General features: G+C 58.5%; 101 protein-coding genes, 3 pseudogenes and 2 riboswitches. Of the genes and pseudogenes, 48 read left to right on the top strand and 56 right to left on the bottom strand.

Features of this window, described 5'->3' with window-relative positions; all coding sequences use genetic code 11:
• Positions 1-120 precede the first annotated feature (120 nt).
• Together ABLV30_RS15710 and ivy are read left to right on the top strand one after the other, a co-directional pair.
• Positions 121-282, top strand: coding sequence for a YqaE/Pmp3 family membrane protein (locus ABLV30_RS15710; RefSeq protein ID WP_004102047.1), 162 nt, complete (start codon positions 121-123; stop codon positions 280-282).
• Positions 283-339: 57 nt separating this feature from the next.
• Positions 340-780 carry an Ivy family C-type lysozyme inhibitor gene (ivy, locus tag ABLV30_RS15705; protein ID WP_046877563.1) on the top strand — a complete coding sequence of 147 codons (441 nt, stop codon included), beginning with the start codon at positions 340-342 and terminating at the stop codon, positions 778-780.
• Between the two features lie 89 nt (positions 781-869).
• Here the strand turns inward: ivy and nqrE are convergent, their stop codons facing one another.
• Both nqrE and ABLV30_RS15695 read right to left on the bottom strand, forming a co-directional pair.
• On the bottom strand, positions 870-1,481 hold the full coding sequence (nqrE, locus tag ABLV30_RS15700) for an NADH:ubiquinone reductase (Na(+)-transporting) subunit E (protein ID WP_348865620.1): 612 nt from the start codon (positions 1,479-1,481) through the stop codon (positions 870-872).
• A gap of 120 nt (positions 1,482-1,601) precedes the next feature.
• A complete protein-coding gene (locus ABLV30_RS15695; protein WP_265799893.1) occupies positions 1,602-3,137 on the bottom strand; it encodes a cyclic diguanylate phosphodiesterase in 1,536 nt (511 codons plus the stop codon).
• A gap of 308 nt (positions 3,138-3,445) precedes the next feature.
• Here ABLV30_RS15695 and ABLV30_RS15690 point away from each other — a divergent pair, with 308 nt between their 5' ends.
• The 5 genes from ABLV30_RS15690 (at position 3,446) to ABLV30_RS15670 (ending at position 9,540) form a co-directional block, all read left to right on the top strand.
• Complete coding sequence (locus ABLV30_RS15690; RefSeq protein ID WP_162557345.1) at positions 3,446-4,735, top strand: glycoside hydrolase family 10 protein; 1,290 nt, start codon at positions 3,446-3,448, stop codon at positions 4,733-4,735.
• Between the two features lie 51 nt (positions 4,736-4,786).
• Positions 4,787-5,239, top strand: a complete 453-nt coding sequence (locus tag ABLV30_RS15685) for a nuclear transport factor 2 family protein (RefSeq protein ID WP_025108372.1) — start codon at positions 4,787-4,789, stop codon at positions 5,237-5,239.
• 125 nt (positions 5,240-5,364) lie between these two features.
• Positions 5,365-5,787 (top strand): hypothetical protein, encoded by a 423-nt coding sequence (locus tag ABLV30_RS15680; RefSeq protein WP_154919072.1) that lies wholly within the window; start codon positions 5,365-5,367, stop codon positions 5,785-5,787.
• 16 nt (positions 5,788-5,803) lie between these two features.
• Complete coding sequence (locus ABLV30_RS15675; RefSeq protein ID WP_265799891.1) at positions 5,804-8,911, top strand: multidrug efflux RND transporter permease subunit; 3,108 nt, start codon at positions 5,804-5,806, stop codon at positions 8,909-8,911.
• A gap of 11 nt (positions 8,912-8,922) precedes the next feature.
• Complete coding sequence (locus ABLV30_RS15670; protein WP_014229339.1) at positions 8,923-9,540, top strand: TetR/AcrR family transcriptional regulator; 618 nt, start codon at positions 8,923-8,925, stop codon at positions 9,538-9,540.
• Positions 9,541-9,597: 57 nt separating this feature from the next.
• Here ABLV30_RS15670 and ABLV30_RS15665 read toward each other — a convergent pair whose 3' ends face one another.
• Positions 9,598-10,158, bottom strand: coding sequence for an RNA polymerase sigma factor (locus ABLV30_RS15665; protein ID WP_014229338.1), 561 nt, complete (start codon positions 10,156-10,158; stop codon positions 9,598-9,600).
• 5 nt (positions 10,159-10,163) lie between these two features.
• Entirely contained in the window at positions 10,164-10,589 is a 426-nt protein-coding gene (locus ABLV30_RS15660; protein ID WP_032749123.1) for a hypothetical protein, read from the bottom strand.
• A 54-nt stretch (positions 10,590-10,643) separates the two neighbouring features.
• Between ABLV30_RS15660 and ykgR the strand changes: the two genes are divergently transcribed.
• Positions 10,644-10,892: a small membrane protein YkgR gene (gene ykgR / locus ABLV30_RS15655; RefSeq protein WP_196546335.1), complete on the top strand. Its 249-nt coding sequence runs from the start codon at positions 10,644-10,646 to the stop codon at positions 10,890-10,892.
• A 60-nt stretch (positions 10,893-10,952) separates the two neighbouring features.
• Here ykgR and ABLV30_RS15650 read toward each other — a convergent pair whose 3' ends face one another.
• The gene (locus tag ABLV30_RS15650; protein ID WP_265799889.1) at positions 10,953-12,095 is read right to left on the bottom strand and encodes an alpha/beta hydrolase; all 1,143 of its coding nucleotides are present in this window, start codon (positions 12,093-12,095) and stop codon (positions 10,953-10,955) included.
• Positions 12,096-12,263: 168 nt separating this feature from the next.
• Here ABLV30_RS15650 and ABLV30_RS15645 point away from each other — a divergent pair, with 168 nt between their 5' ends.
• The 9 genes from ABLV30_RS15645 (at position 12,264) to ABLV30_RS15605 (ending at position 22,219) form a co-directional block, all read left to right on the top strand.
• Positions 12,264-13,298, top strand: a complete 1,035-nt coding sequence (locus ABLV30_RS15645) for a LacI family DNA-binding transcriptional regulator (protein ID WP_265799887.1) — start codon at positions 12,264-12,266, stop codon at positions 13,296-13,298.
• A gap of 184 nt (positions 13,299-13,482) precedes the next feature.
• A complete protein-coding gene (locus ABLV30_RS15640) occupies positions 13,483-14,406 on the top strand; it encodes a TIM barrel protein (RefSeq protein WP_009652232.1) in 924 nt (307 codons plus the stop codon).
• A 14-nt stretch (positions 14,407-14,420) separates the two neighbouring features.
• Positions 14,421-15,593: a Gfo/Idh/MocA family oxidoreductase gene (locus ABLV30_RS15635; protein ID WP_265799885.1), complete on the top strand. Its 1,173-nt coding sequence runs from the start codon at positions 14,421-14,423 to the stop codon at positions 15,591-15,593.
• A gap of 153 nt (positions 15,594-15,746) precedes the next feature.
• Positions 15,747-15,848: riboswitch (TPP riboswitch) on the top strand.
• A 69-nt stretch (positions 15,849-15,917) separates the two neighbouring features.
• Positions 15,918-16,613, top strand: a complete 696-nt coding sequence (locus ABLV30_RS15630; protein ID WP_265799883.1) for a TenA family protein — start codon at positions 15,918-15,920, stop codon at positions 16,611-16,613.
• Positions 16,610-17,338 carry an ABC transporter ATP-binding protein gene (locus ABLV30_RS15625; protein ID WP_148851530.1) on the top strand — a complete coding sequence of 243 codons (729 nt, stop codon included), beginning with the start codon at positions 16,610-16,612 and terminating at the stop codon, positions 17,336-17,338. The genes ABLV30_RS15630 and ABLV30_RS15625 overlap by 4 nt, the downstream gene beginning before the upstream one ends.
• A complete protein-coding gene (locus ABLV30_RS15620; RefSeq protein ID WP_265799879.1) occupies positions 17,335-18,075 on the top strand; it encodes an ABC transporter permease in 741 nt (246 codons plus the stop codon). The genes ABLV30_RS15625 and ABLV30_RS15620 overlap by 4 nt, the downstream gene beginning before the upstream one ends.
• Before the next feature lie 24 nt (positions 18,076-18,099).
• A complete protein-coding gene (locus tag ABLV30_RS15615; RefSeq protein ID WP_048263072.1) occupies positions 18,100-19,035 on the top strand; it encodes an ABC transporter substrate-binding protein in 936 nt (311 codons plus the stop codon).
• 307 nt (positions 19,036-19,342) lie between these two features.
• Positions 19,343-20,728, top strand: coding sequence for a diaminobutyrate--2-oxoglutarate transaminase (locus tag ABLV30_RS15610; RefSeq protein WP_009652210.1), 1,386 nt, complete (start codon positions 19,343-19,345; stop codon positions 20,726-20,728).
• A gap of 9 nt (positions 20,729-20,737) precedes the next feature.
• Positions 20,738-22,219 carry an aspartate aminotransferase family protein gene (locus tag ABLV30_RS15605; RefSeq protein ID WP_160740681.1) on the top strand — a complete coding sequence of 494 codons (1,482 nt, stop codon included), beginning with the start codon at positions 20,738-20,740 and terminating at the stop codon, positions 22,217-22,219.
• Between the two features lie 342 nt (positions 22,220-22,561).
• Here the strand turns inward: ABLV30_RS15605 and ABLV30_RS15600 are convergent, their stop codons facing one another.
• Positions 22,562-23,350 carry an SDR family oxidoreductase gene (locus ABLV30_RS15600; RefSeq protein WP_265799876.1) on the bottom strand — a complete coding sequence of 263 codons (789 nt, stop codon included), beginning with the start codon at positions 23,348-23,350 and terminating at the stop codon, positions 22,562-22,564.
• Between the two features lie 116 nt (positions 23,351-23,466).
• On the opposite strand from ABLV30_RS15600, the gene ABLV30_RS15595 reads away from it, so the two are divergent.
• Positions 23,467-24,015 carry a TetR/AcrR family transcriptional regulator gene (locus tag ABLV30_RS15595; protein WP_196546314.1) on the top strand — a complete coding sequence of 183 codons (549 nt, stop codon included), beginning with the start codon at positions 23,467-23,469 and terminating at the stop codon, positions 24,013-24,015.
• 2 nt (positions 24,016-24,017) lie between these two features.
• Here the strand turns inward: ABLV30_RS15595 and ABLV30_RS15590 are convergent, their stop codons facing one another.
• The 10 genes from ABLV30_RS15590 to ABLV30_RS15545 all read right to left on the bottom strand — a co-directional run bounded on the left by ABLV30_RS15590 (position 24,018) and on the right by ABLV30_RS15545 (position 37,561).
• Complete coding sequence (locus ABLV30_RS15590; RefSeq protein ID WP_265799873.1) at positions 24,018-24,761, bottom strand: glutamine amidotransferase; 744 nt, start codon at positions 24,759-24,761, stop codon at positions 24,018-24,020.
• Between the two features lie 104 nt (positions 24,762-24,865).
• Positions 24,866-26,785, bottom strand: a complete 1,920-nt coding sequence (mrdA, locus tag ABLV30_RS15585; protein WP_004850811.1) for a penicillin-binding protein 2 — start codon at positions 26,783-26,785, stop codon at positions 24,866-24,868.
• A gap of 187 nt (positions 26,786-26,972) precedes the next feature.
• Entirely contained in the window at positions 26,973-28,769 is a 1,797-nt protein-coding gene (atzF, locus tag ABLV30_RS15580) for an allophanate hydrolase (protein ID WP_025108284.1), read from the bottom strand.
• On the bottom strand, positions 28,766-32,371 hold the full coding sequence (uca, locus tag ABLV30_RS15575; RefSeq protein ID WP_154924634.1) for an urea carboxylase: 3,606 nt from the start codon (positions 32,369-32,371) through the stop codon (positions 28,766-28,768). The genes atzF and uca overlap by 4 nt, the downstream gene beginning before the upstream one ends.
• A gap of 168 nt (positions 32,372-32,539) precedes the next feature.
• On the bottom strand, positions 32,540-33,175 hold the full coding sequence (locus ABLV30_RS15570; RefSeq protein WP_009652130.1) for an urea amidolyase associated protein UAAP2: 636 nt from the start codon (positions 33,173-33,175) through the stop codon (positions 32,540-32,542).
• Positions 33,176-33,185: 10 nt separating this feature from the next.
• Positions 33,186-33,914, bottom strand: a complete 729-nt coding sequence (locus ABLV30_RS15565; protein ID WP_265799870.1) for an urea amidolyase associated protein UAAP1 — start codon at positions 33,912-33,914, stop codon at positions 33,186-33,188.
• 4 nt (positions 33,915-33,918) lie between these two features.
• Positions 33,919-34,695: an ABC transporter ATP-binding protein gene (locus tag ABLV30_RS15560; RefSeq protein ID WP_064357493.1), complete on the bottom strand. Its 777-nt coding sequence runs from the start codon at positions 34,693-34,695 to the stop codon at positions 33,919-33,921.
• On the bottom strand, positions 34,692-35,507 hold the full coding sequence (locus ABLV30_RS15555) for an ABC transporter permease (protein ID WP_265799867.1): 816 nt from the start codon (positions 35,505-35,507) through the stop codon (positions 34,692-34,694). The genes ABLV30_RS15560 and ABLV30_RS15555 overlap by 4 nt, the downstream gene beginning before the upstream one ends.
• Positions 35,508-35,531: 24 nt before the next feature.
• Complete coding sequence (locus ABLV30_RS15550; RefSeq protein WP_014838452.1) at positions 35,532-36,590, bottom strand: putative urea ABC transporter substrate-binding protein; 1,059 nt, start codon at positions 36,588-36,590, stop codon at positions 35,532-35,534.
• 57 nt (positions 36,591-36,647) lie between these two features.
• Positions 36,648-36,746, bottom strand: a riboswitch (guanidine-I (ykkC/yxkD leader).
• Between the two features lie 212 nt (positions 36,747-36,958).
• Positions 36,959-37,561 carry an XRE family transcriptional regulator gene (locus ABLV30_RS15545; RefSeq protein ID WP_014229319.1) on the bottom strand — a complete coding sequence of 201 codons (603 nt, stop codon included), beginning with the start codon at positions 37,559-37,561 and terminating at the stop codon, positions 36,959-36,961.
• Between the two features lie 43 nt (positions 37,562-37,604).
• Between ABLV30_RS15545 and ABLV30_RS15540 the strand changes: the two genes are divergently transcribed.
• Positions 37,605-38,297, top strand: coding sequence for a B3/4 domain-containing protein (locus tag ABLV30_RS15540; RefSeq protein WP_014229318.1), 693 nt, complete (start codon positions 37,605-37,607; stop codon positions 38,295-38,297).
• A 45-nt stretch (positions 38,298-38,342) separates the two neighbouring features.
• On the opposite strand, the gene ABLV30_RS15535 is transcribed toward ABLV30_RS15540, so the two are convergent.
• The 3 genes from ABLV30_RS15535 to ABLV30_RS15525 form a co-directional block, all read right to left on the bottom strand.
• The gene (locus tag ABLV30_RS15535) at positions 38,343-38,975 is read right to left on the bottom strand and encodes a LysE family translocator (RefSeq protein ID WP_014229317.1); all 633 of its coding nucleotides are present in this window, start codon (positions 38,973-38,975) and stop codon (positions 38,343-38,345) included.
• A 149-nt stretch (positions 38,976-39,124) separates the two neighbouring features.
• Positions 39,125-39,592 carry a DMT family transporter gene (locus tag ABLV30_RS15530; RefSeq protein WP_025108281.1) on the bottom strand — a complete coding sequence of 156 codons (468 nt, stop codon included), beginning with the start codon at positions 39,590-39,592 and terminating at the stop codon, positions 39,125-39,127.
• Between the two features lie 9 nt (positions 39,593-39,601).
• On the bottom strand, positions 39,602-40,036 hold the full coding sequence (locus tag ABLV30_RS15525) for a DMT family transporter (protein WP_004850792.1): 435 nt from the start codon (positions 40,034-40,036) through the stop codon (positions 39,602-39,604).
• A gap of 99 nt (positions 40,037-40,135) precedes the next feature.
• Between ABLV30_RS15525 and ABLV30_RS15520 the strand changes: the two genes are divergently transcribed.
• A complete protein-coding gene (locus ABLV30_RS15520; protein ID WP_109240339.1) occupies positions 40,136-41,068 on the top strand; it encodes a LysR family transcriptional regulator in 933 nt (310 codons plus the stop codon).
• A gap of 265 nt (positions 41,069-41,333) precedes the next feature.
• Positions 41,334-43,517 carry a catalase/peroxidase HPI gene (katG, locus tag ABLV30_RS15515; protein WP_032695023.1) on the top strand — a complete coding sequence of 728 codons (2,184 nt, stop codon included), beginning with the start codon at positions 41,334-41,336 and terminating at the stop codon, positions 43,515-43,517.
• Between the two features lie 50 nt (positions 43,518-43,567).
• Here the strand turns inward: katG and mgtU are convergent, their stop codons facing one another.
• From mgtU to ABLV30_RS15490, 5 genes are all read right to left on the bottom strand, one after another.
• The gene (gene mgtU, locus ABLV30_RS15510) at positions 43,568-43,654 is read right to left on the bottom strand and encodes a magnesium transporter protection protein MgtU (RefSeq protein ID WP_251009858.1); all 87 of its coding nucleotides are present in this window, start codon (positions 43,652-43,654) and stop codon (positions 43,568-43,570) included.
• A gap of 13 nt (positions 43,655-43,667) precedes the next feature.
• Positions 43,668-43,760, bottom strand: a complete 93-nt coding sequence (gene mgtR / locus ABLV30_RS15505) for a protein MgtR (RefSeq protein ID WP_014229313.1) — start codon at positions 43,758-43,760, stop codon at positions 43,668-43,670.
• 18 nt (positions 43,761-43,778) lie between these two features.
• Positions 43,779-46,511, bottom strand: coding sequence for a magnesium-translocating P-type ATPase (gene mgtA, locus ABLV30_RS15500; RefSeq protein WP_265799863.1), 2,733 nt, complete (start codon positions 46,509-46,511; stop codon positions 43,779-43,781).
• A gap of 155 nt (positions 46,512-46,666) precedes the next feature.
• A complete protein-coding gene (locus ABLV30_RS15495) occupies positions 46,667-47,362 on the bottom strand; it encodes an MgtC family protein (RefSeq protein WP_265799862.1) in 696 nt (231 codons plus the stop codon).
• 412 nt (positions 47,363-47,774) lie between these two features.
• Positions 47,775-48,344, bottom strand: a complete 570-nt coding sequence (locus ABLV30_RS15490; RefSeq protein ID WP_265799859.1) for an anti-virulence regulator CigR family protein — start codon at positions 48,342-48,344, stop codon at positions 47,775-47,777.
• Positions 48,345-48,632: 288 nt separating this feature from the next.
• On the opposite strand from ABLV30_RS15490, the gene ABLV30_RS15485 reads away from it, so the two are divergent.
• Together ABLV30_RS15485 and ABLV30_RS15480 are read left to right on the top strand one after the other, a co-directional pair.
• The gene (locus ABLV30_RS15485) at positions 48,633-50,042 is read left to right on the top strand and encodes an MFS transporter (protein ID WP_025108275.1); all 1,410 of its coding nucleotides are present in this window, start codon (positions 48,633-48,635) and stop codon (positions 50,040-50,042) included.
• Positions 50,043-50,059: 17 nt separating this feature from the next.
• Positions 50,060-50,254: pseudogene (locus tag ABLV30_RS15480) on the top strand (LysR substrate-binding domain-containing protein); the annotation flags it as partial.
• Here ABLV30_RS15480 and ABLV30_RS15475 read toward each other — a convergent pair.
• Positions 50,251-51,156: a LysR family transcriptional regulator gene (locus tag ABLV30_RS15475; protein WP_014229305.1), complete on the bottom strand. Its 906-nt coding sequence runs from the start codon at positions 51,154-51,156 to the stop codon at positions 50,251-50,253. The pseudogene ABLV30_RS15480 and the gene ABLV30_RS15475 sit on opposite strands and share 4 nt — an antisense overlap.
• A 156-nt stretch (positions 51,157-51,312) precedes the next feature.
• On the opposite strand from ABLV30_RS15475, the gene ABLV30_RS15470 reads away from it, so the two are divergent.
• Positions 51,313-52,113, top strand: coding sequence for an AraC family transcriptional regulator (locus ABLV30_RS15470; RefSeq protein ID WP_219558325.1), 801 nt, complete (start codon positions 51,313-51,315; stop codon positions 52,111-52,113).
• Positions 52,114-52,198: 85 nt separating this feature from the next.
• Entirely contained in the window at positions 52,199-52,816 is a 618-nt protein-coding gene (locus ABLV30_RS15465; RefSeq protein WP_014229303.1) for a LysE family translocator, read from the top strand.
• A 44-nt stretch (positions 52,817-52,860) separates the two neighbouring features.
• On the opposite strand, the gene ABLV30_RS15460 is transcribed toward ABLV30_RS15465, so the two are convergent.
• The 7 genes from ABLV30_RS15460 to ABLV30_RS15430 form a co-directional block, all read right to left on the bottom strand.
• Complete coding sequence (locus ABLV30_RS15460; RefSeq protein WP_265799855.1) at positions 52,861-55,161, bottom strand: FdhF/YdeP family oxidoreductase; 2,301 nt, start codon at positions 55,159-55,161, stop codon at positions 52,861-52,863.
• Positions 55,162-55,354: 193 nt separating this feature from the next.
• Complete coding sequence (locus tag ABLV30_RS15455; protein WP_265799853.1) at positions 55,355-56,272, bottom strand: bestrophin family ion channel; 918 nt, start codon at positions 56,270-56,272, stop codon at positions 55,355-55,357.
• Between the two features lie 203 nt (positions 56,273-56,475).
• A complete protein-coding gene (locus ABLV30_RS15450) occupies positions 56,476-57,384 on the bottom strand; it encodes a cation diffusion facilitator family transporter (RefSeq protein ID WP_038424484.1) in 909 nt (302 codons plus the stop codon).
• A 199-nt stretch (positions 57,385-57,583) separates the two neighbouring features.
• The gene (locus tag ABLV30_RS15445) at positions 57,584-58,453 is read right to left on the bottom strand and encodes an oxygenase MpaB family protein (RefSeq protein WP_025108268.1); all 870 of its coding nucleotides are present in this window, start codon (positions 58,451-58,453) and stop codon (positions 57,584-57,586) included.
• A gap of 114 nt (positions 58,454-58,567) precedes the next feature.
• Positions 58,568-58,999: an OsmC family protein gene (locus tag ABLV30_RS15440; protein WP_004138064.1), complete on the bottom strand. Its 432-nt coding sequence runs from the start codon at positions 58,997-58,999 to the stop codon at positions 58,568-58,570.
• Between the two features lie 80 nt (positions 59,000-59,079).
• On the bottom strand, positions 59,080-59,559 hold the full coding sequence (locus ABLV30_RS15435; protein ID WP_032695032.1) for a GNAT family N-acetyltransferase: 480 nt from the start codon (positions 59,557-59,559) through the stop codon (positions 59,080-59,082).
• Entirely contained in the window at positions 59,559-60,461 is a 903-nt protein-coding gene (locus tag ABLV30_RS15430; RefSeq protein ID WP_025108266.1) for a LysR family transcriptional regulator, read from the bottom strand. Before ABLV30_RS15430 ends, ABLV30_RS15435 begins: the two co-directional genes overlap by 1 nt.
• A gap of 114 nt (positions 60,462-60,575) precedes the next feature.
• Here ABLV30_RS15430 and ABLV30_RS15425 point away from each other — a divergent pair, with 114 nt between their 5' ends.
• From ABLV30_RS15425 to ABLV30_RS15410, 4 genes are all read left to right on the top strand, one after another.
• Positions 60,576-61,427 (top strand): Vmh family MBL fold metallo-hydrolase, encoded by an 852-nt coding sequence (locus ABLV30_RS15425; RefSeq protein WP_265799849.1) that lies wholly within the window; start codon positions 60,576-60,578, stop codon positions 61,425-61,427.
• Positions 61,428-61,663: 236 nt separating this feature from the next.
• The gene (gene sra, locus ABLV30_RS15420) at positions 61,664-61,804 is read left to right on the top strand and encodes a stationary-phase-induced ribosome-associated protein (protein ID WP_004101955.1); all 141 of its coding nucleotides are present in this window, start codon (positions 61,664-61,666) and stop codon (positions 61,802-61,804) included.
• A 184-nt stretch (positions 61,805-61,988) separates the two neighbouring features.
• Complete coding sequence (locus ABLV30_RS15415) at positions 61,989-63,686, top strand: NAD-dependent malic enzyme (RefSeq protein WP_116280078.1); 1,698 nt, start codon at positions 61,989-61,991, stop codon at positions 63,684-63,686.
• Positions 63,687-64,007: 321 nt separating this feature from the next.
• Positions 64,008-65,720, top strand: a complete 1,713-nt coding sequence (locus ABLV30_RS15410; protein ID WP_265799846.1) for an ABC-F family ATP-binding cassette domain-containing protein — start codon at positions 64,008-64,010, stop codon at positions 65,718-65,720.
• Positions 65,721-65,757: 37 nt separating this feature from the next.
• On the opposite strand, the pseudogene ABLV30_RS15405 reads toward ABLV30_RS15410, so the two are convergent.
• The 6 genes and pseudogenes from ABLV30_RS15405 to ABLV30_RS15380 all read right to left on the bottom strand — a co-directional run.
• Positions 65,758-66,264: pseudogene (locus ABLV30_RS15405) on the bottom strand (GNAT family N-acetyltransferase); the annotation flags it as partial.
• 77 nt (positions 66,265-66,341) lie between these two features.
• Entirely contained in the window at positions 66,342-66,821 is a 480-nt protein-coding gene (gene tssD, locus ABLV30_RS15400) for a type VI secretion system tube protein TssD (RefSeq protein WP_042934095.1), read from the bottom strand.
• Between the two features lie 54 nt (positions 66,822-66,875).
• A complete protein-coding gene (locus tag ABLV30_RS15395; protein ID WP_042927132.1) occupies positions 66,876-67,064 on the bottom strand; it encodes a hypothetical protein in 189 nt (62 codons plus the stop codon).
• Positions 67,065-67,066: 2 nt separating this feature from the next.
• Positions 67,067-67,759 carry a hypothetical protein gene (locus ABLV30_RS15390; protein ID WP_048263036.1) on the bottom strand — a complete coding sequence of 231 codons (693 nt, stop codon included), beginning with the start codon at positions 67,757-67,759 and terminating at the stop codon, positions 67,067-67,069.
• Positions 67,760-67,797: 38 nt separating this feature from the next.
• Positions 67,798-68,253 carry a recombinase family protein gene (locus ABLV30_RS15385; protein ID WP_048263035.1) on the bottom strand — a complete coding sequence of 152 codons (456 nt, stop codon included), beginning with the start codon at positions 68,251-68,253 and terminating at the stop codon, positions 67,798-67,800.
• Between the two features lie 260 nt (positions 68,254-68,513).
• A complete protein-coding gene (locus ABLV30_RS15380; RefSeq protein ID WP_025108262.1) occupies positions 68,514-69,113 on the bottom strand; it encodes an inorganic diphosphatase in 600 nt (199 codons plus the stop codon).
• Between the two features lie 256 nt (positions 69,114-69,369).
• Between ABLV30_RS15380 and adhP the strand changes: the two genes are divergently transcribed.
• Entirely contained in the window at positions 69,370-70,380 is a 1,011-nt protein-coding gene (adhP, locus tag ABLV30_RS15375) for an alcohol dehydrogenase AdhP (protein ID WP_004120604.1), read from the top strand.
• A 42-nt stretch (positions 70,381-70,422) separates the two neighbouring features.
• Here the strand turns inward: adhP and ABLV30_RS15370 are convergent, their stop codons facing one another.
• Complete coding sequence (locus tag ABLV30_RS15370) at positions 70,423-70,992, bottom strand: hypothetical protein (RefSeq protein WP_025108261.1); 570 nt, start codon at positions 70,990-70,992, stop codon at positions 70,423-70,425.
• A gap of 207 nt (positions 70,993-71,199) precedes the next feature.
• Here ABLV30_RS15370 and ABLV30_RS15365 point away from each other — a divergent pair, with 207 nt between their 5' ends.
• From ABLV30_RS15365 to ABLV30_RS15340, 6 genes are read left to right on the top strand one after another with little or no spacing between them, the layout of a single operon-like run.
• Positions 71,200-72,822, top strand: a complete 1,623-nt coding sequence (locus tag ABLV30_RS15365; RefSeq protein WP_025108260.1) for a TIGR04028 family ABC transporter substrate-binding protein — start codon at positions 71,200-71,202, stop codon at positions 72,820-72,822.
• Between the two features lie 10 nt (positions 72,823-72,832).
• Positions 72,833-73,777 (top strand): ABC transporter permease, encoded by a 945-nt coding sequence (locus ABLV30_RS15360; protein WP_032749160.1) that lies wholly within the window; start codon positions 72,833-72,835, stop codon positions 73,775-73,777.
• Entirely contained in the window at positions 73,774-74,625 is an 852-nt protein-coding gene (locus ABLV30_RS15355; RefSeq protein ID WP_047723864.1) for an ABC transporter permease, read from the top strand. Before ABLV30_RS15360 ends, ABLV30_RS15355 begins: the two co-directional genes overlap by 4 nt.
• A complete protein-coding gene (locus ABLV30_RS15350) occupies positions 74,622-76,226 on the top strand; it encodes an ABC transporter ATP-binding protein (protein ID WP_102803939.1) in 1,605 nt (534 codons plus the stop codon). Before ABLV30_RS15355 ends, ABLV30_RS15350 begins: the two co-directional genes overlap by 4 nt.
• Positions 76,223-77,212: a putative FMN-dependent luciferase-like monooxygenase gene (locus tag ABLV30_RS15345; RefSeq protein WP_048263027.1), complete on the top strand. Its 990-nt coding sequence runs from the start codon at positions 76,223-76,225 to the stop codon at positions 77,210-77,212. Before ABLV30_RS15350 ends, ABLV30_RS15345 begins: the two co-directional genes overlap by 4 nt.
• Positions 77,213-77,221: 9 nt before the next feature.
• On the top strand, positions 77,222-78,313 hold the full coding sequence (locus ABLV30_RS15340) for an alkylhydroperoxidase domain protein (protein WP_257198623.1): 1,092 nt from the start codon (positions 77,222-77,224) through the stop codon (positions 78,311-78,313).
• Between the two features lie 16 nt (positions 78,314-78,329).
• Here the strand turns inward: ABLV30_RS15340 and araJ are convergent, their stop codons facing one another.
• From araJ to fdnG, 4 genes are all read right to left on the bottom strand, one after another.
• Positions 78,330-79,481, bottom strand: a complete 1,152-nt coding sequence (araJ, locus tag ABLV30_RS15335; RefSeq protein ID WP_265799838.1) for an MFS transporter AraJ — start codon at positions 79,479-79,481, stop codon at positions 78,330-78,332.
• A 344-nt stretch (positions 79,482-79,825) separates the two neighbouring features.
• Positions 79,826-80,482, bottom strand: a complete 657-nt coding sequence (gene fdnI / locus ABLV30_RS15330) for a formate dehydrogenase-N subunit gamma (protein WP_004120645.1) — start codon at positions 80,480-80,482, stop codon at positions 79,826-79,828.
• Positions 80,475-81,359, bottom strand: coding sequence for a formate dehydrogenase subunit beta (fdxH, locus tag ABLV30_RS15325; RefSeq protein WP_348865619.1), 885 nt, complete (start codon positions 81,357-81,359; stop codon positions 80,475-80,477). Before fdxH ends, fdnI begins: the two co-directional genes overlap by 8 nt.
• A gap of 11 nt (positions 81,360-81,370) precedes the next feature.
• Positions 81,371-84,418: a formate dehydrogenase-N subunit alpha gene (gene fdnG / locus ABLV30_RS15320; RefSeq protein WP_265799836.1), complete on the bottom strand. Its 3,048-nt coding sequence runs from the start codon at positions 84,416-84,418 to the stop codon at positions 81,371-81,373.
• A gap of 226 nt (positions 84,419-84,644) precedes the next feature.
• Here fdnG and yddG point away from each other — a divergent pair, with 226 nt between their 5' ends.
• Entirely contained in the window at positions 84,645-85,523 is an 879-nt protein-coding gene (gene yddG, locus ABLV30_RS15315) for an aromatic amino acid DMT transporter YddG (protein ID WP_064357529.1), read from the top strand.
• Here yddG and benD read toward each other — a convergent pair.
• The 7 genes from benD to ABLV30_RS15280 all read right to left on the bottom strand — a co-directional run bounded on the left by benD (position 85,520) and on the right by ABLV30_RS15280 (position 91,768).
• Positions 85,520-86,293 carry a benzoate diol dehydrogenase BenD gene (gene benD / locus ABLV30_RS15310; protein ID WP_025108252.1) on the bottom strand — a complete coding sequence of 258 codons (774 nt, stop codon included), beginning with the start codon at positions 86,291-86,293 and terminating at the stop codon, positions 85,520-85,522. The genes yddG and benD overlap by 4 nt on opposite strands.
• 9 nt (positions 86,294-86,302) lie before the next feature.
• Positions 86,303-87,319: a benzoate 1,2-dioxygenase electron transfer component BenC gene (benC, locus tag ABLV30_RS15305; RefSeq protein ID WP_265799835.1), complete on the bottom strand. Its 1,017-nt coding sequence runs from the start codon at positions 87,317-87,319 to the stop codon at positions 86,303-86,305.
• Positions 87,320-87,328: 9 nt separating this feature from the next.
• The gene (locus tag ABLV30_RS15300; protein ID WP_025108250.1) at positions 87,329-87,814 is read right to left on the bottom strand and encodes an aromatic-ring-hydroxylating dioxygenase subunit beta; all 486 of its coding nucleotides are present in this window, start codon (positions 87,812-87,814) and stop codon (positions 87,329-87,331) included.
• Positions 87,814-89,196, bottom strand: coding sequence for a Rieske 2Fe-2S domain-containing protein (locus ABLV30_RS15295; RefSeq protein ID WP_046878380.1), 1,383 nt, complete (start codon positions 89,194-89,196; stop codon positions 87,814-87,816). The genes ABLV30_RS15300 and ABLV30_RS15295 overlap by 1 nt, the downstream gene beginning before the upstream one ends.
• Before the next feature lie 105 nt (positions 89,197-89,301).
• Complete coding sequence (catA, locus tag ABLV30_RS15290; protein WP_046878381.1) at positions 89,302-90,228, bottom strand: catechol 1,2-dioxygenase; 927 nt, start codon at positions 90,226-90,228, stop codon at positions 89,302-89,304.
• A 70-nt stretch (positions 90,229-90,298) separates the two neighbouring features.
• Positions 90,299-90,589, bottom strand: coding sequence for a muconolactone Delta-isomerase (gene catC / locus ABLV30_RS15285; protein WP_004101911.1), 291 nt, complete (start codon positions 90,587-90,589; stop codon positions 90,299-90,301).
• A 12-nt stretch (positions 90,590-90,601) separates the two neighbouring features.
• On the bottom strand, positions 90,602-91,768 hold the full coding sequence (locus ABLV30_RS15280; protein ID WP_180978536.1) for a muconate cycloisomerase family protein: 1,167 nt from the start codon (positions 91,766-91,768) through the stop codon (positions 90,602-90,604).
• A 172-nt stretch (positions 91,769-91,940) separates the two neighbouring features.
• Here ABLV30_RS15280 and ABLV30_RS15275 point away from each other — a divergent pair.
• A pseudogene (locus ABLV30_RS15275) lies at positions 91,941-92,778 on the top strand (IclR family transcriptional regulator C-terminal domain-containing protein).
• Positions 92,779-92,781: 3 nt separating this feature from the next.
• Here the strand turns inward: ABLV30_RS15275 and ABLV30_RS15270 are convergent.
• Entirely contained in the window at positions 92,782-94,272 is a 1,491-nt protein-coding gene (locus tag ABLV30_RS15270) for an MFS transporter (RefSeq protein ID WP_004850706.1), read from the bottom strand.
• Between the two features lie 118 nt (positions 94,273-94,390).
• Between ABLV30_RS15270 and ABLV30_RS15265 the strand changes: the two genes are divergently transcribed.
• From ABLV30_RS15265 to narI, 6 genes are all read left to right on the top strand, one after another.
• A complete protein-coding gene (locus tag ABLV30_RS15265) occupies positions 94,391-94,966 on the top strand; it encodes a TetR family transcriptional regulator (protein ID WP_224384695.1) in 576 nt (191 codons plus the stop codon).
• Positions 94,967-95,156: 190 nt separating this feature from the next.
• Entirely contained in the window at positions 95,157-96,545 is a 1,389-nt protein-coding gene (locus tag ABLV30_RS15260) for a NarK family nitrate/nitrite MFS transporter (RefSeq protein WP_348865618.1), read from the top strand.
• Positions 96,546-96,638: 93 nt separating this feature from the next.
• Positions 96,639-100,379 carry a nitrate reductase subunit alpha gene (locus ABLV30_RS15255; protein WP_064357537.1) on the top strand — a complete coding sequence of 1,247 codons (3,741 nt, stop codon included), beginning with the start codon at positions 96,639-96,641 and terminating at the stop codon, positions 100,377-100,379.
• Positions 100,376-101,920: a nitrate reductase subunit beta gene (narH, locus tag ABLV30_RS15250; protein ID WP_004101903.1), complete on the top strand. Its 1,545-nt coding sequence runs from the start codon at positions 100,376-100,378 to the stop codon at positions 101,918-101,920. The genes ABLV30_RS15255 and narH overlap by 4 nt, the downstream gene beginning before the upstream one ends.
• The gene (narW, locus tag ABLV30_RS15245) at positions 101,920-102,615 is read left to right on the top strand and encodes a nitrate reductase molybdenum cofactor assembly chaperone (RefSeq protein WP_102803946.1); all 696 of its coding nucleotides are present in this window, start codon (positions 101,920-101,922) and stop codon (positions 102,613-102,615) included. The genes narH and narW overlap by 1 nt, the downstream gene beginning before the upstream one ends.
• Positions 102,612-103,292 (top strand): respiratory nitrate reductase subunit gamma, encoded by a 681-nt coding sequence (gene narI, locus ABLV30_RS15240; protein WP_014838419.1) that lies wholly within the window; start codon positions 102,612-102,614, stop codon positions 103,290-103,292. The genes narW and narI overlap by 4 nt, the downstream gene beginning before the upstream one ends.
• 148 nt (positions 103,293-103,440) lie before the next feature.
• Here the strand turns inward: narI and nhoA are convergent, their stop codons facing one another.
• The 4 genes from nhoA to ABLV30_RS15220 all read right to left on the bottom strand — a co-directional run bounded on the left by nhoA (position 103,441) and on the right by ABLV30_RS15220 (position 107,968).
• Complete coding sequence (gene nhoA, locus ABLV30_RS15235; RefSeq protein ID WP_014229271.1) at positions 103,441-104,286, bottom strand: N-hydroxyarylamine O-acetyltransferase; 846 nt, start codon at positions 104,284-104,286, stop codon at positions 103,441-103,443.
• A 76-nt stretch (positions 104,287-104,362) separates the two neighbouring features.
• The gene (locus ABLV30_RS15230) at positions 104,363-106,018 is read right to left on the bottom strand and encodes an iron ABC transporter permease (protein WP_025108241.1); all 1,656 of its coding nucleotides are present in this window, start codon (positions 106,016-106,018) and stop codon (positions 104,363-104,365) included.
• Between the two features lie 280 nt (positions 106,019-106,298).
• Positions 106,299-107,267 (bottom strand): ABC transporter substrate-binding protein, encoded by a 969-nt coding sequence (locus tag ABLV30_RS15225; protein ID WP_265799827.1) that lies wholly within the window; start codon positions 107,265-107,267, stop codon positions 106,299-106,301.
• Complete coding sequence (locus tag ABLV30_RS15220; protein ID WP_265800072.1) at positions 107,264-107,968, bottom strand: ABC transporter ATP-binding protein; 705 nt, start codon at positions 107,966-107,968, stop codon at positions 107,264-107,266. Before ABLV30_RS15220 ends, ABLV30_RS15225 begins: the two co-directional genes overlap by 4 nt.
• A gap of 210 nt (positions 107,969-108,178) precedes the next feature.
• Here ABLV30_RS15220 and ABLV30_RS15215 point away from each other — a divergent pair, with 210 nt between their 5' ends.
• Entirely contained in the window at positions 108,179-108,760 is a 582-nt protein-coding gene (locus tag ABLV30_RS15215) for a flavin reductase family protein (protein ID WP_004850682.1), read from the top strand.
• Positions 108,761-108,906: 146 nt separating this feature from the next.
• Here the strand turns inward: ABLV30_RS15215 and ABLV30_RS15210 are convergent, their stop codons facing one another.
• A complete protein-coding gene (locus tag ABLV30_RS15210; RefSeq protein WP_014229266.1) occupies positions 108,907-109,728 on the bottom strand; it encodes a helix-turn-helix domain-containing protein in 822 nt (273 codons plus the stop codon).
• Positions 109,729-109,931: 203 nt separating this feature from the next.
• Between ABLV30_RS15210 and ABLV30_RS15205 the strand changes: the two genes are divergently transcribed.
• Genes ABLV30_RS15205 through ABLV30_RS15195 form a run of 3 tightly spaced genes read left to right on the top strand, consistent with a single transcriptional unit; the run spans position 109,932 to position 114,561 of the window.
• Positions 109,932-111,503 carry a sugar hydrolase gene (locus ABLV30_RS15205; RefSeq protein WP_265799825.1) on the top strand — a complete coding sequence of 524 codons (1,572 nt, stop codon included), beginning with the start codon at positions 109,932-109,934 and terminating at the stop codon, positions 111,501-111,503.
• A gap of 26 nt (positions 111,504-111,529) precedes the next feature.
• The gene (locus ABLV30_RS15200) at positions 111,530-112,912 is read left to right on the top strand and encodes a glycoside-pentoside-hexuronide (GPH):cation symporter (RefSeq protein ID WP_025107869.1); all 1,383 of its coding nucleotides are present in this window, start codon (positions 111,530-111,532) and stop codon (positions 112,910-112,912) included.
• A gap of 44 nt (positions 112,913-112,956) precedes the next feature.
• Complete coding sequence (locus ABLV30_RS15195; RefSeq protein WP_265799822.1) at positions 112,957-114,561, top strand: carbohydrate porin; 1,605 nt, start codon at positions 112,957-112,959, stop codon at positions 114,559-114,561.
• Positions 114,562-114,675: the final 114 nt, after the last annotated feature.

Here is a 114,675-nt window from a genome sequence, read left to right as displayed (position 1 = left end):
ATATGTAGTAACGAGGCGCGGGTAATATTAGCAGTCTTATTATTCAAAAAGTTAAAATTTGCAAAAACAGGCGCAACCGCTAAAATAATTATGAGCTAACTCACTAAACAGGGAGATATTATGGGTTTTTGGCGAATTGTGTTGACGATTATTCTACCCCCGCTTGGCGTACTGCTGGGTAAAGGGTTTGGTTGGGCGTTTATCCTCAATATTATTTTAACGATCCTCGGCTATATTCCCGGCCTTATCCACGCTTTTTGGGTCCAGACCAAAAACAGCTAATCAGAGCCATTATCACCGGTCATCAAACGGAATCAGAAAGTTCGCAGGAGCAATTTTATGCTTAAACACTTAACCGCTATCGCTTTTCTGGCTGCATCCACCCACGCCATGGCGCAAACCGATATGACGCTGGACGGTCTGGCCAAAAAGGAACCGGCAGCCTTTAGCCAGATGGTTAAAGGGCATACCCTGCCCGCCTGGATAAAGTCCGGCGGCACGGGCTCGCCTGCCCGGACGGTGAAGCTTGGCGCCGAGGTCTATCAGGTATTCAGCGTCTGCAAACCCCACGACTGCGCAGCGGAGCGCTTCGCCGTGCTGTGGTCGGAAAAATCCGGACAGATGTCCGGGCTTTATTCCGCCGTTGACGAAAAAACCGCCCAGGAGACACTGACCTGGCTGAATGTTAGCGATGAGCGCTCTATCGATGGCAAGACGGTGCTCTTTGCCGCCCTGAGCGGCAGCCTGGAGAACCATCCGGATGCGTTTAACTACCCGTAGTAAAACGCTGAGGCAATAATTTCGCGCCTTCTGCCGTACAACCCCAGGGTCTGGACGGCAGAAACTCTCCCCCCGACGTTCAGCGCAGCCTACAGCGAGATGCCGGCGAACGACATAAACCCCAGCGACATTAAGCCGGCGGTAATAAATACGCTGCCTAAACCGCGTAAGCCTTTCGGCATATTGGCATATTTCAGCTTTTCACGAATGCCGGCCAGCGCCACAATCGCCAGCGCCCAGCCAATACCGCACCCGGTGCCATAAGTCAGTGATTCAAGGAAGCTGTATTCACGCTGCACCATAAAAATCGTCGCGCCGAAAATGGCGCAGTGGATAGTTAACAGCGGCAGGAACGGCCCCAGAGCATGGTTTAACGCGTGGAAATATTTGTCGATCACCATTTCGAGGATCTGCACCAGCGCCGCAAGAACGCCGATAAACGTGATGAAATCGAGGAAGCTCAGGTCAACCCCTTCGATCAGGGCGTTCTCTTTCAGCAGGTAATGGTAAACCAGGTTGTTAATCGGCGTCGCAATGGCCAGCAGCGCCGTCACGGTTACCCCGAGGCGAAATGCGACATCGATTTTTTTGGAGATAGCGAGAAAAGTACACATCCCGAGGAAAAAATTGAGCGCCATATTTTCAACGAAAACCGCGCGGATAAAAATATTGAGATGAGATTCAAACAAGACAACCTCCATGTTGTTGAGTTGTTTCTCAATAATGCCAAATTTTCAGCTTGAACGGGTTATTATTACTCGGTTTTGCCGAGTCGATCACCTTTTAATTTCCTGTGTTTTGCGTGGGCAAGAGCGTCGCCTTTAGCGCTTTCCTGACTCGCTAAACGAGCGAGGAAGCATCTGAATAAACGCATCGACCGGCACCGGTTTAGAAAAGTAATAGCCCTGATAGAGGGTAATCCCCATATTTTTGAGCATCGCGAGCTGCTCCTTATCCTCGATGCCCTCAGCAATAATCTGGCAATGAAACTTCCTGGCCAGATTAACCATATTCTTCACCACCAGCGCGGAAGCCGTGTTGGTCACAATGTTGAGGGTAAAGACCTTATCGATTTTGATAATCTCAGGATTAAATTGCTGGATGTAGCTGTAGTTCGCGTAGCCGGTACCAAAATCATCCAGCGAAAACTGGACGCCGATACGCCTGAGTTTGTCCGTCACCGCTGATGTTTGCCGGGTATTCTCGATCGACTCGCGCTCGGTTATCTCCAGAACAAGGCGGACTTGCGTCTCTTTCATCTGCTGGATAAACGTCTGGCACAGGGTCACTATTTCGTCGTCCTGAAAGTTTACCGAACTGGTGTTAAAGCAAATAAACAGACCTCCAGGAATAACGGATTGATGGCGCCGAAGCTGACGGATCACCTCGGCAAAGCAAATCGCCGTCACGTCTTTAATCAAGCCGGTCTGCTCTGCCACGGAAATAAATTTATCCGGCGCAATAAATCCCTGCTTCGGATGTTCCCAGCGCACCAGCACCTCACCGCCGATAACCGCTCCGCTATCATTGTTGATAATCGGCTGAATATAGGGCTTGAGCTGCTTCAGTTCGATAGCCTTTCTGAGCTGATACTCAATCGTATTCCGGTAGCGGAGGTAGTTCCTGAATAAAAAGGTGAGCAGCAAGGAGGCCAGAATAATGGCGATAAGCGTGTGTTGCTCATAGCGGATAAACGCCCCGACGCCAGAGGCGTAGCCGCGGTCGGCAATAACCGAATAGGTAAACAGCTCAGAGGCCAGGCGCACGGGAACCTTGATATCCGGCGTCGCCGTCACTTCCCCTTTGCGGGTCATTATCCGATCGCCAACCTGAAGATAGAGATGCGCATCGCCATCAAGAACGGTCAAAATGTTGTATAAATAATAGCCGTCAACGCCAACCAGAATCGTGTTTCCCCGCTCATCCTGTTCGCTGTAAACCATCAAGGGATGAAACGGCGTGATTTCGCTGCCGCTCAGCAGGCGCAGAGCGCCATGCGTATACTGGCGACGATCGAACTGAAATTTACGCCCGCCAAAAACCGAGGTGCAGTATATTTCGTTATCCTTACCTAAATTCACCGTGCGCACATCGGGAATGGTGGCCACCAGCGTGCGCAGCTCCGTCAGGACATTCTCGCTACAGCTTTTACCATAAAAAGGCTCAGCCAGATCGGCTGCCTGTTCCGCATGGGAGACGGTCACATCAAGGCTGGCTATCGCCTGCTGCAGGCGCGAATGGATATCTTGATCCACCTTTTTTTGCATTTGCCAGTAGCAAAGCCCGGTGCCCAGGCTCAGTAACGCAAGCAGAAACAGGAGTATCCACAGACGATGGCGTGATGATGAGTAGTTCATTGTGCTAATCCAGTTTGACTCGCCGGAAAAGGCCAAAGGTCAATTGTTTGGCCAAATTTTAATAAATCCTGTTTATACTCGCCCTGAACCGATCAAGTTTTAATGCATATCAATGATATATCATGGCAAACCATTGCGCGGCGCAGGAGGCGCTTTCTGCGTCTGAGGTTTGCGTGCTTATGCCGCCGCATCTGTAGCTAAATGATTGACTTAAAGCCGAATAATACGAAAATGACTTTTTTGTGCGATGACCAGAAAAGCTGGCAAATATGATGACGATCCGCTCTCGTAAGTTTATTCTGAACAAGGTGAAAATATCCGCGGTAGCTATAGCTGCCGCGCTGCTGTTGGCCCACTGCGGTAGCAAACCGCCCGTTTCTCTTGTCACGCCCATGCCGCCCGCGGCCCGCCAGCCGACGTTGCCCAAAAGCCAGGAGCCGGTGCGCGGCGTCTGGCTGACGACCGTGTCGCGCCTCGACTGGCCGCCGCTGGAATCCGTCAATGGCGGTATTAGCGCCGAACGGCGCATCGCCCTGCAGCAGCAGGCGCTGGTTGCCAAGCTGGATAATTTAAAAAGCCTCGGCATTAACACAGTCTTCTTCCAGGTGAAACCGGATGGCACCGCGCTCTGGCCATCGAAGATTCTGCCGTGGTCCGATATGCTGACCGGCAAAATCGGTGAGGATCCGGGCTACGATCCGCTCAAGTTTATGCTGGATGAAGCCCATAAGCGCGGCATGCGCGTTCATGCCTGGTTTAACCCCTATCGCGTCTCGGTCAATACGCGGCCGAAAACCGTCACCGAACTGAACAGCACGCTGTCGCAGGTTCCCGCCAGCGTATACGTCCTGCACCCTGAGTGGATTCGCACCTCCGGCGATCGCTTCGTGCTCGATCCGGGCATTCCGGAAGTCCGCGACTGGATCACCAGCATCGTGGCCGAGGTTGTGGAGCATTACCCGGTTGACGGCGTCCAGTTCGACGATTACTTCTACACCGAATCACCGGGATCGGCCCTTAACGACAACCGGACGTTCCAGCAGTACGGCCAGGGCTTTGCCGCGAAAGCGGACTGGCGGCGGCACAACACGCAGCTGCTGATTGAGCAGGTTTCCCGCACCATCAAGCAGCTGAATCCCGATGTTGAATTTGGCGTCAGTCCGGCAGGCGTCTGGCGCAACCGCTCCCACGATCCGGCGGGTTCGGATACCCGCGGCGCAGCGGCCTACGATGAGTCGTATGCGGATACCCGCCTCTGGGTCCAGCAGGGATGGCTGGACTACATCGCGCCGCAGATTTACTGGCCTTTCGCCCGCGACGCGGCCCGCTACGATGTGCTGGCAAAGTGGTGGGCTGACGTGGTGAAACCCACCCATACCCGCCTCTATATCGGCGTGGCGCTGTACAAAGTTGGCGAGCCATCGAAGAACGAACCTGACTGGATGATTAGCGGCGGCGTGCCGGAGCTGAAAAAGCAGCTTGATTTGAATGAATCCATGCCGCAAATTCAGGGCACGATTTTATTCAGAGAGAATTACCTCAATCAGCCGCAAACCCAGCAGGCCGTTAACTACCTGAAAAGCCGCTGGGGAAGCTGATGCACTCACCTGACAGGCCAGGAGCCTGGTATCAACCCCACCGGAGGATGTATGTTGAAAAAATCGATCGTCGCCTTTTCCTTGTTCTGCGCTCTGACGCCCGCCGTTTTTGCGGGCAACAGTGAAAATGAACAGCTGAATAAAAAGAATGTTATTGATTTTTATAATAAAGCGTTAAATGACAAAGACTTTGCCGCCGCCAGACCCTATCTGGGAGACCGCTACGTACAGCATAACCCGATGGCGAAAGACGGCGTTGCAGGCTTTGAGCAATTTATCGCCTTCCTGAAGAACAAATATCCCGACTCGCACAGCGAAATTAAGCAGGCGTTTGTCGACGGCGATCATGTGATCCTGCACGTTGAGGTCACCGGTCGCGAGCCGGGCGTGACGCGGGCGATTATCGATATCTTCCGCGTCGACGAACAGCATAAAATCGTTGAACACTGGGACGTGACCCAGAACGTTCCGCAAAAAACCGCCAGCGGCAACGGCATGTTTTAAATCCTGAGCAGGCGTTTCCTGCTCATCCCCCTCGCTTTCCCCGTTTACTCTTCGTACAGATGAACGCTTGTTTAAACAGTTTATTTACTTTACTGTAAAGTAAATAAACTAACAGAGTGAATCTGATGATTAGCAAAGAAAAATGGGGAAAGCTTTTTTATTTCATTGGATTATCATTTCTCCCCTGCGCGATGAACGCCGCTTTACCCAGCCTGCCCGCGCAGGGCGCCCCGCTCTATGACGCCTGCTCGCACCTACAAGAAGCGTCCGAGGCCTGGCGCTGTCGCGCCCTGCTCATTAGCCAGCGCGTGGAACAGCGGCAACGCTATCTGCACTTTTTACTGCAGCAGAATATTTTCAGCATTCAAACCTACGACTATCTGTGGAGTGAGTACCAGCGTACGACGTCATGTTCTGAGATCGGCGCCTTCTTGATGAGCAAAGTCCACGATGAGGCATTCCATGGGCTGCCCTTTACCCCGATTCCGCCCGACGATGCGATAAACGCGCCATCCGCCGTGTTTGCTCTGCAAGCATCCCTTAACTGACCGAAGGTGCACCACGATGCTGGCTCGCTTTTTTGTGTTTCGCCCGGTTTTCGCCGCCGTCATCGCCATCTGTATTATGGCGGCCGGCGCCCTTGCCCTGCTGACCCTGCCGGTTGAACAGTATCCGGATATCGCCCCGCCCGGCGTCAACGTCACGGCAAACTACCCCGGCGCCTCGGCTGAAACCGTGGAAGACAGCGTGACGCAGGTGCTGGAGCAGCAGATTAAAGGCATCGACGGCCTGCTTTATTTTTCCTCCAGCAGCAGTTCAGCGGGCCAGGCGCGCATTAGCCTCAGTTTTGATCAGCGCATTAACCCTGACATGGCGCAGGTACAGGTGCAAAACGCCGTCAATCAGGCTATCACGCGCTTACCGCAGGAGGTGCAGCAGCAAGGGATCGCGGTGACCAAATCACAGGGAGACAGCCTGATGGTGGTGGCCCTGTATGACCAAAGCCGATCGTTAACCAGCCTCGATATTAGCGACTTTCTCGTCAGTTCCCTGCAGGAGCCGCTGAGCCGGGTTGAAGGCGTAGGAGAAACCACCGTTTTCGGCGCCCAGTATGCAATGCGCATCTGGCTCAATCCGCTGCAGCTGACCAGCTACGGTCTGATGCCCTCCGACGTGCAGGCCGCCATCGAGGCGCAGAATTCGCAGGTCACCAGCGGTGAAATCGGTTCGCTGCCCACGCTGGAGGGGCAGTATCTGAACGCAACGGTCACCACCCAGTCCCGCCTTGAGCGTCCGGAACAGTTCGAAAACATTATCCTGCGCACCCACAGCGACGGCTCGGTAGTCTATCTGCGCGATGTCGCCCGGGTAGAGATCGGCGCGGAAAACTATCAAAACCAAACCACGCTCAACGGTTTCCCCTCCGCCGGGATCTCAATTCAGCTGGCCTCGGGGGCTAACGCGCTGGCGACGGCGGAGAAGATCCGGGCGGAGGTCGAACGCCTGACGCCGCGCTTTCCGCAAGGCGTTGTCGCCGCTTACCCGCGCGACAGCACGCCGTTCGTGACGGTCTCTATTGAAAGCGTGGTGCGCACGCTGATTGAGGCGATTCTTTTTGTGGTGGCCGTCATGTACCTCTTCCTTCAAAGCTGGCGGGCTACGCTGATCCCGACGCTCACGGTGCCGGTGGTTCTGCTCGGCACCTTCGGCATCCTCAGCCTGCTGGGCTATAGCATTAATACCCTCACCCTGTTTGCGATGGTTCTGGCAATCGGTTTACTGGTTGATGACGCCATCGTGGTGGTGGAGAACGTTGAACGCCTGATGGCGGAGGAGGATCTTACCCCACCTGAAGCCACCCTGCGCTCGATGAATGAGATCGCCGGCGCGCTGATTGGCATCGCGCTGGTTCTCTCTGCGGTATTTATCCCGATGGCGTTTTTCGGCGGCTCGGTGGGGATTATCTACCGCCAGTTCAGCGTCACCATCGTCTCGGCAATGGCGCTCTCTGCGCTGGTGGCGTTAACCCTGACGCCGACGCTGTGCGCCCATCTGCTTAAACCCGGGCACCTTAAAAAAGGGCGATTCTTCACCTGTTTCAACCGCGGCGTCGCCGCCAGCCAGAACCGTTACCTCGCCATACTCCGGCGGATAATCGTTCGCCCGCTCCGCTTTGTGCTGCTGGCCCTGACGCTGACGCTTTTGATGCTCTGGCAGTATCAGAAGCTGGCCAGCGGCTTTCTGCCCGAAGAGGATCAGGGCGCGGTGATGGTTCAGTTTACGCTCCCATCCGGTTCGCCGATGGCGATGACCGAGGCGGTCGGCGCGGACATTACCCGCTATTTCATGGCCGAGGAGGAGGATAACCTCAACGTCATCTTTATGGTCACCGGCAGAAACAACGCCGGCAGCGGGCAGAACGTCGGGATGGCCTTCGCCGAACTAAAGCACTGGGACGCGCGCCCCGGGGAACAGAACAGCGCGCAGGCGATTATCGCGCGGGCGAACCGGTACTTTTTAAAAAACGCCCGGCTGGCCACCATCAGCGTCATGTCGCCGCCTACCGTACGCGGACTCGGGCAGTCGAGCGGCTTTGAACTCTGGCTGCAGGACAGCGCGGAAAAAGGCCGCCAGGCGCTCATCGAAGCGCAAACCACCCTTCTCACTGCCGCCAGGCAAACGCCGACGCTGGACGCCGTGCGAATTAACAGTCTGGAGGAGAAAGCGCAGCTGCAGGTGGATATCGACAGACAAAAAGCCCAGGCCCAGGGGTTGGATCAGGCCGCCATCAATAGCACCCTCTCTGCGGCCTGGGGCGGCGTGTACATCAACGATTTTATCGACCGCGGGCGCGTCAAGCGCGTATATATGCAGGGGGATGCGGCCTGGCGTTCGACGCCGGATAATTTATCCGCCTGGTTTGTCCGCGGCGACAGCAACAACATGGCCTCCTTCGACAGCTTCTCATCATTCCGCTGGACTACCGGGCCGCAAATGCTCCAGCGGTTTAACGGACTGTCGGCCGTGCAGTTTCAGGGAAACGCGGCGCCGGGCGTCAGTTCCGGTGCGGCGATGGCGACGATGTCCGAACTGGTGGGCGAGCTGAGCGGGTTTGAAAGGCAATGGAGCGGTTTATCCTGGCAGGAGCAGACCTCCTCAGTGCAGACGTTATGGGTATACCTGGCGTCGCTGGCCTTTATGTTTTTGTGTCTCGCCGCCTTATATGAAAGCTGGTCGATTCCTGTCGCCGTACTGCTGATCGTCCCGTTAGGCATTCTGGGGGCCGTGAGCGCTTCGTTGCTCGCCGGATACGAAAACGATATCTACTTTCAGGTCGGTATGCTGACGACCATGGGGCTTTCCGCCAAAAACGCGATTCTGATCGTTGAGTTCGCCCTGGCGCGGTTTCAGCAAGGTAAAACGCTGGCCGACGCGGCGCTGGAGGGCGCTCGCCTGCGCTTGCGCCCCATCGTGATGACCTCACTTGCATTTGTTGTCGGCGTTATCCCTCTGGTACTCTCTACCGGCGCCGGCGCTTCCAGCCAGCGTGAGATTGGCGCCGCGGTGATCGGCGGTATGCTCACCGGAACGCTGCTGACCTTGCTCTTCGTTCCACTCTTTTTCCTGCTGGTACAGCAAGGAATGATGCGCCTTAAAGGGCGCAAACGGTAAGGACTCAATTGATGGGAAATCAACGCGGGCGGCCAATGAAAGCCCGCCCACGCATTTTACAAACCGCACGTGAGCTGTTTCTCAGCCACGGGCTTGATGTGTCGCTGGATACCATTGCCGCCGAAGCGGGTACCACGCGCCCGACGCTGTACAGCCATTTTCCCGGCGGCAAAGACGCGCTGCTGCTGGAGACGTTCGCGTTTCTCAATGACACCATGCAGCCGCCCCTGCGCCAGCTTTTGCAGGATCGTCAGCAGGATCTTCCCGCGCTGCTGCGCGGGTTTGCGAAAGTGGTGCAACAACACTTTTATGCGCCGGAGAATATTCACTTTCAGCGCCTGCTGATTCAGGTGCTGGTGCAAAAGCCCGAGCTTTACGTCACGCTCGAACAGCGCCCCTCAGGCCGCGTATTGCAGGCGCTGAGCGATATCCTGGCGCAGAAACAAGACGAAGGTCTGCTGACCCTCAGCGACCCGGAGCTAGAGGCGACGGCGTTTCTCGGCGCGATTATGGGCTATCCGCTGCCGGGGGCCTTAATTGCGCAAAAAGCGGTGGCGCCAGAGAGGCTGGAGCAGCTCGCCGAATGCGCGATTAGCGCCTTCCTCACGGCCTGGGGCTACAGGCAATAATTCAATCAGCGGCTTAAACGCACCTCTCCGGCCCCTGCAGCAGGAGCCGGAGAACGCCTAACTGGCCAGCAGTTCATCGTACAGCGCGCGCAGGCGGGTACGAAGGTAGAGTACCGCTTTATGCTTACGTGAGAGCAGCGCCTGTTCGCTGACGCCGGACTCCTCTGCCAGCTCCCGGTAGCTGTAGCCATGCAGTTCGGTTTTCTCAAAGGCTTCACGCTGGGCGGGCGGCAGCTCCGAGAGCGCCTGACTTAATTCCTCCCAGAGCAGCGCTTTCAGATACTCATCCTCCGGCGTTTGCGCAACGCCAAACAGCGTTTCGGCCAGCTCATCCTCGGGAAAATCGCCCTCTTCCTCGTCGCTGAAACCGCCCGCCAGCGGCAGCTCGCGCTTTTTTCTCGCCCTGTCGGTCATCTCGTTACGCGCCGCCCGGAACAACCAGGCGGCGATATTCTCCACCGGCTGCTCGACGCGAATGAGCTGATACGTCACTTCCTGCAGGATATCGTCCGCCTCATCGCGCAGCGGGGTCCGTCCGCGAATAAAAGCCTTCAGCCGCGACCGGCAGGCATCGAGAGCGGAAACAAGCCGTGATGGCGCCACGATCCTGTTTTTCATTGTGCTCACTCGGGATCCGCGCTTTTAGGCGAACTCTCCTGCTGCGGAGCATGCTCGCTGCGGCGGTCGCGCCAGCCGCAGCGGCCGCGATGACCGCGGTGGCCAAAGCGCTGCACAAACTCATCGCGCTGCTCCGGGCTCATGTTCATCCAGCGTTCATGCATCCGACGCCGCGCGTTACCGATGCCGAACATTCCCGGGCGAAAGCCGAGACCGCCGAACAGGATCCGCGACAGCGCCAGCACACCTAACGCCTGCCAGAAGCCAATGCTCTTCACCCCAAGGATGGCCGGCAGCAGCGCATTCCACAGCGACATCACCAGCAGCCCAAGAATGGCGATTAGCGCCACGCCGATAAGAAGCGGCTTCGCCATTCTGTGGCGGCCAAAGCGGTGATGGTGGTGCTGACCGTGCATATCGATATCTCTCATCGTCTGTTTACCTCATTACGCTATTGAATAATTACCCTGTGCGGAGGTAGACGAATGAGCGGGCAAAATATTGCTGAGAATAGTAAAAAAATTGACACACTTTATTTGTATGACAAATATTTTTTATGTGATCTCCATCACCTACATGCAGGCGCGACGGCGGTAACGTTACCCGGTGATTCATTGAAAAAAGAGGAAGTTATGAACGCGGTAAAATCACTAAAAGCCGACTGGGCGATTATTACGCTGATGATTGTTGTCGCCGTCGTTATGTATGGCTATCTGATCCCCAAATACTGGTAATCGACGCCATACCTGTACTGAACCGCCCCTTGCTCAGGGCGGCTCATCATCCCTTCGCCGCTACCGCTTATCGTTGAGCGTCTTAATCAAAAACGGCACCGAGTCGCGTAAAGACGGGTTAACCGTACCGCTATGATCCAGCCCCTCATAAATATGCACGTCCGCACGGGTTCCCGCGCTTTTCACCGCGTCCGCAAAGCGTTTTTGCATTGCCGTCGGCACGTTAATATCCGCGCTGCCAATACCGATAAACACCGGGTGATCGATTTTCAGCGTCGGGTAGAGCATGGCGCCCACGCTGGCGTTTAACAGCGAATCCACCCCCGGCTTCAGGGCGTTAGCCGCATTCAGACCGGCCTTCATCACTTCATCGTTGAGCGGCGTAATGCATAAATTGCTCGCCTCTTTCAGCAGCGGCAGCGCTTTATCCTGGAAATAATCAGCCGGATTGAGCTGCGTGTTGCTATCGGCAGCCGAGAGGTAAATATAGAAAATATAGGGTATTTTCGGGTCGCCGCCGCTCGGCGCTTTGCCGCCTGCCGGCGGAAGAATGTCGGCTGCGGTGGTCCCCTTCTCAAAATACGGCGTCCCGGTCAGCACCGTTGCGCGAACATTCAGCTCCGGCGCGTAGTGGGGTTGATATCCGGCGCTGGCGAACGCGGCGTGCGCGCCCTGCGACTGTCCGACCAGAATGAGTTCATTTTTCAGCGGGAACTGTTTCAGGGCGGCGCGAACGCTATCAAGCACGCTCCACGCTTCGCCGCGGGCATTAAGATAGTGGTGCAGGCCAGACGAACCCAGACCGGCATAATCCGGCGCGACCACCGCGTAGCCCAGCGACAGCCAGGTGTTCAGGTACTGCTTATCGCGTTCGCTACGCGGGTTTAACGACGGCGCGCAGTGATTAGCTACGCCCACGGTACCGTGGGCCCAGACCACGACCGGCCATCCCCCTTCCGGGGTGGCGCCAAACGGAATAAAGACCGCGGCGGTATCTTCACGGGCGGTTTTGCCGTCCACGCCGCTGCGGGAGGGATAGCGCAGGAGATACTGCTTTGCCGCTTCGCTTAAGCCATTTCCGGCGCTGAGCGGAGAGACCGCGTCGCTATTATCGGCGGCGGCACTGGCCGGGACCGCGCTCATGGAGAGCAGTAGCAGCGCAGAGGTGGCGGCGAGGAATTTTTTTGAGAGGGAATACGTCATAACATCCTGTTCCTGAGTGGGGATGCACTTAGTGTAGACCCTGGCGGTTGAATATCAGGTCAATGAAGCCAGAGCGGCGAAATGATTTTCCTGAAGTCTGACCCGCCTCGCTGTTTGCCTGTCACAATAATGATAGCTTTTTATCATTAACCTCAAAGGAAGAGAATCATGTCAGCAAAAAAAGTCACCATGGCGGATATCGCCAAAGAGGCCAGAGTCGGTATCGCGACGGTGGACAGGGTGCTCAATAAACGCACGCCCGTGAAAGAGAGCACCGAACGTAAAGTGCTGGAATCCGCGCGGCGCTTAGGCTTCGCGCTGGAGCAATCCCGCTATCGGCTGGCGGCGGATCGGCCGGCGGTAGCCCTCAGAATGGGCTTCATTCTGCTACAGCAGTCACACTCGTTTTACCATCAGCTGGCGCAGGCGCTGGAGCAGGCGGCGTTACCGTGGCATAGCCCGGCGCAGGCCCCCGCTTTCCTGCATTATGATATTAACGCCATCGACGATATGGCCGCCGCGATCGCCCGCCTGAGCGATACGGTCGACGTTATCGGTATTGTCGCGCTGGATAATCCGCTTATCCGCCATGCGGTCGTGCAGGCCATCGAAAAAGGCGTCCGCGTCTTCACCCTGCTCTCCGATATGAGCATCCCGCAGCGTACCGGCTATATCGGGCTGGATAACCAGAAAGCGGGCCGCACCGCCGGTTGGGCGGTGGACAGGCTGTGCCACGACGACGGCGAAATTGGCATTATCGTCGGCGATAACCGGTTTATTTGTCAGGAAAGCTGCGAGATAAGTTTCCGCTCCTACCTGCGTGAACAGGGCAAAGGCGATCGGGTGCTTGAACCGGTGCGCAGCCACGAACGCGCCGATGTCGCGCGCCAGGTCACGGAAGAGATGCTGCAACAGTACCCCGATCTGAAGGCCATTTACGCGCCCTGCGGCGGCGTGGAAGGTATTGTCGCCGCCCTGCGCGCGCGCCAGCGCCAGCATCAGGTCACCCTGATTTGTCATGGCCCGGTGGATAGCGGCGAGCTGGCGCTAATTGACGGCACTATCGACCTCATGCTTACCCATCGGCTTGATGAATTTGCCGCCGCCACCATCAACGCGTTTGTCCACGCTACCAGCCAGCCGCAGGCGGCGTTTATCAACGCTCTGCAGCCGTTTGACCTCCTCACTAAAGAAAACCTCTGATTGCCGCAGGCGCGGGAAAAGTCGCCGCGCCCCGCTTCAGCTCTGAGTTTGATAAAAAAGTATCATTTATACTATCAAAATAAACCTTGAATCCCATCAAAGAATTTAAATTTCATCATTGTTGGATATGAAATTTTCATTCAATACTGGTCATGTTTTCTCCTCATCTGAAAAGGAAGCCATCATGACCATACATATTGCCAACGCGCCGTGCAGCTGGGGCGTCGATGATCCCAAAAACCCTTATCTGCCGCCGTGGTCCAAGGTACTGGAAGAAGCGGCGACCGCCGGTTATAAAAGCATTGAACTGGGCCCGTGGAGCTATCTGCCGACCCGGGCCGATGAACTCAGCGCAGCGCTGAATAAACAGGGGCTGTCGCTGGTTGCCGGAACGATCTTCGACGATCTGGTCAGCGAAGAGAACTTCGCGAATATTGTCGAACTGACGCATAACCTCTGCCGCAACCTGTCGCAGGTGCCGTCGGCGGAAAAGACGCCGGGCAACCCCTTCCAGCCGCCTTATCTGGTCATTATTGATTTCGGCAATCCGCAGCGGGCGAAATATGCCGGGCGCGGCGAGCTGGCTCCCCGCCTGTCACCCGCCGACTGGCAGCGGATGGTCGACCACATTGTGACCATCAGCCGACTGGCGTGGCAGGAGTACGGCGTTCGCCCGGTTATCCATCCTCACGCCGGCGGCTGCATTGAGTTTGCCGATGAAATCGATCTGCTGGCGGCGCAAATCCCCCATGACGTAGCCGGTTTATGTCTCGACACCGGCCATCTCTTCTATTCGGGTATGGACCCCATCAGCTGGCTGGATCGCCATTTTGATCGCCTTGACTACCTGCACTTTAAAGATGTCGACCCGCAGGTGTTCAGGAGCGTGATTTCCCGCGGCATCGACTTCTTCTCCGCCTGCGCGGAGGGGGTGATGTGCCCGCTCGGCAGCGGCGCCATTGATTATCCGGCGGTGCGCGCCTTTCTCGACAAGCGGGGCTATCAGGGCTGGATCACCATTGAGCAAGAGCGCGATCCGCGCAACGTCGAGGGCAGCCTGCAGGCGGTCACGGAAAGCCTGCGCTACCTGCGCTCGGTTGGTTTTTAATCGGGAGAAAACACATGATTAACGGTATTAAACCTGTTGGCCGCTCCTTGCGCTGGGGCATGGTGGGCGGCGGCGGAAGCAGCCAGATTGGCTATATTCACCGCTCTGCGGCGCTGCGTGACGGATCGTTTACCCTGCTTGCCGGAGCCTTTGATATTGACCCCCAGCGCGGGCGCGAGTTTGGCCAGCAGCTGGGCGTGGAGGCCGGGCGCTGTTACCCCGACTACGAAACGTTGTTTCGCGAAGAGGCGGCGCGGGAAGACGGCATTGAAGCGGTCTCCATCGCCACGCCAAACAACACCCACTACGCCATTTGCCGCGCGGCGCTGGAGGCCGGACTGCATGTGGTCTGCGAAAAACCGCTCTGTTTTACCGGCGAAGAGGCCGATGCGCTGGTGGCCCTGAGCGAAAAACAGCGCAAAATCATCGGCGTCACCTACGGCTACGCCGGGCATCAGCTGATTCTGCAGGCGCGGCAGATGATTGAACAGGGGCTGCTGGGCGAGATCCGCATCATCAATATGCAGTTCGCCCACGGTTTCCATAACCAGCCGGTAGAGCAGGATAACCCCAGCACCCGCTGGCGGGTGGACCCGAAATTCGTCGGCCCCAGCTACGTGCTGGGCGATCTGGCCACCCACCCGCTGTTCCTGGCGGAGACCATGGCGCCGAAGCTTAATATCACTCGCCTGATGTGCTCCCGCCAGAGCTTTATCAAAAGCCGCGCGCCGCTGGAGGATAACGCGCATGTGCTGATGGAGTACGACAACGGCGCCGTAGGGTCGATGTGGTGCTCGGCGGTCAACAGCGGCTCAATGCACGGACAGAAAGTCCGCATCGTCGGGGAGAAAGCCAGCCTGGAGTGGTGGGATGAACAGCCGAACCAGCTGCGCTACGAAATTCAGGGCGAGCCGGTGCGCATCCTCGAACGCGGAATGTCCTATCTCGATCCGCTGGCCCTCCAGGACGATCGGATCGGCGGCGGCCATCCCGAAGGGCTGTTTGAGGCCTGGTCGAATCTGTATCGCCGCTTTGCCATCGCCATGGATGCCACCGACCGTCGCGACGCAGCTTTGCTGGAAAACTTCTGGTATCCGGATGCCAGAGCCGGGGCGCTCGGCGTGCACTGGGTCGAGAAGTGCGTACGTTCAGCAGACAGCGGCGCCAGCTGGGTAGAATTTCACTGATCCTTTGATAATACGCGCCCGGCAAGGCATCAGCCGCCACCGGGCTGCCACGATGCAAAAAAGCCCTTTCTCGCGACACTCACACGTGACAACGTCACCTTTCCTCATAAAATTCACAGCATTGTAATCAAAAAGGGAATGTCGTATAACAGGGGCCAAACCGAGGGGTGTCCCGTGAGGGCTGAGATGGCGTAAGCCGAACCCTTTGAACCTGATCTGGGTCATGCCAGCGAAGGGACGGGTCGGCATTTCCGCCAGTTTTGCGCCATTGCCTGTTCACACTTCTTTCAGCACGCCCGGATCTCCCTTTTTTCAGGAGGTCCTGTGATTCTTCCCGCGTTTACCCAGGGTATTTATGGTCGTCTGCGTCAGCAGGCCGGCGCCGACTGGCAGCACTACGTCGCCCACCCCTTCCTGCGCCAGCTCGCCAACGGTACCCTCCCCGAGCCCGCTTTTCGCCGCTATCTGACGCAGGACTATCTGTTTCTGATCCACTTCGCCCGCAGCTACGCCCTGCTGGTCAGCAAGCTGCGCACCCTGGCGGAAATGCGCGCTGCCGCCGCGTCGATGAACGCCATTCTCGACGAACTGCCGCTCCACGTTGGCTACTGCCGGGAATGGGGGCTGGATGAAGCGACGATGGCCGCCGAAACGGAAGCCGCGGAAACCGTCAACTACACCCGCTACGTACTGGACATCGGCCACTCCGGCGACGCCCTGGATCTGCTGGCGGCGCTGATGCCCTGCGTTGCCGGCTACGCGGAAATCGGCCTCTGCCTGCTGCACGATCCGGCGACCCGGCTGACCGCCAATCCTTATGACTCGTGGATCCGCAACTACGGCGATGAGGGTTACCTGGACGGCGTCAATAACGCCATCGGCCTGCTGGAAACCCTCTGGCAGCAGCGCGGCGGCGAGGCGCGTTTCGCTGAACTCAGCGCTATTTTCACCACCGCCACGCGTCTGGAGGCTAACTTCTGGCAGATGGGCCTTAACGCCGTCGCGGAGCGCCCGGCGTGACGGCTCCCGGAATTGAGGTGCGCGGCCTGGGCCTGCGCTTTGGCTCGCGGCAGATCTTCGACAATCTGACGTTCACTATCCCCGGCGGCCAGTGGGTATCGCTGCTGGGGGCCAGCGGCGCCGGAAAGACCAGCCTGCTGCGTATTATCGCCGGGCTGGCAAAAGCCACCGCCGGTGAGGTTCGCGCCAGCGACGGGCAGCCAATAGACAAGCGGCTGGCGTGGATGGGGCAAAAAGATCTGCTGTATCCGTGGTTAAGCGTGCGCGACAACGTCTCGCTTGGCGCGCGTCTGCGCGGGGAGCGCGTGGACCATCGGCGGGTTGCCGCGCTGTTACAGCAGGTTGGCCTTGAACACTGCGCCGACGACCGCCCGGCCGCCCTCTCAGGCGGCATGCGCCAGCGTGCGGCGCTGGCGCGTACGCTCTACGAAGACCGGCCCATCGTGCTGATGGACGAGCCCTTTTCCGCGCTCGACACGATTACCCGCACGCGCATTCAGACCCTGGCCGCCGGGCTGCTGGTAAACCGCACCGTCGTGCTGATCACCCACGACCCGATGGAAGCCTGCCGCCTGAGCCACCGTCTGCTGGTCCTTTCCCCCGCTCCCGGCGGGATTGACGACGGGCATCACCTCTCCGGCATGCCGCCGCGCGCGCCGGACGACCCGGCACTGTTGGCCAGCCAGGCGGAGCTGCTGCAACAGCTCATAAGGGCTAACGGATGAGCGCAAAACTGTTTCGCGCCGCCGTGGTGTTCTGCGGCCTGCTGCTGCTCTGGTGGCTGGCGACCCGCAGCGGCATTCCCGCTTTCCTGCTGCCTTCCCCCTCGGCGGTGGCAAGCGCTCTGTGGGTCAACCGCGCGTACCTCGGCGAACACACGCTGATCACATTAAGCGAGATCCTCAGCGGCCTCGCGCTCGGCGTTCTGCTCGGCGTGATCCTGGCGCTGTGCATGATTGTCTCGCCTCGCCTTCAGCGCTGGCTGATGCCGCTGGTGCTGACCAGTCAGGCGATCCCGGTTTTCGCCCTTGCCCCGCTGCTGGTGCTGTGGTTCGGTTTCGGCATGAGCGCCAAGGTCATGATGGCGGTGCTGGTGATTTTCTTTCCCGTCACCTCGGCGTTTTTTGACGGTCTGCGCCGGGTTAACCACGACTATCTCGATCTGGCACGCACGATGGGGGCCTCTTTTGGCGCGCAGCTGCGCCACGTTCGCCTGATGGCTGCCCTTCCGGCCCTCGGTTCCGGCCTGCGGATGGCGGCCGCCGTCGCCCCCATCGGGGCGATCATCGGCGAATGGGTCGGTTCAGCCGAAGGATTGGGCTACGTGATGCTTAACGCCAACGCCCGTCTGCAAACCGATATCTGCTTTGCGGCCCTGTTTATTCTGGTGCTACTGACCATCCTGCTCTGGCTGGCGGTGGATGCTTTCTTACACCGGCTGATTAACTGGACGCCGGAATAACGCTCTTAAATAAAAGGACTAACCATGCGTAAACGTGTTTATGCCGGTATGACGATTGCCGCGCTGTTCAGCGGTCAGGCGCTGGCCAACGAGAAACTCACCCTGGTGCTGGACTGGTATATCAATCCCGACCACGCGCCGATCCTGGTGGCCGAACAGATTGGCGCCTTTAAAGACGCGGGGCTGGACGTCAAGATTGTGCCGCCGTCCGACCCGGCGCTGCCGCCGCGGCTGGTCGCCGCCCGCCAGGCGGACCTGGCGATTACCTACCAGCCGCAGGTGCATTTTTTTGCTGATGAAGGGCTGCCGCTGGTCCGCGTCGGCACGCTGATTAATTCGCCGCTGAATACGGTGATCGCGCTGGATAAAAGCATAAAATCTCCCGCCGATCTGCAGGGCAAAAAAGTGGGGTATTCGGTGAGCGGCATCGAACAGGCGACGCTGGCCACCATGGCGCAGCATGCGAAAATCGATCCCAAAAGCATCAAGCTCATCAATGTTAACTTCCAGCTGACCAGCGCCCTGCTGGCCGGACAGGTCGACGCGGTCATTGGCGGCTATCGTAATATCGAAGCGCTGGAGCTGAAGCTGCAGGGGAAAGATCCGCAGGTGATGAACGTTGAGGATTACGGCGTACCGGCCTACGACGAGCTGGTGATTGTCGCCAACCGGGATGAAGTCCACGCGGCGAAAATCAGGGCCTTCCTCAAGGCGCTGCAAAAAGGCGTCGCTTACCTGCGCGCTCACCCGCAGGAAACCTGGCAGACGTTTGCCGCCGCGCATCCCGAGCTCAACACCGAACTGAACAAGCAGGCATGGCTGAAAACCCTTCCTCTGTTTGCCAGCGATCCGGCGGCGCTGGATAAACCACGGTATGAAGCTTATGAACAGTTTTTATATAACAATAAGTTGGTGAAAAAAGTCACACCTTTAACAAATTATGCGGTTGAGCTGCATTGAGTCATGCCATTGCTGGCGGAAACTTTTCGCCAGCAATGCCCGCCCGGCAGTATTAAAAAACGAGAAACTTCCTCACTAATAATTACAATTTTAAAGGTCTTTTATCCTTTAAAACACCTGATTTAAATCAAATGGTTACGTTGGTTTTTGCCTGTGTAAAAATAACGTAAATATACCTTAATCAATAAAACGTTGAATGCGTATCTAAAAAGCCATATATTGTGCCCGCTTTAATGCATGGCGATTCAATTTCTTACACCAATTTATTCAACCAGCGCTCAACCGTAACGCTGGTTGTGGGAGTGATATGATGACGGATAAAGTCCGTATTGATACTTTAGGCGCAGATTTATTAGATGCAAACAACGATACCTTTTTGGCCCGTCAGGCTGAATTCGAATCGAATGTCAGGAGCTACCCGCGCAAGCTGCCCCTTGCGATTACCAAAGCGGAAGGCGTCTGGCTGACCGATGCGGATAATAAACAGTATCTGGACTGCCTTGCCGGCGCAGGTACTCTGGCACTCGGCCACAACCACCCTGATGTGCTGCAGAGCATCCAAAGTGTCATTACCAGCGGCTTGCCGTTACATACTCTCGATCTGACCACTCCGTTAAAAGATCGCTTCTCTGAATACCTGCTTTCCCTGCTGCCGGGCGAAGGCAAAGAATACTGCCTGCAGTTCACCGGTCCGTCCGGCGCTGACGCCGTGGAAGCGGCGCTGAAGCTGGCGAAAAAATACACCGGCCGTTCTTCCGTGATCAGCTTCTCCGGCGGCTACCATGGAATGACCCACGGCGCGCTGTCCGTCACCGGCAACCTGTCGCCAAAAGCGGCGGTTAACGGCATGATGCCGGAAGTGCAGTTTATGCCTTACCCGCACCAGTACCGCTGCCCGCTGGGTATCGGCGGTGAAGCCGGCGTGAAAGCGCTGACTTACTACTTCGAAAACCTGATCAATGACGTCGAAAGCGGCGTGCGTAAACCGGCGGCGGTGATCCTGGAAGCCGTTCAGGGTGAAGGCGGCGTGAACCCGGCTCCGGTCGAGTGGCTGCAGCGCATCCGTAAAGTGACTCAGGAACACGGCATTCTGCTGATCATCGATGAAGTTCAGGCTGGCTTTGCGCGTACCGGTAAATTCTTCGCCTTCGAACACGCGGGCATCGAGCCGGACATTATCGTGATGTCGAAAGCCGTTGGCGGCGGTCTGCCGCTGGCCGTTCTCGGTATCAAAAAGCAGTTCGACGCCTGGGAACCGGGTCACCATACCGGCACCTTCCGCGGCAACCAGCTGGCGATGGCCACCGGCCTGACCACCCTGCGCCACCTGAAAGACAATAACATTGCGGATAAAACCGCCGCTCAGGGCGAATGGCTGAAAGGCAAGCTGGCCGAGATGCAGAAACGCTATCCGGTTATCGGCCACGTTCGCGGTCTGGGCCTGATGATCGGCATCGAGATCGTTAAACCGAACGAAGCGCCGGACCACATGGGCTGCTACCCGGCGGATGGCGAACTCTCCGCGCTGCTGCAGAAGAAATGCTTCGAAGCGGGTCTGATCCTCGAGCGCGGCGGCCGCCACGGCTGCGTGCTGCGTCTGCTGCCGTCCCTGCTGATCAGCAACGCTGAGCTGGAAATTTTCTTCGACAAATTTGAACAGGCCCTGCTGGCCGCCGGCGTAAAACCGGTCTGAGTGGAGTAAGTGACCGCAATGTCCAAGTTGAATCCGATTCTTGCTGGTTCCGCGCAAAGTATTGATGCCTACCAGCAAGCGATCGCCCAGACCAGCCAGGCGGTAGCGCAGTGGCTGCAGCAGCCTGAAATGTATCAGGGGAAAAGCGTTGACGAACTGCGTGAGCGCATCACCCTTGATTTCAACGAACAGGGTCTGGGCAACCAGGCGGCGATTGAACGTGCGATCGAGTACTTCCTGAAAGACAGCCTGTCGGTACATCACCCGCAGTGCGTGGCGCATCTGCACTGCCCGAGCCTGGTGATTAGCCAGGCGGCGGAAGTGCTGATTAACGCCACCAACCAGAGTATGGACTCCTGGGACCAAAGCCCGTCAGCCACCATCATCGAGATCAAGCTGATTGAATGGCTGCGCGCTCAGGTCGGCTACGGCGCCGGCGATGCGGGCGTTTTCACCAGCGGCGGCACCCAGAGCAACATGATGGGCCTGATGCTGGCGCGCGATGCCTTCTTTGCCCGCCGGGGTCATTCCATCCAGCAGGATGGTCTGCCGGGCGATATTCGTCAGTACAAAGTGCTGTGTTCAGAAAACGCCCACTTCTCGGTGCAGAAGAACATGGCGCTGATGGGCCTCGGCTACCGTTCCGTGACGCTGGTGAAAACCGACGAATTCGCGCGGATGGACGTGGCGGATCTGAAAGCGAAAATCGCCGAGGCGCAGGCTAACGGCGAACAGATTATGGCCATCGTCGCCACCGCCGGCACCACCGACGCGGGGGCAATCGACCCGCTGCGCGAGATTGCGGCCGTCGCGGCTGAGCACCAGATCTGGCTGCACGTTGACGCGGCCTGGGGCGGCGCCCTGCTGATGTCCGAGAAGTATCGCGATCGTCTGGACGGCATTGACTTAGTGGACTCCATCACCCTGGATTTCCACAAGCAGTTCTTCCAGACCATCAGCTGCGGCGCGTTTCTGTTAAAAGAAGCCCGTCACTATGAGCTGATGCGCTATCAGGCGGCCTATCTGAACTCTGAGTTCGATGAAGAGCACGGCGTACCGAACCTGGTATCCAAATCGCTGCAGACCACCCGCCGCTTCGACGCGCTGAAGCTGTGGATGGGCCTGGAGGCGCTGGGCCAGAAGCAGTACGCGGAAATCATCGATCACGGCGTGACGATGGCGCTGAACGTGGCGGATTACGTCAAAACGCAGCCGACGCTGGAGCTGGTCATGCAGCCGCAGCTGGCAAGCGTGCTGTTCCGTTCCCGTCCGCAGCAGATGGCGGGCAGCGACGATGCCGCGATCGCCCTGCTCAACCAGCGGGTTGGCGATGCGCTGCTGGCTTCCGGTCGCGCTAACGTCGGCGTGACCGAGCACAACGGCGTCACCTGTCTGAAGCTGACGCTGCTGAATCCGATCGTGACCTTAGAGGACGTGAAGGTGCTGCTGAGTCTGGTAGAGCGTACCGCCCAGGAGCTGCTGGCGCAGTAAATTTGTTTTCGCATTAACCTTGAAAGCCGATAACTCACCTTATCGGCTTTTTTATTGGTTTTTCGCCCTGAATTTGTGACGTTGTCACGATATTGAGGCTACCGGCCTGAAGATGGCTGGGAACCTGTAGCCCGGACAGGTGCGCAGCACCGCCTCCGGGTATTCTGCCACTCAGCGCTCTTCTCCCGGGGGCGGCGCAAAGCACCTGCCCGGGCTACCGGCCCGATGATAGCTGTGCGCAGCACTGCCTTCCAAAGGCGTTGTATCTGCGCCGGGCGTGACATGGCGGGATGTTGTCGCACCGTGTATCGACTCTCCTTTCCCATACACGGTGCGACAAACTCACAATCGCGACAGGTAACGGGCCGCGGGTTCAGATTGCGCAAAGCCGGGGAGCATGGCCTGACGCGTCGCGTTCAGCGCCTGCCACTGCGTCTCATCATGCAGCGGCGGTATGGTCACCGATTCGCGGCGGTCGAACCCCACCAGGGCGGCATCCACCAGTTTATCCACCTCCATGACGCCGGGAATGGTATCCACATCTTTGCCGCTGTGCTGCCAAATCTCGGTGCGTGTTGCCGCCGGCAGTACCGCCTGAACGTATACGCCTTTCGCGCTCAGCTCAACGTCGAGCCCCTGCGAGAGAAACAGCACAAAGGCTTTCGTGGCGCCGTAGACGGTCAACCCCATTTCCGGACCCAGCCCAACGACCGACGCAATGTTGACAATCGCCCCCTCTCCGGCCTCGGCCAGACGCGGCGCGATCGCGTTCGCCAGGCGAGCCACAGAGGTCACGTTGAGGGTAATCAGGCGAGTGATATCGTCACTGCTCTGGTGGAGAAAATCACCGGGAATCGAGGTGCCGGCATTGTTGACCAGAATCCTGATACGCGCGTCTTCCCGCAGCCGCTGCTCCACGGCGGCGATGTCGCTATCCTGGGTTAAGTCGGCCTGCAGGATGTCGACCTGAACGCCGGTTTCGTCGCGCAGCCGCTCGGCCAGCGCCGTCAGCCGCTCGTGATTACGCGCTACCAGCACCAGGTCGTGGCCGCGGCGGGCAAAACGTTCGGCATAGACTGCACCAATTCCGGTCGATGCGCCGGTTACCAGCACCGCTGATTCACTGCTCATAGGTGTACTCCTCAATTTATACATGATGGTCGTCATGTATAATGGCACGGGCTGGGTATGCTGTAAATAATGTTATATGATGGTCATCATAAATAATTTCGCAGCAGGACGACGCCATGAGAGTGAGCAGAAAACAGGTTGAAGAGAATAAGCAGACAATCCTGACCGCCGCCGGGCGGTTGTTTCGCGAGCGGGGTTTTGACGCGGTCACGGTCACCGATATTATGAAATCAGCCGGTCTGACCCACGGCGGATTCTACGGCTACTTCAAATCGAAGGATGACCTGATCGCCCAAACCCTCGCGGAACTGAAGATAGAGAACGACGCGGCGAAAAACGACGTCGTCGCGCAAATCGAGCGTTATCTTTCCCCCGAACATCGGGATAATTTTGCCAGCGGCTGCCCGCTGGCGGCGCTGGCGGCGGAGACCATCCGCCAGTCCGAACCCGCGCGTGACGAAATGAGCGCGCGGCTGCAGCAGCAGATAGCGCAGCTCAGTGAAGCGATGGATGATCAGGACGCTGAAGCCAGCCGCCGCGCGGCGATTGGCAGCTGGTCGGCCATGGTCGGCGCGTTAATTCTGGCGCGGATGACCGCGGATTCAACGTTTTCCGACGAAATCCTCGGTGAAACGGCGGCCTGGCTCGCGGAAAAACAGCGCTGAGGTTAAGCCGGGTTCAGGTCTGGCTGCAGGTAGCCTGCGACAAAGCGGGTCAGAATCGCCGAGGCCACCGGGCTCTCCACAACGTCACGACTCAGCCTGTCCGGGTCAACCCCCTCGTTGCGCAGCGCCGCCTGGCGGAACGCGATCAGCGAGCGGGCAATCGCCGGGGTGATCTCCGGATGAAACTGCGTAGAAACGGCATGCGCGCCGTAGCGTACAATCTGATGAGGATCGTGCTGCGACGAAGCCAGCACCTTCGCCCCTTGCGGTAATCGGGTGACCGTTTGCATATGCGTGAGGTGCGCGCTGAACGGCGCCGGGTGGTCAGCCAGCAGACGATCCGCCAGGCCGTGGGCGGACAGCGAAATGGTTTTACTTCCGGCTTCGCGTCCGGCTGGATGGTAGTCCACCTCACCCCCCAGGGCGTGCGCCATCAGCTGATGCCCGTAGCAGACGCCAAACAGCGGCATCTCTATCGCCATCGCCTCGCGGATCCAGGCCGCGGTCATTTCACTCCACGGCAGGCGTTCGGTCACCATATCCCAGGAGCCGGTAATCACTGCGATGGTCGCGTTATCCGGCGCGGGAAGCGGCTCTCCGGCATAGACGCGCGCCACGCTGATTTTATTGCGCCACGGCGCCAGTAAATTGCCAAACCAGAGGGGAAGATCGCCGTGGTCGGAGACGATTTCATCCGGCGGAGTCCCGGTTTGTACAAGAAGAAGCGTATTTCGGCTTAACGACATCAGAGCGCCTTTTTTCACAGCAACACAGAACGCTACTATGAGCAAAAGCGCCGGCGGCGGCAAATAACCAATCCGCTAACGCTTATGCTCAGAGTGAATAACGTTTACTGCGCGTCGGCGCTCTCCACCTGCGGCACCGTCGACGTCGCGCCCTGTTCCGCCGGCGCGTTGGCCGGGTCGAAGATATGGTCGAGGATGGCGCGCGCCGTCGGCCCCGCAACCACGCCATCGCCGCCACCGTTCTCCAGAATCAGCGCCATCGCCACCTTCGGATGCTGATAGGGGGCAAACAGGGTATAGAAGATATGGTCGCGCAGGCGCACCGGGATCATCTTCGCGTTGTAGGTCTGGTTCTCCTTCAGGCTGAAGACCTGGGACGTCCCGGATTTTGCGGCGATCTGGTACGGCGCGGTATGGAACAGCTTATAGCCGGTGCCGTTTGGCAGGTTCGCCATGCCGTACATGCCGTTGCGCACCACGCCCCAGTACGGCGAATGCGGATCGCCAACCTGCGGCAGATCCTGCGGCGGCTGATAGCGCTCGACCTTATTACCCTGCTTCATGGAGTAAAGCAGATGCGGATTTTGCACTTTGCCGTTGTTAATCAGGGTCGTCAGCGCCTTGACCATCTGGATCGGCGTGGCAATCCAGTAGCCCTGACCGATACCGACGGAAATGGTATCCCCCTGATACCACGGTTTTTTATGCACCCGCTGTTTCCACTCCCGGCTCGGCAGCACCCCGGCATACTCTTCGTTAAGATCGATGCCGGTAGACTGACCGTAGCCAAACTTGCTTAGCCACTCGTGAATGCGGTCGATACCCATCTCAAACGCCACCTGATAGAAGAAAGTATCCGCAGATTCTTCTATCGCTTTGGTGACGTTAAGCATGCCGTGGCCGCTCTTCAGCCAGTCGCGGTAGCGGCGCTGGGTCCCCGGCAGCGTCCAGGTCGGCGCGCCGAAGAAGGAAGTGGTTGGCGTGATCACGCCCGCAGACAGCGCCGACAGCGCCATGTAGGGCTTCACCGTCGACGCGGGCGGATAGAGACCCTGGGTGACCCGGTTAATCAGCGGCCGGTCCGGGTTATCGAGCAGCGAACGGTAGGCCTGATAGCCGATGCCCCTGACAAAGGGATTGGGATCGTAGCTGGGGCTCGACACCATGGCCAGCACGCCGCCATCGCGCGGATCGACGGCCACTACCGCCGCGCGCTGCCCCTTCAGCACCGACTCGATATACTGCTGCAGGTGCAGATCCAGCGTCAGGTAGATGTTCTTCCCGGCCACCGGCGGAACCTCTTTTAGCAGACGCACGACCCGCCCGTGGTTATCCACTTCCACTTCCTGATAGCCGGTGGTGCCGTGCAGCGCTTTCTCGTAGTAGCCTTCAATGCCCTGCTTGCCGATATTGTGGTCGGCGGCGTAGTTCTCTTCTTCCCCGGCTTTGGCCAGCTTTTGCAGATCGCTGTCGTTGATCTTCGAGACATAGCCAACCACGTGCGCCAGTTCGGCGCCGTAGGGATAAGCGCGCTGCTGATAGCTCTCCACCGTGACGCCGGGGAAATGAAACTCATTGACCGCAAAACGCGCCACTTCAACATCGCTCAGGTCCGATTTTAACGTCACCTCTTTGTAGCGGCTGTTGTGGTGCATATCGTCGCGGAAGTCGGCGATATCCTGCGGGGTTAAATCAACGATCGGCGTCAGCTGCTGCAGCAGCGCCGTCATATCGGCGATTTTGCTCGGGATCACCTGCAAACGGTAGAGGGTAATATTTTGTACCAGCGGGATGCCGTTGCGGTCGAAAATCAGCCCCCGGCTCGGCGCGATGGGCAGCATTTTAATGTCGTTCTGGTTTGAACGCGTCTGATAAAAGTCGTGCTGATCCACCTGCAGGCGGTAAAGATTAAGGATCAGGATGGCGAAGCAAATCACCACCAGTAGAAACGCAATGACGGCACGGCGGATAAATAGCATCTTTTCCGCTGAATGGTCGCGAATTTCATCTCTCATTAGGGACATTAGCGGTCATTTACCTGGGTTACAAAGTGCCTGAAAAGGGAAAAGCGGGGAAGAATAGCGTTATCGCAGCGGGAGCCCTACCGAAAGGTTGCTAATGATCTGGCAGAAATGTTTCAGCATGTTAGAAATTTAAGGTGACACTGTCACCAACCCCCCTCCATCAAAAAGCGATGGAGGGGGTTGTAGTTTAGCGTGCCAGCCAGGCGCGCCAGCCGCCGTAGGCGGTAATCTCCGTGGCTTCGCCTAATCCATTGGCTTCGCAGATAAAGCCCGCTAACCGGCGTCCGTCGGCAAGCTCAACTTTTCCCAGGCCCAGCGGCGCGGGGATGGCCGCCAGCAGCGAACCGACCTCCGCGCTGGGTAGCTCCCACACTTCAACCGCGATCGACGCCCCGCCGCTATCGGCGCGAACCATCGCCGGGCGTTTGCCGTCCGCGAGAGCGTATAAACGATAGTGCGGCGCGCTGCGGGTCGCCTGCAGCAGCCGACCGCCCCGCGCCAGCAGCTGGCCGTTAAGCGGCAGGCCAGAGAGATGAGCGCCGCAAACAACCAGCGCCATTCGGTCATGCCCGGCGACGCGTTCAGGCGGCGGGGTTTCCAGCCGCGCTCCGCCCGCCAGCGGCAGCCGCTCAGCGCGCTGAAACGCATCGGCCAGGCCCAGTAAATACTGGTCGGTAAAGGCCCGGCCAAACAGCGTGACGCCCGAAGGCAATCCGTCCGGCATAAATCCGCATGGCACGCTCACCGCGGCATAGTCCAGCAGGTTCATAAAGTTGGTGTAGTACCCGAGATCGGCGTTGCGCGCGATCGGCTCCGCCTCCAGCTCGTCAAGCGTCACCGGGCGCGGATAGGTTGGCGTCAGCACGCAGTCCAGGGTCTCGAGTATCGCGTCGCACCGGGCTTTGTACTGCTGTAGCTGATAGATCGCCGTAAAGGTCGCCGTGGCGTCGGTGCCCGGCGCTTTTGCCAGCACGTCGCGAATAACCGGCAGCACCGCCTCCGGTTGCCGCGCCATCAGCGGACCGACCACCGCGTAGCGTTCGGCGACCCACGGCCCGTCATACAGCAGCCGGGCTGCCGCCAGAAACGGCGTGAAATCAATCTCAACTGCCACCCCGCCCAGCGCCGTCAGCCGTTGCCGGGCCTGGGAAAACAGGCGTTCGCTTGCGCGGCAGCCGAGGAAATTGAGCTCGCGCGGAACGCCAAAACGAAACCCCGCGGACGGCCTGCCGAACGCCTGACGGCTGTTCCACTGAGGATTACGGCGGCTCCAGGCGTCCTGCGGATCGCACTGTGCGACGAGCGCCAGCAGCTGGCTGGCCTCGTCGGCGGTGGGGCTGAAAAAGGTCACGCAGTCTAACGTACGACAGGCGGGGACCACCCCTGCGGTGGATATCAGCCCTTTACTGGCCTTCAGACCCACCAGGTTATTCAGCCCTGCCGGGACGCGGCCGCTACCGGCGGTATCCGTGCCCAACGAGAAGCTGGCCACGCCCAGCGCCACCGCCAGCGCGGAACCGGCGCTGGAACCGCCGGAGGGATACTCCGCATGATAGCTATTGCGGCAGCGACCGTACGGCGATCGGGTACCGTTCAGACCGGTAGCGAACTGATCGAGATTGGTTTTACCGACCGGCACGGCGCCCAGCGCAATCAGCTGAGCGACAATCGTCGCGCTCTGCTCCGCCCGATACGCAAACGCCGGACAGGCCGCGGTGGTGACAATCTCCGCCAGATCGATATTGTCTTTGATGGCGAACGGCACGCCGTACAGCGGCAGCGCGGCCGGCGAGAGGCCATCCAGCGCCGCCAGAAACGGCTCCTGCTCTTCTTCGCTCAGAATATGGATAAACAACCGGAACTCGGGGTTCAGCGCCTGCGCCCGCTGGCGGATGTCCGCCAGCACGCTGCGCGGCGTGGTTTTACCGGTGCGATAACGCTCCGCCAGGGTTGCCAGGCGTAAATCAAACGTCTGCTGCATCATGCCTTCTCCTCAATAATCACCGCCACCCGCTGCCCGGCGCGTACCGCGCTGCCCGGCTGTACGTGAACCTGTTGAATAACGCCATCGCAGGGGGCCAGCAGCGGGATCTCCATCTTCATCGACTCCAGCACGACCAGCACATCCCCCGCGCGGACCCGGCTGCCTGCCGCCGTTTGTACTTGCCACAGGTTTCCGGAAATCGGGCTTTCCACCCCCTGTTCGCCCTGCCGCAGCGGCGCGTCTCCGCCCTCATCCACGGCGCTCTCCTGGCTGTCAAAATGGGCCTGTCCGCTGGCTATCCAGCGATCGCGTTCGGCGTTAAACGCCTGCTGCTGATGCTCGCGAAACGCGCCGATGCTGTGCGCTTCGCGGCGGAGAAACTGCTGGTATTCCGCCAGCCGCAGCGTGCTGTGCTCAATGCGCAGCGGGTAGCGTCCGAGCGGGAAATCGCGGCGAATTTGCAGCAGCTCTTCGGCCGAAACCGGATAGAAACGCAGTTGGTCGAAGAAACGCAGCAGCCAGGGCTTGCCGGCAAAATCCGCCACCTCGCGATAGCGATTCCACATCTGCAGGGTCCGGCCAACGAACTGATAGCCGCCGGGCCCCTCCATGCCGTAGACGCACAGATAGGCCCCGCCGATGCCGACCGAGTTTTCCGCCGTCCAGGTGCGCGCCGGGTTGTACTTGGTGGTAACCAGGCGATGGCGCGGGTCAAGCGGCGTCGCCACCGGCGCGCCGAGATAAACATCGCCCAGACCCATCACCAGATAGCTGGCGTCAAATACCGTATTCCATACCGCCTGTTCATCGGGCAGATCGTTGATGCGACGGATAAATTCCAGATTACTCGGGCACCAGGGCGCGTCCTGGCGCACGGTGGTCATATATTTATCGATTGCCCTGCGGCAGGCCGGATCGTCCCAGGAGAGCGGCAGATGCACCACGCGCGTCGGCACCTGCAGATCGTCGCTCAGGCAGACCGTGGACCACTCGCCGCGCACCCACGCCAGCAGCGTCTCAAGGGGCAACGTTTCCGGCTGAAAATGGATTTGCAGCGAGCGAATCCCCGGGGTGATATCGATCGCGCCGTCTCTTGATTGCGCTTCCAGGGCCTGCATCAGAGCGTGAATGCGGAAACGCAGAACCAGATCCAGCTCCGGCTCCCCGGCTTCCAGCAGCAGATGCGTATCGCCGGAGAGTCGCGCCACCAGGCGTTTGTCCGCCTCGCCGCAGGTCATCACGACAGGCGACGTCAGCGGCGCGGGCTGCCAGGCTATCGCCTGGTGACTTAAGGTCGCCAGCTCGGCGCGCCGCCCTTCCGCCAGCCGCCGGGCGGTGGGTAAATCCACCGCCACGAAACGCACTTTATCCCCGGCCTTGAGCTGGCCTAACTGCCAGAGGTCGGCTTCAATCACCGTTACCGGGCAGACAAAACCGCCGAGGCTAGGCCCGTCCGGTCCAAGGATCACCGGCATATCGCCGGTAAAATCGACCGCGCCCACCGCGTAAGGGTTATCGTGAATATTCGACGGATGCAGCCCCGCTTCGCCGCCGCTGTCGCGGGCCCACAGCGGCTTGGGGCCAATCAGGCGCACGCCGGTGCGGCTGGAGTTAAAGTGGACCGCCCACTCCGTGGCGAAGAACGTCGCAATATATTCCGGCGCAAAGAATTCCGGCGCGCCGTGGGGGCCGTAAATCACCCGCAGCGTCCGCACCTCCGCCAGCGCTGTGCGTAGCGCGGCGGGCAGTTGATCCCCGCTTCTGGCGGCGGCGTGCGGCGCCAGATGCAGCACGTCGCCTCCGCGCAGCGCCCGTCCGCCGTGGCCGCCAAACTGGCCGAGGGTAAAGGTGCTTTTACTCCCCAGATAGTCCGGTACCTGAATGCCGCCGCTCAGGCAGAGATAGCTTCTGACCCCCGCGCCGCTTATCGCGCCCAGCTTCAGAGTCGCCCCCGCCGGAATAGTCAATACGCAGTCCAGCGGCTGGTCTACGCCATCGAGCGTCACCGCCAATGGCGCGCCGCATACCACCGCCTGAACGTCGGTATTAAATTTCAGGGTCGGCCCGTTGAGGGTGATTTCCAGCGCGGCCGCTCCCTCGGCATTGCCCAGCAGGCGGTTGCCGAGACGCAGGGCGCGATCGTCCATCGGCCCCGACGGCGGTACGCCCACCGCCCAGTACCCCAAACGTCCCGGATAGTCCTGCACGCTGGTCTGGGTTCCGGCGCTCAGCACCTCCACGGTCGCCGCGCGGTAGCGCAGCTGCTCAAGGCAGCGGGTCCAGGGCTCGCCTTCGGTAAAGGGCGCAAAGCCAAGAATTTGTTGCAGGTACACGCGGTTAGTTTCTACGCCGTACAGGCGAGTCTCCGCCAGCGCCTGCGCCAGGCCGGCGATAGCCTCATCGCGGCTGGGGCGCCAGGCGATCGCTTTCGCCAGCATCGGGTCGAAGAACGGCGGGACTTCGCACCCGGCTTCCACCCAGCGGTCAATACGCAGGGCTGCGCCGTCCGCCGGCGGAAAGAAGACGTCCGTTAACAGTCCGGGAGAAGGCTGGAATTGCCGCCCCGGATCTTCGGCGTAAATTCGCGCCTGGATAGCGTGACCCTGGGGCCGTAACCCGGCGGCCAGCTCAGGTAGCGGAGGCAGTTCCCCCGCCGCCAGCTCAATCATCCAGCGCACCAGGTCAACGCCCCACACCTGCTCCGTGACGCCGTGTTCGACCTGAAGCCGGGTATTTACCTCGAGGAAATAAAACTGCCGCGCCGCGCTGTCATAGACAAACTCCACCGTCCCGGCGCTGCGGTAGCTCACCGCTTTACCCAACGCGATAGCCGCCGCGCATAGCGCCTGCGCCATCCCGTCAGGCAGATTCGGCGCGGGCGTCTCTTCAATCACTTTCTGGTTACGCCGCTGGACTGAACAGTCGCGCACGCCGAGCGCGATGACCTCTCCCCGCCCGTCGCCGAAGATTTGTACCTCCAGATGGCGGGCGCGTTCGATATATTTTTCGAGAAATACCCCGCCGTCGCTGAAGTTGTTCTGTCCCAGCCGCTGCACCGCGGCAAACGCCTCAATCAGCTCACGGGCGTCGCGACAGACGCGCATGCCAATCCCGCCGCCGCCGGCGGTGCTTTTGAGCATGACCGGATAGCCCACCGCCTCAGCCGCCCGGCAGGCTTCGCCGCTGTCGGCCAGCAGCTCGCTGCCTTCAAGCAGCGGCACGCCCTCGGCTTTGGCTAAGGCGCGAGCGGTATGCTTCAGGCCGAAGGTGCGCAGCTGCTGTGGAGTGGGGCCGACAAACGCCACCCCCGCCGCCTCGCAGGCCTCGGCGAAGGCCGCGTTTTCAGACAGAAAGCCGTAGCCGGGGTGGATCGCTTTGGCGCCGCTCTGCTGCGCGGCGGCAAGGATCTTCTCCGTCACCAGATAGGTTTGCGCCGCCGGGCCGTCGCCGAGGCTTAACGCTTCATCCGCGTCGCGGATATGCAGACTACTCAGGTCGGCTTCGGAATAGACGGCGACGCCCTTCACCTGCATCGCGCGCAGGGTGCGCAGAATGCGGCAGGCGATGGCGCCGCGGTTGGCAATCAGTAAGGTATCAAACATAAGCGGAACTCACAGGGTCGCGGGTCGTCCCGCAAGAATTCGATGTTCCCCTAAGGTCGTCCCCGGGGTGAACCGGCGCTTAAGGTTTGCGCGTCGGCGTACTGTTCAGGCGGTCTGCGCGGACGGCGAAGAGCCGAAAGGCCAGCAGACGCCAGCGCTGCCAGCGGGTCAGTTCCATACCAGCACCTCGGCGGGCGTGGGGTTCCAGCCGTTGCAGGGATTATTTAACTGCGGACAGTTGGAAATCAGCACCACGGCGTTGCATTCGGCGCGCAGCTCAACGTATTTCCCCGCCGCCGATATTCCGTCCTCAAAGGTCAGACCGCCTTCCGGCGTCACCGGGACGTTCATGAAAAAGTTAATGTTGGCGCCAATATCGCGCTTATGCAGGCGGCCATCGTGCAGGCAGGCGCAGAGGAAATTATCCCGACAGCTGTGCATATAGCGTTTATCCTGGGCGTAGCGCACGGTGTTGCTCTCCTGGGCACAGGCGCCGCCGAGGGTATCGTGGCGACCGCAGGTGTCGGCAACGATGGTCAACAGCGGATTGCCCAGATTGGAATAGAGTACGCTGCCGGTAGTCAGATAGGCATTGCCCTGGCGGCGCAGCGTGCGCTGCGGATCGTAGCGTTCTCGGGGGTTATCGGCGTTGTAAAACAGGGTATCAATGGCCTGGTTGCCTTCGAGGTCAAGCAGGCGCAGGGTTTGCCCTTTTTGTACCTCAAACAGCCAGGGTTCCCCTGCCGGGATCACATGGCGATAGACGGCATCTTCGGGACGACGGTTACTGGCGATCAGGGTCATCGCAGCCTCCTTACAGGGCAAAAAGTTGGGTGTTGAGGAACGCGCGCTGGTTTTCATCGCGGGTAAATAGCGCTTCCGCGGCCGCCTGCGCATCGTCAGCCTGGTACCAGCTCAGCTGGATTGGCCGCGGAGCGTACTCAGCGGCAGGGTCCTGAGGATGCGGCAGCGCGGTCAGCACCATGAGGACATCCATCGGCGCAAACAGCTCAACGTAATCTCCGGCGCGGCTGTTGGCGGAAATAAACTGAAAACGGCCATCCTCATCGACGGTGACTTTGCTGAAGAAGTTAACCACCATCAGCAGGTCCTCCAGGCCCAGTTCCCATTTACCCATTTCAACCAGCAGGTTATCGACGCCGTTGCGGTAGAAGCCGTTGCGCAGCTCCTGGTAGCGTCCTGCGCCATATTTTTCACGCGTCTCGTCGGCGTTGAGTATCCCGCCGAACGGGTCGTGCCAGCCGCAGCTGTCGGCAACAATCCCGGCCAGAACGCGCCCCATGTCGGAGTAGAAACAGTGCCCGGTGGTCAGGCGCGCGGTGTGCTGGCCCTTGAGGGTATCCGGCAGATTCAGGCGCTCACTCTTCTCATGGGGATTCAGCATCATCATGCTGACGTTGGCTCCGCCATCGATATCGGTCATTCGCAGAATCTGCCCTTTGCGCAAAATCAGCGAGGTGTGCGCCCCGCCGGGTAGCCGCTCTTCGCGCAGGCTGGGGGATGAGTGAAAAAGTGCGGTCATCAAACTATCTCCTTAATGCGTAAACGTTATTGTCGCTGCCGGTTGCCAGCTGCGACATCCGCGCTTCATTGAGCGGAATATCGTAGGTAACGCGCGCACCCCAGGCGTTGGGCGCCTGCGGATCGATGCGCACTTTGTCGAAAACCAGCAGCCGGGTGCCAAGGTTGAAGCCCTCCGCGAGGTCGTGGGTGACCATAAAAACCGTCATCCGCGTTTCGCTCCACAGCTGGAGCAGCAGCCCGTGCATATCCTTGCGAATACCGGGATCCAGCGCGCCGAAGGGTTCATCAAGCAGCAGTACGCGCGGCTGCATGACGAAAGCCTGGGCGATCGCCAGCCGCTGCTGCATCCCGCCGGAGAGCTGCGCCGGATATTTATTCAGCGCGTGCCCCAGTCCGACTTTCTCCAGCATCCGCTGCGCCCGTTCGCGCGCGTCGCGTTTTCTGCCGGCAAACAGCCGGCCAAACAGCGGTGACGCCGGGAGTTCGAGGCCAATGGCGACGTTATCCAGCACGTTGAGGTGCGGGAAAACCGAATAACGCTGAAACACCACGCCGCGGCTGCGGTCCGGCTCCGCCGCCAGCGGCTGGCCGTCGAGGGTGATCTCCCCGCGAGTCGGCTTTTCCTGGCCGAGCAGCAGGCGTAAAAACGTCGACTTCCCGCAGCCGGACGCGCCGACCATCGAACAGAACTCGCCCTCTTTCACCTGCAAATTGATGCGCTCCAGCACCACGTGGTCGCCGTACTCCTGCCAGATATTTTTGATGTCGATAAAGCTCATGCCCGGCCTCCTTCCGCCCACGGGAAACAGGCTTTGTGCAGCTGACGCAGCGCCAGATCCATCAGCCATGCCAGCAGGGTTATCCAGATGACGTAAGGAATAATCACATCCATCGCCATATAGCGGCGGACGAGGAATATGCGATAGCCGAGACCGGCGGTGGCGGAAATGGCCTCGGCGGAGATCAAAAACAGCCATGCGGAGCCCAGCAGCAGGCGCAGGGAGGTTATCAGCCGCGACAGCAGCTGCGGCAGCACTACCCGCAGCACCACCGTCCAGCTATTGGCGCCGAGGGTTTGCGCTTTGATAAACAGCTCCGCCGGGATTTCCCGCGCCCGCTGTTCAAGGTCGCGCGCCAGCATCGGCGTAATGCCAATGACGATAAGCATCACTTTTGATAGCTCATCCAGGCCGAAGACGATAAACAGCACCGGCAGGATCGCCAGCGGCGGGATCATCGACACCACGGTCATCAGCGGCGACAGCACCGCGCGGTACATCGGGAACACGCCGGCGGCGATGCCGATGCCCAGGCCAATCAGCGAAGAGAGCGCCAGACCAATCAGCAGGCGGCTCATACTAATCAGCGTGTCGGCCCACAGCAGATACTCGCCGCTGCGTTTATCCGGGGTGAAGGCCATCCGGTCAATGGCCGCGATCATCTGCGACAGGCCGGGCAGCAGTTTATCCTGCGGGTTGGCTTCCAGCCGCACCGCCGAACCGATAAACCAGGCGGCGATCATCAGGACGAAGGGCAATAGCATCAGCGTCAGGCGCATACCCTGCCGGGGATAGCGGTTAATGTGGCGCATGGCGTGGACTCCCAAGGTCAATCATTACAGCTGCCCCGCCGCGGCCAGCTTCAGATAGCTGTCGTCAAAGCGCAGCTTGCTGTTGGCGGTATCGCCGACGGTGACGCCGCCGGGGAAGGTCATGCCGATAAAGTCAGCGCTCTGCGCTCCCTCTCCCAGCAGCCCTTTGTCAAAAGAGAACTGCGCTACCCGCTGCATGGTTTTTGCCAGCGCCGGCGAGGAGATAAACGTCAGGGTATCGGCAGGCGTCCAGAAGAGATGGGTTGTTTTTAGCTGCGCCCGGTAGCCCGCGAGGTCGGTGCCGGAATCGGCGGCCATTGCGCTTAGCGCCTGCGTATCTCCGGCCTGCATTTTGGCCATCATCTCGAACCAGGCGCCGGTCAGGGCTTTACCCAGCGCCGGGTTATCTTTGAGGGTCTGAGTATTCACCACCATCATGTCGATCAGCTCGCCGGGAACCTGCGAAGAGCTAAAGACCTCCGTGGTTTGCGGCGTCTTTTTGATAACCGAAAGCTGTGGATTCCAGGCCACCGCCGCGCGTACGCCGCTGGTGCCAAAAGCCGAGACGATATCCGCATCCGAGGTATTGACCACTTTGACGTCTTTTTCCTGCAGCCCGGCTTTTTCCAGACCGCGAACCAGCAGGTAGTGCGATACCGAAAGCTCCGGGAGATACACCGCCATGCCTTTCAGATCGCTGAGCTTTTTATCCGCCCCCTTCAGCACCACGCCGTCGTTGCCGTCGGAGTAGCTGCCGGTAATGAGCGCCGTGGTATCCACGCCCCCCGCCGCCGGAATGGTCAGGGCATCCATGTTGGTCATGGTGCAGCCGTCAAACTGGCCCGCGGTGTACTGGTTAATGGATTCGATGTAGTCGTTCAGCTGAACGATATTGATTTTGATGCCGTATTTGCTGGCCCATTTATCGATGATCTTTTCGTTGCTGATGGTGCCCCAGGGCATCCATCCGGCATAGATAGTCCAGCAGATGTTGAACTCTTTTTTGACGGCGGCAAACGAGGGGACGCTGGCCAGCAGCGCCAGCGACAGGATAAGAGAGCGGAGGATCGGCGGTGTCTTCATGGTGGACCTCTGGTTAGCACGAGAAACGGGGGCAGCGCGACACCCAACGGTGCTGCTGTCTCCCGGGCTTTTGTCCCGCCGTGTAACCTCGCAGAGGTCGCCAGCTCTCGGACCAGACGTTCACCTGAGTGAACCGGAACCCTAGCCAGCTATTGTGTTATCTCAATTGTCTGTTGCGCTGCCTTCTGAACAGGAGTGTGCAAGGTCTATGCCAGGCGCGCAGCGCGCGTAAAATCAGCCCTACGACGGCAGGCGCCGCCGCGACTCCCAAAAATGGGGAGTGATGATGGGGCATTGCATGGATTTGGTGCGTATGGCGTGAAGGCGGCGAGCGGTCGGGACGATAGCCGCTCGCCGGGAAACGCTTGCTAGCGTGCTTTTTCGCTCACCGTCATGGTGAATCGCGCGATCTTATCCCCGGCGTTAGCGTAGCTATGCGGGGCGTCGGTACGCGCGACGGCGGAATCCCCCTCTCGAATCAGATAGACCCCGTCGTTAACCGTCAGGGTTAAGGCGCCCTCGGTCACGAAAAGCAGCTCAGTCGTCCCCTCCCCGTGCCCCGGCGATGTGAACATTTCTCCCGGATTGAGGCTCCACTGCCAGAGCTCAACCATATCCGGACCGCTGGTACCGGCAAGGAGCCGCGCCTTGCCGCCCTGCTCGCCCTGCCACAGCGTGGGAATCTCGCCTTCTGCAATCACCTTTACCGGCGGCGCGGTGGCGACATTGACAAAATCGGCCACGGAAACGCCCAGCGCCGAGGCCAGACGGCACAACAGCGCAATGCTGGGATTGGCCCTGCAGGCTTCAATGTCTACCAGCATACCTTTGCTGACGCCCGCGCGTCGCGACAGCTCATCCAGGGAGATCTTCTTTTCCGCCCGGTAGCGCTTAATGCGCGCCGCAACGGCTTCATTAATCATGGCGGCATCGGCGCCCGCGTCGGTCGTTATATTGACTTTATTGGTCATCGGTCGATATTATGCTTTAAAATGGTCGTTACAGGATTATCCAATGAATAGCGTATTACCGTCAATCAGCCCGCAGGTCTCCGCGCTGGCCCCCGGCTTTCGCGCCCTGAGCATTGATGTCGTTTCCGCCGCCGTACGCGCCCCCCTGGTCGGGTCCGATGCGCTCCGCTCCGCCTGCCAGGCGGTTATCGCCGGCGAGCCGCAGTGGGCGGAGGCGCACCTGCAGGCCTGGAACGAGGTATTCCGCGCCTTTGGCGCAAAACCCAAGCGGACGCCCTGCTCGGCGGAAGCCTTGCGCAGGCGGGTGCTGCGCGATGGCGAGATGGCTGCGATCGATCCCATCGTCGATCTCTATAATGCGGTGAGCCTGCGCTACGCCGTGCCGGTCGGCGGCGAAAACCTGGCGGCTTACGTTGGCGCCCCGCACCTCAAGCTCGCGGACGGCAGCGAACCGTTCGATACCGTCAAAGAGGGGCAGATCGTTCACGAATATCCCGACGCGGGAGAAGTGGTCTGGGGCGACGATCGCGGCGTGACCTGCCGACGCTGGAACTGGCGACAGGGAGTACGTACTCGTCTGAGCGTGGAGAGTCCGCGGATGTGGTTTATTCTTGAAAGCCTGCCGGAAATGCCGCTTAGCGCGCTGCAGGAGGCGGGAGAGATGCTGAGCAACGGCCTGCTGGAGATGATGCCGGAGGCGACGATCCGCTCACAGCTGATAGGGCCAGGAGCCTAAAGCCATTCCTTGCGCCCGGCAGCGTAGCACCGCCGGGCGCAGCGATTACTTCCGCGCCTCGAAGGCAATTTTCACCGCCATCCCCGCCAGCACCGTCGCCATCAGCCAGCGCTGAAACTGCTGCCATAACGGGCGCCCCGCGAGAAACAGCGACACCTGCCCGGCCATCACCACAATCAGCGCATTAACCGCTACGCTAATGAGCGCCTGCGTCCCTCCCAGCACCAGCGACTGTGCAAGGATGCTGCCGTGTCCGGGAGAGATAAACTGCGGCAGCAGTGAGAGATACATGATGGCGATTTTAGGGTTCGCCAGGTTAGTAATAAAGCCCATCATAAACAGCTTACGGCCGCTATCGGCAGGCAGGTCGCGCACCGCAAAGACCGAGCGCCCGCCGGGCTTCACCGCCTGCCAGGCCAGATAAAGCAGATAGACCACGCCGCTGATGCGCAACGCGTCGTAAGCGTAGGGAACGGCGAAGATCAGTGCGGTAATACCGAAAGCGGCGCACAGCATATAAAACACAAACCCCAGCGCCACCCCGCCGAGGGAGACCAGTCCGGCCCTTCTTCCCTGGCAAATCGAGCGCGAAATCAGATAGATCATATTCGGCCCCGGGGTCAATACCAGGCCAAGGGCAACAAGCGCGAAGGTCAGCAGCGACGGTATCTCAGGCATAGCGTATCTCCGGTAAAGTGATGTGATGCCCAGGCGCGCGGCGGCGATCCCCATGCTCCCCGACAGTACCTGTCTAAAGCGCCAGTCACAGGGTGACGAACAGTATGACCGCGGTTGGCGATGCGCGACAACTCACCTGAACAGGTGGGCTAACTCTCCTTATCTTCAGCTTTTGCCGCCGCGCTGGAGCGGTAAATAAAGAACAGCGCCAGCCCCAGACAGACGATGGCCCCCAGCCGCCCCGCTGAAAAGGCAATGGCGTCGTTACCCAGCCAGCCAAAATTATCGATCAGCAGACTCATGGCCAGTTGGCCAAAAATCACCGCCACCGTGGCCGTCGCGGTACCGATACGCTGCACCGCCACCACCATAATTACGATATAGGGAACCCCGCAAAATGCGCCCAGCAGCTGCCATTTCGGCACATCCAGCAGCGTTGTCGACTGATGGGGGGCAAAATAAAAAATCAGCAGCGCCGTGATCAAGGCGCCCACCGCAAACGTGAGAAACGCGCTGCGAAATACGCCCACCTGGCTGCCCAAACGGCCGTTAATCGCCGCCTGCATACTCAACATCGCGCCGCCGACCAGCGCCAGCAAAATCATTATGCTACTCATGTTAACTCCTCAGCTTGTGGCGATCAGAATCAGGGCGACGATGATAAACAGCAGCGCGATAACCCGCCGTCCATCGATTTTACGTTTTGCCGAACCAAACAGACCGTAGTGGTCAATCAGCAGGCTTTTGCATACCTGACCGGCCAGAATGCCGATCATCGTCATGGCGATACCGATAACCGGTACGGCAATGGTTAAGATGACGACGTAAATGGGCCCCAGTACGCCCCCGGTAAGCTGCCAGCCCGGTAAGGAGAAGAACGAGGGACCCTGCCTGGGGCCAAACAGCAGCATCAGCAGAAAGGTTAGCGCGCTCCCGACGCTAAAAATGCTGAAGGTGGCCCACAGGTCCCCTACCTGACCGGCAAGCGGCCCGAGTAGTCCGGCTTCCACGGATAACCCCATGCCGCCGGCAATCACAAGAAAAATAAGTAATAACTGCATCGTTGATATCCGATTATTGATTGGGTGGCAGAGCATAAAGCAGCGAAGTAATGTGAAAAACGATACAATCAGGGAAACACTTTTGCGGATATTGCATTAATGAGCGATGCGGGTAATGTGAATTTTCGGGCGCTACAGCTGTTTATCGCCGTCTATGACAGCCAGAGTTTCTCCGTGGTGGCGAGGCGGGAAGGCGTTTCGCCCTCAATGGTGTCGCGCGTCATTCACCAGCTTGAGGATGCGCTCGGCCAGCAGCTCTTTTATCGTAATACCCGGGCGGTGGTTCCCACCGAAGCGGGACGCCTGTTTGCCGAACATGCCAGAGGGCTCGGCGAACGGTTCAGCGTTGCCAGGCGCGACCTGCAGGACCGTCGTCTTGAGCCGGGTGGACTGGTGCGGATCAACGCCCCGGTCTATTTTGGCCAGCGCCATATCGCGCCGTGGCTGCCGGGGCTGACGCAGCGCTATCCACAGATGCAAATTGCGCTGGCGCTGACCGATGATTTTATCGATCCGCACCGCGAAGCGACCGACCTGATTTTCCGCATCGGCAGCCTGCCGGACTCCAGCGTTCATGCCAGAGTACTGGGTATGCAGCATCACTATCTGGTTGCGGCTCCGGACTATCTGCAGCGCTGCGGCACGCCGGAGAAACCGGAAGATCTTCGCCATCACAGCACGCTGGTCTACAGCGGTTCAAATGGACCTAACCGCTGGCTGTTCCGCCTCGCGGAGGGAGAATGGGTTCACTATCCGCAAACGCCGCGGCTGGCATCAAATAACGCCGATGCGCTGCTGACCGCTGCGCTGGGAGGCATGGGGGTGGTGCTCTTTCCCGATTGGATGGTCAATGAAGCCATGGGGGCTGGAAGGCTGATTCAGCTGATGCCTCACTACAGCGCGGCGATCGGCAGCAGCCCCTCGCCGGTGTCGGCGATCTACCCTCACGCCCGTCATCCTTCGTTAAACGTACGTGCGGTAATAGACTATTTTATCGACGTTTTTGGTACGCCTTTATACTGGCAGCGCTAAGCCGTTTTACGCACTAAAATTGTCGTAACTCAAACAATCGGTCTTCGCTGGCGGGGATGATGTCTTAACGATTCCTTTACGCGTATGTTACGACTATTGTGGTTGAGTCAATACTGAACAATCAATCATTGAACAATGATATATGTTCGGTTTTTACAAAGGCATTGAACGGAAATAACTATTAAATCCGTAGACTCATTCAAATATCGCTTATTGGTAGCAGTGTATATCGTAATGGCATTCACAAAAGCAAACGGAGCCTGATATGAGCACGTCAAACGATCCTTCGAATACCCCGTCGGCAGGGAAATGCCCTTTCCACGCCGAGACGGCGACGCCCACCCAGAGCGCGGGCGGTGGCACCGGCAACCGCGACTGGTGGCCAAATCAACTACGGGTGGATCTGCTGAATCAGCACTCCAATCGTTCAAACCCGCTGGGCGAACACTTTAACTACCGCGAAGAGTTTAAGAAGCTCGACTACTCGGCCCTGAAGGCCGATCTGCGCGCCCTGCTCACCGATTCTCAGGAGTGGTGGCCAGCGGACTGGGGTAGCTATATCGGGCTGTTTATTCGTATGGCGTGGCACGGCGCCGGTACCTATCGTACCGTTGACGGGCGCGGCGGCGCGGGCCGCGGCCAGCAGCGTTTCGCACCGCTCAACTCCTGGCCGGATAACGTCAGCCTCGACAAAGCCCGTCGCCTGCTGTGGCCGGTAAAACAAAAATACGGGCAAAAAATCTCCTGGGCCGACCTCTATATGCTGGCAGGCAACGTGGCGCTGGAAAATGCCGGTTTCCGTACGTTTGGCTTCGGTGCCGGTCGTGAAGACGTTTGGGAACCGGATCTGGACGTCGACTGGGGTAACGAAACCGAATGGCTTGCCCATCGTCATCCGGAAAGCCTGAATCAGCAGGCCATTGGCGCGACCGAAATGGGGCTGATTTACGTCAACCCTGAAGGCCCCAACGCCAGCGGCGACCCGCTCTCCGCCGCCTCCGCGATTCGCGCGACCTTCGGCAATATGGCAATGAATGATGAAGAGATCGTCGCGCTGATCGCCGGCGGTCATACGCTGGGCAAAACCCACGGTTCCGCGGTGACCAGCCACGTTGGCGCAGAGCCGGAAGCGGCGCCGATTGAAGCGCAGGGACTCGGCTGGGCGAACAGCTACGGCAGCGGCGCGGGCGCCGACGCGATCACCTCCGGTCTGGAAGTGGTCTGGACGCAAACGCCGACCCAGTGGAGCAACTACTTCTTCGAAAACCTGTACAAATATGAGTGGGTGCAAACCCGCAGCCCGGCAGGCGCGATTCAGTTCGAAGCGAAAGATGCGCCGGAGATCATTCCTGACCCGTTTAATCCGGAGAAAAAACGCAAGCCGACCATGCTGGTCACCGACCTGACGCTGCGCTTCGACCCGGAGTTCGACAAGATTTCCCGCCGCTTCCTTAACGACCCGCAGGCCTTTAACGAAGCCTTTGCCCGCGCATGGTTTAAACTTATTCACCGCGATATGGGGCCGAAGTCCCGCTACATGGGCCCGGAAGTGCCGAAAGAAGATCTGATCTGGCAAGATCCGCTACCGGCGGCGGTCCACACCCCAACCGCAGAGGATATCGCGACGCTGAAAACCGCCATTGCCGACGCCGGCCTTTCGGTCAGCGAGCTGGTTTCCGTTGCCTGGGCATCGGCCTCCACCTTCCGCGGCGGCGATAAACGCGGCGGCGCCAACGGCGCGCGTCTGGCGCTGGAACCGCAGAAATCCTGGCCGGTAAACGCCATCGCGTCCCGCGTGCTGCCGACCCTGCAGGGGATTCAGCAGGCATCCGGTAAAGCGTCGCTGGCCGATATTATCGTTCTGGCCGGCGTGGTGGGCATTGAGCAGGCTGCCGCGGCGGCGGGCGTTCAGGTTAGCGTTCCCTTCGCCCCTGGCCGCGTCGATGCGCGTCAGGATCAGACCGATGTGGAAGCGATGGATCTGCTGCAGCCGCTGGCCGATGGTTTCCGCAACTATCGTCGCGTTGGCGGCGGCATCTCCACCGAAACGCTGCTGATTGATAAAGCGCAGCAGTTAACGCTGACGGCGCCGGAAATGACGGTACTGGTGGGCGGTCTGCGCGTGCTGGGCGCGAACTTCGACGGCAGCCGACACGGCGTGTTTACCGACCGCGTGGGGGTGTTGAGCAATGATTTCTTCGCTAACCTGCTCGATATGGGGACCGTCTGGAAAGCCGCTGACGAGCACGCTGAGCTGTTTATCGGCCGCGACCGTAAGAGCGGCGAAGAGAAATATACCGCGACCCGCGTTGACCTGGTGTTTGGCTCCAACTCCGTCCTGCGCGCCCTGGCTGAAGTGTATGCCTGCAGCGATGCGCGGCAGAAGTTCGTGAATGACTTCGTTGCCGCATGGACCAAGGTGATGAACCTCGACCGCTTCGATCTGTAATCCTTTCCCCGGCAGAAATGCTAAACCCGGGCCAATGGCCCGGGCTCCTCTTATCTAATCCAGATTGTCAGCAGAATAATGATGGCCGCAATAATCGCCACCTGAATAAAGACTTTATCCAGCGATCCTCTGCGCATCGCGCCCCCTTTTTCAGAACAGGATTTGCCAGATAGCCAGCAACAGCACCAGCAGACCCACCAGGAAAAATATCAGCGCGATGAGGGTGTCCGGAGAACGATTCATCTCTGCGCCTCCTTATCATCAGAACCACTGACCAAAGCGTTTGATATAGAAACGCTTCATGCCCTGCGCGACCAGGCAGTAGCTGAGCAGCGTCGCGATCAGCCACGGGAAGTAGCTCAGCGGCAGCGGCTCCAGCCCGACCATCGCCCCCAGCGGCGAGAACGGAATGTAGATGCCCATCGCCATAATGACCGCGGTGGTGAGCAGCACCGGCAACGTCGCCCGACTCTGGATAAACGGAATTTTCTGCGTTCTCAGCATATGCACCACCAGCGTTTGCGACAGCAGCCCTTCAATAAACCACCCGGACTGGAACAGCGCCTGGGCTTCGACGTGATTCGCCGCAAACACGTACCACATCAGCGCGAAGGTGGTGATATCAAAAATGGACGACGTCGGGCCAATCCACAGCATAAAGCGGCCGATATTTTTCGCATCCCACTTGCGCGGCTTACGCAGGAATTCCTTATCCATCTTGTCCCACGGCAGCGAGAGCTGAGAGAGATCGTACATCAGGTTCTGGATCAGCAGATGAATCGCCAGCATCGGCAGAAACGGAATAAACGCGCTGGCCACCAGTACCGAGAAGACGTTGCCGAAGTTAGAGCTGGCGGTCATATTCAGGTACTTAATGATATTGCCAAAGGTCTCACGCCCTTTGATCACCCCTTCTTCCAGCACCATCAAATCCTTTTCCAGCAGGATGATATCGGATGCCTCTTTGGCGATATCCGCCGCGCTGTCGACGGAAATACCAACGTCCGCATCGCGCAGCGCCGGCGCATCGTTGATGCCATCGCCGAGGAAGCCGACGGTGTGGCCGTTTTTCTGCAGCGTTTTCAGGATGCGCGACTTCTGCAGCGGCGTCAGTTTGGCGAATACCGAACGCGTTTCCACTTCGCGCTCCAGTTCGTTATCCGTCATCGCTTCAATCTGCGCGCCGGTCAGGATACCGTGGGCATCAATCCCCACTTCCAGGCAAATACGCGCCGTGACCACCGGGTTATCGCCGGTCAACACTTTGACCGCCACGCCGTTATCGCGCAGCGCGGTAATCGCTTTTCCCGCGCTCTCCTTCGGCGGATCGAGGAAGGTCAGCATCCCTTCGACCGTCAGCCCTTGCTCATCCGCGGCGCACAGCGGGGTTGTCAGGGCGGAGTCATCCAGCTTGCGGGTCGCGACCAGCAGCACGCGGAAACCCTGGGCGTTGTAATCCTGCGTTTTGGCTAACAGCAGATCGCGGCGGGTTTCATCCAGCGCAACCACGCGGTCGCCTTCGCGCAGATGCGTGGCCACCATCAGCATCTCTTCGACCGCGCCTTTGCAGATCAGGCTTTTATCGCCGTGGCGGCCATCTTCCACCGACACCGAGACCCGACGGCGGACAAAATCAAACGGCAGTTCATCGAGCTTCACGAAGCGCTCTTTGGTCGCTGGCGCAATCCGCCCCTCGCCAAAGCGCAGCACCGCCCGGTCCATCAGGTTGCGCGCCCCGCTCTGGCTGCTGCTGTTGAGCCACGCCAGCGTCAGCACCCGGTCGCTCTCGCTGCCGCTGACGTCAAGATGATGCTCAAGAATGATATTGTCCTGCGTCAGCGTGCCGGTTTTATCGGTGCACAGCACGTCCATGGCGCCAAAGTTCTGAATGGCGTTCAGCCGCTTGACGATCACTTTGCGCCGCGACATGGCGATAGCGCCTTTCGCCAGGTTTGAGCTGACGATCATCGGCAGCATTTCCGGCGTCAGGCCCACCGCGACCGCCAGGGCAAACAGCGATGCCTCAACCCAGTCTCCTTTGCTGAAGCCGTTAATCAGCAGCACAATCGGCACCATCACCAGCATAAAACGGATCAGCAGCCAGCTGACGCTGTTTACCCCACGGTCGAACGCCGTCTGGGTGCGCGTACCGACAATGGACTTCGCCAGCGAACCAAACCAGGTGCGGTTTCCGGTAGCCACCACCACCGCCTGCGCCCTGCCGCTGGTCACGTTGGTGCCCATCAGACAGATATTGCCCATCTCCAGCAGGCTTTTATCTTTGTTCGGCTCGGGAAGCCTGTCGCACCCTTTGCCGGACACGCTGGCCAGAACGTCATACTTTTCCACCGGCAGCGATTCGCCGCTAAGTATCGACTGGCTGACGAACAGGTCCCGGGACTCCAGCAGGCGGACATCCGCCGGAACCAGATCCCCCGCAGCCAGGAAGATGATGTCACCGGGCACCAGTTCCTCAATGGCAATCTCCTCCTGCGCCGGCCCCATGTTACCAGGACCGCGACGCAGTACCGTCGCCGTGGTGCGAACCATGGATTTCAGCGCCTGCGCCGCTTTGTTGGTGCGAAACTCCTGCCAGAAACGCAATAACCCGCTCAGGCTGACCATCGTGACGATAATGATAATCCCGGTCAGATCGGTCTCTTCGCCGTTACGCAGCGGTAGCCAGTAATCGGTCACGAAGCTGACGGAGGCCAGCGCCATCAGGACATAGATAAACGGGTTATTGAATGCCTGCAAAAGCTGGATTAGCGCCGGCGGCGCCTGCTCGTGCGCGACTTCATTGCGGCCATATTCATTCAGCCGCTCAAGGGCATCTTCGGTGGTGAGCCCCTGACGGCTGCTGTTGAGCCGCGCCAGCGTATGATCCGGGCTGTTAAATGCCTCGGTTTCAATGGCGAAGCTTTTTTTATGCTGCTTATCATTTTCTGACGCAGACCGGTTTATTTTCCGGTTTTCTATTTTCATGTCAGTCATGATTATTCCTCAAATTTAAGACGTCGTTATCCCTGCATAATTGACTTATGCATAATTCATTTTTACGTTATTAAACGCTTATTACTTTAATTGCCTGGGAATATCCATCATTCCCTCCTTAGACAAATCATTGCCAGAGTAGAATATCAGGGAGGCTAACTCCCCTCGACGCACCAGCGCACTGACGTAATGTTTTCGTCACCGCCAATTCTTGACATAATAAGATCTCGCGCTTTGCGGGAGTCGGTATTACCAACCAGTTCGATGCGGATTTCTTTATGTCCTTGTTCTTTTGCTGCTATCGACACCAGCCCCTGCAAGCTGAGCGTCATCTCTTTACTGATATTAAGCAATAGCTGACGAATCGCGTTTTCATGTTCGCTATGACAGATAATATTCAGGACGTAGCATTTTTCTTCTTCTGTCGCGCCGGGGATCTGATTAATTCTCTGCGCCGCTTCGCGCAGTAGAATATTGGCGCACAGGATGATCAGCGTTGCCGCCGCCGCTTGCCAGAACTGGCCTAAGCCACACAGTACGCCAATCGCCGCAGAGCACCACAGGGTTGCCGCGGTATTCAGGCCGCGCACGTTCATGCCTTCCCGCATGATGACCCCGGCGCCGAGAAAACCAATTCCGGAAACCACCTGCGCGGCAATACGTCCCGGACTATCCGGCGATGTGGAGATAGAGCTCAGAATAAAAACCGCCGCGCCGGTGGCGACCAGCGCATTGGTGCGCAGGCCAGCCATCCGCTGACGCCACTGTCTTTCGGTGCCAATCAGCGCGCCCAACAGCATCGCGGCGAGTAAATTTGCGATATAAGGAAACATCAACATAGCTTCCTCCATTTTTGCTGGAAGAATTAACTACGTGCTTTATTAAGCACACGACAAATTGTCGCCAGAGAGGCGATTAACGTCGCGTTGACGGTGGAGGGAATAATGTATTTTTAAACATGAACATGACGATTATCCTCGCAGCCATGCTGCGTTATTTTTTATGGGATGCAATCGTCTGGATGAGGAGATTGCTGCCCGCCGGTTGGCAAGCAGCGCAGAAAAAATAGCGTCAGCTTGCCTTGATGTTTAAGTAAGGGTGACTGTCCAACATATTTCTCCTGTGTGAATTTGTGCTCATTATAGTCATTCAATTATTTGAGTAAAGTTAAAATCTCGCTTTAGTGACGATTTGTTTAGAATGACCTTAATGCGCTAAGCCTGACCGTCAGGATTAACCCCGGCGCGAACCGGGGTTAATTCACTAGTCAAAGACGCCATTAATTATCGACGTCACGATCGCCGTACTCAGCGCGATCAGCACTAAATCCTGGCCCACCACGCGCCATTCATAGCCAGGATAGTAAGGCAGTTCGTTGAGCATCGATGCCGGAACCGCTTTTTTTGCAATCCCCGGAGGTAAGGGTTTACCGCGAGCCAGATTTTTGGCGATTCCCGGCGGCAGCGACTGATAGCCGGTTAAACCGTAGTTTACCGCCAGCGAACGCGCTCTGGAGAAGCTGATATCAGCGGAGACATGATCGGGTTTGCCGTAGTTTTTTCTCTGCCCCGGATTTCCTTCTTTATGACCCTGGTTGCCCTTATCAACGTTGTTTTTACCGCTATTGCCGTTGTTACCGTTATTGCCATGGTTACCGCTATTCCCACCACTGTTGCCATGGTTACCGCTATTCCCACCACTGTTGCCATGGTTACCGCTATTTCCACCGCCGTTGCCACCGCCGTTACCGGGATTAGCGAAGACCGGCGTAGCCATCATTGACAGCGAAAGCGCCGCCGCCAGCGCTGCTTGTAAAATTTTCTTACTAGACATGATTATTTTCCTGAGTGGGAGTACTCGCTTTGAATGTAGGTGAATAACCTGAGCGCAACAATCTCTCGTTATCTTAAATATATTTCAGGTCAAACTTAGCGGCCAGATGGTGAATTCCTTCACCCCGCGGCCGGGCCACAGGCGAAAACCAGCACACAACGCCAGCCAAACCACATTGGCATTATTTTATTCTGCAAATCTCTCTCCCCCGATGCGATTAAAAATTTAAAACCATTAACAATCAAATAACATTAGCAGGCAAACATTTTATCTGAGGAAAATAATAATATGTCTACCACCCAGGTTCTGGGCGACGCCGCGTTCGCCTCCCCAGGACATCCCCACTCCAGCCTGACCGCTCGCATCGATGCGCTCCCCGCCTCCGTTGGCCTGTGGTCTTTTATCACCCTCCTGGCGCTGGGCGGCTTCTTCGAGCTGTACGATCTTTTTCAGACCGGCTATATCAGCACCGGGCTGCTGGCAGAGGATATTTTCCATACCGGCGAGCAGGGTATCTTCGGTATCTCCGACCAGGCCGCCTTCGCGTCGTCCACCTTTATGGGGCTGTTTATTGGCGCCAGCCTGCTTGCGCCGCTGGCGGATAAGCTGGGCCGCCGCCTGACGTTTATGTTTGCCCTCGCCTGGTACGGCGTATTTTCGCTGATGATGGCCCTGCAAAGCAGCGCTGAAGGGGTTATCTTCTGCCGCTTTCTGGTCGGCGTCGGTCTCGGCATTGAGCTGGTGACCATCGACACCTATTTAAGCGAATGGGTGCCGACGCATCTGCGCAATAAAGCCTTCGCTTTCGCCTTCTTTATTCAGTTTTTATCGGTTCCCGCCGTGGCGCTGATGTCGTGGCTGCTGGTGCCGATTACCCTTTTCGGCCTGACCGGCTGGCGCTGGGTGATCATCTTCGGCGCGCTCTGTTCGCTGATTATCTGGGTTATCCGCAAGAAGCTGCCGGAGTCGGCGCGCTGGCTGGATGAAAAAGGCCGCCACGAGGAAGCCCATAAGGTGATGTGCGAAATGGAACAGCGCTGCGGCGTTTCTCCCTCGCCGCGCCACCAGGTTGAGAGGCAGGATAACCCGCGCAGGCTGGGAAGCTTTAAAGCGATCTGGGCGCCGCAGTACCGCAAACGTACGATCATGCTGATGGTAATGAACTTCTTCCAGGCCATCGGCTTCTTTGGCTTCGGCAACTGGCTACCGGCCCTGCTTTCCGGCCAGGGGGCGAGCATCACCCACAGCCTGCTGTATGCGTTCTTTATTACCCTCGCCTATCCGATTGGCTGTCTGTTCTGCACCCGCTTCGTTCATCGTTTTGAAAACAAATGGCAAATTGTGCTTTCCGCGCTGATGACGGTGGTGTTTGGCACCCTGTTTGCCCTGCAGAACAGCCCGGTGCTGCTGGTGATTTGCGGGTTTATGATCACCTGGTCAAACGCCTGGCTGACCATTAGCTATCACGCCTACCAGGCCGAAGTTTTCCCGACCCACATTCGCGCGCGGGCGGTCGGCTTCTGCTACTCCTTTAGCCGGCTGTCGACGGCGATCACCAGCATTTTGATCGGCATTATTTTGCAATACGCCGGTACCCCAGGCGTGATTAGCTTTATCGTCGCCAGCATGCTGATGGTGATGCTGTCGGTGGGCATCTTTGGTCCGAAAACTCGCGGGATCAGCCTGGAGAATATTTGATGGTAGCCGCCGCCGGGTTAGCCGGCGTTGGCTTCGCTATTCTGGGGGAGAAACCCTGCCGCCCGTTTATCGATCGCGGTGAACTCCAGGAAGTCGCGCTGGAGCTGCCGCCGGCGCCGTTACAGCTCTCCGCCCTCTATCGGGAGCGCCACTTTATGCCCGCCAGAACGCGCGTCTGGCTTGAATTTATCCAGTCGCAGATGGCCAGCTAAGCGCCGTCAGCCGACTGGCGTTCGCTAAAAATCACCTGCGCATCGGCGAAGCATTTTTCCGCCAGCGACGACACCGGCTCTTTGTTGCGCATGATCAGCGCCAGCATCGAGTCGACCTCCGTCTCGGGGATCGGCCTGATTTCCAGATTATCGCTTAGCGCTTCGAGGCCGTTGTTCAGCGGCATAATCGCACAGCAGATCCCGGCCTGCACCGCCTGGATGATCTGAAACGTAGAGTCGCTTTCAAAAACGTATTTTGGCGCCAGCCCCTTGGCCTTAAAGCTCATCTCAATCGATTCACGGTAGTACATGCCCTTGGTCAGAAAGCCCAGCGGCAGCGCGGCCAGGGTATCCCACTCAGGCGTCGCGTCGGCAAACTGATAATGACGCCTATCGTGCAGCAGCCCCATGCGGGTATTCGGCAGCCAGACCACGTTGAACAGTTGGCTATCGACGTGGTGCAGATAGCAGATCCCCAGATCCAGCTGGTTGCGGCTAACGCCGTCGATAATCTGTTCCGAGGTCATGGACAGCAGACTGAACTGCAGCTCCGGGTATTTATCCGCCAGCGGCTTGATCAGCTGCATCGGATTCAGGCTGGCTAAAGGCACCATCCCGACTCTTAGCTGGCCGACCATCTGCCCGCGACAGATAGCCGCCTCCGCCTCCAGCCCGTCGTGCGCCGCCAGCAGCGCTCGCGCCCAGGCCAGAATACGCTCGCCCTCTGGGGTAAACCCTTCAAACCGCTGCCCGCGCTGAATCAGCGTCAGATTAAGTTCTTCTTCAAGATTGCGGATACGCATCGATAGCGTGGGCTGGGTGATATGGCAGGCCGCCGCGGCCTGGCCGAAATGTCGTGTTCTGTCGAGCGCAATCAGGTACTTAAGCTGTTTAATATCCATTATCATCCACTGTTTGCGCAATCTGCTGGCAGCGCAGCAGGCAAAATGTTAGCTAAATGTTATGTTCTGCGTTGATGAAATTCAAGCGCCGGTCGACCGTTGCTCGTCCCGCGTGCCTGAGGCTACACTCATGCTATGCCCCGGCAGGAGAAACCGTTGAAAACTCGCCTTCATCACGTTCAGCAGCACCGGCTCACCATGCCGGGACTGGAAGCCATGTCGTTAGTCACGGAACAGAGTTTTCCGCGCCATTCCCACGACCAGTTCGGCATCGGGATTTTCACTCAGGGCGCGCAGCGTTCGTGGAGCCATCTGGGCAAAATTGAGGCCGCCGCCGGAAATATCATTATGGTTAATCCGGGGGAGATGCACGACGGTATCCCGCTGAATGGCCCGCGCAGCTGGCAGATGATCTATCTCGATCCCGAGCGGGTTGCCGCTGAATTTCAGGGGGCGATAAAGGCCGAAGATATTCTCCTGCGCCCGGTGGTCGAGGACCCGCAGCTGCGCGGACTGATGCTGCGGCTGTTTAGCGAGATTGTCGCCAGCGCCCCCGAGAATACCGCCGTAGAAGAGGCGCTACTGCTCTGCCTGATGCGGGTGAGCCGATACCATCTCTGCGCACGGCGGCCTGATAAAAGCGGTACCCCCTCCATCGCGCTGGCCAGGCAATATCTCGATGATGCCCCCGAAGAGAAAATCTCTCTCGAGGAGCTTGCTACCCTCTGCGGTCTCAGCCGCTTTCAGCTGATCCGCGGCTTCGCTCGCGAAACCGGCATCACGCCGCACGCTTATCTGGTACAGGCCCGCCTGCGCCTGGCGCGCCGCCTGCTCGCCGAAGGTCACTCCCCCGCCGATACCGCCTTCATGGCCGGCTTTGCCGATCAAAGCCATCTGACCCGCGCGTTTCAAAGGCAGTTCGCCATGACCCCAGGCAGCTATCAGGCGAGCCGCTAGCCGACGTTGTGCAATTTTGTTCAATACCGGCGCGCGGCTTTTTGAAATACTCAGGGCCTCGATTCTCTGCAACAGGAATGACATCATGGCGTTCATCACCCCTGAGTTTCTTTTGACTTCGCTGATTGTGGTCATCGCCCCCGGCACCGGGACGCTTTACACCATTGCCACCGGCCTGGCGGCGGGCAGAGGCATGAGTTTTGCCGCGGCCTTCGGCTGCACGCTGGGCATTATTCCGCATATGCTGGCGGCGATAACCGGGCTGGCGGCTATCCTCCACAGTACCCCCGGCGCCTTCGAGCTGGTGAAGTACGCCGGCGTCGCCTGGCTGCTGTACCTCGCATGGGCCACCCTGACCCAGCGCGGCAGCCTGAACGTGGAGGGCGTCGAGCAACGCAACCCGCGCCAGGTCATCAGCCACGCGATTCTGATTAATTTGCTTAACCCTAAGCTGCCGCTCTTCTTTCTCGCCTTTCTGCCGCAGTTTATCCAGCGCGGCTCGGCTTCGCCGATCGGGGAAATGCTGATCCTGAGCGCCGTTTTTATGCTGATGACGCTGCTGGTTTTTATGCTCTATGGCGCCTTTTCGGCGGCGATGCGCGGATACGTGCTGTCGCGTCCGCGGGTGTTACAGGGGCTGAGAGCCTGCTTTGCCGCCGGTTTTGTCGGGCTGGGGATTAAGCTGATTCTGGCGCAGAGGTAGCGATTTTGCCCACGACGCGACGATCGCTGCGGGCAAACGGCGCTTTAGCGAAGCCCCGCCAGCGCGCGGATCTCTTTCGAGCGCAGCGTTAAACGGACGGGCGCCGATTTATACGACGGCGTGCCGCTCTCTTTATCGAGATAATCCAGAGGGACCAGCACGTTGGCTTCGGGGTAATAAGCGGCAACGGTGCCCGGCGCGATGCTGTAGGCGACCAGCGTGATATCTTCCAACCGCTGATGGTGGCCCGGCAGCGCGGAGCTGATATCCACCCGATCGCCGTGTTCGAATCCCTGCTCAGCCATATCCTGCTCGTTCATAAACAACACGTCGCGACGGCCAAACACGCCGCGGTAGCGGTCGTCCATGGCGTAAATGGTGGTGTTGTACTGATCGTGGCTGCGCAGCGTCACCAGGCGCATCACGTCATGCCCTGCTACCTGCTGGTTTTCGTGCACCCCGTGAAAAACGGAAAACATCGCTTTGCCGGTCGGCGTCGGCCAGATACGCTCCGTCGGCGGCAGCGGCATGCGAAAACCGCCGGGATGGCGAATACGCTGGTTGTACTGGTCAAAGCCGGGAATGGTCTGCTCGATCAGATCGCGAATGCGATCGTAGTCGGCGACCAGCGACAGCCAGTCAACCTTGCTTTCCGGCAGCGTCGCCATGGCCATCGCCGCGACAATCGCCGGCTCCGATCGCAGCTCTGGCGAACCGGGTTTCAGCTTGCCCGACGACGCGTGCACCATCGACATCGAATCTTCCACGGTGATTGACTGGCGTCCCGTCTCCTGAATATCGAGTTCGGTTCGGCCAAGGCACGGCAGGATAAAGGTCTCATTGGCCACCAGAAGATGCGAGCGATTCAGCTTGGTGCCAATATGCACGCTCAGATCCAGCCCCCGCATCGCCGGAAAAGCCCGTTCGCTATCCGGCATAGCCACCGCGAAGTTCCCGCCAAGGCAGAGCAGCGCTTTCGATTCGCCGTCGATCATCGCCTGTAGCGCTTTTACCGCATCGTGACCATGCTCCTGCGGCGGCGTAAAACCAAACACCCGCTGCAGGTTGGCGAGAAACTGGGGGCTCGGCTTTTCCGTGATGCCGACGGTACGGTTGCCCTGTACGTTGGAGTGCCCGCGCAGCGGGCAGATCCCGGCTCCCGGCTTGCCGATATTCCCGCGCATCAGCAGCAGGTCGGCTATCAGGCGTACATTAGAGGTGCCCTTATTGTGCTGGGTGATGCCCATACCGTAGGTGATAATCGTGGCGTTAGATTTAGCGTAAGCCGCCGCCACCCGTTCAAGATCGCCGCGCGTCAGGCCGGACTCGCGTTCAATATCCGGCCACGGCGTCGCGTCCACATCCTGCGCAAATTCGGTAAAGCCCAGCGTATGCTCATCGATAAACGCCCAATCCAGCACCTCGCCCTGCTCTGCTTCCAGCCGGAGCAGCGCCTTCGCGATCCCCTTAAGCGCCGCCGCGTCGCCGCCCGCTTTGACCTGGAAATAGGTCGACGCGATGTTGGTTGAGCCGTAGGTCGCCATCTCAATGACGTTCTGCGGATCGGCGAAACGCTCCAGCGCCCGCTCTTTTAGCGGATTGAAGACGATAATCGGCACCCCCCGGCGCGCCAGTTCGTGCAGCGTACCCATCATGCGCGGATGGTTGGTTCCGGGATTGTGGCCGATAGAGATAACCAGCTCGGTCTTATCAAAGTCATCGAGGGAGACCGTCCCTTTACCGATGCCGATGGACTGCGGCAGGCCGACGCTGGTCGACTCGTGGCACATATTGGAGCAGTCCGGAAAGTTGTTGGTGCCATATTCGCGGGCAAACAGCTGGAACAGGAAGGCCACTTCGTTAGAGGCGCGCCCGGAGGTATAAAACTCGACTTCATTGGGCTGCAGCGTACGAAGAATGGCGCCGATGCGGGTAAACGCCGCGTCCCATGAGACCGGACGCAGGGTATCGCTGGCCTTATCGTAGGCCAGGGGCTGGGTTAAGCGCCCGTAGCCTTCCAGCTCAAAATCGCTGCGCGCCAGCAGCGACGTCACGGTGTTAGCCGCGAGAAACTCAGCCGTGACCCGTTTACTGGTGGCTTCCCAGGTCACCGCTTTGGCGCCGTTTTCGCAGAACTGAAACGTCGATTTATGCTCTTTGTCGGGCCAGGCGCAGCCGGGACAATCAAAGCCATCCGGCTGATTGGTCCGCAGCAGCGTGGCGGGGGCATCGAGCGCATCCATTTGCGTACGAACGGCGATAGCGGTGGCTTTTAAGGCACCCCAGCCGCCCGCCGGACCATCATAGGGATGGACGCCGGGAACGACGCGTCTTCTGTTACTCATGTTCACTCCTGATGCGCTTTCGGCGGCGTATGGCAGGTGAAACGCCGCACGATCTCTTATCACCCGTTACCAGCCAGGGTAACGGGTGTTTTTTGTTAACGAAAGCATAACAATCAGGGCGGTGGCTGTATAATCAATGTTATCTATCACGCGTTAGATTTAACTTATTTAACGAATAATAAACATACAAAAATCAGGTCAGATTGTAGTGGCGGTCCGGCGCCAGTTTCTCCGGTAAGGGATGCTGGCCGGTCATATCCAGCAGGTTGCGCTCAATGGTGTTACACATCGCGTTCAGCGGCAAATCGTTGGCTGCGGTACCGAACGGGTCCTCCAGCTCTTCCGCCAGCGAATCCCACGACAGAAAGGTGTAGGAGATAAACACCGACACGAACGGCGTCATATAGTGAAGATCGCCGACCAGCGCAAACGGCAGCAGCGTACAGAACAGATACACGGTGCGCTGCAAAATGAGCGTGTAGGCAAAGGGCACCGGGGTGCTGGCGAGGCGCTCACAGCCGCCCAGGGCGTGCCCCAGCTCATCAAGCTTATTGTCCATCAGGCTGAAGGTGACATCGCCGATCTTCCCTTCTGCGCGCAGGCACCCAAGCTCATCGCCTGCCAGCAGCAGAATGCGGTTGGTTGGCATCGAGCTGGCGAGGATTTCCGCCACGCTTTGCGCCGGCAGCAGACGCGCTAAATCGGCGCTCGGATCCGTCTTGCGCAGCTGATGCTTCAGGCTCCAGCTAAACGCCACCAGGTAGCTCACCAGGCGTTGATGGGCTGCGCTTTCGGCCGGCAGGATATTCTTCAGCTGGCGCACCAGCGTTCTCTGGGCAATCAGCACCGTTCCCCACAAATTGCGCGCTTCAACAAAGCGGTTGTATCCGGCGCTATTGCGAAAGCCAAGAAAAATGGCAATGGCGATCCCCAGCAGGCTAAACGGCGCGACGGTAAGATGGATACCCAGCTGCTCGTACCATTGATAGCTGATGATCGCGATAATCGACATCATCAGGTTAAGCAGCAGGCGAAAGACGATTTTTGACAGCACGGAGCCGTGCCAGTCAAACAAGCGAAGGAACCAGTGTTGTTCTGGCCGGATAATCATTGTTTTACTTCCTGAAGTTTCGAACGAATAATAGATACTTTCTATTATGCGATTGCCTTTTTATATTGTTTAAAAACACGACACGGCGTCAGCCGGCTATTTATCAGCGATGAAAGAATAGCCGCTGGATTATGGTCCTTTTTTATTTCACAGGCAATATTATCCGCAGGCTGACAAAGCCCTCAAGCGTTCAGGGGAATAACCTAAGCGATAATCGCGTCGCTATCCGCGCGGCAAGGGTCAATATGAATCATCATATGCAGCACGTTTTGGCTGTTTAGCACCCGCGCGCGGGCCAACAGCGCAATATCGTGCCCTTCCGCCACCGATAAATCTCCCGGCACCTCGATATGTACATCGACCAGGATCCCATCGCCGGCGCGTCGGGTTTTCAGGTCATGCAGCGCCACGACGCCGGGCGTTGCCAGAATAGTGGTGATTATCTGCTGCTCGCTGTCGCTATCCACTGACCGATCCATCAAGTCATGGAGGGCGTCATACGAAAAGGTATAGCCCATGCGGGTGACCAGCGCGCCGACGGCCAGCGCGGCCACCGGATCGAGCCAGGCGAAGCCGGCCAGGTTACCGATGATGCCGACCGCGACCACCACCGACGACGCGGCATCCGAGCGGGCGTGCCAGGCGTTGGCAATCAGCATGGACGACTGAATTTGTTTAGCCGCCCTGAGCATATAGCGGAATAACATCTCTTTGGCGGTCAGCGCGGCGAGCGCCACCCACAGAGCGGTAATATGCACGCTCGGGATAGACGCCGGATGCAGCAGTTTGCCGCAGGCGGACCACAGCATACCCGCGCCAACCAGTAACAGCAGCGCGCCAATCACCAGTGAAGCGCCGTTTTCATAGCGCCGGTGTCCGTAGTGATGATCGCTATCCGAGGGTTTGCCGCTTTTTTTATTGGCCAACAGCACGACGAAATCAGCGACTAAATCGGAAAGAGAATGAATACCATCGGCAATTAATCCCTGCGAACCGGAAAAAACGCCCGCCAGAACCTGGGCGCTGGATAAAAAAAGATTGACCACCACGCTGACCAGCGTCGTTTTACGCGCAACCTGGGCGCGCTGACCATCGTCAGTCATTTTCGCCATGATGACTTCCCCGCAAAAAAAGAAATAACGTACGCGATTTGGCTTAATTTTTCCTGAATAATCCGCCACCGTTAAGAGAATATTTACTTATTTTTATTGCTGTCAAATATATAAATGAGAATAGTTTGTTTTTAAAAAATATAGCCATGACAATAATAGCCATGGCTATATTTTTGGCGTAAAAACGCAGCCTGAATAATTAAAACTGATTCATCCGGCGCATTGCGCAATGATACGCGCCGTTACGCACCGACGCGCGCAGTACGCGGGCGACGCCGTGTACCGCAATGCGTGCGCTGTGCCGCTGCAGCGCGCTCATCGGCAAATTGAGCATCGCCTGCGCCCACGGCGGCAGCAGGTCAATCCCGGCGCGCATCATCATTCGCCCGACGGGCTGACTCAGGCGCCCCGGCAGGCGGGTCGATAGCAGGACGTCGGCAACCTCCTGCGTTCGCTCATCGCAGCGCAGCGTTGGGCGCATATCCTGCAGGTAGTCGGCAACCTGCCGCGGCGTTACCGGGATATCCCGAGCGCCAAGGCGGCGGGCAATTTCGGCGGCCTCCTGATAATACTGCTCCTGGCGGGCGGCGCTGACCACGGTCCGCTTGTAGCGCAGGTGCGAGGCCATAAAGCTGCTGCATTCGGCGACATGAACCCAGGTGAGCAGCGCCGGGTCGCTGGCCTGATAGGGCGTGCCGTCTTTATCCTTGCCGCTCACCCGCAGGTGGATCCCCTGCACTTTTGCGATCAGCCGTTCGGCGTCGGCGGTGGTACCAAAGGTGGTGGCGGAAATAAACTGGCTGGTACGGCGCAGGCGGCCAAAGATATCTTCGCGGAAGTTTGAGTGATCCCAGACGCCCGCCAGCGCCAGAGGATGCAGCATCTGTAACAGCAGCGCGCTGACGCCGCCGCAGAGCATGGAGGTAAAATCGCCATGAACCTGCCAGATGGCCGACTGCGGACCAAATAGCCCCGGTTCGCCTTTGGGGTGTTCAAAATCGATCTCTTTTAGCGCCATGCCGGTTAAGCCCAGAACCTGAGCTTCAATCATTCCGCGTATGCTGGTCATTACCCACCTGCTCTGATCCGTGAGCGAGAAAGATAGCATTTATTAACGCCGGGGGCATTTGCCAACGATGGCTTTTAGGGCGGGAGCGCCCGCCGATAGCGGGCGCCAGCGAGCTTATGGATTGAGCTGGTAGTCGAGGCTTATCTCCGCGTTCAGCACCTGCGACACCGGGCAACCGGCTTTGGCTTTTTGAATGATGCCGTCAAACGCATCGGCCTCGATGCCTGGCAGCACAATTTTACTCTGCAGCGCGATTTGGGTGATGGCAAAGCCGCCGCCGGATTTATCCAGCGTCACCACCGCCACGGTATCAATGGAGGTGGCGGTGTAGCCCTCTTCGCTCAGCATCAGCGAGAGCGCCATGGAGAAACAGGCGGCATGGGCGGCCCCGATAAGCTCTTCCGGGTTGGTGCCCTTGACGCCTTCGAAACGGGTGTTAAAACCATAAGGCTGCTGGTTCAGCGCGCCGCTCTCGGTCGAGACGGTTCCTTTTCCGCTTTTCAGATCCCCTTCCCAATGCGCCTGACCTTTCTTATGGATTGCCATAATATCGCTCCTTTTTTGATATGAAAGGGTTAAGTATAGAACCCCCTAAGGCATTTGGGCGGCGCGCGGCGTTTTTCAGATCAATCCGTCGGGATATTTTTACTCATATTAACGCCGGTAACGCGGAAACCCGCGGCGTCGTAGAGATGGCGCGCGCGCTGATTATCCCCGGCGACGCGCAGTTTAATTTGGCCGATCCCCTGGCTTTTCAGCGCATGCTCAAAAGCCGCCATCGCTTGTTTACCCAGGCCCTGTCCCTGAAACGCCGGATAAATATAAAAATCGCAGATAAAGGCGGAGCGCATTTCTTCGTCAGGCTTGTACCAGAGATAGCCGACCCGCTTTTCCGCGCCGTCACTGTCATCGAATAAGCAGCATAAAACCTGGCCGCGAGTATTGACGCCGTCGGGCAGATCCGCGGCGATTTCGCGCTGTGCCTGGGCTAACGCGGCCGCCGGCGAGAGCGCGTAATTGGCGGAGATTTCCGCCGCGTAGTCGGGGATAAAGTAGTCGAGATACGCCGGGTACTCCGTAGCGCGCATTGGGCGAAGCACTATCATTAAAGGGTTCCTTTTATATCGTGAGTTTGCGCCAGTTTCTGCTGAATCTCACCGAGAAACAGCGGCAGCGCGCTTGGCTGATAGTCCCGTGAAAGGTAAATACCATATACGCTTAGCGCTTTTGGCCGCCAGGCCGGTAAAACCTGTTTCAGCGCCCCGCTGTTGAGCGCCCGCTGCGCCTCCAGCTCCGGCAGCATCGCGATGCCGCAGCCGGCGACCGCCGCCTCCATCAGCAGCGAGGAGATCCCGGCGCTAAGGTTGCCGGAAACCGCCACCGCCACGTTTTCGCCGCTGGCGTCGCTAAACTGCCAGGTCTGGCTGGCAAAATGGCTGTAATGCAGGCAGTTGTGACGAGTGAGATCTTCCGGCGTTTGCAGCGGACCGTTCTGCTGAAGCCAGCGCGGCGACGCGCACAGCACCGAACGACACACGCCAAGGCGGCGGGCGATAGCCCCGGGCTCCGGATTGTCGGTGATGCGAATCGCCACGTCGATCCGTTCGCCGATCAGGCTGACCGGGTGATTATTGATATCCAGCTCAAGGCGCAGCTGCGGATAACGGGCGAGAAAATCGGGTAGCAGCGGCGAAATCAGCTGCATCGCCGTAAAGTGAGCGCAGGCGACGCGCAGCGTCCCGCTGGGGATCGCACGCTCGCTTTGCCCGGCGATCTCATCCGACAGCTGCGTCAGGGTGCGCGTTTTTTGCAGCACCTTTTCCCCCGCAGCCGTGAGCGTCAGTTTGCGGGTTGAGCGATGGACCAGCCGGGTTCCCGCCCACTGCTCCATCTGTTCCAGATAGCGGCTGACCATCGGACGCGACATCCCCAGCGCGCGGGCGGCGGCGCTTAAGCTCCCCAGTTCACAAATGCGCATATACACCTGCGCGGCAATAACCCGATCCATAACTGATTTCCATCTGCACGTTTTATGAAACTCAGCATCTCTTTTTTCAGGAATTTTCGCAAATCATGAAATCCGTACAATAGCGCCTATTCACCTGACCAAGAGAAAACGAATATGAAATTATCTGCCCTTGCTATCGCGACCACGCTGTTCAGCACGTCAGTTCTGGCCGCGCCCCTAACGCTGCAAACCTACAACCCGCAGGAGAACGGCATCTTCGCGGTTAACTCCACCCTCGCCTCCGGCCCGCATGAAGCGGTGCTGTTTGACGCTCAATTCAGCGTCAAAGATGGCGAGAAGCTGGTTGAAATGATTAAGAAAAGCGGTAAAAAACTGACCCGCATCGTGATTACCTCCGGCGATCCGGACTTCTATTTCGGCCTCGAGCCGCTGGTAAAGGCTTTCCCGGATGTCAACGTGGTGGCGACCGCGGAAGTGGTTAAACACATTAACGCAACCAAAGCGGCCAAACTGGCCTGCTGGGGCCCGCAGATGAAGGACGGCGCGCCGAAGCAGGTTTACGTCCCGCAAGCGCTGACGGCAAACACCTTCACCATCGACGGCGAAAAGGTTGAGATCCGCCAGCCGCAAAATTATGCCGCCTATGTCTGGATCCCGGCGAATAAAACCATTCTTGGCGGGACCGGCGTGGCGTGGGGCATGCACGTCTGGACGGCGGATACCCAGAGCGTCGAAAGCCGCCAGCAGTGGATAAGTACGCTCGACGAGATGGCCGCGTTGCATCCGCAGCAGGTGATCCCCGGCCATTACCTGGGGACTCCGCCCGCAGGCGACCGCGCGATTACCTTTACCCGCGATTATCTAACCCAGTTCGAGCAGGCGCTCAACGCGCACAAAGACTCCGCCGGCGTTATCAAGGCGATGAAACAGCGCTGGCCGGGACTCGCGGAAGAGAGTTCGCTGGAACTGAGCGCCAAAGTGAATACCGGCGAAATGAAGTGGTAAGACTGGCTAACGTGCGGGCCTTTCTGCCGGATGGCGGGTGACCTCCTGCCCGGCCGACGAACCGGGGTCCGCTAAAAAGACTGTTCTTAATCTGCCGACTCAACGTTGCTAAACCCGGCAAAATGGGCCACGATGATTATCGCCGCGCTAAAAATGCGCGGCGTACTTAAGGGTTAAATTTCGTCCGACACCCGTCGGGCTTGTCCTTGAAACCGACACAGGATAAAGGAGTAAGAATGAAATCGAACCAACAGGCACGTCATCTTCTTGGTCTGAACTACAAGCTTTCTCAGCAGAAAAAAGTGCTGCTGGAAGGCGATGCGGAAACCACGGTTAACCATGTTCGCGCCACCGGCCGCAAGCGCCGCGGTGGCTAACTTTTCAGCTGAATGATGATAAAAACACCGTCCTCTCCCCGGGATGGTGTTTTTTTAAGACTATCGGCCTCATGTTTACCCTCCTTTGATGTCTTCTGCTTTATACTCTGCCCGCTGCCATTCCCTGCCAGCCCCCCGCCTGTCGCCGCGCCCGGGCTGAAGCGATTATCAAGGAGTTAGTGCGATGCAATTCACTCATAAGAAAAACCGCTCTCTATACATCCCTTACGCCGGCCCCGTGCTGCTTGAATTTCCGCTGCTCAACAAAGGCAGCGCCTTCAGCATGGAAGAGCGCAGCAGCTTCAACCTGCTGGGCCTGCTGCCGGAAGTGGTCGAAACCATCGAAGAACAGGCCGAACGCGCGTGGATCCAGTACCAGGGATTTAAAACCGAGATCGACAAGCACATCTACCTGCGCAATATCCAGGATACCAACGAAACGCTGTTCTACCGCCTGGTCGGCAACCACCTCGACGAAATGATGCCGGTTATCTACACCCCGACCGTCGGCGCCGCCTGTGAACGCTTCTCTGAGATCTATCGTCGCGCCCGCGGCGTGTTTATCTCTTATCAGAACCGCAATAACCTCGACGATATTCTGCAAAACGTACCGAACCACAACGTTAAGGTTATCGTGATGACCGACGGCGAACGTATTCTCGGCCTCGGTGACCAGGGTATCGGCGGGATGGGCATTCCTATCGGCAAACTGTCGCTGTATACCACCTGCGGCGGTATCAGCCCGGCCTACACGCTGCCGGTGGTGCTGGACGTCGGTACCAACAACCAGCAGCTGCTGGACGATCCGCTGTATATGGGCTGGCGCCACCCGCGCATCACCGACGACGAGTACTATCAGTTTGTCGACGACGTTATCCAGGCGATTAAAGCCCGCTGGCCGGACGTACTGCTGCAGTTCGAAGACTTCGCGCAGAAAAACGCCATGCCCCTGCTCAACCGCTATCGCCACGAAGTGTGCTCCTTTAACGATGATATCCAGGGCACCGCTTCGGTCACCGTCGGTACGCTGATCGCCGCCAGCCGCGGCGCGGGCAGCCAGCTGAGCGAGCAGAAAATTGTCTTCCTCGGCGCCGGCTCCGCGGGCTGCGGTATCGCAGAGCAGATCGTCGCGCAAATCCAGCGCGAAGGGTTAAGCGAAGAGGAAGCCCGTAAACGCGTCTTTATGGTTGACCGTTTCGGTCTGCTGACCGACGCCATGCCGAACCTGCTGCCGTTCCAGAGCAAACTGGTGCAAAAGCGTGAGCATCTGCAAACGTGGGACACCATGAATGATGTGCTGTCGCTGCTCGACGTGGTGCGCAACGTCAAACCGGATATCCTGATCGGCGTTTCCGGGCAGCCGGGGCTATTCACCGAAGAGATTATCCGCGAGATGCACAAGCACTGCCCGCGGCCAATCGTGATGCCGCTCTCCAACCCGACCTCCCGGGTGGAAGCCACGCCGCAGAATATCCTCAGCTGGACCGACGGCGCGGCGCTGGTCGCCACCGGCAGCCCGTTTGCCCCGGTCACCCTCAAAGGCAAACAGTACGTTATCGCCCAGTGCAATAACTCCTATATTTTCCCGGGAATTGGCCTCGGCGTTATCGCTTCGGGCGCATCGCGCGTGACCGATGAGATGCTGATGGCCGCCAGCGAAACCCTGGCGAAACATTCGCCGCTGGTGAATAACGGTGAAGGCCCGGTTCTGCCGGAGCTGAAGGATATTCAGAGCGTTTCGCGCGCTATCGCGTTTGCGGTGGGTAAAATCGCCCAGGAACAGGGCGTGGCGGTGAAAACCTCCGCCGAAGCGTTGCTGCAGGCGATCGCCGATAACTTCTGGCAGCCGGAGTACCGGAACTACCGGCGCACGTCGATTTAACCGGTAGATGAGTCATACAGGGGGCCTGCTTTGCAGGCCTTTTTTTATTCTCATCTGGTCAAAACCGCTTTCTCCCTCTACACTGCCAGCACCCATCAACTCACTGAATAAAAAAGGAGGATCCCATGTCGTACTGTGAAATGTTTTTTTCACGTGCATTTGGCGATCGCACCTGCTCAAGCGTTATCGGTATCGTGCTGCGATAACTTCAGCTTGAGCGAAGAAACCATAGACTAACTCCCTTCCCTCGGGCTTACCGGGTTATCGTCAGCGATGTTTGACGAGGCATTCACATGCCTGTAACTCTTGAGTAAGTTCACAATGAGCACATTACTAACTGCACAATCTCTTCATGTTGATACGGCGTTTGGCCCGCTGTTCACAAACCTCTCCTTTACCCTGAAAAAAGGCGACCGTATTGGCCTGATTGGCTATAACGGCTGCGGAAAAAGTACCCTGCTACAGGTGCTGGACGGCACCATCGTGCCCAGTTCGGGCAGCGTGGCGCTGGCCAGTCACTGTCTGATGGCGCGTGTGGAACAGCATCTACCCGATGCGCTGTTAGCGCAGCCCCTGCTGCAGGTGGTACTGGCGAAACTTCCCGCCCCTGAGCGTGAGAGTCAGCGCTGGCAAGCGGAGAGGCTATTGGCAGAGATGGGCTTTACGCCAGATGAGGCCGCGCAGCGGGCGTCAACCCTGAGCGGCGGTCAGCATACCCGGCTACTGCTTGCCAGGGCGCTGATTCAGCAGCCGGATCTCCTGCTGCTGGATGAGCCGGGAAACCACCTCGACCTGCCGACCCTCCTGTGGCTGGAAAGCTTCCTGCAAACCTGGCAGGGGAGCTTCGTTCTGGTGTCGCATGATAATATCTTATTGGATGCTGTAACTAATTCCAGTTGGATCCTGCGCGACAGAACGCTGCACGCCTTCTCCCTGCCCTGCAGCGCCGCCCGCCGGGCGCTGGAAGAGCAGGACGCCAGCGATGCGCAGCGCCATAAAGCCGAGCAAAAGGAGATCGACCGGGTCGCCGCCAGCGCCAAACGGCTGGCTATCTGGGGTCGGACCTATGACAACGAAGATCTCTCCCGCAAAGCCAAGCAGATGGAGAAGCAGGTTCAACGCCTGAAGGAGAGCCAAACCGAGCTGACCATGGGCCCCCCCTGGCGGCTGGCGCTCCACGGCGACATGCTGCGGGCTGACCGACTGCTGGAGATGGAACAGCTCCCCGTTCCCCCCGCGCCCGGTCTGCCGGCCCTGTTTACCGCGGGCCTGGCTCGCCTGAAAAGCGGCGATCGGGTGGCGGTGATGGGCCGTAACGGCGGCGGCAAGTCTTCGCTGCTGCGTCTGCTGTGGCGGCAAATGCAGCAGGAAACGGCGGAGAGCGGTTTGCGCCTGCATCCGCGGCTGAAGCCGGGTTATTACGACCAGACCCTGCATCAGCTGGCGGATGACGATACCCTTCTCGACGCGCTGGAGCCCTTTGAACCAGGCCCGGATGCGCGCAGGCGGGCGCTGATTTCCGCCGGATTCAGCTGGCCGCGTCACGGGCAAAAGGTCGCCACCTTAAGCGGCGGCGAGCGTTCGCGCCTGCTGTTCGTCGGCCTCTCTCTGGCGCGCTATAGCCTGCTGCTGCTGGATGAGCCTACCAACCATTTAGATATAGATGGCAAAACGGCGCTGGCGGCTACGCTGAGCGACTATCCCGGCGGCCTGCTGCTGGTGAGCCACGATCGCGAGCTCATTAACCGCAGCTGCAATCGCTTCTGGCTTATCGACGAGCGCGGGCTGAGCGAATGGCACAGCAGCGAAGAGGTGTATGAGATTTTGCGCACCGCCGTTCGTCGTCCGGCGACGCAGGCCGTGATGGTGAACAGTAGCGAACCGGAGGAGGACCAGGATGCGCTGCTGGAGCGGTTAGTCACGCTTGAGCAGCTGCTGGCCGACGATCTGGCGCGCAAGCCAAAACATCAAAAACCGCAGCTGCAGGCGCAGTGGCGTAAGGAGATAACAACGATTGCGACGTTATTAGGCTAACAGGCGCTCTCCCGGCGCGGCGATCCGCGCCGGGAGATTATTCCGCGCCGGCAGGCGAACTGGGTTTGACCCGACTAAACTGCTGCTCGGTCATCATCCGCCCCCACTGGTCCCCCTGCCACGCTTTATCCAGCGTAAAGCCGAAGGATTCATACAGCCTGCGGGCGGCGTTCAGCCCGCTGAAGGTCCACAGCCGCACCGCGGCGAAGTTCTGGCTATCGCAAAAGGCCATCGCTTCATTCAGCAGACGTCGGCCAACACCGCTTCCCCGGCAGCTATCGTCGAGGATAAACCAGCGCAGATGCGCTTCATTATTACCAAGATCCTCGCCGTCAATCGCCACCGATCCGACAATCTGCCCACCCTGAACGGCAAGCCAAACCCGGTTGCACGGTTTCTCAAGACGACCGGAAAACTCCGCCAGCCCGCTGGCCACTTTGCTCTCGAAAAAGTGACCAAATTCATAATGCTTCGCATAGTACTCGCCGTGCATCTGCGTAATGCGGCCAATCATTCCCGGACGATAGCCGGTAACGATATCAATCCTGGCGGTTAAGTCGATCATTTTATCTCCTCGTCAGAGCCAAGGGAGGCAATGGCCTCCCTTGGTACCCCTTGTCATCAGGCACAACAACGATCGTTCCATGAATCACGATAGACAATATTACCCTCCGTATACTTCCATGTAATTGCTTCATAACGCAATTCAAGCGTTTCAAGGTGAGTACTACTCATACCGTTAGGAGACAGGAATGGTGCGACCGTTGTGAATTTGACGTTTTCAAGAATGATATTGAAATACTCGGCCTCGATGCCCGATTCCAGAATGCGGTACATCTTAATTGTAGCCTTTTTCATGGTCCGGCCTTCACAGACCGCGCGGTACAGAAGTGGTGTTGTCTGATCAAATTCTTTCACTATCGTTATAGGGCGGTGAACGCGTGTACCTGTAAGTTTTCCCCAGCTCGGGTCAACCGGAATAGTGACACCGTGAGAGAATGATTTTAATTCGATTGAACCCAGGCGAAGTGGCATTAGGCAACTGCCAACAATCGGCGAACCATTTTCATCTTCGAGCCATAAATGTGCGGGTGTAGACATAGCATTTCCTTATAAATAAATTTCAAACAATGCTAAATTTTGATGTTTTGATGATTACCATTTCACGTATCGATAAAAAACAACGATCACAAAAATGCAGAATATGGGGACAGGCCATATTGGTCCATCAGGGAAAATTTGAAAAAGGACAATTGCAAATAAAAGTGTCAATAAGGCAGGACCGTACATCGATATCAATGACCTGAATATCCGTCTGAAAAACCTTTTAATAAGACTCATCATGATTATCGAATCATCCTGGTGATGATGTCTGCAATCTCACCATCCGATACCCATTGTGCATTAAACGCCTCAGCTCGTTCAAACAATGGCTCTATCAGGAAGTACATCATTTCCAGCTCTTGTGCATATAGCGCCGAGTAGTACGCTGGACAAGTAATATGAAGACGACGCGCACTATCTGCCGCTTTCTGCACAACGCCATATAAACCAATAACCCCAACAACACCTCCCGCTCTTCTCCCTGCCAGTGCACTGAGTTCAAGGCTTAAATTCATGCCTGCAGCGACAAATGATGCTGTTGCTAAAGCAAATCCTGTATTTGTGAGTGAACTTGCGGCAATATGAATATTTACTGCCATTAACAGTTGTTTGATGTGCTCTAGTTGATCGGACGTTTTGTATCGGAATACTTCTTCAAAGTAAATCCTAAGCATTTCATACACAACATCTCCATGTCTTATAATATGATAAACGCCTTTAGTAAATCGGATATCTTCGGACTTTTGTTTCTGGCATACGTCCTGATATTCATCAGTAAAGCAGGATGTATAATACAGCACACGCGTTGCGCCTGCACCGATCCTTTCAATCTGATTTGATACGTCTTTTCCTACATCCTTTAATGCGTGGTCGAGTTTTAACGCAAGAATTTTATTAGCCTGCAAATAACTTATAACTTCATTTCTGTAGTACATAGCCGCTCCTTGCTTATTTCATTAAATCCGGTTAACCATTATTTCCCACGAGAAAGCGTCCGATAGACCGTGGGGCGGGAGACGGAGAATAATTCAGCCAAGTACTCGCCGCTTCCGCGCATCATGCAAAGCTCTTTCTGCTGTTTATCTGACAGCTTCGGCTGCTTCCCCCGCAGTTTTCCTTTAGCCCGGGCGATGGCCATCTCTTCGCGCGTGCGAAGACGTATCAGGTCGCCTTCAAACTCGGCAAACGTCGCCAGCACATTAAAGAACATCTTACCCATCGGATCTGCAGGGTCGTAGAGGCTGTTGCCCAGCGCCAGCTTCACGCCACGGGCCTGAAGGGCATCAGCAATATCTCTTGCATCCGGAACTGAACGGGCCAGCCTGTCCAGTTTCGGTACGACCAGCGTGTCTCCCTGGCGAACTGCCGCCTGAGCCAGATCCTGGCGGTCAGTTGAACATCGGGCATAGCCAATGCGTATTTCTGTCATAAATATGTACGTATAAGGGCCGTGAAAGAGATTTATATCGTACCAGTGATATGAGACAACGTCAGCAGTGAGATTGACCTGGACTTATTACCCGTGAAAAAAGCAATTTCGAGCGCATCGTCGCCACGCTGGGGCTGAAGAAAAGGACGCAGGGTAACGGAAATTTCGGCGGTTCCGGCGTAGTCCCCCGTATTACCTCACTCTGCGGATAATAGGGCGAAGAAAAAGCGACAGGCACCGGGCGATGCCTGTTTTTCCGCTTATTGCGGATTTTTCTCTTTCCAGGCATCCCATGCCGCTTTAATTTCCTGCTTCGCGGCGGCGGCATCGTTAAAGCCGTTCAGCTCCACTTTTTTACGCCCTTCCGGCAGCTGTTTGTAAACGCGGAAGAAAGCCTGCAAACGCTCCTGCTCGATTTTCGGCAGATCGCCGATGGTGTTGATGTCATCGTAGGTTGGGTCGATTTTGCTTGCCGGAACGGCAATGATTTTGTCGTCCTTCTCGCCGCCATCAATCATCTTGAGCACGCCAATCGCGCGCAGCTTAATCAGCGTTCCCGGCGCCATCGGCGCGCGGGTATAAAACACCACGTCCAGCGGATCGCCATCCCCTGCCAGGGATTGCGTCAGCGAACCGTAGTTAGCCGGATAGACCACCGGCATTGACTGGAAACGATCGGCGATCAAAAAGCCGGTTTTGGCGTCGGTTTCATATTTGATAATGCCGCCCGCGGGAATTTCGGTCACGGCATAAAACTCTTCAGGGTTGTTTTTCGGCTGCGGGAAATCCAGTACGTTCTGCGCCTGAACGGTAGCGGAAAGCAGAAGGCCTGAGGCAAGGAGTGTTTTTACCAGATGCATTGTCGTGTCGCTCTATCGTTATAAGAAATTGAAAAACAGAACGATAGAGGCCGCAAATGAAGCGTGTATGACGTAACGATGACAGTAATGTGACGCGAATTTCATTAATAATTCTGATTAAAAAATCGGCGCACCAAGCTCACCCCGGCAAGGAATATCTATTATTTCCTTGATTTAATGAAGATTTAAGCTAAACCTTAGCATGCGTAAAAAACAAAATTGTGTTAATACGCTTATGTTCAATAAGGAGAACAGAATGAAAGCTGCTGTCGTCACGCAAGATCATCAGGTCAATGTTACGGAAAAAACGCTTCGTCCCCTGCAACATGGCGAAGCCCTTTTAAAAATGGATTGCTGCGGCGTATGTCATACCGACCTGCACGTTAAGAACGGCGACTTTGGCGATAAAACCGGGGTCATTCTGGGCCATGAAGGCGTGGGCGTTGTGCAGCAGGTCGGCCCCGGCGTTCATTCTCTGAAGCCGGGCGATCGCGCCAGCGTGGCGTGGTTCTTCGAAGGCTGCGGGCATTGTGAATATTGTAACAGCGGCAACGAAACGCTGTGTCGCTCGGTGAAAAATGCCGGCTACACCGTGGATGGCGGTATGGCGGAAGAGTGTATCGTCATGGCCGATTATGCGGTCAAAGTGCCGGACGGGCTCGATTCTGCGGCGGCCAGCAGCATCACCTGCGCGGGCGTCACCACCTATAAAGCGGTCAAAGTCTCACATATCAAACCCGGCCAGTGGATTGCCATTTATGGCCTCGGCGGCCTCGGCAATCTGGCGCTGCAGTATGCCAAAAACGTGTTTAACGCCAAAGTCATCGCCCTTGACGTTAATGATGAACAGCTGAAGCTGGCCGCGGAAATGGGCGCGGACCTGACCATCAACTCCCGCAGCGAAGACGCGGCCAAAATTATTCATGAGAAAACCGGCGGCGCGCATGCCGCGGTGGTAACCGCAGTCGCCAAAGCGGCGTTTAACTCAGCGGTGGATGCGGTTCGCGCCGGCGGACGCGTGGTGGCGGTGGGCCTGCCTCCGGAAGCGATGAGCCTGGACATTCCGCGTCTGGTCCTCGACGGTATTGAAGTGGTGGGTTCGCTGGTCGGTACCCGTCAGGACCTGACCGAGGCCTTCCAGTTTGCCGCGGAAGGGAAAGTCGTACCGAAAGTGACCCTGCGTCCGCTGGGCGATATCAACGCCATCTTCAAGGAGATGGAACAGGGACAGATTCGCGGCCGTATGGTCATTGATTTCCGCCGCTAATCTTCGGACCTCTCCCGCTACGGGAGAGGTTTAATTGTCCCTTTACACGCACGGCCCCGTTGCGCAACCGTACATCATCACCAGCGGAAATAGCGGCACCAGCGGAATCAGGGCGATCTCTCCCAGAGGGCTAATGGTCTGCGTTTTATCGTTAATTGACACGACGACGGGTCTGGCAAGGCGATAAGCGTCATCCAGCTCATTGGGATCAACGGTTGACCAGAAACCGGTCGCTTTAAACAGTACGCCAAGATGGTCGTTGTCCAGCGCGGTCGCATGATACTGGGTGGTTAACAGACTTAGCTGACTGGCATCCAGCCTGCGCTTGTCGAGCACCACCAGATATTCCGCAACAACCTCATGCTGTTTCACGACAAAATTCACCCGTACGCCGGATGCGACCTTATTGAAGCGTTCGTAGAAAGTATTATAACGCTGGTACTCCTGCGGCACCCCTTTACGGAAGAATCGATAGCTGTATTTGTTTGAATTGGCAATGATGCCCGACTCAATAGGTTTAACCTTAATAATGGTATCAGTAGAGGGCAAATTGGGTGCGCTGGTACAGCCTGCCAGCACCGTCATCGCCAACATCAGTAAATACTTCAGCATCGTCGCTATCCCTTTATTACGCTGACTATCTCTCAGTCATTAAATTATCCAGCATGAGTTTCAGCTGAAAGGCATGTAAATACCAGCCCCTAAAAATCGAGCCGGGTATAAATGCTTTTTATGCAAATGCTTAGCGCAAATCCTTACTTCCTTTGTTAAAACGCGCGCCCGATGATGGCCAAACAAGAGATAACAAAGGAATTCACCATGCACACCCGTTTTCGCCTGCCCGCGCTGGCGGCATTTTTTTTGAGCGGCGCGTTTTCCGCGTGGGCCGCCGACGCGCCGGTTAAAGGCGGCACGTTAATTTATCTGGAGCAGCAGCCGCATACCAATCTTTATCCCCCGGCCGGAGGCTTTTATCCTAACGGCGGTATTCTTAATCAAATAACCGATAAGCTAACCTGGCAAAATCCAAAAACCTTACAAGTCGAACCGTGGATTGCCGAAAGCTGGAGCGCCAACGCGGATAAAACCGAATATACCTTTAAGATTCGCCCTGGCGTCACCTTTTCTGATGGCACCCCGCTTGACGCCAATGCGGTTGCCAAAAACTTTGATACCTACGGCCTCGGTAATAAAGCGCACCGCCTGCCGGTGTCCGAGGTGATTAATAACTACGATCGCAGCGAAGTCATCGATCCGCTGACGGTTAAGTTCTACTTTAAAAAGCCCTCGCCGGGATTTCTGCAGGGCACCGCGACCATCGGCTCCGGGCTGGTTTCCCTGAGCACCCTGGCGCGAAATTTTGAAGAGCTGGGCGACGCCCGCCATATTATTGGCTCCGGGCCTTTTACGGTTAAAGATGAAAAGCCGGGACGTGAACTCGCTCTGGTCGCACGTCAGGATTATCAATGGGGGCCGAAAAGCCTCGCCCAGCAGGGGCCAGCGAATCTCGACGGCATAACCTATATCGTCACCCCGGAAGATGGCGTACGCGTTGGCGCGCTGCTGGCAGGCCAGGCCGATTTTATTCGCCAGGTGCAGGCCTATGATGAAAAGCAGGCAACCGATCGGGGCTTTAAAATCTATGCCGCCCCGACGCGCGGCGTTAACGACAGCCTGAGCTTCCGCCCGGATAATCCGCTGGTTGCCGACCTGCGCGTTCGTCAGGCGCTGCTGCACGCCACCGACGCCAGACAGGTGGTTGAAACCCTGTTCTCCGCCAACTATCCGCAGGCGACCTCCGTCGTCGCCAGCACCGCGGCCGGATACGTTAACCTCAGCGATAAGCTGGCTTTCGATCCGGCCAAAGCGAAACAGCTGCTTGATGAGGCGGGCTGGAAACCGGCCGCCGACGGTATACGGGTCAAAGATGGCCAGCGCCTGGCATTAACCGTCTATGAATCCCTGCCCCAGCCGCAAAACAAAGAGGTACTCCAGCTTGTCGCCCAGCAGTGGCGCCAGGTCGGCGTTGCGCTGGCGGTCAAAGCCGGTGATGCCGGCAGCCGTACGCTGGACAGCCTCGACCCGTTGAAAACGCCGCTTACCGTGTCAGAAGTGGGCCGCGCCGACCCTGACGTGGTGAAAAGCATGTTCTTCCCCGCTAACCGCGACGCGCTGCTGCAAAAAGGCGGCTCCAGCGACAAGGTCCAACGCTTCCGCGACGATAAGCTCAACGCGCTGCTGACCGCGATCTCAGCCGAAGTCGAGCCGCAAAAACGCCTCCAGCTCACCGGCGACGCCCAGCGCTACCTGCTGGACAACGCCTACGTAATCCCGATATTTGAAGAGCCGCAGGTCTTTGCCGGCGCGCCGTGGGTGAAAGGCGTCAGTTTTGAAGCGGTAGGCCGCCCGTCGTTCTACGGCGCTTGGCTGGAAAAGCACTAAGGAGCCCGCGATGAGCCACTATCTTCTGCGGCGGTCCGGTCAGGGTTTACTGGTGCTGTGGGCCGCGTTTACCCTCTCCTTCGTCCTGTTACAGGTGCTACCCGGCGATGCGGTACTGATCAAGTTTCAGAATCCGGATCTGGGGCTCAGCCCTGAGCAGATCGCCGAAATGCGCCTCGCCTACGGGGCCGATAGCCCGCTGTGGAGACAGTACTTCCACACGCTGATGGCCATGCTGCGTGGCGATTTTGGCTATTCGCTGCAGGCCGGGCTGCCGGTCAGCGCGCTTATCGCCAGCAACCTGCCGGAAACATTAAGCCTGGCGCTGCCCGCCTTTGCTCTGGCGGTGGCGCTGGCCTTCGCCCTCGCCTTCGCCTCACGGCTGCCGGGCCTGCGCTGGCTCAGCAACACGCTGCAATCCCTGCCGGCGCTGTTTATCTCGCTGCCGACGTTCTGGCTCGGTATCGCCCTGATTCAGATTTTCTCCTTTCAGCTGCGCTGGATCCCGGTGATCAATCCCGGGCCGATTGAGGGGCTGATTTTGCCCATTATTGCCGTCGCGGTGCCGATTTCCGCTCCGCTGGCGCAAATCCTGATACGCAGTCTGGATCAGGTCGCCGCGCAGCCGTTTGTCGCCGTTGCCCGCGCCAAAGGCCTGAGCGAAACCGGCGCCCTGTGGCGGCACGTTACCGGCAACGCCCTGCTGCCGGTGCTCAACATCGCCGGTCTGCTGCTGGGGGAACTGATCGCCGGCGCGCTGATTACCGAAACCGTGTTTGGCCGCGGCGGTCTGGGCCTGCTGACGCAGCAGGCCGTTAATAATCAGGATATCGCGGTACTGCAGGCGGTGGTGATGATCTCTGCCCTCGGTTTCGTGCTGATTAATCTGCTGGTCGACCTGCTGATGCCGCTGTTCGACCCGCGCCTGAAAACCGTTATCGGAGGTGCCGTATGAGCCTGGTGGATTACGCAACCGCCGCGCGCCGCCGCACGTCAAACTGGCGTACGCGGCGCGTCCAGCCCGGTCTGCTGCTGGCCTGGGCGGTGATGATCGTTGCCGCGCTGATGGCTATCGCTCCGCAGCTGTTTACCGCCTATAGCCCGCTGGAAGGGTTCCCCGGCGCCCAGCGGCTGGCCCCGCAGGCCGGCCACTGGCTGGGAACCGACCAGCTGGGCCGCGATCTGTGGAGCCGCATCGTCTTCGGCGCCGTTCATTCGCTTTCCGCCGCGCTGGCGGCGGTGGCGATCGGCCTGTTTATCGGTACCGCGCTGGGCACGCTGGCCGGCGCGCTGGCGGGACGCGTGGAGTCGGCAATCATGCGCCTGGTCGACGTGCTGCTGGCGATCCCCTCTTTATTACTGTCGCTGACGGTCATCATTCTGCTCGGTTTCGGCACGCTCAACGCCGCCGTCGCGGTAGGCGCGGCGGCCGTCGCCAGCTTTGCCCGCCTGGCGCGAGCGGAGGTGGTCCGCGTACGCCACAGCGACTTCGTCGAAGCGGCCTACGGCAGCGGCGGCACCTTTTTCGCCGTTTTCTGGCGGCATATTCTGCCCAACTCGCTCACCGCGGTGCTGGCCTTTGCCACCCTCCAGTTCGGCCAGGCCATTCTGGCGCTCTCGACCCTGAGTTTTCTCGGCTACGGCACGCCGCCGCCGGTCCCGGAGTGGGGTCTGCTGATCGCCGAAGGCCGCAACTATCTCTCCACCGCCTGGTGGCTGACCACCCTTCCCGGTATTGCGGTGATTGCGGTCGTGCTCGCCGCCAACCGTATTAGCCGTCAATTTAGCGGAGAACGCCGATGAATGTTTTAAGCGTAGAGCATCTGCGCATCAGCTATCGTTCACAGCGTGAATGGCGCGAGGTCGTGCACGACGTGAGTTTTCAGGTCAAACGCGGCGAAATGCTGGCGTTTGTCGGTGAATCCGGCTCGGGTAAAACCACCACCGCGCAGGCGATTATTGGCCTGCTGGCGGATAACGCGCGCCGGGACAGCGGGCGTATCTTGATTAATGGCGAAGATATCAGCGGCTGGTCCGCTAAACGCCTCGACGGCCTGCGCGGCGCGCGGATTAGCCTGGTGCCTCAGGATCCGGGCAACTCCCTGAATCCGGTGAAAACCATCGGCGCGCAGGTGGGCGAAATCCTGCGTCTGCATCAAAAAAGCAGCGTCGCGGCGCGTAAAGCGCAGGTGCTGGCGCTGCTGACCAAAGTTGGGCTGAGCCACCCGGAACAGCGCATCGATCAATATCCCCACCAGCTTTCAGGCGGTATGAAGCAGCGGGTGCTGATTGCTATCGCGATCGCCCTGAAACCCGACTTAATCATTGCCGATGAGCCCACCAGCGCCCTCGACGTGACGGTACAGAAACGGATCCTCGACCTGCTGGATACGCTGCGCCGGGAGTCCGGCACGGCGGTACTGTTCGTCACCCACGATCTGGCGCTGGCGGCGGAACGCGCCGACCGCCTGCTGGTCTTTCGCCACGGCGAGATTCAGGAACAGGGCGCGACCGGCGATGTCATACGTACGCCGCAGCATACCTATACCCGCCAGCTGCTGAGCGATCTCCAGGGTTCGACGCTAACCATTGCCCCGGCCAGCGGGCGCGTGCTGGCGACCCCGGCGATCCGCGTGGAGGGCATCAGCAAGCGCTTCTCATTAGGCTCCGCGCATTTGCAGGCGCTGGACGCCGTGAGCTTCGAGGTGAAGCGCGGCAGCACCCACGCGCTGGTCGGCGAGTCCGGCTCCGGCAAAACGACGCTTGCGCGGATCCTGCTGGGATTCGAAAAGGCCGATAGCGGCCATATCGCTATCGACGGTATCGATGCCGGGCATCTCAGCCGCGAGGCGCTCCGCCAGCTGCGGCGTAAAATTCAGTTCGTTTACCAGAATCCTTTTGCCTCGCTGGACCCGCGGCAAACGCTGTTTGAGATTATCGAAGAGCCGTTAAAAAACTTCGACCGACTCAACGCCGAAGTGCGGCGCCAGCGCGTCGAAACGGTCGCCGCCCGCGTGGCGCTCGCTCCGGAGCTGCTGTCGCGAACCGCCCGTGAGCTTTCCGGCGGCCAGCGGCAGCGGGTGGCCATCGCCCGCGCCTTAATCCTTGAACCGACGATCCTTGTCCTCGATGAAGCGACTTCGGCGCTGGACGTCACGGTGCAGGCGCAAATTCTCGCGCTGCTGCAGCAGCTTCAGCAGCAGCTGGGGCTGAGCTATCTGTTTATCACTCACGATTTGGCGACGGTGCGCCGTATCGCCCACAGCGTGACGGTGCTGCGGGCGGGCCAGGTGGTTGAACACGGCGACGTCAGCCGACTGTTCAGCGCCCCGCAGCATGACTATACCCGCGAGCTTATCGCCGCGATTCCCCACTTTTCATCCCCGAGCAAGGAGGTTGCATGACGCGTAAACGACTGGGCTTTTTCACCCGTCTGCTGGACCACGCCACGCCTAAAGAGCGCTACCGGCTGGCCACCGAGCAAATTCGCCACGCGGAACGCCTGGGATTCGACAGCGCGTGGATCGCTCAGCACCATTTTCATGAGCACGAAGGCGGCCTGCCGTCGCCGCTGGTCTTTCTCGCCCACGCCGCGGCGCACACCGAGCGCATTCGTCTTGGCACCGCCATTATCACCCTGCCCATGGAAAACCCGCTGCGGGTGGCGGAGGATGCGGCGGTGCTGGATCTGCTCGCCGATGGACGGCTGGAGGTGGGCTTCGGCTCCGGCGGCACCCCCACTTCGTTTTTACCCTTCGGGCTGACGATGGACCAGCGCAGCGCGGTATTTGCCGAACACCTGCATCTGATTCAAAGCGCCTGGCGCGGGGATTCGCTCTCGCACCCGGATAATCATCTGTACCCTCAGGCGCCGCAGCTGGCGGAGCGCCTCTGGATTGCCACCTTTTCCATTGAGGGGGCGGTTCGCGCGGCTCAGGCCGGGCACGGGCTGATGCTCTCGCGCACGCAGCCGCGTCCGGCCGGACAGCCCACGCTGCCGCTGGACGCTATCCAGAATCCGATTATTGACGCCTATCTCGCCGCGCTGCCGGCGGGCGTCGAGCCAAGGATCCTCGCCTCGCGGACGGCCTTTGTCGCCGATAGCCAGCAGTATGCGCTGCAGGTCGCTGAACCCGGCCTGCGCCAGCAGGCTGCCCAGCATCGCGCCGCAGGTCATGATATTATTGGTGACACTGTCACTGATTTTTTGCCGCAGCTTGACGCGCACGTTGGCGACCCGCAGCACGTCGCCGCTTCGCTGGCCCGCGATAGCGTCCTGCGGCGGGTAACCGATATTTCGTTTCAGGTGCACTCCGTTGAACCCTCGCACCGCGACACGCTTCGTTCCATTGAGCTGATCGCTCAGCATATTGCCCCGCAGATACGATAAGGAGTCACCATGACGCTCAGTCAGGATATATTGGCCGAAATGGCAGAAATTGCCCCCGATTCCGCCTTAGCGGCGGCGCGAGCCGTGCGCGAGGCGGCCACCCGCCATGCTCAGGGAAGTTATGAAACGCTGTTTGGTCAGCAGGATAACGACTTTCCGCTCGACGAGCGTTTTGCCGTGGCCGCGAGGGTGGCGAAGCTGCATGAGAGCGATGCGCTGGCCGCCCACTACGCCGGCTTTGGCATTGCCGACCCCACATCGCCGCGGCTGGCGCCGGCGCTGGCCTTTGCCCGGCTGTTGACCTTTACGCCCGTGGAGGCCACGCCGTCGGCGCTTGAGGCCTTAATCCGCGCCGGATGGAGCCTGCGCGGCATCGTCACCCTCGCCCAGCTTATCGCGTTTGTCAGCTTCCAGAGCCGGCTGGTCGTTGGGCTGCGCCTGCTTAACGGCAAAAATATCCACGTCGCACAAACCCCGACGGTGGCGGGATTCTGGCATACCTCGCCGCAAACCATCAGCGGTAAGAAGGCGCCGGTACACTTCACCCGCGATGAACTGCACTGGGAGCCCTGGCTGGCGGCTAAACCGCTGGCGGAATTTACCCCCGACGAGCAGGCGCTGCTGGCGAAATTCGGCCACAGCGATTCGCCCTACTTCCGCCTGCTGGCGCGCAACCTGCCGCTCCTCGAGCAGCGCACGTTAACCGATAAAGGGATCTTTTATACTCCCGGCGGCCTGCCGCGCGCCGAGCGCGAGCTGGCGGCAACGGTGGCGAGCAAAATCAACGGCTGTATTTATTGCGCCTCGGTGCATGCGCGCAAAGCGGCACAGCTGGCCAAAGATGAAACGGCGGTAGAGACGCTGCTGGCGGTGACGCCGGGAGAGCAGTTAAGCGACGGGCAGACGCCGGGATGGCAGGCGCAGATCGATTTCGCCGCCGCGATTTCCGTTACCCCTCCCGCTTTGTCCGTTGACCACCTTGCCGCCGTCGAGCAACAGGGGCTGGATACCCTCGCCCAACTGGATTTACTGCAATCGGCGGCTTTCTTTGCCTGGGCCAACCGGTTAATGCTGACCCTCGGCGAACCGTGGCAGGAATAGCCGCCGGCGGGCTTAATCAGGCCAGACGCCGCTGATGGCGGGCATAAATCAGCAGCGAACTGAGCGCAAGAAACGAAAGCAGCGCGGCCGGTAAGGCAACGAAACGCCAGCCAGGACCGGCCGTAATCATCATCCCGCCGAATAGCGCCCCAATGGCGCTGCCGAGATTAAAGGCGATCTGGCCGCCCGCCGCGCCCAGCATCTCGCCGCCCTTCGCATTTTGCAGCAGCAGAATTTGCAGCGGTGCCGACAGGGCAAACAGGGCCGCGCAGCAAATAAACGCGAGGGTTAATGCGGCGGCTTTATTCTCACCCAGCAGGAACAGAAGTAATAAGGTCACGACAATCACGCCATCCGTCACGGCGGCAATACGTAACGGGCTATAACGGACGGAGACTTTACCGCTGAATAAATTCCCCAGAACCATCCCCAGCCCCGCCAGCAGCATAATGGCTATGATGGCGCTCTCACCAAAACCAGAGACGTTAATCATAAACGGCTTAATATAGCTAAACCACGCGAATACGCCGGCATTGCCGAACATCGTCGCAGCAAAAATTAACCACGGTGCAGGCGATGTTAAAAAATGAAACTGCGCGCGCAAGCGCGTCGTCGGTTTATCAAACAGCGTGGGCACCCACCAGGCGATGGCGACCAGCACGGCGATGTCAAACACCGCAATCGCCAGAAAGGTATAGCGCCAGCTAAACTGATGGCCAAGCCAGGTTCCGGCGGGAACCCCCAGCAAATTAGCGACCGTCATTCCGGCAATCATTCCCGCCACCGCGGCGGTGACCTTCCCCGGCGGCGCAATTTTCGACAGAACGATCGCCCCCACGCCAAAGAAGGCGCCGTGCGGGAAACCGGAGATCAGGCGCCCCAGCGCCAGCATCGAATAGCTGGAAGATAGCGTAAAGATGGCATTGCCGATAACGCACAGCGCCACGAGGAACAGCATCACCGATTTTAACGAAAAGCGGCTGGAGAATAGCGCCATCACCGGCGCGCCGATGACGACGCCAAGCGCATACCAGGAGATCATATTGCCCGCGGCGGGAATAGATATTCCGACGTCACGGGCAATTTCAGGTAATACGCCCATGATGCCAAATTCCGCCATTCCGAGACCAAAAGTGCCAAGCGCTAACGAAAAAATAGTCTTTTTCATACAACTAATCACTTGTTATAAAACATATCGCCGGCATTATTGTGCATTATTAAACGGCAGACCAGATAAAAACGCCGGGTGGCATATTTATCCATAAAACGGCGTGATTATTTCATAGGTTCACTGGCAGATTGATTATTCAGTTCCTGAGGTAAATATTGAATTTGAAACGTTTATGCTTTGTTCGCCGATGATGACAAACCTTAATAATAAGCCGATCAAGCGCGAAGATTTTATCTGTAACTTAAAAAGCGCCAGAGGCGAAGTTATTTCCGCCATTGACGCCCTTGTTACCAATAGCCGATCCGCTCCGGCTTCAGCCAGAGCGGGTTGCTCAGTTACGCTTACTTCAGCCCTTCACAGCTCTCTTTCTTCGCTTCCTGACGCTCCACCTCGCGATACCAGCGCGGATGATGCTTCTTCGCCCAGCGGCGACTCACCTTCCCTTCGATCATGCCTTTAATCGATCCCTTCACCCAAAACGCCATATACATGTGGATCAGAATCGCATGAATAAGAATAATCGCCGAGGTCGCGTGAATCAGTAGGCTATAGCGAATAACCTGAATCGGGAAATAGTGGGCAAACCAGGGCCGCCAGATAATCACGCCGGTCACCAGCAGCACAAAAATCATGCTCATGATGGTCCAGAACATCATTTTCTGCCCCGCGTTATATTTCCCTACCCGCGCCACTTTATGCTCGTTGCCTTTCAGTACCTCAATAATGCCCTTGAGCCAGGGGATATCCTGCTTGTCGGGAATATTGTGATGGACAAAGCGCACAAACATAAACATCAGAGCCACGAAAATCAGTACCCCGAAGAACGGATGCAGAATACGACCCATCTGCGGCGTACCGAAGGTTTCGGTCAGCCACTGCAGCGTCGGGAAGAAAAACGAGATCCCCGATAGCGCCACCAGGAAAAAGCAGATGACCACCGTCCAGTGACAGGCGCGGTCAATAAACTTCGTGCGCACAATCATTTTCGATTTACTCATCATGCTCCTCCTCATCGTCATCCGCTTCTTTATTCGGCCCAATCCCGATGTAGTGATAAATCAGCCCGGCAAAGGTGGCGATAAACCCGACCGCCGAGAGCGGCTTCAGCGCGCCTTTCCACAGGTTGATCGACGTATCGATCTGCGGCTCTTTCGGCAGGTTGTGGTACAGCTCCGGCTGGTCCGCATGATGCAGCACGTACATCACGTGGGTGCCGCCGACGCCCGGCGGGTTATACACCCCGGCATGGGGATAGCCGCGTTTCTTCAGCTTTTCCACGCGCTCGTTGGCCACTTCCAGCATCTCTTTCTTGCTGCCGAAGTGAATCGCGCCGGTTGGGCAGGTTTTCACGCAGGCCGGTTCCTGGCCGACGCTGACCCGGTCAACGCACAGGGTGCACTTATAGACCCGGTTATCCTCTTTATTGAGGCGCGGGACGTTAAAGGGGCACCCGGCGATGCAGTAGCCGCAGCCGATGCAGTTCTCCTGCTGAAAGTCGACGATGCCGTTAGCGTACTGAATAATCGCCCCGGCGGACGGGCACGCCTTCAGGCAGCCCGGAGCCTCGCAGTGCATGCAGCCGTCTTTGCGTATCAGCCACTCCAGCTTGCCGTTCTGTTCGGTTTCGCTAAAGCGCATTACCGTCCAGGATTTGGCGCTCAGATCGGCGGGGTTGTCGTACACCCCGACGCAGTGCCCAACCTCATCGCGGATATCGTTCCACTCGGAACAGGCCACCTGGCAGGCTTTACAGCCTACGCAGGAGGAGACATCGATCAGCTTCGCCACTTCCGCCTTAAAATCCCGCGCGCGCGGCGCGGGCGTGATCGGGTTGGTGGCGGAGCGTTTGATAATGTCCTGGGTTTCCATCGCCATGCATTCGCTCCTTACGCTTTCTCGATGTTGACCAGAAACGCCTTGTACTCCGGCGTTTGCGAGTTGGAATCCCCGACGTTTGGCGTCAGGGTATTGGCGATGTAACCTTTGCGGGCTACCCCTTCAAAACCCCAGTGCAGCGGGATCCCGACGGTTTCTACCTGCTGGCCGTTAACGTTGAGCGTTTGCAGACGACGCGTCACCACCGCTACCGCGCGAATAAAGCCGCGCTTGCTGCTGACCGTCACCCGATCGCCGTTGGCAATCCCCTTCGCTTTCGCCAGACCTTCGCTGATTTCGACAAACTGTTCCGGCTGCGCAATCGCATTGAGCAGCGCATGCTTGGTCCAGGTATGAAAATGCTCGGTCAGGCGATAGGTGGTGCCGACGTACGGGAATTTATCCTTCTTACCTAAACGAAGGGCATCCTTTTCATACAGGCGCACCACCGGGCTGGAGACCACGTTCGGGTGCAGCGGGTTGGTGCCAAGCGGCGTTTCCATCGGCTCGTAGTGTTCCGGGAACGGACCTTCCGCCAGCTTATTCAGGGCAAACAGGCGCCCCAGTCCTTCCGGCTGCATAATAAACGGCCCGGTTTTGCTGCCCGGCGGCGCGGTATTGAAGTCCGGAATATCGTTGCCAACCCACTTGCTGCCGTTCCACTGGATCAGCATCCGCTTCGCATCCCACGGCTTGCCGTTAATATCCGCCGACGCGCGGTTGTACAGCACGCGCCGGTTGAGCGGCCACGCCCATGCCCAGCCGAGCGTGTTGCCGAGGCCTGACGGATCGGCGTTATCGCGGTTGGCCATCTGGTTGCCCTGCTCGGTCCAACTGCCGGTATAGATCCAGCAGGACGACGCGGTGGTACCGTCATCGCGCAGCAGCGCGAAGCTGTTCAACAGCTGGCCCTTCTTCGCCAGCGGCGCGCCGTTAGCGTCGAAGAGATCCGCCAGCGCGTAGCCGTTGTTCTCTTTCGCGACCTCTTCTGATTCCGGACGATCCGGCTGCTTGTAGTGCCACCCCATCTTCAGCAGCGGCTCGACGCCTTTGCCGCCCTCGGTGCGATACAGCTCGCGCAGACGGTGGTAAATGCCGGCCAGAATTTCGCCGTCGTTGCGCGCTTCGCCCGGCGCGTCCTGGCCTTTCCAGTGCCACTGCAGCCAGCGCCCGGAGTTGGCGATTGAACCATCCTCTTCGGCGAAGCAGGTGGACGGCAGGCGGAACACTTCGGTCTGAATCGCCGCCGGGTCAACATCGTTCGACTCGCCGTGGTTTTGCCAGAAGGTCGACGTTTCGGTCACCAGCGGGTCGATAACCACCATGTACTTCAGCTTGCTCAGGCTGCGGACCACCTTGTTTTTGTCCGGGAACGAAGCCACCGGATTGAAGCCCTGGCAGATATAGCCCGTGACGTTACCGTTATCCATCATATTGAAATATTTGATAACGTCGTAAGCCTGGTCCCATTTCGGCAGCCAGTGGAAGCCCCAGTCGTTCTCTTTTTGCGCCGCGTCGCCGTAGAACGATTTCATCAGGCTGACGAAGAACTTCGGATAGTTGCTCCAGTAGTTCACCTGTTCGGCCAGCGTCGCCTTCGGCGTATTGGCGGCGAGATAGCTTTGCAGATCCGTCTGCTGTTCCGACGGCAGCGTCAGGTAGCCCGGCAGGCTGGTCGAGAGCAGGCCTAAATCGGTTAGCCCCTGAATATTGGAGTGCCCGCGCAGCGCGTTGACGCCGCCGCCCGCCATCCCCATATTGCCGAGCAGCAGTTGAATCATCGCCATGGTACGGATGTTCTGCGCCCCGACGGTATGCTGCGTCCAGCCCAGCGCGTAAAGGAAGGTGGTGGTTCGGTCCGCCGCGCTGGTTGACGCCAGCACTTCGCACACTTTGAGGAAGTCCGCCTTTGGCGTACCGCAGATATTCTCCACCACCTCCGGCGTATAGCGCGAAACGTGCTGCTTCAGCAGGTTCCAGACGCAGCGCGGATGCTGCAGCGTCTCGTCGCGCATGGCGTAGCCGTTTTCGTCGAACTGATAGTTCCACGACGATTTATCGTACTGACGCTTTTCGGCATCGTAGCCGCTGAACAGGCCATCTTCGAAGGCAAAATCGTCGCGCACCAGCAGGTTGGCGTTGGTGTAGTGTTTAACGTACTCGGCATTGATTTTGTTATTTTCGATCAGGTACAGCAGCACGCCCGACAGGAACGTAATGTCCGTGCCGGAGCGAATAGGCGCATAGATATCGGCCACCGACGCCGTGCGCGTAAAGCGCGGGTCGACGACAATCAGCGTCGCATCGTTGTTGTTTTTCGCCTCCATCGCCCAGCGGAATCCCACCGGATGGGCTTCGGCGGCGTTACCGCCCATCACCACCACGACGTTAGCGTTTTTGATATCAACCCAGTGGTTGGTCATCGCACCGCGACCAAATGTTGGAGCAAGACTTGCTACCGTTGGTCCGTGTCAGACGCGCGCCTGGTTGTCTACCGCCAGCATGCCGAGGGAGCGCACAAATTTTTGCGTCAGCATGCCGGTTTCATTACTGGCCGCAGAGGCACATAACATCCCGGTGGACAGCCAGCGGTTAACCGTCACGCCCTGTTCGTTCTTTTCAATAAAATTGGCGTCGCGGTCGGCTTTCATCAGTTTGGCGATGCGGGTAAACGCGTCATCCCAGGAGATGCGCTGCCATGTATCCGAACCCGGCGCGCGGTACTGCGGATAGCGCAGGCGGTTGTCGCTATGAACATAGTCAAGCAACCCCGCGCCTTTCGGGCACAGCGCGCCGCGGCTCACCGGATGATCCGGGTCACCTTCAATGTGGTAAATCGCTTCTTTCGCGTTTTTCGCGCCGTCGCCCAGGCTATACATTAATAGCCCGCAGCCCACGGAGCAGTATGTGCAGGTGTTGCGGATCTCTTTGGCGCGCAGCAATTTGTAATTACGCGCCTGAGCCAGGGCCATTTTGGGCGCAAAACCCAATGCAGCGGCTGTTGTTCCGGCCATACCGCCTGCGCAGATTTTAAAAAACTTTCTGCGGCTGACGTCCATTGTTCCCCTCCATGCGGGATGTTTATTCATTGCGGGAGTGGAAATTAACAGCAATAACCCTGTTTTATTTGCGTCAAATCAATGTCCTGAACCCATGACCCCTTAATAGTCAGCCACGTTGAATTTCGTTACTCCATTGGGATTAAGCGCGGAGGAAAATATCCCCCGGAAGCGAAAAAAAAGTGTTATAAAACCCGACTGCGTTTGAACCAACATCAGGTTAAATATGGAGAAGAAGAGAGCCACGCTCATTGGATTGGCCGCTATCGTCTTGTGGAGCACCATGGTCGGGCTGATTCGTGGCGTAAGCGAAGGGCTTGGTCCGGTGGGCGGCGCGGCGATGATCTACAGCCTGAGCGGCCTTTTGCTGATCTTTACCGTCGGCTTCCCGCAAATACGTCAGATCCCTCGCCCCTATTTACTGGCAGGGAGCCTGCTGTTCGTCAGCTATGAAATTTGCCTGGCGCTGTCGGTCGGATTAGCCGGTAGCCGCCAGCAGGCTATTGAAGTGGGCATGGTTAATTATCTGTGGCCCAGCCTGACGATTTTATTCGCCATTCTGTTTAACGGCCAAAAAAGCAGCTGGTTGGTTATTCCGGGATTATTTCTCGCTTTATTCGGCGTCACCTGGGTATTAGGCGGTGAGCATGGTCTGAATGTAGATGAAATTATCCGCAACGTGGTTTCCAGCCCGCTGAGCTATATTCTGGCGTTCATCGGCGCGTTTATCTGGGCGGCCTACTGCACGGTCACCGCTAAATACGCGAAGGGCAAAAACGGGATTACCCTTTTTGTTCTGCTTACCGCCCTGACCCTGTGGCTAAAGTTCCTGTTCAGCGAACAGCCGCCCATGGTCTTTAGCTGGCCGGTGATAGCCAAACTGATCGCGCTGTCCGTTGCCCTGGGATTAGGCTACGCGGCGTGGAACGTCGGGATCCTGCACGGCAACGTCAGCCTGCTGGCCGCCGCCTCCTACTTTACGCCGGTGCTCTCCTCGGCGCTGGCGGCGGCACTGCTCAGCGCCGCGCTGTCGTGGTCGTTCTGGCAGGGAGCCGGAATGGTGTGCGCCGGCTCCCTGCTTTGCTGGCAGGCGACCCGGCGCTAACCGAGATCGCCGCCGGCGACCGGCAGCGTCACGCCTGTGATATAGCTGGCCTCATCGCTGGCGAGAAACAGGATGGCATTGGCCTGCTCCGCCAGCGTACCGTAGCGATGCATCAGGCTGCTGGCCACCGTCTGATCGACCACCTGCTGATACCACGCCTGCTCCTGCGCCGACGGCAGCTCCTCATTCCGCGGCGTCCGGCGCGCAGGCGCCTCGGTGCCCCCCGGCGCCACGGCGTTAATGCGGATCCCGTTTGCGCTATATTCAAGGGCTAGCGAACGGGTCAGCGCATTAACGCCGCCTTTCGCTGCGGAATAAGGCACCCGATTCACGCCCGCCGTCGCCACCGACGAAATATTAACGATACTGCCTTTGCCCTGCTTCAGCATCCACGGTAGCGCAGCCCGACAGCCCCACAGGGTCGGAAACAGCGAGCGGCGAATCTCCTTCTCTATCTGCTCCGGCTGATATTCCGCGAACGGCCGCGCCCAAATGGTGCCGCCGACGTTGTTAATTAATACATCCAGGTGGCCAAAATGGGCCACGCCGTCGGCAAAAGCCCGCTCGGTGCTTTCCCATTGTTCAAGATCGGCTTCCAGCGCCAGCGCCTGGCTACCGGCGTCGTTCAGCGCCGCCGCCAGTTCATGAACATAGCGAGAGCGGTCAATCAACAGCAGCCGCGCGCCCTCACGCGCCGCTTGCTCTGCGGTCTGTCGGCCAATCCCCTGCGCGGCGCCGGTAATGGCCACAACTTTATGGTTAAATCGCATCGTTGCTCCTTATGCCGCCGCGCTCTGGCTGGCGATAAATTTTTCATACCAGAACCCCGACGGCGAAATTCCTCTCTCGCGCAGCGCCGTGGCTACCGCATTGACCATCGGTGGGGGCCCGCACAGATAGATATCCACATCCCCGTTGTTGAGTATTGCGTCATTAAGATGTTCGGTAACAAAACCGCGCTGCGGGCATTGGCTTTGCGCATCGGCAACCACCGGCAGCCAGCGATACGCGGGAAGCTGACCGGTAAATGCCTCAAGCTCGTCAGTTTTCACCAGATCGCCGTCGCGGGTCACGCCATAGAGCAAGGTGATGGGTCGGGTGCTGCGCTGGCTGGCCAGCGTTTGCAGCATTGATAGCAGCGGCGCTAAGCCGGTGCCCCCCGCCAGCAGTAGCAGCGGGCGCTCGCCGCCGCGCAGGTAAAAGCTGCCCATCGGGCCGCTTAGCGTCAGACGATCGCCAGGAATGGCCCGCTGCGTCAGCCACTGGCTCATCAATCCGCCGGGCACGTTACGGATCAGGAAGCGCCCCTCACGCCCACCCGGCAGGGAGCTAAACGAATAGGCGCGAACCTGCGGCGTTCCGGGAACCTGAATATTGATGTACTGACCCGCCAGGAAGTCCATCGGTTCATCCAGCACGATCGCCAGCTCAATGGCGGTGTCTGACAGGAGATTGACCGCTTTCACCGTCGCGCCCACGCTCGCCAGCGCGGTCTTGCAGCGGGCTGCCGCCGCCGGTACATCAATGACGCAATCGCTGGTTGGCACCATCTGGCAGGTCAGCACCTGGCGCTCTGCGGCTTCCTCTTCGCTGAGCGCCTCTTCAAGAAACTCATCGCCCAGGCCATATTCGCCGCTGACGCAGCGGCACTTGCAGGTGCCGCAAACGCCGTCCGAACAATCCATCGGCAGATTGACCTGCTGACGATAGGCGGCATCGAGAACTTTCTCCCCGGTGTTACACTGAATAAAGCGGGTGATGCCGTCTTCAAAATTGAGAGCAATATTAAAGGTCATAAGTGCCTCTTAAATATGGTAAACGTCAATCACCTGACGGATGTAATCGTTATTCAGGCGCACGGTTTTACGGATGATTTGCGGTTTGCCGGAGTCCTCACTCAGCGTGCAGCAGGTCGAACCAAACCAGGTATCCGTCTGCTGATACCGGTGACAGTAGGTGACCCAGCTGTAGCGTACTTCCATGCCCTGTTCGGTTTCGCCAAGCAGTTCAACGTTGCCGATCATATGGGTGGTGCGCGGTTCCGGGGTGCTGGCCCCTGAGCGCTCGGTTTTGATGCGGTAAACCCGGTCTTCGAGGCCGTCGCGGCTCGGGTAATAGATCAGCGAAATTTCACGCTGAGGATCGCGGGTGAGCTTGTCGTCATCCCCCCAGGCGGGCATCCAGTACACCACCTGTGGACTGTAGCAGTTCAGCCACTCATCCCACAGGCGGTCGTCAAGCAGGCGGGCTTCGTAATAGAGAAACTGGCGAACCTGTTCGAGAGTGAGCATCAGACCACCTCCACGCGTTGTGTGATCGACTGCTCGTAACGCCGCTGCTCTGCTTCCAGCGCCGCCAGCATCACGTTTTGCCAGTGATGATGGTGGGCGATATACAAAGCTTCGTCTTCCGATTTCACGCCGCTCAGCAGCGGCCGCAAGCCGGCCTGCCGGGCGTGTTCGTCCGGACCATCGACCCAATGTAGCGCCCCGCGGCTGAGGTCGCTCCATGCGAGATTTTCCCCGAGATAGCCGCGCTGGCAGGCGCTGAACTCTTCCAGATCGTCAGGCGTTCCCATGCCGCTGACGTTAAAAAAGTCCTCATACTGGCGAATACGCAGCGCCCGCGCCTGGTCAGATTCGCCCTTCGGCGCAAAGCACCAGATGGTGACTTCGGTTTTATCCACCGCGATGGGGCGTATCACGCGGATCTGCGTCGAAAACTGATCCATCAGATAGACGTTTGGATAGAGGCACAGGTTGCGCGTTTCGTTGACCATCTGCCCGGCGCGAGACTCGCCGAATTCCGCCTGCAGCCGTTCACGATGTTCGTAGACCGGCCGCACTTCCGGGTTCAGCACCCGGGTCCACAGCAGCATATGCCCATTATCAAAGCCGTAACCGCCGCCGACGCTTTTCGACCAGCCGTTTGCGTCTACCGCGTGCGTCCCTTCCGCTTCGTAGTTGCGGCGCGACATGGTGGAAGCGTAGTTCCAGTGGACCACGCTAACGTGATAGCCGTCAGCACCGTTTTCCGCCCCTAGCTTCCAGTTGCCTTCGTATACATAGCTCGACGATCCGTTAAGCACCTCCAGCCCTTCCGGCGCCTGGTCCACGATCAGGTCGATAATTTTGCAGGTTTCGCCCAGGTACGCCTCCAGCGGCTGCACATCGGCATTCAGGCTGCCGAACAGGAAGCCGCGATAGGATTGAAACCTCGGCAGCTTCTTTAAGTCGTGGGAGCCTTCATGCTTGAAAGTCTCCGGGTAACCGCCGGTACTTTCATCTTTGGCTTTTAAAAGCTTGCCGTTATTACTGAACGTCCAGCCGTGAAACGGACAGGTAAATGAACTTTTATTACCGGTTTTGCGACGACATAGCATCGCCCCGCGATGGGCGCAGCTGTTAATTAGCGCATGTAGTTCGTTCTTTTTATCGCGCGTTATTATTACCGGCTGGCGCCCAAGGGTCAGGGTGTAATAATCTCCAGGCTGCGCAATCTGGCTTTCATGAGCAAGGAACAGCCAATTCCCTTCAAAAATATGCTTCATTTCAAAATCAAATAGCTGCGGATCGGTAAATATTGAGCGATGGCAGCGATAAATATGTTTTTCACGATCAACAATTAATGCATTGTTGATTTTATCTTTTAATGTGGTGAACATTTTTTGCATGAGTCGGCCCTCCTGCATAATTCAGGAATAGAAAAACGGTGAAGTCGCAATTTCGCTTTATTCTCCGACCACGGCCTGGCCGGAGAAGAGAATTAACGCCGCGCGTTACTCCTGCGCACGCAGGCGCGTACCGCGGTGTTCTTCATCGGCGTTAAGCGCTTTACACAGAGTAAAATCAAAGCGCACTTCGGTATGTTCACCTTCCAGCTCACGCCGCTGAATAAGCTCGCGGTCGCTGACTTTTACCGGATCGGCAATCAGGCCGTCGCGGGTAGCGAACGCGAAATCATCCCACAGGTATTTGTCGCCGTTGAGATTGATTTGGCTGGTCAAATGTTTATGACCCGGCGCGGAAACGAAGAAGTGGATATGCGCCGGACGATTACCGTGACGCCCCAGCTGGTCAAGGAGTTTTTGCGTTGGCCCATCCGGCGGGCAGCCGTAGCCGGATGGCAGAATGCTGCGCACGCTATAGCAGCCATCGGCGCCGGTACGAATGCGGCGACGCAGATTATATTCACTCTGGCTTTGATCGAAGAAAGAGTAGTTCCCGAGGGTATTGGCATGCCAGATATCAACGATAGCGTTAGCTACCGGGTGGCCCTGGGTGTCGCGAACCTGGCCATAAAGCCACATCACCTCCCCCGCATCTTTACCATCATCCATGCGGGTATGTCCGTCTGCCAGCGGCGCATTCGCCACGTACAGCGGGCCTTCAATGGTACGAGGGGTGCCGGTTTCCCGCTGCGCTGCGGCATCAATCGCGTCCTGGCGCAGGTCGAGGAAGTGTTCAAGGCCGAGGCCCGCCGCCAGCAGTGCCGCTTCCTGGCGGCCGCCTAATTCATGCAGATAATTCACCGCATGCCAGAACTCTTCTTCAGTGACGTTATAGTCATCAATCAGCGTGCAGAGGTTTTCCAGCAGACGATGAACAATCATTTTAAAACGCTCGTCACCGCCGGTTGCATTTAAACCCGCACTTTCACGCAATAAATGTTGCACAGCATCTTGTTGTACGAATGCATTACTCATAATATTTCTCACTTATCGTTGTAGGATATTCGCCGAATAGTTTCGGCGCGAGGTTAGTTATTATTTTTTATTAACGGTCGTCTTCGCGAATCGAGGAGGGATGACGACAGAGCGCCTCCACGCGAATTTGCATAAAGGGATATAATGGTAGAGCCATTAAAATTTGATGCAGCTCTTCAGCATCTTTCACATCGAAAATACTGACATTGGCGTAAAGGCCGGCGACGCGCCAGATATGTCGCCATTTACCTTCGCGCTGAAGTTGTTGTGAATACTTTTTTTCTCGCTGCTTAATTTCCTCAATTTCGTCGGCAGGAAATCCCAGCGGAATATTCACGGTCATATCGACTTTAAATAGCATAAAAATCCTCCATTATCCTTTGCGGCTATAGAAGCGCAGTTTGTCTTCATCCAGTTCAGCGCCAAGACCCGGCGCTTGCGGTAGCGTCACCTCGCCTTCGGCGAACGTTAGCGGCACGCTGACAATATCGTCCTTCAGCAATAGCGGGCCAAACATCTCGCTGCCCCACTGTAGGGGTAGCGTCGACCAGGCGTGCAGCGAGGCCAGTGTGCCAACGGTCCCCTCAAGCATCGTGCCGCCGTAAAGCCCAATTCCCGCCGCTTGCGCCACCTTCGCCAGCGCCAGCACGCTGTTTGGCCCGCCCGCTTTGGCAATCTTCAGCGCATAGGCCCCGCTGAATCCCTGCTGCGCCAGGCGATAGCCTTCGTAATGGGTCGCTACCGCTTCATCGGCCAGAATAGTCGCGTCGATGTGATGGCTGAGGCGCACCAGCGCAGCGTTGTCCTGAGCGCTGACCGGCTGTTCAATCAGATCGACACCCATCGCCGCCAGCTCGCGGCAGCCCTTTGCCGCGACGGTGGCTTCCCACGCCTGATTCACGTCGACGCGGATGCTGGCCCGATCGCCCAGGGCTTCAACAATCGCGCGGGTGTGGCGCAGATCCGTCGCCAGTTCGCGCGCGCCGATTTTTAGCTTAAACGCGCGATGGCGACGCTCCGCCAGCAGCCTTTCCCCCTCGGCAATATCTTTCTCGGTATCGCCGCTCGCCAGCGTCCAGAGAACCGGCAGCGAGGTCGTCAGCGCGCCGCCAAGCAGCGCGGAAACCGGCAGGCCAAGCGCCTTACCCTGCGCATCCAGCAGCGCGGTTTCGATCGCTGATTTGGCAAAGGTATTGCCTTTAACCGCGCCGTTCATCCGCGCGGTCAGGACATTCAGATTATCGGCCGCCTGGCCCTTGAGCAGCGGCGTCAGGTAATGATTAATCGCCGACACGATGGCTTCCGGGCTCTCCACGCCGTAGCTCAATCCACCGATGGTAGTGGCTTCGCCAATACCGCAAATCCCGTCCGAACGGGTTATGCGGACGATCGCCAGCGTCTGACAGCCCATCGTGGTCATGGAGAGTTTGTGCGGTCGAATGGTCGGGATATCTACCAGCCAGCTTTCAATACGTTCAATGGTCGCGGTCATCTTTTTTTCCTGGTGATGAAATACATAACTTTTCATACCCCTGTTCATAACGCGGGGTAACGATTCTGTTGACAATAGGTCTGCCCAATCGTGACGGTCAACGGCGATAATCGAAATGTTGTGCGATTATCGACGCGGTTGTTAAATTGGGGTTAATAATGTGATCGACGTGGTAAAACCAGAACAAGGAATCGCCGCGTTTTTCACCCGCGATATAGTGATGCCCCATGAACTTTTATCTTCAATAAAAGAGGGGTTGTATGAGCGAAAAAAAACCAGGTACTCTCAGCGCCCGCCAGTCTGAACACGACCCTAACTTTATGCTGTCCCTGGCGCGCGGGCTGGAAGTCCTTAACGCGTTTACCCCGCAGCGGCAGCGCCTGACCATCTCCCAGCTTAGCCAGAAAACGCAGATCTCCCGCGCGGCTGTGCGCCGCTGCCTCTATACCCTCGCCGCGCTGGGTATGGTGCATAGCCCGGATGGCCGCAGCTATGAGCTGCTCCCCCGCGTGCTGGCGGTGGGCCACGCCTACCTGGCCGGAACGCCGCTGGCGAAAGTCGCGCAGAGCGCCCTGGATAATCTGGGCAAAAACCTCGGAGAATCCTGCTCCGCCGCCACGCTGGACGGCGATAACGTCCTGTATATTGCCAGAGCGGCGGTGAATAACCTGCTCAGCGTGGATATCGGCCGCGGCAGCCGTCTGCCTGCGTGGGCCACGTCGATGGGACGCGTGCTGCTTAGCGCGTTGCCGGAAGAACAGCTTGAAGTGACACTGTCACGAGCCAATCTGATCCGCTATACCCCGTATACGCTATGCGATATGCCGGGTTTACGGCAGGAAATCACCAGAGTGCGCATGCAGGGCTACGCGCTCGCTGACCGGCAAATTGAGGTGGGATTATGTTCGCTGGCGGTACCGCTGCTCTCCCGCAGCGGCCAGGTGGTGGCGGCGCTTAACGTTAGCGTTCCGGCAGGCTATACCAACGCCGCCGCGCTGAAAGAGAAAGCCCTCGCCCCGCTACGGCGGGCGGCGATGGCGCTTTCTCTTCAGCTGTAAGGGTTAATTCAGCTCAGGCGCTTTTGCCAGACTACGCCAGATGCCGGCCGCCAGCAGCAGAAGCAGGACGCCAGCCGTCGCCAGCACGATGCTGTGCGAATGAATAAACGCCGCCTTCGCCGCTTCAAGCAGGCTTTGCGCCGGTATGGCGGGCAGCGACTGCGCCAGCTTAATCGCCTCGCTGATGGAGGACGACGCCTGCTCCGCCGCCGCGCCCTCAATTCCACCCGGCAGAACAATTGACGAGGTGTAGCTGCGGGTCAGGATCAGGCCAAACAGGGCAATCCCCAGTCCCGCGCCCAGCTCATAGGCCATGGTTTCGATGGCCCCTGCCGCCGCCGCTTTTTCCTTCGGCGCGGCGGCCATGATCGCCGAGCTGGAGGCCAACAGCGCGCTGGCGACGCTGAAGCCCAGCAGCGTCATCAGTCCCCAGGCCTGCCACTGCTGAGTACTGAAATCGGTCATCGACAGGCCGAGGAAGCTCAGGGCGCTGAGCAGCATTCCGCCGGTGGCGACCTCGCGCAGCCCCAGCCGCGATACCAGCATGCCGGCAATGGGCCCGCTGAAACCGCTCGCCACCATCACCGGCAGCATAAACAGCCCGGCTTCAAAAGGCGTTTTGCTGTGCACAAACTGCAGCTCCTGGGCCATCAGCAGTTCAAAACCCACCAGCGTAATCAGCGCGGTCATCGCCATCATCACGCCGCTTAAAATAATGCGATGGGTAAACAGGCGCATATCGACCATGGGACGCGATGCCGAGAGCTGTTTGCGCACGAACCAGAACAGCATCGCGGCGCCAGATAGTGCCACCAGCCCGGTTAACCACAGCGCCATTTGCCCTTTGAGCGCCGTTTTGGCACTAAAGACCAGCATCAAAATGGCGGCGATCAGGATCAGCGCCTGGAATAGATTAAGCGGCTGCTCGCGCCGCGCGGGCTGACGCGGCACCACTTTGGCATTAATCGCTATCACCAGCAGGACGATCGGCACGTTGATCAGGAAAACCGATCCCCAGTAAAAATGCTCCAGCAGCATGCCGCCAACCAGCGGACCGAACGCCGCGCCGCCGGAACCGACAGCTGCCCACAGACCAAGCGCCATATTACGCTGGTGCGCCTGCGAAAAGGTGCTGCGGATCCCGGCCAGGGTCGCAGGCACGATCATTGCCGCCCCCACCGCCAGCAGCGCGCGGGATGCAATCAGCGTCTCTGCCGTGGGCGAAAACGCCGCCGCCAGCGACGCGGTGCCAAAAATACCGCTGCCGAGCAGCAGCAGCCGTTTAAAGCCAATTTTATCGCCCAATGCGCCCATAGGCAGCACCATACCGGCCATTACCAGCGAATAAATATCAATAATCCACAGCAGCTCGTTACCGCTGGTCCCCAGCGCTACGCTGAGCGTTGGCGCAGCCACATGGAGAACAGTGGCGTCAATCGCCACCGGAATATAAACCAACAAAATCGCCATCAGCGTCAACCATTGCCGAGACATACTACTTTCCCTCAACATTAAAACTGGACAAGCGTCCAGGAAACGGATCCTGCCGGATTGTTGAACGAGTGTCCAACTTTTTGTTACTATCGCCAAAAAAACCGGGGTCACTAACGTTATGGGCTACTTAAATCGCGATGCGCGTCGGGAAGTTATTGTGCTGGCAGCCATGCGCGTGGCGCTTCGGGGCGGATTTAGCGCTATGACCGTCCGCCAGATTGCCGCCGAAGCCGGCGTCTCCGCCGGTCAGCTGCACCACCATTTCACCTCCGCGGGCGAGCTAAAAGCCCATGCCTTCATACGGTTGATCCGCGAAATGATGGATATGCCGCTGGTCGCCGACGACGCCACATGGCGTGAACGCCTGTTTTCTATGGTGGGCAGCGACGACGGCAGGCTTGAGCCATACATTCGCCTGTGGCGCGAAGCGCAGCTGCTGGCCGATAGCGACAGCGATATCAAGGGGGCCTATCTGCTTACCATGAACATGTGGCATGAAGAGACCATGAAGATCATCCGCCAGGGAACCGCTGCCGGTGAGTTTAAGCCAAGGGACGATATGGAAAGCATTGCCTGGCGGCTCATTGCTCTCGTCTGCGGCCTCGACGGTATTTATGCGCTGGGAATGCAGGAAATAGATGATGCCGCCTTCAATCGGCATATCAATTATTCTATCTCGATGGAACTTTTTTAATTTTAAGTTACATTTAGTAACAAATAATACTGAGCTAATATTCGCGCGTCTTCTTTCGGCGCGCTTTTCTTATCTATTCTTCATTTATTACAACAGATACATCCCCATCCCCTGATTTTATTTCTTTTATTAATTTGCTGTTTTACCAGTTTATTCTTTTTTGACGGGTTACTGTTCATTCGAGGGCAATATGCTGAGCAAAAATGAGAAAAAGAATCATTATCTTTTAAAAGAGTGGAAACCAGAAAATGCGGCGTTTTGGGAGAATAAGGGAAAGCAAATAGCGCGCAGAAATCTTTGCATTTCCGTAGGTTGTTTGCTACTCGCCTTTTGCGTCTGGATGCTATTCAGCGCCGTCGCCGTCAATCTCAATAAAGTCGGATTTAATTTCACCACCGATCAGCTCTTTTTATTAACCGCTCTGCCCTCGCTTTCCGGCGCAATATTACGCGTCCCCTACTCCTTTATGGTACCTATATTTGGCGGGCGCTACTGGACGGTATTAAGCACGATTATTCTGGTGGTGCCCTGTATCTGGCTGGGTATCGCCATTCAAAACCCCGCTACTCCATTCTGGGTATTTATCACCATTGCCCTGCTGTGCGGTTTTGCCGGCGCGAACTTTGCTTCCAGCATGGGAAATATCAGTTTTTTCTTTCCCAAAGCGAAACAGGGCAGCGCGCTGGGTATCAACGGCGGCCTCGGCAATCTCGGCGTCAGCGTGATGCAGATGATCGCGCCGGCGGCGATTTTTCTGCCCATCTTCGCTTTTCTTGGCATCCATGGCGTGCCTCAGGAGGATGGCTCTCTTCTCGCGCTGAGCAACGCCGCCCTCGTCTGGGTTCCGCTGCTGGTGATAGCCACCTTCGCCGCCTGGGTAGGAATGAACGACATCGCCAGCTCAAAGGCTTCGATTCGCGAGCAGCTGCCGGTGCTGAAACGCCCGCATATGTGGCTGCTGAGCCTGCTCTATCTGGCCATCTTTGGCTCGTTTATCGGCTTCTCCGCCGGTTTCGCCATGCTGGCGAAAACGCAGTTCCCTGATGTTAACATCCTTAAGCTGGCCTTCTTCGGGCCGTTTATTGGCGCGCTGGCGCGTTCTTTCGGCGGGATTATATCCGACCGTCTCGGCGGCGTACGGGTCACGCTGGTGAACTTTGTGCTGATGGCGCTGTTCACCGGCCTGCTGTTTCTCACCCTCCCCGGCAGCGGCTCAGGCAGTTTTCTCGCCTTTTACGTGGTGTTTATGGGGCTGTTCCTGACCGCCGGTCTCGGCAGCGGTTCCACCTTCCAGATGATCGCCGTGATCTTTCGCCAAATCACCCTCGACAGCGTGAAGAAACGCGGCGGCAGCGACGAACAGGCCCAGCACGAAGCGGTGACCGACACCGCGGCGGCGCTCGGCTTTATCTCCGCCATCGGCGCGATTGGTGGCTTCTTTATCCCTAAAGCCTTCGGTACCTCGCTGGCGATGACCGGCTCCCCGGTCGGGGCGATGAAGGTCTTCCTGGTTTTCTACGTGGTTTGCGTGCTGGTGACCTGGCTGGTCTACGGCCGTCGTAAACCGGCAAAACAATAACGGCATATTCATCGGGTGGCGGCTGACGCCCTATCCGGCCTGGGGATCGTACGGTCTTTTCAGGCCGGACATTATCGGAGCAGGAGGAAGGTCATGAGTAAACTACTGGATCGCTTTCGCTACTTTAAGCAGAAAGGCGAGAGCTTTGCCAACGGCCACGGTCAGGTGTACAACACCAACCGCGACTGGGAAGACAGCTACCGTCAGCGCTGGCAGTTCGACAAAATCGTCCGCTCAACGCACGGCGTGAACTGCACAGGCTCCTGCAGCTGGAAAATTTACGTCAAAAACGGGCTGGTCACCTGGGAAACTCAGCAAACGGACTACCCCCGCACCCGCCCGGACCTGCCCAACCACGAACCCCGCGGCTGCCCGCGCGGCGCAAGCTACTCCTGGTACCTCTACAGCGCTAACCGCCTGAAGTATCCGCTGGCGCGCAAGCGGCTGATTGCCCTATGGCGCGAAGCGCTGGCTCAGCACCCGGACCCGGTGCAGGCGTGGGACAGCATCATGCAGGACCCGGTCAAAACCCTCAGCTACAAGCAGGTACGCGGCAAAGGCGGGTTTATCCGTTCAAGCTGGAAGGAGCTGAACCAGCTGATTGCCGCAGCTAACGTCTGGACCATCAAAAACTACGGCCCGGACCGCGTGGCGGGCTTTTCGCCGATCCCGGCGATGTCGATGGTCTCTTACGCCGCCGGCACCCGGTATCTGTCGCTGCTCGGCGGCACCTGCCTGAGCTTCTACGACTGGTACTGCGACCTTCCCCCCGCCTCGCCAATGACCTGGGGCGAGCAGACCGACGTTCCCGAGTCCGCCGACTGGTACAACTCCAGCTATATTATCGCCTGGGGCTCCAACGTCCCGCAGACCCGAACCCCGGACGCCCACTTCTTTACGGAAGTGCGCTACAAGGGCACCAAAACCATCGCGATTACCCCGGACTTTTCGGAGGTAGCCAAGCTCAGCGACCAGTGGCTGGCGCCGAAACAGGGTACCGACAGCGCGCTGGCCATGGCGATGGGCCACGCGATCCTCAAAACGTTTCACCTTGATAACCCGAGCGATTATTTCCTCAACTACTGCCGCACCTACACCGATATGCCGATGCTGGTGATGCTTGAGCGTCGCGAGGAGGGTTTCTACGTTCCCGGCAGGATGGTCCGCGCCGCCGATCTGGTTGACGGGCTGGGCGAAAGCAATAACCCGGAGTGGAAAACCGTCGCCTATAACAGCGCTGGTGAACTGGTGGCGCCCAACGGTTCGATTGGCTTCCGCTGGGGAGAGAAAGGCAAATGGAACCTTGAACAGCAGGCCGCCGGGCAAGCCATTGAACTCAAACTATCGCTGCTGGATAGCCGTGACGACGTGGTGACGGTGGGCTTTCCCTACTTCGGCGGCAACGAAAACCCGCACTTTCGCAGCATCAAGCAGGATCCGGTGACGCTGCATCAGCTGCCGGTTAAGCAGCTCCCGCTGGCCAACGGTGAATCCGGCCTGGTGGTTAGCGTCTACGATCTGATTCTCGCCAACTACGGACTCGATCGCGGTTTAGACGATCCCAACGCCGCGCAGGACTTCGGCGAGATGAAAGCCTATACCCCGGCGTGGGCCGAACAGATTACCGGCGTCCCGCGCCAGCACATCGAGCAGATCGCCCGTGAATTTGCCGATACCGCGCATAAAACCCACGGACGGTCGATGATTATCCTCGGCGCCGGCGTCAACCACTGGTACCACATGGATATGAACTACCGGGGGATGATCAATATGCTGGTGTTCTGCGGCTGCGTCGGCCAGAGCGGCGGCGGCTGGTCGCACTATGTCGGCCAGGAGAAGCTGCGTCCGCAAACCGGCTGGCTGCCGCTGGCGTTCGCCCTTGACTGGAATCGTCCGCCGCGCCAGATGAACAGCACCTCCTTTTTTTACAATCACGCCAGCCAGTGGCGCTATGAAAAGCTGACCGCCCGGGAGCTGCTGTCGCCGCTGGCCGATGCCAGCCAATTCAGCGGCCATCTGATCGACTTTAACGTTCGCGCCGAGCGCATGGGCTGGCTGCCCTCCGCGCCGCAGCTGGGCGTCAACCCGCTGACCATCAAGGCGCAGGCCGCCGCGGCCGGACTGACTCCCGCCGACTACACCGCCCGGGCGCTGAAGTCCGGCGAGATCCGCTTCGCCTGCGAACAGCCGGATAACGGCAAAAATCATCCGCGTAACCTGTTTATCTGGCGCTCCAACCTGCTGGGCTCTTCCGGCAAGGGCCACGAGTATATGCTCAAATATCTGCTGGGCACCGACAGCGGTATTCAGGGCGATGAGCTGGGCGCCAGCGATGACGTGAAGCCCGAAGAGGTGGAGTGGCAGACCGCGGCCATCGAAGGCAAGCTCGACCTGCTGGTGACGCTCGATTTCCGCATGTCCAGTACCTGCCTGTTCTCCGATATCGTTCTGCCGACCGCCACCTGGTATGAAAAAGACGATATGAACACCTCAGATATGCATCCGTTTATCCACCCGCTCTCCGCCGCCGTTGACCCGGCGTGGGAGGCGAAAAGCGACTGGGAAATTTACAAAGATATCGCCAAAACCTTCTCCGAGGTCTGCGTCGGCCACCTCGATAAAGAGACCGACGTTGTGCTGGTGCCGCTGCAGCACGACTCCCCGGCGGAGCTGTCGCAGCCCTTCGACGTGCTGGACTGGCGGAAAGGGGAATGCGAGCTGACGCCGGGTAAAACCGCGCCGTCGATTGCCGTCGTTGAGCGCGATTATCCGGCGACGTATGAGCGCTTTACCTCCCTCGGGCCGCTGCTCGACAAACTGGGCAACGGCGGTAAAGGCATCACCTGGAACACCCAGAACGAGGTCGACTTCCTCGGCAAGCTTAACTACGTCAAGCTTGACGGCCCGGCCAAAGGTCGTCCGCGCATCGACAGCGCCATTGACGCCTCGGAAGTGATCCTCGCCCTCGCCCCGGAAACCAACGGCCAGGTGGCGGTCAAAGCCTGGCAAGCGCTCGGCGAGTTTACCGGCCGCGAGCATACGCACCTGGCGCTGAATAAAGAGGATGAAAAAATTCGCTTCCGCGATATCCAGGCCCAGCCGCGCAAAATTATCTCCAGCCCGACCTGGTCCGGCCTCGAGAGCGAGCATGTTTCCTACAACGCCGGCTATACCAACGTCCACGAGCTGATCCCCTGGCGCACCCTTTCCGGCCGCCAGCAGCTGTATCAGGATCACCCCTGGATGCGCGCCTTTGGCGAAAGCCTGGTGGTTTATCGTCCGCCCATTGACACCCGCAGCGTCAGCCAGATGAAAGCGATTCCGCCTAACGGCTTCCCGGAAAAAGCGCTCAATTTCCTGACGCCGCACCAGAAATGGGGCATCCACTCCACCTACAGCGAAAACCTGCTGATGCTGACCCTGTCGCGCGGCGGGCCGATCGTGTGGATCAGCGAAACCGACGCTCGCGAGCTGGGTATTGAAGATAATGACTGGATCGAGGCCTTCAACGCCAACGGCGCGCTCACCGCCCGCGCGGTGGTCAGCCAGCGCGTACCGCCGGGGATGACCATGATGTACCACGCGCAGGAGCGCCTGATGAATATTCCGGGCTCGGAAGTCACCGGACGGCGCGGCGGGATCCATAACTCGGTCACCCGCGTGTGCCCGAAACCGACCCATATGATTGGCGGCTACGCCCAGCTGGCTTACGGTTTCAACTACTACGGCACCGTCGGCTCCAACCGCGACGAGTTCATCATGATCCGCAAAATGAAAAATATTGACTGGCTGGATGACGAAGGTCGCGATGGGGTACAGGAGGCGAAAAAATGAAAATACGTTCACAGGTCGGTATGGTTCTCAATCTCGATAAATGCATCGGCTGCCACACCTGCTCCGTCACCTGTAAAAACGTCTGGACCGGACGCGAAGGGATGGAATACGCCTGGTTTAACAACGTCGAAACCAAACCGGGCATTGGCTATCCGAAAAACTGGGAAGATCAGGAGGTGTGGGAAGGCGGCTGGGTGCGCGATGTTAATGGCAAAATACGCCCGCGTCTGGGCGGCAAAATGGGCGTCATCACCAAAATTTTCGCCAATCCGGTGATACCGCAGATCGACGACTACTATGAACCCTTTACCTTTGATTACCAGCATCTGCACAACGCGCCGGAGGGAAAACACCTGCCCACCGCCCGTCCGCGTTCGCTTATCGACGGCAAGCGGATGGATAAAATCATCTGGGGCCCCAACTGGGAAGAGCTGCTCGGCGGCGAGTTTGAAAAGCGCGCCCGCGACCGAAACTTCGACAAGATTCAGAAGGAGATGTACGGCCAGTTTGAAAATACCTTCATGATGTATCTGCCGCGCCTGTGCGAGCACTGCCTGAACCCGAGCTGCGTCGCCACCTGCCCCAGCGGCGCCATCTACAAGCGTGAAGAAGACGGCATCGTGCTGATCGACCAGGACAAATGCCGCGGCTGGCGTCTGTGCATCAGCGGCTGCCCGTACAAGAAAATCTACTTCAACTGGAAAAGCGGCAAATCGGAGAAGTGCATCTTCTGCTACCCGCGTATCGAGTCCGGACAGCCCACCGTCTGTTCAGAAACCTGCGTGGGACGTATCCGCTACCTCGGCGTGCTGTTGTACGACGCAGACCGCATTGAAGAGGCCGCCAGCACCGAGCGCGAAACCGACCTCTACGAGCGGCAGTGCGAGGTGTTCCTCAACCCCCACGACCCGGCGGTGATTGAAGAAGCGCTGAAACAGGGGATTCCACAAAACGTGATTGATGCCGCCCAGCGCTCGCCGGTGTACAAAATGGCGATGGACTGGAAGCTGGCGCTGCCGCTGCATCCGGAATACCGCACCCTGCCAATGGTCTGGTACGTGCCGCCGCTGTCGCCGATTCAGTCCTACGCCGACGCCGGCGGTCTGCCGAAAAGCGACGGCGTGCTTCCGGCCATCGAAAGCCTGCGTATTCCGGTGCAGTATCTCGCCAATATGCTCAGCGCGGGCGATACCGGCCCGGTACTGCGCGCGCTGAAGCGCATGATGGCGATGCGTCACTACATGCGCTCGCAAACGGTGGAAGGCGTCACCGATACTCGCGCCATCGAGGAGGTGGGCCTGAGCGTTGAGCAGGTCGAGGAGATGTACCGTTATCTGGCGATCGCCAACTACGAGGACCGCTTCGTGATCCCGACCAGCCACCGCGAAATGGCGCGCGACGCCTTCCCCGAGCGCAACGGCTGCGGCTTTACCTTCGGCGACGGCTGCCACGGCTCCGACACCAAATTCAACCTGTTCAACAGTAGCCGCATTGACGCCATCAACATCACCGAAGTACGCGATAAAGCGGAGGGGGAATAATGCAAATCCTCAAATCGATCGGCCTGCTGATGGAGTATCCGGATGAGTTTCTTTGGCAGTGCAAGGACGAGGTGCTGAGCATGGTGCGTCACGACGCCCCTGTGCTCAACGACTTCGCCGCGGAGATGCTGAATGCCCCGCTGCTGGACAAGCAGGCCGAATGGTGCGAAGTGTTCGACCGGGGCCGCGCTACGTCGCTGCTGCTGTTTGAACATGTGCACGCCGAGTCTCGCGACCGCGGTCAGGCAATGGTCGACCTGCTCGCTCAGTATGAAAAGGCGGGCCTGGTGCTCAACTGTCGCGAGCTTCCCGACCACCTGCCGCTGTATCTGGAATACCTCAGCATCCTGCCGGAAAACGAAGCGCGCGAAGGTCTGCAAAACGTCGCGCCGATTCTGGCGCTGCTGGGCGGGCGGCTGAAGCAGCGCGGTGTCCCCTGGTATCAGCTGTTTGACGCCCTGCTCAGCCTCGGCGGGATCCCGCTATCAAGTGACAGTGTCACGCAGCAGGTCAACAACGAGTCCCGCGATGACACCCGGCAGGCGCTGGATGCGGTCTGGGAAGAAGAACAGGTGAAATTTATCGAAGACAACGCCACGGCCTGTGACAGCTCACCGTTACAGCAATATCAACGACGCTTTAGCCAGGACGTGGCGCCGCAGTACGTCGACGTCAGCGCGGGAGGCCCGAAATGATACAGTATCTGAACGTCTTTTTTTACGACATCTACCCCTACATCTGCGCGACGGTCTTTTTTCTCGGCAGCTGGCTGCGCTATGACTACGGCCAGTACACCTGGCGCGCCTCCTCCAGCCAGATGCTGGATAAACGCGGGATGGTGATCTGGTCGAATCTGTTCCATATCGGCATACTCGGCATTTTCTTTGGTCATCTGTTCGGCATGTTAACGCCGCACTGGATGTATGCCTGGTTTTTACCCATTGCGGTCAAGCAGCAGATGGCGATGGTGCTCGGCGGCGTCTGCGGCGTCCTGACGCTGATTGGCGGCGCCGGTTTGCTCTGGCGTCGTCTGACCAACCAGCGCGTTCGCGCCACCTCGACCGCGCCGGACATCATCATCATGAGCATTCTGCTGATTCAGTGCCTGCTCGGGCTGAGCACCATCCCTTTCTCGGCGCAGTATCCGGACGGCAGTGAAATGATGAAGCTGGTGGGCTGGGCGCAGGGCATCGTCACCTTCCGCGGCGGCTCGTCAGAAATGCTCAGCGGCGTGGCCTTTGTTTTCCGCGTGCATCTGGTGCTGGGGATGACGATTTTCCTGCTGTTCCCGTTCACCCGACTGGTTCACGTCTGGAGCGCGCCGTTTGAATATTTCACCCGCCGCTACCAGGTGGTACGTTCAAGACGCTGAACAAAATCCGCAATCATCCCGGGTCGCGGCAAAAACGCCTAACCCGGGCGACAGGCTCGCCCCGTAGCCCGGCTATGCGTAGCGCAAGCCGGGTAACATCCCCGTTTGACCGTCACCCCTTATCCAGCCAACGGCTCCTGTACGATATTTATTTTCCGGCCTCGGGATGGGTATCAAACGCCGCCATCACCGCCGCCAGCTCCGCTTCGCTAAAGCCGTATTTGGCATCATCCACGCCGAGGCCAAAACGCGTTTGCAGCGCCTCATACAGCGCCGGAACGTCCGCTAAATCGAGCTTTTCGACGACGTGGTTTTTATCCCAATGGGTAAAGTGGAAATTGGTCAGCGTCATTTTGCCGCCGTCCGGCAAGTGGCGGCACATCAGCAGATGATGGCGGAAGTGCGACTGCGGCCAGTGCGCCGACCAGAAGTTGCCCATCACATAGTCGGAAGCGTACTGGCGACCTAAATCAAAATGGTACATCGACTGCCAGTGGCCGTGATGGCTGAACTGCAGCGCCCACTCTTCCCCTTCGTAAATCAGGCGATATTCGCCGTGCGGGGTGGATTGTTCTATATCCGCCAGCAGCTTAATCGGCGCGGTCAGCGTCTGGCCGCCGAAACCAACGTCGGCAATCCAGCGTTCTCCCTCCACCTCCACCAGCAGCAGCCGATGGGTACGCGGCGGCATATGCGGAGGATTGGCCAGCACCACGCGCCCCAGAAGGCTGCGCACGGTAAAGCCGATCTCGCGCAGCGCTCTTTCCAGCAGGCCGTTTTGCTCGAAGCAGTAGCCGCCGCGACGACCGTGAATCAGCTTCTCTTCGAGGGTGCGATCGTCGAGATGTATCTCTCTGGGCAGCAGCACATCCAGATTTTCAAAGGGGATCGCGCCGTTATGGTGAATATGCAATTCGCGCAGGGTGTGAAGTGAAACGTCCGGGGTGCCCGTCCAGCCCAGACGAGAAAAATAGGCGCTTAAAAAGGGACTCATCAATGCCTCCAGCAATCGGTGTCCGACATTTATAGCCTGTTTTTCCCGCCTGACCAGCTATTTTGTGCGATCGTATTTATCCGCGCGTGCCCCGCTGCATCAGCGCCAGCGCGCAGAGCATCAGTCCCAGACCGGTAAAGAGCGTCAGCGATGCCATTGCCATTCCCTCTCCCGCCGAGCCCTGCTCAAACTGGCGCCAGATAAACACCGCGACGGTTTGCGTCCCGGCCGGCGCAAGCAGCAACGAGGTCACCAGCTCGCGGGAGGCAACGGCGAACACCATCAGCATCGCCGCCAGCAGCGCGGGAAAGACCAGCGGCAGAACGATCAGTCGCAGCGCCTGCAGTGCCGTTGCGCCGTGCACCCGCGCCGCGGGTTCGAGATTATTGCCAAGCTGACGCAGCGCGCTGCTGACGTAGCGCACCGGCCAGGGCAGCAGCAGACAGCAGTAGGAAAGCAGCAGCATAAACCAGGTGTTGTAGGGGGACACCGGCCAGAACGGCTGGTTCCACAGCAGAATCAGCCCGACGCCCACCACCACGCCCGGCAGCGCCGCCGGCAGCAGCGATAGCGCATCAACAAAGGCGCTCCCCTTCATTTTTTGCACCACAACCAGCCAGGCGGCGAGCAGCCCCACCAGGCCGACAACCCCTGCCGAAGCCAGCGCCAGCGAAAGGCTGGTTGCCAGTGCCGACAGCGCGTCGCCCTGCTGAGCAAACAGCGCGGCAAAATGACGAAGGGTAACGTTGTCAGCGTGGATACCGCCCGACAGCGTGCTCATCAGGCTGGTCAGCACCATCGACGCGCCCGGCATCACCACCGCCAGCCCCCCGACGCCCGCCATCACTAGCACCGCCGGAAGCGTCAGCCAGCCCAACTCCGCCCCGCTATTTTCTCCCGGCTTGCCGGTGACGCTGGTGACCTCTTTATCGCCAGTCAGCCGTTTTTGCAGCCACCAGGCCAGCAGCGCCACCGCGATCAGCAGCAGCGAAAGCAGCGACGCGCCGGGCAGATCGACAGGCCAGTCGGCGAGCTTTTTCTCAATGCCTACGGTCAGCATGACCAGCCCTGCCCGCGATCCCAGGGCCGCCGGAACGCCGTACTCTTCAATGGCCAGGGTAAACGCCAGCAGCATCCCCGCCGCCAGAGCCGGAGAAAGCATCGGCAGCGTGATGTGCCAGAACGCACGCCAGGCGCTGGCGCCGTGCACCCGAGCGACAATCGCCAGCCGCTGACCGCTGGCCAACAGGCTGCGCGAGACGGCAAAGTAGACCACCGGAAAGATATTGAGGGTCATCACCAGCACGATCCCGATGCGGCTAAAAAGCAGATCGTTAAGATCCCAGCCGGTCAGCTGCTGGAGATAGCCATGACTTTGCAGCATCAGCATCCACGACAGCGCGGCAATATAGGGCGGCGTCAGAAACGGGATTAGAAAGAGCAGATCCCACAGCCGCGGCAGCGGGATAGTAAACAATCCCCGCAAGACGCCCAGCGGTAGACCGATAACCACGCTCATCAGCGCCACGCCGCAGGCCACCCACAGGGTACCGCCGAGCATCGTCGGCAGCTGCGGGTCGGCAATCAGCGTTGATACGCCGCTAAACGCGCCGCCCAGCGAACCGGCGCTAAAGTGGGGAAAAATTGCCTGGAGGACAATAAAGAGCAGCGGCAATGCCACCAGCACCAGTAGCGCCGCCAGCGTGCCCGCTGAAATAAGTCTCTGTTTCACGGTATTTTCCTGGATACGATCTTACCCGGCTCGCGCTACGCTTAGCCGGGCTACGTGGTCACAGCCGTCTGCGGTCCGCTAGCCCGGACAGGCGCGCCAGCGCCACCTCCGGGAATGTGCCCGGGCTGATGCCCAGGCGTTGCCTCTTCCCGGCTCGCGCTACGCTTAGCCGGGCTACGGGTCACAGCCGTCTGCGGTCCGGTAGCCCGGACAGGCGCGTCAGCGCCGCCTCCGGGGAATGTGCCCGAACCAACTTTCGAAACCCGGGGGAAAAATCGGTTTACTGGGCGAAAAGCGTATTAAAGTGGGAAAGCACAGCGCTACGTTCGCTAGTGCCCTCGGCTGCGGTCGGCAGAATTTTCAGCTCGTTGAGCAGCGGGCGCTTCGCCGGAACATCGCTGCGGGCGGGTATAAGCCAGGCGTCGGCGACCAGCGCCTGGCCTTCCGGCGACAGCACATAATCAACGAAGGCTTTTGCGTCGTCAGCATGCTGGCTGGTTTTGAGGATCATCATCGGCCGCGGTGCAATGACCGTGCCGCTGGCCGGGAAAATCACCTTTAGCGATTCGCCCTGATGGATATTGCCGTAAGAGACATAATCAACCGCGCCGAATACCGCCGCTTTCGCCCCCTGCATCACCGGCGTTACCGCCTGGGCGTTCGGCCCGCTGACCACCATGCCATTCTTCTTTAACGTATCAAACAGCGCCCAGGCTTTATCGCCCATGCCATTCTGTAACCCGATCAGCAAATCCAGCGACGCGCCGGAAAGCGCCGGATCCGGCGTCGTCACTTTGTCTTTGAACGCCGCTTCGGTCAGGTCGCGCCACTCTTTCGGCTCCGGAGTGCCGCTTTTGGTATTCCAGACGATCCCCAGGGCCGAAATACCCTGAGCAACGTAATCGGCGGATTTCAGGTTCGCCGGGACCTTATCGGCATTGGCGCTCTGATACGGCAGCAGCCAGCCGCGGTGATGCAAATCTTCCGCCGTATCCCACGAGGCGGAAATCAGCACATCCGCCTGCGGGTTAGCCTGCTCGGCCTCGAGACGCGCCATCACCTTACCGGTGGTGGCCTGGAAAATATTCACCTTAACGCCGGTTTGCTTCTCATAGCCGCTGGCAAGGCTTTTCGCCAGCGAGCCCGGCCCGGCGGTGTAGACGGTGAGCGCCTGGGCGCTGGAGATCGTGGTGGCGGACAACATCATCGCGAGCGCGGCTCCTTTGGTAACGGTGATAACGGTTTTCATACGGATTCCCCTGAGGTTGAAGTCACGGCGCGGACGGCGGCAATGCAGCCCGCAGATAAATGAATAATCTTGTCGGCCAGCAGTTCGGCTTCGCGACGGTCGTGGGTGACGTAGACGGCAGTGATGCCCAGCTGGCGCAGCAGGCGGCTCATTTCGAGGCACAGCGACTCGCGCAGCTCGCTGTCGAGATTGGAGAGCGGCTCATCGAACAGCAGCACGCGCGGTTCTGCGACGATGGCGCGGGCCAGCGCAACGCGCTGCTGCTGACCGCCGGAAAGGCCCGACGGTTTGCGGTCGGCGAAGCCGCTGAGACCAACCATCGCCAGCGCCTCCTCGACCCGTTGCTGTCGCTGCTGACGCCCGACGCCGCGCATACGCAGCGGGAAAGCCACGTTCTGCGCCGCCGTCATGTGCGTCCACAGGGCGTAATCCTGAAAGACCATGCCGAGATCGCGCTGCTCCGGCGGCAAGCCCCAGCCGGTTTTCGCCACCAGGCGATCGCCAAAGTGAATGCTGCCGCTGGCGGGTACGGTTAATCCGGCGAGCAGGCGCAGCAGCGTGCTTTTACCGCAGCCAGAAGGCCCCAGCAGCGCAACAATGCTGCCCGCATCGATATGCAGATCGATCTGATTAAGCACGGTGTGAGCGCCGAAGGCGAAAGAAACGCCGTCGAGTTTAATGCTGGTAAGCGCGCGCATTATCGCCCTCCCGTTGGGAAAGCGAGACTCTGCCCGCGGTCAACATCCGCCGGCGCGCGCTCACCTGAGACAAATTCAGGGGAGCTAACATATTGTTATCCTCTTTGGGACTTAGTGACGCCGACTATAGGGACCCTCGATGACGTATTGATTACATTTTCATTGCGGATTAACGTGTTGTCTGGCATCAGACCCATTTACCAAGGAACGCATATGAGCCGTTTTCGCCACGTGGAACTTCAGTACGCCAGTCGCCTGCTCAACCATGGCCCAACAATTTTGATAACCAGCTATGACGCCCACTCTCAACGCCGCAACGTCATGGCCGCCGCGTGGTCGATGCCGGTGGAGTTCGCTCCGCCGAGGCTGGCCATCGTGGTAGATAAAAGCGCCTGGACGCGGGAAATTATTGAGCGCAACGGCGCATTTGGCATCGTCGTTCCCGGCGTCGAGGCCGCCAGTTGGACCTACGCGGTCGGCAGCATCAGCGGACGCGATGAGGATAAATTTAACGCTTACGGCATCCCGGTCGTGCAAGGTCCGGAGCTGGGCTTGCCGCTGATTGAAGAGAAGTGTCTTGCATGGATGGAGTGCCGACTGCTGCCGGCAACGGCGGCTCAGGAGCAGTACGATACGCTGTTTGGCGAAGTGGTTTCCGCCGCCGCCGATGAGCGCGCGTTCGTCAGCGGACGCTGGCAGTTCGACGACGATAAGATCAATACCCTCCATCATCTCGGCACCGGCAACTTTGTTGCCAGCGGCCGCCACGTCCGCGCCAATACCCCGGAAGAATAGCCCCCGCTCGCCTCCGGGGCAATTCTTCACCACCCTGCGCGTCTCTCCCGGGGGCGGCGCACAGCGCCTTGCCCGGGCTACCGGACCGCAGACCGCTGAGGGCGCGTAGCCCGGACAGATGCGCAGCATCGCCTCCGGGAGGTGAACTAGCGCAGCAAACGCCGCCGGTCTTCGCTGGGCGTCAGGCCAAAGACCTTTTTATATAAGGTGGTAAAGTGGTTGCTGTTGGCAAAACCGCATAAATAAGCCACTTCGGTAATCGTCATATCGGTCTCGCGTAATTTGACGCGCGCCGAAACTAAGCGCAGACGCTTTAAATAATTATCCGGCGTCAATCCCGTCGCCTCTTTAATATGGCGAAAAGCGGTCCGCGTGGTCAGGTGGAATTTCTCCGCCAGCTGCGGCCAGTTATGTTCTTCAAAACAGTGCTCCTGTAGCCAGGTCAGCAATTTATGCAGCTTATATTTGGTGGTGCTATATTCGGCTTCGGTTTCCGCATGCAGAATCGTCGTCACCAGCTGGAAAAAGGCGGCTTCGCGCAGGGCAATATTTTGCCCCCGCCGCAGCTCGGCAGAAAATATTTTATCTACCAGTTCCTTGCAGATATGGCGGGTATCCGGCGCCAGCCAGCCGTAGCAGGAAGCCTTTCGTGCGGAGAACGTCTGCAATAAGGTGTCGAGAGGCTGTAAATAATGAAATTCTACCAGTGGGTTAATTAATACGTTAATTAACTTAAGCGTTCCCAGCTCATCATAATAGTGAACATCGCCCGGCTGAACGTAAAAAACGTCGCCCTGCTGTATATATAATGGCCGGCCATTAATAACGTGTAAGCCGTGTCCTTCTTCAACGATCACCAGTTCAGCAAACTCGTGACTATGTTCATGGCTATTATCTTCCGGATCGCTGGCGTACATTCCCAGCTTATCCTGCGGATGGGTGAAATAATACTCAACGGTTAGCATCATCGATCGGGTCCAAAACGGCATACGGCGCAGGGGCAAGATAATGCATTTAACCGGCCGCCACGAGCAAGATTTATGGAATTGTGATCGGCGACCCGCTCATCTCATTATCAGTGCCATTTTGCCAGATGCATTGGCATTGCCAGAGTGGTTGCCGCGGGCGGCGGCGTCTTATGCTGCGGACAAATCAACACAGAGGACGCAGTATGTCACAGGCAATTCAGCATAATTCTCAGGTCATGATGACCCGCCACCCGAAATTTTTACGTACCGCCGAGGCGCTCCGGCCCGCGCTGAGTCGTCAGGCACACCCGCCGATCGCGGTAGTCGAAGCCCACGCCGACGCCGCGGCGCTCTTCGGCTGGCGAGCCGAGCCGGTGAGCACCCTGGCCGCGTTTTACCAGCGCGAGTTGAGCAGCGGCGATAGCGTCATTATTGATTTTGGCAGCCACTACGTTGGCTACCTGCATTTTCTCTGCCAGAGCGCCGGGAGTCCGCCGGACGCTCCGGCCCATCTGCAGTTGACCTTCGGCGAAACGCTGAGCGAAGTGTGCGAACCGTTCAGCGACTATCAGGGCTGGCTCAGCAGTAGCTGGCTGCAGCAGCAGGATCTGTGGCTTGATGTCCTGCCCGCCGAAATTGACCTGCCGCGCCGCTACTGCTTCCGCTATCTGAAGGTGGAGGTCAAAGCCGTTTCGCGCAAGTTTCGCCTGCAGTTCACGCAGGTTGAGGTTAACGCGGTCAACTCGGCCAGCGGTGCATGCCCGGCGGCGACAACCTCCGACCCGCAGCTCCGGGCCATCGATAACGTTGCCGTGCTGACCCTGCAAAACTGCATGCAGGAAGTGTTTGAAGATGGCCCCAAACGCGACCGCCGCCTGTGGCTCGGCGATTTACGTCTGCAGGCGCTGGTCAACGATGTCACCTTCGCACGCCACGCTCTGGTGCGCCGCTGCCTGTACCTTTTTGCCGGGCATACTCGCGAGGACGGCATGGTATCGGCCAACGTGTTCGTGCAGCCGGATGTCATTGCGGACGATACCTTTCTTTTTGATTATTCATTGTTTTTTGTCGACGTCCTCTACAACTATCTGCAAAGCGCGGAGGATATGGCCACGGCCCGCGAGCTGTGGCCCACGGCGCGTCGTCAGGTAGAACTGGCGCTGACCCGCTGCGACGCCTCCGGCGTTGTGCGCGATAGCGACGACTGGTGGGTGTTTATCGACTGGCAGGCGTCGCTGAATAAACAGGCGGCGGCGCAGGGGGTACTGATTTACTGCCTGCAGCGCGCTATCTGGCTGGCGGAGCGTTTCGAACCTGAACAGGCCGCAAGCTATCGCCAACGTTTACAGCAGCTCAAAGCGGCGGCCCTCGATGCGTTATGGGACCCGCAGCAGGGCTTTTACGTCAGCGGCGCCCGGCGGCAGGTCTCCTGGGCATCGCAAATCTGGCTGGTGCTGGCGGAAGTCGGCACGCCGCAGCAGCGCCGGGAGATCATGCGCAACCTGGAGAAAAATCCCCCCGCGGTCGCCATGAACACACCCTACCTGCGTCATCACTATATCGCCGCCCTTCTGCAGTGCGGGCTGCGCGACGAGGCAATTGCGCAGATCAAAGCCTACTGGGGAGCCATGGTCGACTACGGCGCCGATACCTTCTGGGAAATCTTCGACCCGGCGCATCCTGATTTTTCCCCTTATGGCAGCAAACTGATAAACAGTTATTGCCATGCGTGGAGCTGCACCCCGGCCTGGTTTATTCGCCAGTACGGACTTTAACAACAACGATAAGCGAGTGTATTTTTATGGCAGAAACAACCTTTACCCTGTGGCGGCAGCGCCTTGGCTATGGCATCGCCGACCTCTCCTGCAATCTCGTGTGGCAGATGATCTCTCTTTATCTGATGTTCTTTTACACCGACGTGATGGGCCTGCCCGCCTATTACGTTGGCCTGATGTTTCTCGTGACGCGTCTGGTGGATGGCGTTGCCGACGTGCTGATGGGGCTGGTTATCGACAATACCGCCACCCGCTGGGGACGCTGTCGTCCGTATCTGCTTATTGGCGCGATCCCTTTCGGATTGCTGTGTATTCTGGCCTTCTACGTGCCGGATTTCGGCACCATCGGTAAGCTGATCTACGCTTTTGTCACCTATCTGTGCCTGTCGTTTCTCTATACCATCGTCAACATTCCGTTCTGCGCCATGCTGCCATTTCTGACGAACGACTCGCGGGAACGCACCACGCTGTCGGCGGTGCGTATTCTGCTCGGTTCGCTCGGCGCGACCATCGTCGCGGTCGCCACTCTGCCGCTGGTTGGCGCGCTGGGGAAAGGCAATCAGCAGCACGGCTTCTTCTACACGGCGGTGGTTTTCGGCGTTATTGCCACCTTCTTCCTGCTGGTGAGCTTCCGGAACGTTAAGGAAAATATCAGCATTACGCAGGAGCGCATGACCTTAAAACGCGCCTGGGTCAGCCTGCGCGCCAACCGGCCGTGGTTCGTCTTCGCCATCAATATTTTCCTGATGTGGGGCGCGTTTTTCTTCCAGACCGGGGCGCTGGTCTACTTTTTCCATTATTACGTCGGCAATAACGATCTCACGGCGATCGTCGCCGGGATCTCCACCTTCGTGCCTCTGCTGGGTACCCTCACCGTGCCGCTGCTCGCCAGCCGGATGAAAAAGCGCCACGTTTATCTGGTCGCCAGCGCGATCAACCTGGTCGGCATGGGCATGATGATGGCGGCAGGCGTTAACAGCTGGGGCCTGGTTGCCGGTGCGGTGGTGCTATCGCTTGGCGCCGGACAGCGCACGGCAATTTACTTCTCCATGCAGGCCGATCCGGTGGATTACGGGGTGTGGAAAACCGGCATCAATACCGCCGGCATCTTAACCTCTATCAACGGCTTTCTTGGCAAGGTGGCTATGGCGGGCGCGGGCGCTATTACCGGGGTACTGCTCTCATCCGGCGGCTATATCGCCAACCAGGCCCAAAGCGACGGCGCGATGCTGGCGATAAAAGCCTGCTACCTCTATATCCCGGCGCTGCTGATTGTCGCCTCAATGCTGTGGATTGGCCGCTTCTATCGCCTCGACGACCAGTATGAACAGATCCGCGCCGACCTTGATGCCGGACGCCGCGCGCCGTCGGACACATCTTCAGTCGCCGGAGAAAACCACGCCCTGTAAGGCGCAGCACACCCTTCATACCTCTGAAAAAAATAAGGATTAATATGCGTATCTCTTTGATTAGCGCGGCGGTTTGCTGCGCCCTTTTTTCGGCTTACGGCGCAAATGCGGCTCCGCTCACCGTCGAACAACGGCTGGCGCTGCTGGAGGCCCGGCTTAATCATGCGGAGCAGGAGGCCGGAGAGGCTAAACGTCGGGCGCAGCAGGCGGAGCTGCGCACCAGCGCGGCAGAACAGCGTGCGGCGGCGGCGGAAAAACAGGTGCAGACGTTAAGCCAGCGCACCGATGCCACGGAGCAAAAGCAGCAGGCTGCCGACAAACAGCTGGCGAAAACCCGCCTTACCGACGGCTTTGAATTTAACGCCTACGCCCGCTCCGGAATGCTGGTCAACAGCCACGGCAAAGGCGCGCGCGGCGGCCCGGGGATCTCGCCGGCCAGTTCGCTCAACGGTGACGCCCACGTTGGCCGTCTCGGCAATGAGAAAGATAACTACGTGGAGCTTAGCTTCGGCAAAAAAATGACCTTCAGCGACGGGTCGTGGGCGCACTTTAAAACCATGCTTGCCGACGGCGCGACCAACCCGGATCCGTGGGTGCAGGATAACGACAGCCACCATCTGAACGTGCGCCAGCTGTACGTCGAGATGGGTAATTTCGCCGATTTTTCCGGGCCGTTCAGGAGCGCCTCCATCTGGGCGGGCAAGCGTTTCGACCGCGATAACTTCGATATCCACTTTACCGATAGCGATATTATGTTCCTCGGCGGTACAGGCGGCGGGATCAATGACGTCAACTGGAACAGTACGCTGCGCGGCGATTACTCGGTCTATGCGCGCAGCTTTGGCGATCTGGGCAGCGATAACTATCAGGATAACGATATACAAAACCTGATGTTTACCGCCAACCACTTCTGGAACAACTGGCAGCTGATGACCACGGCGATGACCGCCCAGGGTAACGATGACCTGAAAGATACGACGTCGACGACCGGCAGCTACGCCCTGCGCAGCGATAATACGGCGAAAAACGGCTACTACGCGATGCTGGCGTATCACGACAAGCAGCGGTTTTATGGCCTGGCGCCGGGCGTATCGGAGAGCGCCCTGCAGTACGGCGGCGGGCTGGGCGCCGAAGCGCGGCAGCCGGGCAGCGACGGCGATCTTACCGAAAACGCCAAATCTCTGCGCTTTGCGTCATACGGTATTTTGCCGCTGGGGAAAATCTGGCAGCTTGCGCCATCGGTTATCGCCCAGCATAGCGAAGACCGCTATCGCGACGGGGACCGCTACGATTGGGCAACCTTCAACCTGCGGGTTTCCCAGGGGATCACCCGCAACTTCGCCCTGCTGTACGAGGCGTCCTGGCAATATATGGACCTGAATCCCAACGGCCGAACCTATCGCTACGACAGCGGCGTGCATCAATACCAGGCGGTGAGCGGCGATTTTTACAAGCTGACCTTCGCCCCGACGTTTAAAGTGGGCGATGTATTGGATATTAAAGCGCGGCCGGAGATACGTTTCTTTGTTACGTGGATGAACTGGGATAAAGATCTGGATCGCTACGCGATCAACGATGATTTCGGCAGTAAAGGCTTTACCGCCGGGGGGAACTGGAACTTTGGCGTGCAGACGGAGATTTGGTTCTAATACAGCAGCCCACGCGCTTCTTCCCGGGGGCGGCGCAGAGCGCCTTGCCCGGGCTACCAGACCGCAGATCGCCGGGAACGCGTAGCCCGGACAGATGCGCAGCATCGCCTCCGG

Origin of the sequence: Klebsiella sp. CN_Kp113 (assembly GCF_040064585.1) — a bacterium.
Taxonomy (GTDB): Bacteria; Pseudomonadota; Gammaproteobacteria; order Enterobacterales; family Enterobacteriaceae; genus Klebsiella; species Klebsiella michiganensis.
The sequence above is the reverse complement of the archived record's forward strand: the minus strand, read 5'-3'. Positions and strand labels throughout refer to the sequence as shown.

Coding starts and splice junctions, on each gene's coding strand:
- ABLV30_RS15710 (WP_004102047.1), top strand. CDS start 121: ATGGGTTTTTGGCGAATTGTGTTGACGATTATTCTACCCCCGCTTGGC.
- ivy (WP_046877563.1), top strand. CDS start 340: ATGCTTAAACACTTAACCGCTATCGCTTTTCTGGCTGCATCCACCCAC.
- nqrE (WP_348865620.1), bottom strand. CDS start 1,481: ATGGAGGTTGTCTTGTTTGAATCTCATCTCAATATTTTTATCCGCGCG.
- ABLV30_RS15695 (WP_265799893.1), bottom strand. CDS start 3,137: ATGAACTACTCATCATCACGCCATCGTCTGTGGATACTCCTGTTTCTG.
- ABLV30_RS15685 (WP_025108372.1), top strand. CDS start 4,787: ATGTTGAAAAAATCGATCGTCGCCTTTTCCTTGTTCTGCGCTCTGACG.
- ABLV30_RS15680 (WP_154919072.1), top strand. CDS start 5,365: ATGATTAGCAAAGAAAAATGGGGAAAGCTTTTTTATTTCATTGGATTA.
- ABLV30_RS15675 (WP_265799891.1), top strand. CDS start 5,804: ATGCTGGCTCGCTTTTTTGTGTTTCGCCCGGTTTTCGCCGCCGTCATC.
- ABLV30_RS15670 (WP_014229339.1), top strand. CDS start 8,923: ATGGGAAATCAACGCGGGCGGCCAATGAAAGCCCGCCCACGCATTTTA.
- ABLV30_RS15665 (WP_014229338.1), bottom strand. CDS start 10,158: ATGAAAAACAGGATCGTGGCGCCATCACGGCTTGTTTCCGCTCTCGAT.
- ABLV30_RS15660 (WP_032749123.1), bottom strand. CDS start 10,589: ATGAGAGATATCGATATGCACGGTCAGCACCACCATCACCGCTTTGGC.
- ykgR (WP_196546335.1), top strand. CDS start 10,644: ATGAGCGGGCAAAATATTGCTGAGAATAGTAAAAAAATTGACACACTT.
- ABLV30_RS15650 (WP_265799889.1), bottom strand. CDS start 12,095: ATGACGTATTCCCTCTCAAAAAAATTCCTCGCCGCCACCTCTGCGCTG.
- ABLV30_RS15645 (WP_265799887.1), top strand. CDS start 12,264: ATGTCAGCAAAAAAAGTCACCATGGCGGATATCGCCAAAGAGGCCAGA.
- ABLV30_RS15640 (WP_009652232.1), top strand. CDS start 13,483: ATGACCATACATATTGCCAACGCGCCGTGCAGCTGGGGCGTCGATGAT.
- ABLV30_RS15635 (WP_265799885.1), top strand. CDS start 14,421: ATGATTAACGGTATTAAACCTGTTGGCCGCTCCTTGCGCTGGGGCATG.
- ABLV30_RS15620 (WP_265799879.1), top strand. CDS start 17,335: ATGAGCGCAAAACTGTTTCGCGCCGCCGTGGTGTTCTGCGGCCTGCTG.
- ABLV30_RS15615 (WP_048263072.1), top strand. CDS start 18,100: ATGCGTAAACGTGTTTATGCCGGTATGACGATTGCCGCGCTGTTCAGC.
- ABLV30_RS15610 (WP_009652210.1), top strand. CDS start 19,343: ATGATGACGGATAAAGTCCGTATTGATACTTTAGGCGCAGATTTATTA.
- ABLV30_RS15600 (WP_265799876.1), bottom strand. CDS start 23,350: ATGAGCAGTGAATCAGCGGTGCTGGTAACCGGCGCATCGACCGGAATT.
- ABLV30_RS15595 (WP_196546314.1), top strand. CDS start 23,467: ATGAGAGTGAGCAGAAAACAGGTTGAAGAGAATAAGCAGACAATCCTG.
- ABLV30_RS15590 (WP_265799873.1), bottom strand. CDS start 24,761: ATGTCGTTAAGCCGAAATACGCTTCTTCTTGTACAAACCGGGACTCCG.
- mrdA (WP_004850811.1), bottom strand. CDS start 26,785: ATGTCCCTAATGAGAGATGAAATTCGCGACCATTCAGCGGAAAAGATG.
- atzF (WP_025108284.1), bottom strand. CDS start 28,769: ATGATGCAGCAGACGTTTGATTTACGCCTGGCAACCCTGGCGGAGCGT.
- uca (WP_154924634.1), bottom strand. CDS start 32,371: ATGTTTGATACCTTACTGATTGCCAACCGCGGCGCCATCGCCTGCCGC.
- ABLV30_RS15570 (WP_009652130.1), bottom strand. CDS start 33,175: ATGACCCTGATCGCCAGTAACCGTCGTCCCGAAGATGCCGTCTATCGC.
- ABLV30_RS15565 (WP_265799870.1), bottom strand. CDS start 33,914: ATGACCGCACTTTTTCACTCATCCCCCAGCCTGCGCGAAGAGCGGCTA.
- ABLV30_RS15560 (WP_064357493.1), bottom strand. CDS start 34,695: ATGAGCTTTATCGACATCAAAAATATCTGGCAGGAGTACGGCGACCAC.
- ABLV30_RS15555 (WP_265799867.1), bottom strand. CDS start 35,507: ATGCGCCACATTAACCGCTATCCCCGGCAGGGTATGCGCCTGACGCTG.
- ABLV30_RS15550 (WP_014838452.1), bottom strand. CDS start 36,590: ATGAAGACACCGCCGATCCTCCGCTCTCTTATCCTGTCGCTGGCGCTG.
- ABLV30_RS15545 (WP_014229319.1), bottom strand. CDS start 37,561: ATGACCAATAAAGTCAATATAACGACCGACGCGGGCGCCGATGCCGCC.
- ABLV30_RS15540 (WP_014229318.1), top strand. CDS start 37,605: ATGAATAGCGTATTACCGTCAATCAGCCCGCAGGTCTCCGCGCTGGCC.
- ABLV30_RS15535 (WP_014229317.1), bottom strand. CDS start 38,975: ATGCCTGAGATACCGTCGCTGCTGACCTTCGCGCTTGTTGCCCTTGGC.
- ABLV30_RS15530 (WP_025108281.1), bottom strand. CDS start 39,592: ATGAGTAGCATAATGATTTTGCTGGCGCTGGTCGGCGGCGCGATGTTG.
- ABLV30_RS15525 (WP_004850792.1), bottom strand. CDS start 40,036: ATGCAGTTATTACTTATTTTTCTTGTGATTGCCGGCGGCATGGGGTTA.
- ABLV30_RS15520 (WP_109240339.1), top strand. CDS start 40,136: ATGAGCGATGCGGGTAATGTGAATTTTCGGGCGCTACAGCTGTTTATC.
- katG (WP_032695023.1), top strand. CDS start 41,334: ATGAGCACGTCAAACGATCCTTCGAATACCCCGTCGGCAGGGAAATGC.
- mgtU (WP_251009858.1), bottom strand. CDS start 43,654: ATGCGCAGAGGATCGCTGGATAAAGTCTTTATTCAGGTGGCGATTATT.
- mgtR (WP_014229313.1), bottom strand. CDS start 43,760: ATGAATCGTTCTCCGGACACCCTCATCGCGCTGATATTTTTCCTGGTG.
- mgtA (WP_265799863.1), bottom strand. CDS start 46,511: ATGACTGACATGAAAATAGAAAACCGGAAAATAAACCGGTCTGCGTCA.
- ABLV30_RS15495 (WP_265799862.1), bottom strand. CDS start 47,362: ATGGAGGAAGCTATGTTGATGTTTCCTTATATCGCAAATTTACTCGCC.
- ABLV30_RS15490 (WP_265799859.1), bottom strand. CDS start 48,344: ATGTCTAGTAAGAAAATTTTACAAGCAGCGCTGGCGGCGGCGCTTTCG.
- ABLV30_RS15485 (WP_025108275.1), top strand. CDS start 48,633: ATGTCTACCACCCAGGTTCTGGGCGACGCCGCGTTCGCCTCCCCAGGA.
- ABLV30_RS15475 (WP_014229305.1), bottom strand. CDS start 51,156: ATGGATATTAAACAGCTTAAGTACCTGATTGCGCTCGACAGAACACGA.
- ABLV30_RS15465 (WP_014229303.1), top strand. CDS start 52,199: ATGGCGTTCATCACCCCTGAGTTTCTTTTGACTTCGCTGATTGTGGTC.
- ABLV30_RS15460 (WP_265799855.1), bottom strand. CDS start 55,161: ATGAGTAACAGAAGACGCGTCGTTCCCGGCGTCCATCCCTATGATGGT.
- ABLV30_RS15455 (WP_265799853.1), bottom strand. CDS start 56,272: ATGATTATCCGGCCAGAACAACACTGGTTCCTTCGCTTGTTTGACTGG.
- ABLV30_RS15450 (WP_038424484.1), bottom strand. CDS start 57,384: ATGGCGAAAATGACTGACGATGGTCAGCGCGCCCAGGTTGCGCGTAAA.
- ABLV30_RS15445 (WP_025108268.1), bottom strand. CDS start 58,453: ATGACCAGCATACGCGGAATGATTGAAGCTCAGGTTCTGGGCTTAACC.
- ABLV30_RS15440 (WP_004138064.1), bottom strand. CDS start 58,999: ATGGCAATCCATAAGAAAGGTCAGGCGCATTGGGAAGGGGATCTGAAA.
- ABLV30_RS15435 (WP_032695032.1), bottom strand. CDS start 59,559: ATGATAGTGCTTCGCCCAATGCGCGCTACGGAGTACCCGGCGTATCTC.
- ABLV30_RS15430 (WP_025108266.1), bottom strand. CDS start 60,461: ATGGATCGGGTTATTGCCGCGCAGGTGTATATGCGCATTTGTGAACTG.
- ABLV30_RS15425 (WP_265799849.1), top strand. CDS start 60,576: ATGAAATTATCTGCCCTTGCTATCGCGACCACGCTGTTCAGCACGTCA.
- sra (WP_004101955.1), top strand. CDS start 61,664: ATGAAATCGAACCAACAGGCACGTCATCTTCTTGGTCTGAACTACAAG.
- ABLV30_RS15415 (WP_116280078.1), top strand. CDS start 61,989: ATGCAATTCACTCATAAGAAAAACCGCTCTCTATACATCCCTTACGCC.
- ABLV30_RS15410 (WP_265799846.1), top strand. CDS start 64,008: ATGAGCACATTACTAACTGCACAATCTCTTCATGTTGATACGGCGTTT.
- tssD (WP_042934095.1), bottom strand. CDS start 66,821: ATGTCTACACCCGCACATTTATGGCTCGAAGATGAAAATGGTTCGCCG.
- ABLV30_RS15395 (WP_042927132.1), bottom strand. CDS start 67,064: ATGATGAGTCTTATTAAAAGGTTTTTCAGACGGATATTCAGGTCATTG.
- ABLV30_RS15390 (WP_048263036.1), bottom strand. CDS start 67,759: ATGTACTACAGAAATGAAGTTATAAGTTATTTGCAGGCTAATAAAATT.
- ABLV30_RS15385 (WP_048263035.1), bottom strand. CDS start 68,253: ATGACAGAAATACGCATTGGCTATGCCCGATGTTCAACTGACCGCCAG.
- ABLV30_RS15380 (WP_025108262.1), bottom strand. CDS start 69,113: ATGCATCTGGTAAAAACACTCCTTGCCTCAGGCCTTCTGCTTTCCGCT.
- adhP (WP_004120604.1), top strand. CDS start 69,370: ATGAAAGCTGCTGTCGTCACGCAAGATCATCAGGTCAATGTTACGGAA.
- ABLV30_RS15370 (WP_025108261.1), bottom strand. CDS start 70,992: ATGCTGAAGTATTTACTGATGTTGGCGATGACGGTGCTGGCAGGCTGT.
- ABLV30_RS15365 (WP_025108260.1), top strand. CDS start 71,200: ATGCACACCCGTTTTCGCCTGCCCGCGCTGGCGGCATTTTTTTTGAGC.
- ABLV30_RS15360 (WP_032749160.1), top strand. CDS start 72,833: ATGAGCCACTATCTTCTGCGGCGGTCCGGTCAGGGTTTACTGGTGCTG.
- ABLV30_RS15355 (WP_047723864.1), top strand. CDS start 73,774: ATGAGCCTGGTGGATTACGCAACCGCCGCGCGCCGCCGCACGTCAAAC.
- ABLV30_RS15350 (WP_102803939.1), top strand. CDS start 74,622: ATGAATGTTTTAAGCGTAGAGCATCTGCGCATCAGCTATCGTTCACAG.
- ABLV30_RS15345 (WP_048263027.1), top strand. CDS start 76,223: ATGACGCGTAAACGACTGGGCTTTTTCACCCGTCTGCTGGACCACGCC.
- ABLV30_RS15340 (WP_257198623.1), top strand. CDS start 77,222: ATGACGCTCAGTCAGGATATATTGGCCGAAATGGCAGAAATTGCCCCC.
- araJ (WP_265799838.1), bottom strand. CDS start 79,481: ATGAAAAAGACTATTTTTTCGTTAGCGCTTGGCACTTTTGGTCTCGGA.
- fdnI (WP_004120645.1), bottom strand. CDS start 80,482: ATGAGTAAATCGAAAATGATTGTGCGCACGAAGTTTATTGACCGCGCC.
- fdxH (WP_348865619.1), bottom strand. CDS start 81,359: ATGGCGATGGAAACCCAGGACATTATCAAACGCTCCGCCACCAACCCG.
- yddG (WP_064357529.1), top strand. CDS start 84,645: ATGGAGAAGAAGAGAGCCACGCTCATTGGATTGGCCGCTATCGTCTTG.
- benD (WP_025108252.1), bottom strand. CDS start 86,293: ATGCGATTTAACCATAAAGTTGTGGCCATTACCGGCGCCGCGCAGGGG.
- benC (WP_265799835.1), bottom strand. CDS start 87,319: ATGACCTTTAATATTGCTCTCAATTTTGAAGACGGCATCACCCGCTTT.
- ABLV30_RS15300 (WP_025108250.1), bottom strand. CDS start 87,814: ATGCTCACTCTCGAACAGGTTCGCCAGTTTCTCTATTACGAAGCCCGC.
- ABLV30_RS15295 (WP_046878380.1), bottom strand. CDS start 89,196: ATGCAAAAAATGTTCACCACATTAAAAGATAAAATCAACAATGCATTA.
- catA (WP_046878381.1), bottom strand. CDS start 90,228: ATGAGTAATGCATTCGTACAACAAGATGCTGTGCAACATTTATTGCGT.
- catC (WP_004101911.1), bottom strand. CDS start 90,589: ATGCTATTTAAAGTCGATATGACCGTGAATATTCCGCTGGGATTTCCT.
- ABLV30_RS15280 (WP_180978536.1), bottom strand. CDS start 91,768: ATGAACAGGGGTATGAAAAGTTATGTATTTCATCACCAGGAAAAAAAG.
- ABLV30_RS15270 (WP_004850706.1), bottom strand. CDS start 94,272: ATGTCTCGGCAATGGTTGACGCTGATGGCGATTTTGTTGGTTTATATT.
- ABLV30_RS15265 (WP_224384695.1), top strand. CDS start 94,391: ATGGGCTACTTAAATCGCGATGCGCGTCGGGAAGTTATTGTGCTGGCA.
- ABLV30_RS15260 (WP_348865618.1), top strand. CDS start 95,157: ATGCTGAGCAAAAATGAGAAAAAGAATCATTATCTTTTAAAAGAGTGG.
- ABLV30_RS15255 (WP_064357537.1), top strand. CDS start 96,639: ATGAGTAAACTACTGGATCGCTTTCGCTACTTTAAGCAGAAAGGCGAG.
- narH (WP_004101903.1), top strand. CDS start 100,376: ATGAAAATACGTTCACAGGTCGGTATGGTTCTCAATCTCGATAAATGC.
- narW (WP_102803946.1), top strand. CDS start 101,920: ATGCAAATCCTCAAATCGATCGGCCTGCTGATGGAGTATCCGGATGAG.
- narI (WP_014838419.1), top strand. CDS start 102,612: ATGATACAGTATCTGAACGTCTTTTTTTACGACATCTACCCCTACATC.
- nhoA (WP_014229271.1), bottom strand. CDS start 104,286: ATGAGTCCCTTTTTAAGCGCCTATTTTTCTCGTCTGGGCTGGACGGGC.
- ABLV30_RS15225 (WP_265799827.1), bottom strand. CDS start 107,267: ATGAAAACCGTTATCACCGTTACCAAAGGAGCCGCGCTCGCGATGATG.
- ABLV30_RS15215 (WP_004850682.1), top strand. CDS start 108,179: ATGAGCCGTTTTCGCCACGTGGAACTTCAGTACGCCAGTCGCCTGCTC.
- ABLV30_RS15210 (WP_014229266.1), bottom strand. CDS start 109,728: ATGATGCTAACCGTTGAGTATTATTTCACCCATCCGCAGGATAAGCTG.
- ABLV30_RS15205 (WP_265799825.1), top strand. CDS start 109,932: ATGTCACAGGCAATTCAGCATAATTCTCAGGTCATGATGACCCGCCAC.
- ABLV30_RS15200 (WP_025107869.1), top strand. CDS start 111,530: ATGGCAGAAACAACCTTTACCCTGTGGCGGCAGCGCCTTGGCTATGGC.
- ABLV30_RS15195 (WP_265799822.1), top strand. CDS start 112,957: ATGCGTATCTCTTTGATTAGCGCGGCGGTTTGCTGCGCCCTTTTTTCG.